Origin of the sequence: Amycolatopsis samaneae (assembly GCF_039541975.1) — a bacterium.
Taxonomy (GTDB): domain Bacteria; phylum Actinomycetota; class Actinomycetes; order Mycobacteriales; family Pseudonocardiaceae; genus Amycolatopsis; species Amycolatopsis samaneae.
Genome location: NZ_BAABHG010000003.1, coordinates 1 through 110,131, shown reverse-complemented (window position 1 = coordinate 110,131; position 110,131 = coordinate 1). Strand labels below are relative to the sequence as shown.

Here is a 110,131-nt window from a genome sequence, read left to right as displayed (position 1 = left end):
ATGTGGCGTTCGGTGCGTTGGACGCAGCGAACGCCACATTGGGGCGCTTCTCGCCGAGGGTGGTGTGCGCACGTCCCGAACGCGTCGTTCGGGACGCTCAACGTCCCCAACGCTCCGTTCGCGACGTGGGCTTCGGCCGGACCGGTGTCGCGAATGCGACATTCGCGACACCGCACACCGGCGACAGGCACCGCGGCGACATCTCGAACGCCACGTCGTGTCCTGAAGGGGCCCTTCGGGACGTTGAGTAGGGCTTCAAGGGAGCCTTCAGGACGGCACCTCGGTCGAAGCCCGCCCGGCACGAACGGAGCGTTCGGGGCGTGGCACCGGCCGTGCTAATCCGAGTCCGGGTCGGCGGCGGCCACGGCGGCTTTCGCGTCCAGCTCCCAGCCCCGCGCGTACGCCGCGGCGAACTCTTCGCCGCCCAGCGCGGTTTCGCCCCGGCCGGTGAGCTCGCGGACCCGCGGATCGGTCCGGTCGTGCGTGCCCCGCAGCCGGGCCGCGACGCCGAGCAGCACGGCCGAGGACCGGTACCGCCCACGCGCGTGGGCGAGCGCGGCCGCGTGCACCGCCACCGGGGACAGGACCGGCAGTTCCCGGGTGGCCAGCGCGGCCGCGTACGCCTCCCGCAGCGCCTTGTCCGCACCGGGCAGATCGTCCAGCGCGAGGCAAAGCGCGGCCCGCGCGCCGCGGGCCAGCGCGCGGACCTGGTCCGCGCGGGCCACGGTTTCGCCGCGCAGGCCCCGTTCGGCGTTGTCGAGCAGCTCCCCCGCCCGGTCCAGTTCGCCGAGCCGTACCCGGAAATCGGCCTCCCGCACGTCGATCAGGACCAGCATTTCCGCCGAGGACGCGAGCACCGCGCGTTCCCTGGCCGAGTCGATGATCGTCCTCGTCTGCTCGGTGTCACCGCGCCGCAGGTGCACGTCGATCCAGCGCAGGTCGTTGTAGAGCTGGTCGCCGAGGCTGAGCGCGCCGAACCGGCCCGCCAGCGTCCTGGCCTCGCGCAGATCGGCCAGCGCGCCGTCGAGATCGTCGTACCGCCGCAGCCGGGCCCGCGTCGCCAGCATGGCGGCCTCGCCCCACCGGTCACCGACCTGCCGGAAGCGGGCCAGCGCCGTCGTCACGTGGGCACGCGTCCGGTCGAGCGCGCCCGCGTTCTCGGCGATCTCGGCCAGGAACAGGTGCGCCAGCCCCGACAACCACCGGTCGTCGCCGTCGGCCAGGCGGCCGAAGGCCGCGAGCGCGGCCGGTTCGTCCTGCAGGAAGAGCAGCATCGGGCCGAACACGCGGTGGTGACCGGGCAGCGTCCGCCGGGTGGGCAGCCGATCGGCCAGCGCGCGCATCTCCGCCCGGTCGGCCGCGGCCTCCCCGGCGGTGAGCCCCGACAGCACGTCCGCCCTGGCGAGCAGCTGGATGGCCCTGGCGCAGTCCCGCTCGGGTGTCGGCGGCGCGTCGTCCCGCACCGCCAGCGCCTCGCCCAGCCAGTAGGCGGCGTCGGCGTCGAGGCCGAACATCTGCCAGTACCAGGTCAGGCTCAGCGCGAGGGCGAGCGCGCCGGGCGCGTCGCGAGTGACGCACCGATGCCGCAGGGCGGCGAGCGTGTTGTCGTACTCGGCGCCGATGACCTTCATGGCGCCCAGCTGGCCGGGACCGCGCAGTTCGGGATCGTGCCGGGCCATCAGCCCGGTGAAGTACGCGGCGGCCAGGTCGCGTACCGCGCCGAGGTCCCCGGCGGCGGTCAGGCGGTCGGCGCCGTACTCGCGGAGGGTTTCGAGCATGCGGTAGCGCCCGGTGCCGGGCGCGAGCTGGAGCAGTGACCGGTCGACGAGGGCGGCGAGCAGGTCGGGGATTTCGGCGGTGGGCACGGCGGTACCGGCGCAGACGGCGGTGGCAGAGGCGAAGGTGACGCCGCCGGGCAGGACCGAAACGCGCTCCGCGACGACGCGCTCGTGCTCGTCGAGCAGCTCCCAGCTCCAGGCGATGACCGCGCGCAGCGTGCGGTGCCGGGGCGGCGCGGTGCGGCTGCCGGTGGTGAGCAGCCGGAACCGGTCGGAAAGCCCGTCGGCCAGATCGGGCAGGGCCAGCGTCCGCAGCCGGGCGGCGGCCAGTTCGAGCGCCAGCGGCATGCCGTCCAGGCCACGCACCACGCGCACGATGTCGGGCAGCGTGGCCTCGTCGACCTCGAAACCGGGCCGCACGGCGGCGGCCCGCTCGGTGAACAGGCGCACCGAAGCCGTGTGCCCGGCCTGGTCGACGTCGTCGTCCGGGCCGGGCAGCGCAAGCGGGGCCAGCGGCAGGAGCGCTTCGCCGTCGACAGCGAGGGGTTCGCGGCTGGTGGCGAGCACGCGGACCCCGGGACAGCGCGGCAGCAGCGCCGCGACCAGGTGGGCCACCGCGTCGATCAGGTGCTCGCAGTTGTCGAGCAGCAGCAGGCATTCCCGGCCGCGGAGCTCGCCGACGAGGACGTCCAGTTCGTCGCCGTCGGCGCGCTTGCGGGTGCCGGGCATCGCGCCGCCCCGCAGCCCGGTCCCGGCGAGCACGGCCGTGGCGATCTTCGCGGGCGCGGTGACCGGCGCGAGGTCGACGAGCCAGACGCCGTCACGGTATTCGGGACGGTGACGGCGCGCGGCCTCCAGCGCGAGCCGGGTCTTCCCGGCGCCGCCGGGACCGAGGACGGTGACCAGGCGCCCGGCGGCGAGCCTGCCGCCGACGCGGGCGAGGTCCTCGTCGCGGCCGAGGAAACTGGTCAGCGGCGCGGGAAGGTTGGTCGGCGGGGTCCGGGCGGGCGGAGCGTCCGGCACGGGCGGGTCCTGGCGCAGCAGGCGCAGGTGCCGATCCCGCAGCGCGGTGCCGGGGTCGGCACCGAGGACGTCGGCCAGTGCCTCGCGGATCCGCTCGTGGACGGCCAGCGCCTCGGCCTCGCGCCCCCGCGCGGCGAGCGCGTCCATCAACAGCGCGGCCGCCCGCTCGTGGACCGGATGCTCGGCCAGCAGCCCGGTCAGCCGGGTGGCGGCCGCCTCCGCCCGGTCCAGCGCCAGCTCGGCCTCGGCGAGGTCGGTGACCGCCTCGACCGACAGCCGCGCCAGCCGGGTCGCGACGGCGGGCGCGACGGCCGCGATGATCACCGGTTCGGTGCCGGGACGGTCGCCCCACAGCGCCACGGCCTCGGCGAGCACCGCGCCCGCCGCCTCCGGCGCACCGGACCGCAGTTTTTCCCGGCCGGTCGCGGTGAGCCGTTCGAAGCGCAGCGCGTCCACGTCGGCCGCGTCCACCGCCAGCCGGTAGCCGCCCGCGACCTGCGTGAGCACGCCAGGAGCCGGGGCGAGGGCGCGACGCAGCCGGGAGACGAGCGTCTGCAGCGAGGACGCGGGACCGGCCGGCGGCTCCTCGGCCCAGATCGCGTCGACCAGCACGCCCGGCTCGACCGCGCGGCCACCGGCGAGCGCCAGCCGGACGAGCAGGCTTCGCAGCCGCGCGCCCGGCACGGGCAGCACGGCGTCACCGCGAACCACCTGAAACGCGCCGAGCAGCGTGACACGAAGCCGCGCATCCTCGTCCATTCCCCGATTTTCGCGCGTCCGCCCACCCGAACCCACCTCAGGGTCGCGATGACAGCGCCGTGTTTGTCGCCTGTCAGCGGCACGCCCCAGTCTTTCGCCCAGCACAAGACGATCTCAGGAGGAGACCTTGACCGACACCCAGCCCGGAACGAGCCTGACTTCGGACCCACGACGGCGCGGCGCGGGCGCCGCGCTCATTGCCGGCGGGGGCGTCTTCTTCGCCGCCGAGTTCGTCGCCGCGGCGGCGTGGACGGACCCGCCCTACAGCTACACCTACCACTTCGTCAGCGATCTCGGCGTGCGCGGACCGTCGACCGCGTTCGGGCAGTTCATGTACTCGCCGCTCGCGTGGGTGATGAACAGCGGCTTCTTCCTGTTCGGGTTCCTCGCGCTGGTCGGCGTCGTCCTGCTGCGGGGACTCGCGGGCCCGCGCCGCTGGGCGACGGTCGCGACGGCGGTGCTGCTGGCGATCGGCGGCGCCCTGGTGGCGTTGTTCCCGGGATCCGGTGAGGCATTCGAAAACGGCACGGCCGCTTTCCACGGATTGGGTGCCTTCGTGGGATTCACCGCGGGCAACGTGCTCGTCATCCTTCTCGGCGGGGCACATCGGCTTCTCGGCGTCCCGCGCGGGCTGGGCCGGGCGCTGGTGCGGCTCGGGATACTCGGGTTCGCGTCACTGGTGGTCTTCGGCGCCATCCTGGTGTCCGGGGCCGACGTCCTCATCGGCCTTTTCGAACGCGGCGTCCTGTATCCGTTCCTGGCCGGCTTCGTCGTCTTGGGAGTGGCGCTGGGAAAGCGCTCTCCGGCACGTAACGACCTTCCGGCCTGATCACCGGGTTGCCGCACGGTTCCCGTAGGTGTGCGGGCCCAAGGACGCTCTGGAGCCGCGGAACGGGTCGAAGTACCGTGGCGTTTACACTACAACCGGCGGCTCCGTGGCCGGCTCGAACAGTTTCCCCGTTGTTTTTGCCTCTCGCGGCACGAAGAAGGTCAGAATGGATCGTCGGCAGAGGCCGGGAGGGTCAATGGTGAACCAAGCCCGCTTGGTAGTGGATGCGGTCGTGCTCGCGGGTCTGACCATCGCAGCGTGGTGGCTGTGGATGGGATGGGACACCACCTATCAGGTCGATGCCGTCACAGGGGCACGCACCGGTCCCTACGAACCGTGGCAAGTCGTTGGCTGCGTGCTGTGCCTGGTCGTCCTCGCCGTAGTCGGAGCGATCAGGCTGCCTCGGTGGGTTGTCGTGCTGGTCATGTCCGTGGCGTTCACGGTGGCGTGGTCGATGACCGCGATCGCTACGGCCACCGGCCCGCTGTGGGGCGTGGGGGCGCTGATGGTCTTCGTCGGGATGGTGGCCGGCTCGTGTGTGGTCGTGGCCGTTGTCAGGAAAGTCCGTGGCGATGGGAAAGCGCTCTCCGGCACGTAACGGCCTTCCGGCCTGATCACCGGGGTGCTGCACGGTTCTCGCGGTAGGCCAGAATGCAGCGATGGCTTCCGCTGACCTGGACGACACGCCGGACCGGCCCGCCGACGCCGAGCCGGATCCCTCGGCGGCACGGGTGATCGGCGGGCGGTACCGGCTGGGCAGGCTGCTCGGGCGCGGCTCGATGGGCACGGTGTGGGCGGCCCACGACGAACTGCTGCGGCGGGACGTCGCGGTCAAGGAGGTCCTGCTGCCGCCGGGGATGCCCGCCGGCGCCGCCCACGAGCAGCGGGAACGGGCCATGCGGGAGGCGCGCGCGATCGCCGCGCTGTCGCATCCGAACGTGGTGACCGTGCACGACGTCGTCCGTGAGGGCGACGATCCGTTCGTGGTGATGGAACTGGTCGCCTCGGTCAGCCTGGCCAAGCTGATCGCCGAGCACGGGCCGCTGGACCAGCCGAGGGCCGCCGCGGTCGCGGACGCGGTGGCCGCGGCGCTGCAGGCCGCCCACCGGCGCGGCATCACCCACCGCGACGTGAAGCCGGGCAACGTGCTGCTCGGCGAGGACGGGCTGGTCAAGCTCACCGACTTCGGCCTGGCCCGCAGCGTCTCCGAGGTCACCCTGACCCACGCCGGGCTGATGCTGGGCACGCCCGCCTACATCGCCCCGGAGCTGGCCAGCGGCAGTCCCACCACCCCGGCCGCGGACCTGTGGGAGCTCGGCGCGACGCTGTTCGCCGCGGTGGCGGGCCGTCCGCCCTACAACGTGAACCACGACCCGCTGGCCACCGTGCACGAGGTCGTGCACGGCGACGTGCCGAGCCCGGCGGGGGCCGGACCGCTGAGCGCGGTCATCGCCGGGCTGATGGTCAAGGATCCCGCCGCGCGGATGCCGCTGGCCGAGGTCCGCAGGCTGGTGCGTCCCGTGCTGCCCGACCCCGGCGTGCCGCTCTGGGACGTCCCGGAGGTCACCGGCGAAGCCCGGGAAAGCCGGACGCTCCCCCGCGAGGTCCCGTGGGGTGCGGCACCCGCCTCCGCCGGAGAGGCCGCGCCGGCGGACGACGGGGCCCCGCTGGCATCGGCTCCCGGGCCGCTGCCGTTCGCCTCCGGCGGTGAAGCCACTCCGCCGAACGAGCCCGCCGCGCTGGCCTCCACCCCCGGATCGTTGCCGTTCGCGGCCACGAGCGTCGCCGCCGCCCCGAAATCCCGCGACCGTTCTCGCGGCCGGGTGCTCGGGGTGGCCGCCGCCGCGCTGGTGGTCGTGGCGGCGGCCGTCGGCGGGATCTTCGTCTTCCGGCTGCCCGGCGAGAACCCGCCCGCCCCGGCGGCTCCGGCGGTCCCGGCGCCCAGCAGCGCGCCGGTACCGGCGCCGAGGGCCGACCTGGTCGAGCACACCGGCACGATGCGGGTGGGCGAGGGCGGACCGGGCACGCCCTTCACCATCACGGTCCCCCGTACCTGGGTCGAGTTCGCCGATCCCCACGCCGGCAAGGGCCCGCCGCCCGAGGGCATCGTCAACTACGTCGCGCCGGACGGCCGAGGGGAGATCCGGGTCGAGCGCATGGTCGGCTTCTACGACTACCAGCGCGGCACCGAGGACTTCGTCGACCGGCTGCTGACCCTGCCCGGCGTGATACGCAAGGGATCCCAGGTGACCACGCTGGCCCCACAGCCACCGTCCACAATGGACGTGTTCCACCGCAACCGTGAACTCGGCCCCGGACCCGCCAGCAGCACCAAGCTCCGCGCGCTGCCGCACGGCCGGGACCTGTGGACGGTGGCGGTCAAGGTCCCCCTCGACCAGGAGGCGAACCTGCGCCCGCTGTTCGCCCGCGTCATCGCCGCCTTCAAGCCGTCCGCCTGAAACCCGCTCCGGTGACGAGCGCGCGCAACTGCTCGGCGTGCGCGCGGGCCACGACCTCGCCGACGTGTGGGGCGCAGCCGGCGACCGGTCCGCCGGGAGACCAGGCCAGCACGAGTGCCGAGCGCACCGCCGGGCAGCGCAGCGGCCGGTAGGCGGTGTCCGGCATCGGCGTCGCCGGCGGGGTGGTCACGGTCGGCAGGCCCGCGCCGTGGCCGAGGCAGAGCGCGGCCCATTCGCTTGTCGCGTACCAGAACCGCGGATCGGCACCGGCGTCGGCGCAGGCCGCGAGCAGCGCGCCCGTCAGTGGCTGGACGGTCTGGTCGAGCAGCACGCAGCGGTGCCCGGACAACGCGGACGGCGGCACCGAGTCCGGGGTGCCGAGCTCGTGCCCGCGCGGGATGCCGACGACGAGCGGCTCGACGCCCAGCGTCACCCAGGCGATCGCGGCGGGCAGCGCCGCCGCGGCGGCCGTGTCGACGGTGTCGTCGTCGGTGACCAGCCGCAGCATGACGAGGTCCAGTTCGTCGCGCGTCACCGCCCCGGCCAGATCCGCGCCCGGTTCCCCGGCCAGTACCGACAGTTCGGCGCCGGGCCGCGCCGAGGCGATCTCGCGGACGAGCCGGGGCAGGATCGGGGTCGCCACCGCCCCGATCCGGATCCGGTCCGGCGGGGCCGGGCCACCCGCCCGCGCGGCGGCCAGCATCCGGTCGAACTGCGGCAGCACCACCGCCGCGTGCTCGAGCAGCACTTCGCCCGCTTCGGTGAACGTCGTCCCCGCCGGGCCCTCGGTCAGCAGTTCGGCGCCCACCATGCGTTCCAGCCGGTGGATCCGCACCGCGAGCTTCGCCGGGGTGGTGCCGAGCGTCGCGGCGGCCGCCGCGACGCTCCCGGCCTCGGCGACGGTGGTGAGGATCCGCAGCTGCCGCAGCTCGATGTCCACCCCGGCCCCGGCGCGGCTCAGTTCGTGCGCGCGGCGAGCCGCGACAGCTGCGCGGGGAGCACGCGCCGGCCGGTACGCGGGCCCCGGCCATCCCGGTAGCTGTCGGTGATCACCCCGGCCAGCAGCTCGGCCCGCGCCGCGATCGGGCTGTCCTCGCGGTAGAGCAGGAAGTGACTGGTCCGCATCAGCAGGTCCGAGATCGGCCGGTGCACCACGCCGGGCGCGAGCGGGCGCAGGGTCTGGATGAGCGTGACGTCGCCCTGGTAGCGGACGATCTCGTCGCGGGGCCCGGAAACCGAGACGTGGTGCGCGATGAGCGGGGAGAATCCGAAGGGATGACAGACCCGCGCGAGGAACTCTCGGCAGCGGTCGGGTCCCGTCGACGAGATCCACCGCTCGTGCTCCAGCTCGGCGAGCCCGACCGAATGCCGCGACGCGAGGGGATGCCAGTCGGGGAGCATCACGAGCAGCGGGTCGTCGGCGAGGTCGATCCGCGCGGTGTTCGCCGGAAGGGTCACTTCGCACTGTTCGGACAGGACGGCGAGGTCGAGTTCGCCGCGCTCGAACCAGTCGAGGATCTCGGCGGTGGACTCGGCGGTCCTGATCTCGGCCTGGTCGCCGGTGCCGGTGACCTCCAGCGCGTCCAGCAGGGACCCGGCCAGCGCGGTCGCCGACCAGCCGACCCGCAGTGCCCTGGCGCGCTGGGCACTCCGCTGCGTCAGCTCGGCGCCGAGCCGCGCGGTGCGCGCGAGGATCCCGTCCGCGTAGTCGAGGATGAGCCGCCCGAACGGGGTGGGCCGGACACCGGTGCGGTCGCGTTCGAACAGCGCCTGGCCGAGCAGCTCCTCGATCCTCCGCAGTTCGCGGCTGAGCGCGGGCTGCGGCAGGACCAGCTGGGCGGCGGCGCGGTTGAGGCTGCCCGCTTTCGCGACAGCCTGGAGGTGGCGCAAATGCTTGAGTTCCAGCTCCACGACCGATCACGGTAGGACGCTCCCGCGTGCGGGTGCACCGGCAAAAGTGTGATCGATACCCGACCAAAGTAGGAAGTCCTCTTTCCGAAGTCCGGGACCCGGGAGAACGCGAAGGCATAACCCCCCGGCATTAGCCGTCCCGGGCCGGTCTCGGCGACAGTAAGCGCATCCACTCACCGCCGGCGGAAACCAGGGAAACCGGACCGCGAAAGGTGGAAACCTCTCATGTTCGAAGCGAGTCCCCTGTCTTCCGGCTGTGCCCGGCTCTTTCCGGGCACACCACACGCCTGTGTCGGGGTGAGCCCGTTCAACGGCTACTTCACCGCAGAACGGCTGATCCGGCTCGCCGCGTGGACGGCGGAAAACTTCGCCGAGTTCCATTTCTTCGTCCCGGACGAGGTCACCGCCTACACCCTCGAGGCGCTCGGCTATTCCCCGGCGCGGGCCAAACAGAAAGCGCATCGCCAGTCCTGTCACGTGCACAACAAGATCACCAGCGCGCTGACCACGCTCGGCCTGCCCGATCCGGCGAGCCGGATCCTCGGCATGGCCCGGCTGCGGGAGATGCTCGCCTACCGCCGTCTCGCGCACGAGGCGGAGAAGCACTTCGAAACCGATCCCGCTTTCCGTTCCGCCTGCCACGACGCCTCGACCTGGGTGCTCCAGGGAAAAATGGGCGACGTACCGAACGAGGGACGGCTCGGGCTCGCGGTCCGCTACTTTCTCGCCGAACTACCGTTGTTCGCGGCCTCGGGACTGATCACCGGGAACAGCGGCTCGATGTTCGTCTACCACCAGCGAGTGCCCTTTCTGCAAAGATTCTTCGACGGCGAATTCGCTTTCCGGCCACAGCCGGAGCAGGGGTTCCTGGTCGTGCGCGAACCGGTGCTGGAAGCGGCGGGCCGATGACCGGCCGCCACGACGACTACTCGCTGACCCAGGTCCCGCGCCACGCCCGCCGGTCGTGGCCCTCGGTCGCGGTGCAGCGCTTCGGCCAGGTCTCCTCCTTCCAGCAGTTCATCGTCGGCGCGATCCTCGGCTACGGCATGACCTTCTGGCAGGCGGTGCTGGCGATCACGATCGGCTCGGTGCTGCTGGAGATCATCACCATCCTGCTCGGCGTCGCCGGGGTCCGCGAAGGACTGTCGACCTCGGTCCTCGCCCGCTGGGCCGGGTTCGGCCGCAAGGGATCCGCGCTCGTCGGCCTGCTCGTGGCGTTGAGCCTCGCGGGCTGGTTCGGGGTGCAGAACGGCGTGTTCGCGCACGGCATGCATGCGCTCGGCGGCGGCGTGCCCGAGTGGGCGTGGGCGGTGCTCGGCGGCGTCGTGATCACCGCCATCACCGTGTACGGATTCCGCATCATGGCCTGGGTCGGTTACCTGACCGTGCCCGCCTTCCTCGCGCTGGCCGGCTACTCCATTGTGGACACTCTGAGCACGCATCCGCTCGGGTCGCTGGTGTCCGGCCCGCCGCCGGGCCCGCCGCTTTCGCTCGGCGCGGCGACCACGCTGGTGTCCGGGGCGTTCATCCTCGGCGCGCTGATGACCCCGGACATGACCCGGTTCAACCGCACGCCGGGCGACGTGGTCAAGCAGACCCTGCTCGGCGTCACGCTCGGCGAGTACCTCATCGGGCTGATCGGGGTGCTGCTGGCGCACGCCACCGCCTCGCCCGACATCGTCGGCATCGTGACGTCCTCCTCGGGTGTGCTCGGCACCCTGGTGCTCGCCACCGCGATCCTCAAGATCAACGACTGGAACCTCTACTCGTCGTCGCTGGGCCTGGTCAACGTCGTCGACGTGCTGTTCGGCCGCCGGGTCGGCAGGGTACGCGTGGTGCTGGTGCTGGGCGCGCTCGGCACCGCGGCCTCCGCGTTCGGGATCGCCGACGACTTCACCGGCTTCCTGACCGCGGTCGGTGTGCTCACCCCGCCGGTCGCCGGGGTGCTCATCGCGGAGTACTTCGTGGTGCGCCGCTGCCGTCCGGTCCTCGACGCCCTGCGCGAGCACGGGACGGCGCCGGGCCCGCACCGGGACTGGGTGCCCTCCGCGCTGGTCAGCTGGGCGCTCGGCACGGCGTGCGCGATCTTCTTCGACTTCGGGATCCCCGCGATCAACTCGGTGATCGTGGCCTTCGCCGCTTACCTCGTGGCGAGCCGGATCTTCCCGGCCCGCCATCGGACACAGGAAGGAACGATCATGCTGCCACTGATCGGGCGCGAAGAGCTCAAACGCGCGATGGACGAGGACGCGGTGATCGTGGTCGACACGATGCCCGTCGCCTACTACGAGCGGGAACACCTGCCCGGCGCGCGCAACATCCCGGGTTTCCCGTACGAACGGGCGGCGGAATTCACCGACGCGCACGCGCCGGACGTGGTCCCGGACAAGACCGCCACGATCGTCGTGTACTGCGCCAACACCCCTTGCCGCAACAGCGAATTCGTCGGCACCCGGCTCGTCGAACTCGGGTACGCCGACGTCCGCAAGTACCGCGAGGGCATCGAGGACTGGGTGGCCGCCGGGCACCCGACCGAGTCCGGCACCCCGGAAAACGCCCGTCCCGCACCGATTTCCGGTAACCACACCGAATGAGAAGGAGAAGGAAGATGGGAACGAGAATATCCGTGCTCGCGGCCGCCGTCGCGATGGCCGCGGCGTTGCTGGGCGGCTCCTCGATGTCGTCCGCGTCCGCCGCGGAGCCGACGGCGATGTCCACACAGGACGAAACCGTCATCGACGTCACCTCGGACAACTACGACCAGGTCATGGAGATGTCCAAGACCAAGCCGGTGGTGCTCGACTTCTACGCCACCTGGTGCGGCCCGTGCAAGCAGATGGCCCCGTACCTGGAGAAGTACCACAAGGCCGACAACGGCAAGTGGATCTGGGCGAAGGTCGACGTGAGCAACAGCGGGCAGAACAAGGACATCGCGGACAAGTACAGCATCGAGTACATCCCGACGCTGATCGACATCCGCGACGGTCAGGAGAAGGGCAGCAGGGTCGTCGGGTTCGACACCGGCAGCGGCCCCAGCGACCTGCGCACCTGGTTGAACGGTCTCTGACGTGTCCGCCGCCGGGGCTGCTCCGGCACCGGCGGCGATCCGTCCCTCTCCGCGAAGGAATCCCATGAAACGCAAGTCGAGGACCGCCGCGCTGGCGGCCTGTTTCGCCGTGGTGGCCGGGGTGCTGCCCGCCACCGCGGCGGCCGCGGCCCCCGTCGGCGCCACGTCGGTGTACATCGTGCGCCTGAAGCCGATGACGGCGGACAAGGACAAGGTCACCGCCGCCGCGAACACGATGATCACCAAGTACGGCGGCAAGCTCCGCCGCGTCTACTACTCAGTCTCGCAGGCGTTCTCCGCCGAGCTGACCGAGGACCAGCACACGAAGTACCTCACCGACGCCGCGGTCAGCACCGTCGGCGCCAACCAGACCTACACCGCGGCGGGCACCCAGACCGACCCGCCGTCCTGGGGACAGGACCGCGTCGACCAGCCCGCGCTCCCGCTCGATCACCGCTTCACCTACCCGAACACGGCCCCGAACGTCCACGTCTACGTGCTCGACACCGGTGTCCGCACGAGTCACCGCGACTTCGGCGGTCGCGCGCACGCGGCGTTCGACGCGGTCGAGCCCGGCGCGAACCGCAGTGGCACCGACTGCAACGGGCACGGGACGCGGGTCGCGGCCACCATCGGCGGCCGGCACTTCGGCGTCGCGAAGGAGGCGTCGATCGAGTCGGTGCGCACGCTCGGCTGCGACGGAACCGGGACCTCCGAACAGATCCTGACCGCGCTGGACTGGGTGAACCTCAACGCCAAGCGGCCCGCCCTGCTCAACCTCAGCTTCGCCGGGCCCGGCGGCACGGTCGTCGACATCCAGCTCTACAAGATGACCCAGCTCGGGCTGGCCTACACCACGGCGGCGGGCAACGGCGAAAACGGCAAGGGCACCGACGCCTGCCAGGTCACCCCGGCCCGGCAGACCACCGGGATCACCGTGGGCGCGACGGACTCCGCCGATCACCGGGTGCCGTCGTCGAACTTCGGCAGCTGCGTGGACCTCTACGCGCCGGGCAAGGACATCCGGACCGCCGACAGCCGCAGCGACACCGCCTGCGCCACGGTGTCGGGCACCTCGATCGCCTCGGCCGAGGCGGCCGGTGTCGCCGCGATGTACCTGTCCGCGCATCCCGAGGCCACCCCGGACGCGCTCACCACGGCACTGACCTCCGCCGCGACGAAGGACAAGATCACCGATCCCGGCGCCGACTCGCACAACCTGCTGCTCCACACGGCATAGGACACGCGGCCGGGCGGCCGCCACGAGGAACTGGATCCGATCATGAACCTCGCCGCGCCACCCGGCCGCACCACCGGGCTCCCGCTCGGCGCGCTCCTCGCGCTGGCCACCTCGGTGTTCCTCGGCTGCCTGACCGAGGTCGTGCCCGCCGGGATCCTGCTCCCGGCCTCGGCCGGCCTCGGTGTCTCCCCCGCGGCCACCGGGCAGCTCGTGACGGTGTACGCGATCACCACCGCGCTCACCGCGGTACCGCTGACCGCGGCCACCGCCCGGGTGCCCCGCAGGACGCTCCTGCTCGTGCTCGTCGCCGGATTCGTGGTGACCAACGGGGTGATCGCGGTGTCCCCGTGGTTCGCGCTCGTCCTGGCGGCGCGGATCGTCTCCGGCGCGATCACCGGCGTGCTGTGGTCGCTCGTCGCGAACTACGCGATGCGGCTCGTGCCCGTGGAGCGGTCGGGCCGCGCGCTGGCCGTCGCGATGGCGGGCACCCCGGTGGGTTTCGCGCTCGGGGTACCCGCCGGGGCGGCGCTCGGCGCGTTCCTCGGCTGGCGCTGGGTGTTCGTCGTCATGGGGCTGATCGCCCTGCCGCTGCTGCGGTGGATCTGGCTGGCCGTCCCGCCGCTGCCGGGCGAACCGGCCGGTGACCGGCCGCGGCTCCGGACCGTCCTGCGGACACCCGGGCTGCGCCCGCTGCTGGTACTGGTGATCGCGTTTTCCTTGGGACACAACATCTTCTACACCTACCTCGGCCCGTTCTACGCCGAGCGCGGGCATCCGGGACTGCTCAGCACCGGGCTGCTGCTGTTCGGGCTGGCCACGGTGGCCGGGCTGTGGCTGGTCGGGCTGGTGCTCGACCGGTACCCGCGTGCCGTGCTGCTGGGCTGCGCCGCGACCGGCGCGACCGCCATCGTCGTGCTCGCCCTCGGCGGCCACGACACCGTCGTGCTACTCGTGGCCGGTGCGTTGTGGGGACTCGCCTTCGGCGGCGCGCCGACGTCGTTCCAGGCGGTCACCGCCCGGCTCGCCGGGCGCCGCGCCGACACCGCGCAGTCGCTCACCATCGCGAGCTGGAACGGCGCGGTGGCCGGTGGGGCGCTGACCGGCGGGATCGTGCTCGACACGGTGGCGGCGGCCCTGCCATGGGCCGCCGCCACCCTGCTGCTCGTGCCGATCCTGCTCGCCGGTCCGGTCACCTCCAGCGGAAGTGATCCGGCCCGTTCTCGGCGATGATCCGGCTCACCTCGGCTCGCAGGGGTGACGCCGGGGCCGGTCGGGCACCTGCCTTGTCAGGCGGGACGTCCGGTCGCGGCCGTCCCGGGCAGAACGCCCGGGAATCGGGCAGTACGCCGTGGACGAAGTAGGCGTCGATCTGCCGGGTGACGCACTCGTTACGGCTGTAGAGGCCGTGGGTGCCTTCGTCGGCGACCGAGATGAGGTTGTCGCCGAGCCTGGCGGCCATGGCCGGGCCACCGTCGTACTGGGTGTTCGCGTCGTACTCGGCCTGCACCACCACACCGATGGGATAGCCGTGGCGGCGGAGCGGGACCAGTGGTTCGGGCGGGGTGAACGAGCGGAAGGTGCATTCGGTCGGCTGGACCGCGATCGCACCCAAACCGTAAGGGTACTTTTCGCGGAAGACCCGCATCCGGTCGTAGTAGGTGTTCAGCTCGCGCGGCCAGTCGGCCTCGCAGGTGATCGCCTGGAACGCGCCCTCGTAGGTGGGCGGGATGACCTGACCCGCCAGCTGTCCCACCGCCGCGTCGGTATCGGCGTCCAGCCGGGCACCGGTCGCGGCGCGAAGCTGGTTGACCACCTTGGCGAACACGTCCCAGAGCGGACGTGTTCGGGGGACCCCGCCGAGCAGGAGGTCGAAAAAGTTGCGGTCCAGGGCGAATTCGGGAAAGCCGGGCGGCGGATTCTTGATGGGGGTCGGTTTCGCGGCGAGCTTGAGCCCCAGCTCGTCGAGTGCCGTGGTGACCGCGGCTACCGTGCTGCCCAGGTGGTAGGTCCGGTCGCGCTCGGCGATCCAGGCCACCCACGCGTCGACGTTCTGCCGCCACGCGACCGCCTGCTGGGCGAACTGCTCGTAGTAGAGCCATTCCGGGTGCATCGAGGAGTCGAGCACGCTGCGGTCGAGGTGCGCCGGGAACAGGCTGCCGTAGACCGCGCCGAGGTAGGTGCCGTAGGAGAAGCCCAGATAGTTGATCTTCTTCTCCCCGAGCACACCGCGGACGACGTCCAGGTCACGGGCGGTGTTGGCGGTGCTGATGAACGGCCGGATGCCCCCGCCCGCACGCTTGCAGCCCAGCTCGAGCAGTTGCGCGTGCGCCGAGACGTCCGCGAACTCCTCGTCGGTGGGACGGGTGTGCAGGAGGAAGGACCGCGGATAGTCGCACCGCAGCCGGGTGGACCTGCCGACCCCCCGCGGGTCGAAGCCGATCAGGTCGTAGCTGCCCGCGATCGCGTTGTTCGCGAACGCCAGCGGGAGATCCAAACCGTCGCCGCCGGGACCGCCGGGGTTCAGCAGCAGCACGCCCCGCCGCGCGTTCGGGTCCTTCGCCTTCAACCTGCTGATCGCGACGTTCAGGCGGCCCGCGCCCGGGTGCCGGTAGTCGAGCGGCACCGTGATCGTGGCGCAGTCCATTTTCTCCCAGGGGATCTTGCTCCCCGGCGGGTCCGTCGCCGGATCGGGCCGGCACGTCGCCCATCCGGGCTGCTGGTGGTAGAAGCGGGACAGGTCACGCTCCGCGCCGGACGCGGGTGCCGCCGGGACCATGGTCAGGCCCAGCACGACCGCTCCGGCCAGGATTCCTGCTGTTCTTCGGGGTTTCCACGCACGCACGATCCAACCTCCGATCTCGTGAACCGAGTACCATCGAAAGATCATCGAAACGATTGCTGACAGGTCAGGCGAAACCGCCTGACACCAAGGAAACGCGCCGCGCAGGCTACCGGAGCACCCCCGGGACCCCTCCCGGCCCCAAGATCCGAAGTTCCTGATCCGGGGAGGCAACCCGGACCCGAGCTCCCGCGTACTTCCCTTGCAGGAACCGAAACAAGGGGAGATTTCGTGAAACTCAGATCCACGCTGCGCACCGGGGTCCTCGCTGTCGCGTCGCTGACCATGGCGACTTTGGCGGTGTCACCGGCGGACGCGGCGGATGCCGCTCCTGGGTGGCAGGTGAGCTACCTGGCCACCCCCGACGGATACCCGGACGCCGTCGGAGTGGTCCACGGCACCGACAGCCACGGCGGCTACGCGGGCACACTCAAGCTCGGCGACTCCGACCAGGTCGTCACCTGGAAGGACGGGCAGCCCACCGTTCACCCGCTTCCCACCGGCTGGTCGCGACCCAAGGTCGGCGGCGAAAACTGGGCGGGCACCGTCGTGGGCGAGGTGACCATCGGCAAGGGCCAGCAGGCGTTCATGCTGACCGAAGCGGGCTTCGAACTGCTTCCCTCGCCGGCGGGCTATCCCTACCTCGGCGCGACCGCGATCAACAATCGCGGTGACGTCGTGGCCTATGGCTTCGACACCAGGGGCACCGGGCAGTCCGTGCTGTGGCGGGCCGACGACCGGGCCCACCCCGAGGTGCTGACCTCGGCCGGGATCTTCTCCGGGGCCGCGGATATCGACGACGACGGCACAGTACTGCTGAACAGGTACCCCGAAGCGATGCTGTGGAAGGACGGGGTGGTCCGGAAGCTCACCTCTCCCGAGCCGGGCGGCCTCACCCGAGGAGAAGCGATCCGCAACGGCGTCGTCGTCGGTATGCACCTCACCTACCAGACCTCGGCGAGGCAGGGCCTGCTCTGGCACGACACGGACGCCCCGACGCCGCTTCCCGGCGCCTTCACCGCGAACAAGATCAACCGATTCGGCCTGGTCGCCGGCCGGGCCACCAGCCAGACGGGCCCGCTCGGCACCTGGCTGGGCACACACCGGGTCGGTGACCTTCCGCTGCCCGAAGGCATGACGAACGTGGGCGATCCGGGAGCCCTCGGTGACGACGGCACTGTCGTGGGCACGGTCGGCAGCACCAGGCTCACGCTGGACGTCGGCCGTCCGGTGATCTGGCGCCCGCACCTGTGATGGCACGTACCTGAACCACCCCGGTTGGGCAGGGCCACGCGCCCCGCCCAACCGGGTTCCCTTGCGGCGTAAGGAATCCAGCTGCCTCACAGCGACGATTCACCGCCCACGCCCACACCCACGCCCGCTGAATCACGCGAGTTCGCCGTTCAATCACGCGAGTGCGCAGTTCAATCACGTGAGTTCGCCGTTCAATCACGCGAGTTCGCCCGGTGGGCTAGGACCAGTCGGCGCAGGACACGACGTCGAATCCCCGGCTGGGGAACACGGCGTCCATGAAGAACTCGTGCATCGCCGGATCGCCGTCGGCGCACCCGTCACGCAGCACGGTCACCCGGTAGCCGCGATCGGCCGCGTCGTAGCACGTCGCGGCCACCATCGCGCTCGTCGCGACCCCCGCGACCGCGATCGTGTCGACGCCTCCGGCGCGGAGCACGAGGTCGAGATCGGTACCGGCGAACGCGCTGGCCCGCCGTTTCAGCACGACGACGTCCTCGTCGGCGACCGGCAGCGTGACCTCGGTCCCGGCCGATCCCTCGTGGAAGGCGTCCCCGGCTTCGTGGAACGTCCGCATCATCGCGTTGCCCGGCGGCAGATCGGCCCCGTTGGCCCGCATGGCGAACCGCACGAACACCACGCGCGCACCGGCCGCGCGGGCACGCGGGAGCAGGGCGGTGAGCGGCGGCAGGACCTGCCTGGCGAACGGGTAACCGTCCATGATGCCACGCTGGAGGTCGCCGATGATCAGTGCGGTGGTCACGAAGGGGCTCCTCATCCGGTGATGCGCGCGATGTACCGGTGAAGCTACCCGTCACGCCCGGCCTCGCGCGGCGTTTTCCCCGCGCCCCATGCCATGCGCGCGGGTTGTGGCACGCGTCACGGAATGCCCGTCGATCTTCAGCGCTACACAGAGATAGCCATCGTTTCGCAGCCGAGGAGTGACATGTCCACCACCACCACGCCGGAAGAAGCAGGCACCCCGCTGGCCGTGCCCGCGCTCGACGACTTCGACTTCCCGCTCACCGACGGCGCCGCCTGCCGCATCGACGACCCGGACTGCGAAGCCTGCCAGTGACGCGGTGAGCACGGGCCGTCGCCGCCGCACGGAACCGCATGCGGACGGCGACGGCCCGTGCACCGGCGTCAGCCCCAGCCCAGCAGCCCCTCGTCGTCGATGACGACGCGGCTTTCGGGACGATCCGGTACCCGCCCGAGGGCGTGGTCGTCGAGGCGTTCCGCGACGTAGGCGAGCATCGTGGCCACATCGGCCCACTCGACCGCGTACACGCCCTCGCTGGCGTACCAGGCCATCACACAGCCGTGGTCCTTCCCCACCCGGAGATCGACGCAGAGCAGGCCGCCGTCGATGGCGCGGCAGACGGGAACCAGCGCGGTGCAGTAGGGGAACGCGACCTCGCCCGCCCGCTTGCGGTGTTCGCCGCCGGTTCCGCAGCATCCGGGATCGGGAAACTCCCGCTGTCTCAAGTATTCCTCGCGGGCCCGTGCGACGCCGAGTGGGATGTAGAAGCCGGGAATCACCGAACCCGCCCGGAAATCACGGTCGTCGTCGATCCCGTCCATGACCGTCCACCAGGCCACGAGGTCGGCGGGCAGCTCGCCGCCGACCGCCTGCCGGAGCGCGCGGAGGTGCCCAGCCGGCGCCGGGGGCCGGATCACCCGCGCGGTGGCGGGCGCGTGGTCCCGCAGCACGGCGACGATCCGCTGCCAGGTCCGGGACACTGGTTCGGTCACGAAAACCACCTTCCGGTACGGCGGTCGGCACGGAGCGCGACCAGCCGTCCCGACCGCGGCGCCCCGGCCCCGGCCCGCGCCCGATGGTGTCCGTCGAGCAGGCTCATGGGCTCGATCATGCCCGCATCCGGGTGCGGCGGGGCTGTCCGGCGGCGAGCAGGAAGCCCGTTCGCCCCCGTTCCGCCGGGACGAGCGGCTACCGTGGCCCCGTGCCACCAGCCACGCGCGCACTGACCGACCCGCTGCCCCGCCGTGCCCAGGCGCTGGTCGACGCCGTGCGGCGTACCGGTTCCGCCGAACTCAGGACGTCACTCGCCTGCGTCGCGGTGATCGGCGCGATCGGCGCGGCGTTCGTCGCGACCGCCGCCCTCGCCTATCTCTCGCCCAACCCCGCGGTGGGCCCCGCGCTGAGCTGGGTGCTGGCGGTTCCCGTGCTCGGCGTCTGCGGCTGGCTCGCCTGGCTCCTGCTCCCCCGCGCCCGAGTCATCCTCGGCCCGTCCGGGGTCACGATCCGCGGTACCCGGCACATTCCCTGGCAGGACATCGACCACTTCGCCCGCGAACACCGGAGCGGCCGGGCCACCTACGCCTTCGTGCGTGTCCACCTCAAACCCGTCCACCAGCCGGGAGTCCCGCTCGTGGTCGGCTCGACGGTGCCGGGACCCGCCCTGCCACTGTTGCTCTCCCCGAACGCCGACGAGCAGTGCGACGCGCTCAACCTGCTGCTGGGCGATCACCTCGGGCCTCCGGCGCCCTGACCGTCCGGCCGGCGCCGGGCGGGTGGCCGGTGACGCGTTTGAAGGCGCGGCTGAAGGCCGCCTGGGAGGTGTAGCCGAGGCGCCGGGCCACGGCCTCGATCGACAGGGTGTCCTGCGCCAGCCACTGGGTGGCGAGGAGCATCCGCAGTTCCGTGACGTAGCGAAGGGGCGGGACGCCGATCGTGGCCTGGAACCGTTCCGCGAAGACGGACCGGGAGATGGCGCACTCCGCCGCCAGCTCCGCCACGGTCCAGTCGCGGCCGGGCTGCCGGTGCAGGGCCAGGATGGCGCGGGCCAGCCGGGGATCACGCAACGCCGCCACCAGGCCGGAGGCGTTGTCGCAGCCGCATTCGACCCAGCCTCGCACGATCATGGCGGCCGCCACCTCGGCCAGCCGGGCGAGGACACCGGCGAAGCCCACGCGCGCGGAGCAGACTTCGCGGCGCATCGCGGCGAGGATCGGCATGAGCCCGGGATAGCGCTCCCCCTCGGCGTCGGCCGGCAGGAGACCGGGCAGGTGCCTGCCGAGGCCCCGCATGCCGCCGAGGTCGAACTCCATGAACCCGGTGAACAGGACGGTGCTGGGATCGGGATCGGTGCTCGGGCAGGTGTCCACCCCGCCCACCGCGTCGCCGAGGGAAACGACGTCGAAGCTCTCCACGTCCCGGACCGGCAGTCCCTCGCCGGAAAGCAGTTCGTGGGAGCCGCCGTGGGGCAGGAAAACCGCGTTGCCCGCCGAGAGTTCGTGCCGGGTGCCGTCCTCGGTACGCAGGACGGCGGAGCCGACGGCGACGAAGTGGAAGTAGGCGCGGCCGGGCTCGGCGGCGAAGCCGAGGCCGAACCGCGGACCGAGCTGGATCCGGCGGTACCGCACGCCGCGCAGCCGCATGCTGGTCAGCAGCTCGCTGATGAGCTCGGAGGACAGGGCGAAGCGTTTTTCTTCCGCCTCGTCCGGAGTTTCGGTCAAGTATTGCAGACGTTCTGTCATAGCTCATCCTGAAATTCGCACTTAGGCTTGACTTGACCTTGTCATGCGATTCAGGGGAAGTAAACAGTTGAACAGTGATGTGTGCGACACCGTTCCCGATATCGGCCCCGGCGGAGCGGCCGAAGTGGAAACGGTATCGCCCGAACCGGTTTCCGCGTCATGGGCGGCGGTCTTCTCCTTGGCGCTGGGTGTTTTCGGACTGCTGACGGCGGAATACCTGCCGGCCAGCCTGTTGACGCCGATGGCCGCCGAACTGGGCGTCTCGGAGGCCGTCGCCGGACAGGCGGTGACCGTCACGGCGGTGGCGGCGATGCTTTCCGGGTTGCTGACCGCGAGCCTGACCCGGCGGATCGACCGGCGGCTCGTGCTGCTCGGCTTCACCGTCCTGTTGATCGTCTCCAGCCTGCTGGTGGCCGTGGCCGCCAACACGCTGATGCTGTTGCTGATGCGGGTCCTGCTGGGTGTCGCGCTGGGCGGCTTCTGGAGCATGGCGGCGGCGGTGGCGATGCGCCTGGTGCCCGCGGCCCTCGTCCCGCGTGCGGTGTCGATCATCTTCAGCGGCATCGCGGTGGCGACCATCGTGGCGGTGCCGCTCGGCAGCTACCTCGGCGAACTGGCGGGCTGGCGCAGCACATTCCTCGCGGCGGCCGGGCTCGGGGTGCTCACGCTGGTGTTCCAGCTGTTCACGCTGCCCAGGATGCCACCCCGCGCCACGGCCAGGCTGGGCACGTTGTGGGAGGTGCTGCGACGCCCGGGTTTCGGGCTGGGAATTGCCGGAATGCTGCTTGTCCACATCGGACACTACGCATTGTTCACCTATATCCGTCCCGCACTGGAAAACGTGGTGAAGGTCGACGTCGACGAGCTGACACTGCTGTTGTTCGTCTTCGGCTTGGCGAATTTCGCGGGCACCCTGGCGGCGGGATGGCTTTTGACGAAGAGCCTGCGCCTGACCTTGGCACTGACGCCCGCGCTGATGGGCGTCGCGGCGCTGGCCGTGGCACTGGTCCCCGCCGGGAAGATCGGGTACGTGATCCTGGTGCTGCTCTGGGGCCTTGCCTTCGGCGGCGTGTCGGTGGCCTGGTCGAACTGGGCCACCCGCATGGTGCCCGACCAGGCGGAGAGCGCGGGCGGGCTCGTGGTGGTGGGTGTGCAGTCCGCCATCGCCGCCGGGGCCGCCGCGGGTGGCGCGCTGTTCGGGCTCGGCGGCGTCGTCACCGTGTTCACCGTCTCCGGCGTCGTGTTGCTCGCCTCCGCGCTGCTGATCGCGCTACGGGTCGCCGCACCCCACCACCAGTCGCGAACCTAGGAAACCTTCACCAGAGCGCGGCCGTGGGCGCCGGTGCGGCCAGGGCGGGAAACAGCGGAAGGACCTCCTCGGCGATCTCGGCGACGGCGTCGGCGGCGGGGCGCCTGCCGTGCTGCACCCCGAGCGCGGCGTGGTTGACGCCCTGGTCCCGCCAGCGGCCGAGCAGGTCGACGAGCCCGTGCCGCCCGGTCCGCAGGACGAATCCCCCGCGCAGCGGCGTCGGCGGATGACGCGGATCCTCGGCGAGGTCGAGCCATTCGTTGGTGACCACGGGTTTGAACGTCCCGCCGGGCACGAGCGCGCGCCAGGCGCCGATCTTGGCGCCGAGCGCGGCCGGCCCCTCCGGAGACGCGGTGTCACCCGGGTAGACCAGGCGGCCGTCGCCGTGCTCGGCGATCCACTCGTCGGTCTGCTGGCTGGAACCGGTGACCAGCAAGGGAATCGCACCCGCACGCGGCTTGGGCAACAGGTCGGCCTCGCCGGTCAGCGCGCCCAGCGGGGAGTCGATGCGGGGAAAGTCCTCCGCGAGCAGGCGCCGGATCATGCCGACGCTCTCGGCGAACCGCGGCCCGCGGTGCGCGCGGTCCACGCCGTAGGCGGGAAACTCCGACGCCCGATCCCCGGTGGCGATCCCGAGCACGAGCCTGCCGCCGGAAAGCCGGTCGAGGGAGGCCGCCTGCTTGGCCACGTCGATCGGATGCCGCAGGGTCACGACCACACTGCCCGTCGCCAGCGCGAGGTGCTCGGTGTGCGCGGCCAGCCACGCCAGGTAGGTCCACGGGTCATACACCTGCCCGACGTCGCCGAACCCCTTGTCGTGCAACGGGACGTCCCGGACCCACACCCCGGCGAACCCCGCCCGGTCGGCCGCGCGGACCACCTCGCCCTGGCCGCGCAGCCCGTCCAGCTCGCCGCGATAGGGCCACAACGGCAGGAACAGCCCCACGGTCAGCTCCCCGGGAGCGAACATCCGGGCGAACCCCGGGTGATCCGCGAACGGCCGGGCGGGCGATGCGACGGGCGTGGTGTCCACGAAGTCCTCCTCCTGACTGGAACGATCTATCCAGAACATATCCGATGGAACGATCGATCCGCTAGGGTTCGGTCATGGTGAAGGACGGAGCGACCGCCGAGGGGACCCGGGACCGGCTGGTCCGGGTGACCGCCGATCTCCTGCAACGCCAGGGCTACGAAGCGACCGGTGTGAAGGAGATCCTGGCCGCGGCCGGGGCGACCTCCAGCTCCCTCTACCACCACTTTCCCGGCGGCAAGGAGGATCTGGCCAGGGAAGCGCTCGCCTACGGCGCGGAGCAGTTCGCCGGGCTGCTGCGTGGCGCGCTCGCCCGCGCGGACACCCCGGAGACCGCGGTCGCGGCGTGCGCGCTGGACCTCGCCGAGGACCTCGCCGCGTCGGGCTGGTCGGACGGGTGTCCCGTCGCGGTCACCGCGCTGGAGAGCGTCGCGGGCTCACCGCAGCTTCGCGAGGCCTCGGCCCGGCTGTTCGAGCAGTGGCAGGAGATCATCGCCGACCGCCTGCGCGCGCTCGACGTTCCGGCCGCGGTCGCCGGCGAACTGGCGTCCACCGTGCTGTGCGCGCTCGAAGGCGCCGAACTGCTCAGCCGGGTCACCGCGGATCCCGCCCCGCTGCGCACCGCCGCCCGCCACCTGAGCACCCTCGTCGAGGTCAGCCGGTCCCCGGCACGTGGACGCTGATCGTCCTTTGTGGACAACAGGTGACTGTCGCGGCTCACAGCCAGCCCTGGGTTTCGGCGAGCCGGGCCGCTTCGGCGCGGGTGCGTGCCTGGGTCTTGCCGATCGCCGAGGACAGGTGATTGCGCACGGTACCCTCCGTCAGGCCCACGGTCCTGGCGATGTCCGCGACGGTACCGCCGTCGGCCGCGGCGCGGAGCACGTCGGCCTCCCGGTCGGTGAGCGGGCTGGCGCCGGTGGCGAGCGATTCCGCCGCGAGGGCGGGATCGACGAAGCGCAGTCCGGCGTGGACACGGCGGATCGCGTTCACGAGCTGCTCGGGCGGGGAGTCCTTGACCACGTAGCCCGCCGCGCCCGCCGACATCGCCCTGGACAGGTAGCCGGGCCTGCTGAAGGTGGTGCAGATGATCACGCGGCAGTCCGGCAGCGCGCGCCGCAGCTCGGCCGCGACGGAAAGCCCGTCGCGGCCGGGCATCTGCACGTCCAGGAGCGCGATGTCGGGGGCGGTCCGGCGCGCGGCGTCCAGCACCTCGGTGCCCGAACCCACCTCGGCGACCACCTCGAGGTCGGATTCGAGCCGCAGCATCGAAGCCAGCGCGCCGCGCACGAGCGCCTGGTCGTCGGCCAGCAGCACACGGATCATGTCGGACCTGCTCCGGTGGAGGGGACGTGGGGTTCCGGCCCGCGCGCGAGGACGCGGAAGCCACCGCCGGGGGCGGCGCCGTGGTCAAGGGTGCCCGACACCGCGGCCAGCCGCTCGGCGAGACCGGTCAGCCCGTGCCCCGCGATGGTCCCGGCCGGGACGGTGCCGTCGTCGGTGATCTCCACCCAGTCGCGGCCGAGCCGGACGCTGCAGCGCTCCGCGTCGGAGTGCCGCAGCACGTTGGTGACCGCTTCCCGGACCACGTACCCGAACACGCCGCGCAGTTCGGGCCGCACGTCGTCGGCCGCGGTGGGCAGCTCGGCCCGTACCCCGGCGGCGCGCAGCGCCACGCGGGCACCGGCGATCTCGGTGGCCAGCGACACCGTGCGGTAGTCCGACACGGTGGCCCGCACGTCGGAAAGCGCTTGCCGGGCAAGGGTTTCGAGCTCGCGGATCTCGGCGAGCGCCGGATCGGTGTCGCCCGAGGACTCCAGTATCCGGCGGGCCAGCCCCAGTTTGACGGTCATCGTCGAGAGGCTGTGCCCGAGGATGTCGTGGAGGTCCCTGGCGACCCGCTCCCGCTCCTGGCTCACCGCCAGCCGCCTGACCTGCTCACGCGCCACCCGCAGGTGACCGATCGTGAAGGTCAGCGCGAAGACCGTGCCCAGCGCGGCGGTGACGCCGACGAGCGTGACCACCTCACCCCAGTTCACCCGGCCCTGGCCCAGCCACATCCACGCGATCTGGCCGACGGCCGTGGCGAACCCGAGCGGCAGCGAGTAGCGCAGCGGCAGCAGCATGAGCGCGATCGCGGTGGCGTAGGTCAGGTCGGTCAGATAGCCGGGCTCGCCGAGGAGCAGGGCGGGCGCCGCCCCGAGCACGACCATCACGGCCACGACGGCGATCCGCCGACGCCGGGGTGCCGTCGGCCCGTACCAGGGAACGAGCAGGCAGCCGAAGCCGTAGCAGACGAGGAAACCGAGCGCGGCGACGGCGCGGGGCGCGTCGTACCGGCCGTCCACGATCTCGGCGCCGCGCGGAATCAGGAAAAGCGCGGCGAGACCGAGGACGGCGACGACGGCGACCCGGCTCCGGTCGCCCTGCCCGGTTCCCCAGAAACTCCAGTCCGGCCACTTCCGCGCGGAGAACTCGTCGGGATCTCGTTCGCTCACACCGGAACCCTACGGCTCCGCGCGGCCAGGCGCCTTCCCTCGTCCGTCACCGGATCGGCCATGACAAATGGCACGGGTCTCCCCGGCCGGGTGCTGCTGTGGTGAAGACATGTTGCACGCGAAGAAGACCGGCCTGTCGGGCCGCGAGTACGTAATCACGCTGGACGGCAAGGAACTGACCACGTTCTCGGCGAAACGGCTGTCCGGCGGACAATTCACGCTCGGCGAAACCGGCTACCAGGTCCGGGCGCACCGGTTCACCCGTGTCCACAAGCTACTCGACGCCAACGGGCGGGTCCTGGCCGAAACCGACCGGGTGAGCCGCCGCTGGCAGCTGCGTGCCTCGGGAAAGGTGTTCTCCTTCCAGCGAAACTCGCTCGGCGGCCGGGCGTACACCCTGCTCGGCGAACGCGGCGAACCGACCGGCTCGATCACGCTGTCCGGCCCCGGCTCGGCGAGCGCGACCGCCGAACTGCCCGGGCTCGCCCCCGAACTCCAGGTGTTCGCGCTCGCCGTGGCGCTGATGCGACGGCGAAAGCGGCGTGCCGCTGCCGCGGTCCGGGCGGGCACGCTCCCCCGGTGATTCCACCGGTCCTTCGTGGATCACTCCCCGACGTCCACGCGCTCGGTAGGGTGGCCGGTGTCCCCACGGCGGTGTCCCAGGAGGTCAGGTGCTCGACATTCAGGAAATCTCCGACCGGCTGGAGATCCAGGACCTGCTGGTCGACTACGCCACCGCGATCGACTCCCGGGATTTCGAGGCGCTGGACCGGATCTTCACCGACGACGCCCACATCGACTACACGGCGTTCGGCGGCATCGCGGGAAACCTCGGCGAGGTCAAGGAATGGCTGGCAAGGACCCTCGCGATGCTGCCCGCGTTCCAGCACCTGATCGCCAATCCGGCCATCCGCGTGGACGGCGACCGGGCGACCGGCCGGGTCATGTGCCTGAACCCGCTGGCCCTCCCGGTCGAGGGCGGCGATCCGCGCATCGCGCTGCTGGGCCTGTGGTACCTCGACGAGTACGTCCGCACGCCGACGGGCTGGCGGATCTCCCGTCGCAGCGAGGAAGCCAGCTGGACACAGGGATTCGGCACCGCGGCCACGAGCTGAGCCCACCACGCGTCCACTCGGGACTCCCCGTGCCGTCAAGGCCACCTTACCGGCGTCTGACGCCCGCAAGGTGGCCTTGACGGTGCCTCGGTACGGATGACCTGGCCACCTCCGTGTTTATGGGATAAGCTGTGTTTATCACATAAACACGGAGGCTGGGGTGACGGAAGAGCACGATCCGGCGCGGACGGCGCGGGTGCTGTGGCGGGACGGGCCGAAGCCCGCCACGCGAACCAGGCTGAGTGCCGACACGATCGTCGCCTCGGCGATCGCCGTCGCCGACGCGGAAGGCCTGGCCGGTGTGTCCATGCAGCGCATCGCCGAGGTCCTCGGCTACACGGCGATGGGCCTCTACCGCCACGTGGCGAACAAGGCCACGCTCGTCGCCGCCATGACCGACACCGCCTACGGCGCGGCGCCCGCGCCCCGGCGGGCGGACGGCTGGCGGGCGGAGATCGAATCGTGGGCCACCGAGTTGTGGCGGGTCTATCAGGCTCATCCGTGGCTGGTCGAGGTTCCGACCAGGAGTGCGCCGATCGGGCCGAACGAACTGGCCTGGTTCGAGGCACTCGCCCGCCCGCTGGCCGAACTCGACGCCGCCGGCCTCGACGTCATCGGCGTCGCCACGTTCCTGTCCAGCGCTGTCCGCGATCTCGCACGCATCGCGCTCGAACTCGACGCGGACCAGACCGCCCACGCCGAGGTACTCGCCGAGCACCTCGACGGTAAGCGCTTTCCCACGTTGAGCCGGTTGTTCGGGCACGCCGGACCGGCCGACGACACCGCGGATCTCGGCCCCGCGCTCCAGCATGGCCTGCACCTGCTCCTCGACGGTATCGAACTGCGTCTCCCGACCGGGAAGGAACCGGAAAACCATGACTGAACCCCCTGTCACGCGACTCATCGGACTCAGCGGGATCGCCATCGGCGTGCTCGGCCTGGTCATCGTTCCGCTGTACTTCGTCTACGAAGACGCGCCGCCGGGATGGAACGTCCTGACCCGCGTCCTGCTCAACCTGCTCGCGGCGGTGCTGCTGCTGGTGTTCCTCGCCGCACTGCGGCAGCTGATCCGCCGCGCCCGCCCCGAATACGAGTGGCCCGCCGGGCTCATGTTCGGTGCCGGCGTCGCCTACACGACCGCGACCCTGGTCGCCGGTTCGCTCGAAGCGGGCATCGTCTTCGACGCCGGCGGCGGCGCCGTGGACCCGACCGTGCACGGCGTACTGGCCCACGCCAACGTCCTCCTGCACGGCTCGGCGAGCCGCCTGCTCACCGCCCTGCTCCTCACCGCCGCCGGGTACGCCGTACTCCGGTCCCGCGTACTGCCGCGCTGGGTGGCGGTCTCCGCGTTCGTCACCGCGGCGATCAACCTGGCCTTCGTGCCCTCGCTCTACACCTCGATCGACCCGGCCCAGTTCTACAGCGCGCTCGGCTGGGGCAACACCGCGCTGGCCGCCGCCCTGCTCACCTACTGGGCCTTCGCCGTGGGGATCAGCGCGCTCCGGATCCCGCGTCCGCGCACCTGAGCGGCCCTCCACGGCCGTTGACCTTCGGCGAGTTCGTGTTAGCCTGTCGCCATGCAGCGCCGTATGACGTCCCAGCGACTCGTAGCCCGGCGCGCCGACTGAGCCAGGTCGTCGGCGCGCGACGTCGGCGACCGCCGAATTCCTCCCGGGGCCTGGCCCGCGTTCTGTTCGTTCCCACGTTCGCGGAGAGTCACCGATGTCCCCCAGCTCTGTGCACACCCCGGCCCGCCCGATTCCCGCCGCCCGCGCGGCGATGCCGGTGCGCCGCCGGATCGCCACCTACTTCCTCGGCGGCGCGGGCGAGGTCCCGCACCTGATCGGCGCGCTGACCCAGCACGGATGCCGTGTGCACGAGCTGTCCGTGGACATCCGGGACGGGGTGCCGGAAAGCAGCATGGTCTGCGCGGTGCTCGTCGCCGCCGACGAGACCGAGATCCTGCTCGACCGCCTCCGGCGGCTCCCGGCCGTCGCCTCGGCCGAACTCGCGTAGGTCAGCGGGCGAGCAGGCGTTCGAGCCAGGACTCCCGCGCGGCGAGGCAGGCCCGCGCCGCCGCGGACTCCGGGGCGAGGTCGTAGAACCCGTGGAAGGCCCCGCCCCAGACGTGCAGTTCCGCGTCGCCACCGGCGGCCCAGATCGCGCTCGCGAAGGCGACCGCCTCGTCACGGAACACCTCGGCCGCCGCGACGTCGACGAAGGTCGGCGGCAGCCCGCTCAGGTCGGTGGCGCGGGCGGGCGCCGCGTAGGGCGAGACGTCGGCGGTGCCGCGGCGTTCCCCCAGCACCGCCGTCCACGCCGTCCGGTTGCTCGTGCGGTCCCAGACCCCGATCCCGTCGAACTGGCGCGAGGACACGGTCTCGTCGCGGTCGTCGATCATCGGGCACTGCACCAGCTGTCCGAACAGGGCCGGGCCGCCCCGGTCCCGCGCGAGCAGCGTGGTCCCGGCGGCGAGCCCGCCCCCGCCGCTGCCGCCGAAGACGACCAGCCGGGCGGGGTCGAAGCCCAGCTCGTCCGCGTGCGCGGCCGTCCAGCACAGCCCGGCGTAGCAGTCCTCGACGGGAACCGGGTCGGGATGTTCGGGCGCGAGCCGGAACTCGACCGTCACCGCGACCGCGTCGAACTTCATCGCCCAGTCCACGAGCGGATGCGCCGAGGCGAACCGGTCGCCCATGACCATGCCCCCGCCGTGGATGTGGTAGATCCCCGGTCCCCCGGCCACGTGGTCCGCACGGGACAGGACGGAGATCGCGATCTCGGCCCCGCCGTACCCGGGGATCGTGCGGGTCACGCACCGGACCGGCCGGTCGCCGATCTGCTCTTCCATCGTGGGAAAGGGAAACGCGCGGAAGTGGCCGAGCAACTCGGGTGTCATGCCGACCGGGACGTGGCCGTCGAGCTCCCTCAGCACGGCGGCGAGTTCCGGATCGAAGGGCGGGCGGGGGATTTCCGGCGTCATGGGCACTCCTGGGAGGTCTGCCGGGACACTACCAACGCGCCGGGCCCGGCGCACCGTCCTTTTCGGACCGATCGGCGCCTCGCTCAGGGCACCAGCAGCAACTTCCCCGTGGTACGGCGGGATTCGATGTCGCGATGCGCCCGCGCGGCGTCGGCGAGCGCGTACCGGCCGCCGACCCGGACCCTCAGCTGTCCCGTGCGGACGAGGTCGAAGATCTCGCCGGTCCGCCGGACCAGCGCTTCCCGTGTCGGGACGTGATCGGCGACCACCGGATAGGACAGCAGGATACTGCTCGGCAGGTCCATCGGGCGGAACGTCGGATTGCCGATGAGCACGCCGTAGTAGACGTGCACGCCGTGCCTGCGCAGGGCGAGCTGCGAGGAACGGAACGCCTCCGCGCCGCTGCCGTCGTACACCACGTGCGCGCCCTCGCCGCCGGTGAGCTCGCGCACGCGGTCCTCGAAACCGCCGCCGCTGGACACGAGCACGTGGTCGGCACCGGCCTCCTTCGCCACCGGCACCTTGTCCTCGCGGGAAACCAGGCCGATCACCGTGCCGCCCCGCGCCTTGACCATCTGGGTCAGCAGCAGTCCGACCCCGCCCGCGGCGGCGTGCACGACGGCCGTGTCGCCGGGTTGGACGGCGTAGGTCTCGGTGGTGAAGTGGTGGGCGGTCAGGCCCTGCATCATGACGGACGCGGCGGTCTCGTCGTCGATGTCGCCGGGCACACGCACCAGCGAGGCCGCCGGGATGGCGAGCTGCTCGGCGTAGCTGCCCGGGTGGTAGTACCAGGCGACCCGGTCGCCGACGGCGAGGTCGTCGACGCCCTCGCCCAGCGCGGTCACCACGCCCACGCCCTCGACGCCCAGCGCGGTGGGCATCGACCAGGAGGTGACCGGGCCCCGCCGGACCCCGGTGTCCATGTAGTTCACCCCGGCCGCCCGCAGCCGCACCAGGACCTCGCCGGGACCCGGCTCGGGGTCGGGGAACTCGGTCCAGGTCATGACCTCCGGACCGCCGTACTCGCGTGCGAACACCGCGTGCATCAGAACCTTCTCTCGTCTCGAACAACCGACGACGCGAAGGTAAGCCGGAAAAAATGGACCCGCAAGTACAGAAACTTCCCCCGCTCCCCGTCCCCACCCTCGGACGCCGTGAAGGCCTCCTTCACAGCGCTCAACACTGTGAAGGAGGCCTTCACGGAACTCAGCGCGGGTAAGGGGGCCTTCACGGAACTCCGGGGTCAGCGGCAGGGCGGGGTGTAGCCGTCGATGCGCAGGCCGCGGAAGTCGAGCTTGTTCGGGGTCTTGCCGACGAAGACCAGCCCGCGCGCCTCGCCCAGCGCCGAGGCGAACGAGTACGACGGCTTGCCCAGCTCGGGCAGCCACGTCCAGGAGTCCGGCGCGAAGCCGAAGAACGTCGTCACGATCTTCCCGCCGGTCGCCGGAATCCGCGTCAGCCATTTGTCGCCGCCGCTCCAGTGCGAGGCCGGGCGCAGCTGGACGTAGAGGTCTTCGTCCGCGCTGTAGGTCAGCCAGAAACCGGACGACGCGGACAGATCGGCCTGCGCCTCGAACTGGTTTCCGAGCCACACCACGGCGACGTGCCACTCGTTGTTGAGGAAGGTCACCTTCGCCGCGTACCGGCCACCTTCGGGAACCAGCAGGCTTCCGGTGCGCGGCACGGTGGTGCCCTCACCGCTGGCCAGCCACTGCTGCAACCGGTCGATCGACGGCGTGGCGCACTCGCCGCGCCGGGCGGGCAACGCGCCTTCCGGCGCTCCGGACGGCGTGCTCGCCTGCGCGGCCGCCCCCGGCACGCTCAGCGAAATCATCAGCACGAACGCGAAGGTGATCGCTGTGCGAACCTGTTTCGTAACTGCGCGCATTTTCGAAAAATTAGCACAACCGGTGAGAAGCCGTCAGTACCGAAAACCCCGCCTTCGTGGTGTTCACGACGGATATTCCCGTTCACCGGGACCGGCCGCTCCCGGGCGGCGCTGCGGGCCGGATCCGCCTGTCCACAGTGGAATCACGAATTCCCCGGTCGCGGACCCGCCCGGCTGGCTAGGCTGGGCCGATGAGGGTGATCATCGCGGAGGACCTCGCGCTGCTGCGCGAGGGCATCGTGCGCCTGCTTTCCGCGCATGGCTTCGAGGTCGTGGCCGCGCTGGAGGACGGGGCCCAGCTGGCCGACAAGCTGGTCGAGCTGCGCCCGGACGTGGCGGTGGTGGACGTCCGGCTGCCGCCGACGTTCACCGACGAGGGCCTCCAGGCGGCGATCGCGGCGCGGCGGCGGGTCCCCGGGCTGCCGATCCTGATCCTTTCGCAGTACGTCGAGCAGATCTACGCGCGCGAGCTGGTCGCGGACGGCACGGGCGGGGTGGGTTACCTGCTCAAGGACCGGGTGTCGGACGTGGACGCGTTCGTCGAGGCGGTGCGCCGCGTGGCGGGTGGCGGGACGGCGCTGGACCCGACGGTGATCTCGAAGCTGTTGCACGCCAAGCAGCGGGTACTGCCGCTGGACCGGCTCAGCCCGCGCGAGCGGGAGGTGCTCGCGCACATGGCGCAGGGACGGTCCAACGCGGCGATCGGGGCGGCGCTGGTGATCACCGAAAAGGCCGTCGGCAAGCACACCGCGAGCATCTTCACCAAGCTGGACCTGCCGGTGTCCGAGGACGACAACCGGCGCGTGCTCGCCGTGCTGGCCTACCTGAACGGCGCGACGTGACCCTCCGGCGCGGGCTGGTCGTACCGGCGGTGGCGGTGGTACTGGCCGTCGCCGCGCTGGTGGTCTGGACCATGACCGGTGGCGAGGAATTCTGGCCGAGGTGGGTGTGGTTCGGCCTCGGCGCGGCGCTGATCGCGCTGGCACTGGCCGGGCGGATCCGGCGGACTCCCGCGGGCAGGCGCCGCTGGCTGGTCGCCGACGGCGCGCTGCTGGTGTTCCTCTCCCCGGTCGAGATCACCGTGTGGCTGCTGTCCGGGCAGGGATTCTTCTGGCCGGTGTACTCGCTGGTCACGATGTCGGTGGTGTTCGGCGCGCACGTCTGGTTCGTGGCCCGCCGTCCCGACCCGCGCGAGCGCGAGCTGAGCGCGCGGGTGGACACGCTGACGCGGACCCGGCGTGGCGCGGTGGACAGCCAGGCGGCCGAGCTGCGGCGCATCGAACGCGATCTGCACGACGGCGCACAGGCCAGGATGGTGTCCACGGCGTTGAACATCGGGATCGCGCAGAGCCTGCTGCGGACCGATCCCGCCCAGGCGTCGCGGATCCTCGACGACGCGCGGACGGCGGCGACCGGCGCGCTCCAGGACCTGCGCGGTGTCATGCAGGGCATCTACCCGTCGGTGCTGTCCGACCGCGGGCTCGGCGGCGCGGTGCGCGCGCTGGTCTACGACCTGGTGATCCCGGTGCGGGTGGACGGGGACCCGCCGGGGAACCTGCCCGCGGCCGCACAGGCCGCGATGTACTTCGCGGTGTCCGAATGCCTTGCCAACGCGGTGAAACACGGCCAGGCCGAACGCGGCTGGGTCGAGTTCCGGACCGCGCGCGGCCGGCTCGTGGCGGTGGTCGGCGACGACGGTGTCGGCGGGGCGTCGACCGCCGGCGGCACCGGGCTGCTCGGCATCACCGAACGGCTGGCCGCGTTCGACGGCACACTGGACGTGCACAGCCCGGCGGGCGGCCCCACCGTGGTCACCCTCACGGTGCCGCTGGAGGACCAGCCGGCCTGAGGGCGTCCGGCGGCGCCGCCACAGGGGGTCTAACCCCCCTGTTTTCCGCCCCCTCTCGGGGGTTCAGTCCTCCTGTCCGCGCCGCCCCGCGTTCCTAATCTCGTTGGTGTCAGAAGTTCTTACCCGGCACCGAAACGAGCCGACACCATGCGTACCACCACCGCCGCTCTGTCCGGCCTGCTCCGTCCGAACACGACACCGTCCGCACTGGACACCGTGGCCAGGGCCGTCACCCTCGTCTGGCTGGCGGGCACCACGGCCACCTTCGTCGTCTGGCTGCTCGTCTGCCTGATCAGCTCGTCCTTCGACGGGCCGTGGTGGCTGTGGTTCGGCTGCGTCGGCGGGGCGATCTCCGCCGGGCTGCGCGTGGCCGCCCGCAACCACCGCCCGGCACCCCGGACCGCCACCGTCGCCGTTTCCCCGGCGCGCAACGGTTCCGCCGACCAGGACGGGGAGGACTGGTGAACCAGCCCCCAGTGGTGCTGAGCGGAGTGAGCCGCCGCTACGGCGACGGACCCACCGCGACGCTCGCCCTCGACGACGTGACGACCTCGTGCCCGGCCGGGTCGCTGACCGCGGTGATGGGCCCGTCCGGATCGGGCAAGAGCACCCTGCTGCACGTGGCCGCCGGGCTGGACCGGGTCGACGCCGGATCGGTCACCCTCGCCGGCGTCGACCTGTCCGGGCTGGACGAAACCTCGCTGACCCGGGTCCGCCGCGAGCACGCGTCGTTCGTGTTCCAGGCCTACAACCTGATGCCCGCGCTGACCGTCCGGCAGAACGTGTCGCTGCCGCTGCTGCTGGCCGGCCGCGAGATCGACCGCAACCAGGTGTCCGAGGTGCTCGACCGGGTCGGGCTGGCCGCGCTGGCCGGCCGCAGGCCCGCCGAACTGTCCGGCGGGCAGCAGCAACGGGTCGCGATCGCGCGGGCCGTGCTCACCCGGCCCGCGGTCGTGTTCGCCGACGAGCCGACCGGCGCGCTGGACACCCAGACCGCCGCGGCCGTGCTGGAACTGCTCCGCGACCAGGTGCGCACGCTCGGCCAGACCGTACTGATGGTCACCCACGATCCCGTCGCGGCCACCTACGCGGACCGGCTGCTCTACCTGGTGGACGGCCGGGTCGCCGCCGAAACCGGCCGCGCCGACGCCGCGACCATCGCCTCCACCATCGCACGGCTGAGCAGCCTTTCCGCCCGTACCGGGAGCCTTCGATGATCCGCCTCGCCCTCACCTCCGTGCGGCACCGGCTCGCCGCCGTCCTCGCCACCTTCCTCGCCGTGGTCATCGGCACCGGGCTGGTCATCGCCTGCGGTGGCGTGCTGGAGACCGCGATCCGGCTCGACGCGCCCCCGCAACGGCTGGACGGCGCGCCCGTGGTCGTCGCCGGGCCCGGCGAGTACGAGTTCGCCGACCACTCCGAAAGCATTGCGCTGCCCGAGCGGCCGACGCTCGACCCCGCGCTGCTGCCGCGCGTCGCCGCCGTCCCCGGTGTCGCCCGCGCCGTCGGGGACGCCACGTTCCCCGCCGTGCCGCTCGGGCCGGACGGCCCGGTGACCCGGGGTGCCGAACCGGCCACCGGGCACGCCTGGTCCGCCGCCGCGCTCACCCCCTACACCCTGACGGGCCGGGCCCCGGCGGCCGCCGACGAGGTCGTCCTCGACGCGGACACCGCCGCGGCGGCCGGAGCCCGCGCCGGGGACCGGATCCAGGTGGCCGTCGACGGCACTCCCGCGACCTACCTGGTCACCGGCCTGGCCCGCGCCGACCGCCCGGTGAACGCGGCCGCGCTGTTCTTCGCCGACGCGCGCGGGCACGCCCCGAACGTCCTCGGCGTGTATCCCGCCCCCGGCACCTCGGCCACCGCGCTCGCCGACACCCTGCGTCAGGCGCTACCGGCCGACGTGACCGTCCGGACCGGGGACGAGCGCGGCGGCGCCGAGTTCGTCGGCGTCGCCGGGAGCAGGCTGCCGCTGTTCATCCTCGCCGGCGCGTTCGGCGGGCTGCTCGTGGTGATGATGGCCATCGTCGTCGCCGCGACCACGACGCTGTCGATCCGTCGGCGGCACCGCGAACTGGCCCTGCTGCGCGCCACCGGCGCCACTCCCGGGCAGGCCCGCAAGCTGGTCATGACCGAAGCCCTCGTGGTCGCCGCGCTCGGCGCCGTGGCGGGCGCCGTGCTCGGCCTCGTCACCGGCGGAACGATGGCCGATCAGCTGCGCTCCCGCCAGGTGATCCCGGCCGGGCTGGAGTTCCACCAGGGCCCGCTGACCTACGCCGCCGGAGTGCTGATCGCGCTCGGCGCGGTGTGGCTGTCCACCCGGCTCGCCGCCCGTCCCGCCGAGCGGGTGTCGGCGATCGAAGCACTGCGCGAGGCCGCGCTGCCCGAGGTGCGCGTGCACCCGCTGCGCCGCGTACTGGCCGCGATACTGGCGATCGGCACGGCCGGGCTCGCCGTCGCGACGATGTTCATGAGCCCGGCCGACTCCAGCGCGCTCGGCGGCCCGGCCGTGCTCACCGGCGCGATCGCCGTCGCGCTGGTCGGCCCGCTCGTCGTGCGGCGCGTGGCGAACCGGTACGGCCGGGCACAGCGCACCGCGACCGGCAGGCTCGCCACGGTCAACCTGCGGGTCCGCGCCGTGCAGTACGGCGCGGTGCTCACCCCGATCACCATCGCCACCTCGATCGCGCTGGGCAACATCTACGCGCAGACCACCCAGGACGACGCCGCGCGGGCGGCGTACCTGGACCGGCTGCAGGCCGACGTCGTCGTGACCGGCGGTGTCCCGGCGGGCACCGCCGAGCGGCTGTCCCGGCTCCCCGGCGTGCGCGGCGCGAGCGAACTGGTCACCAGCCAGGGCTGGCTGGAAAAGCCGTTCGACGACGCGCACACCAGCGACCCCCTGCGCCTCATCGGCCTCAGCCGCCCCACCGGCGACCCCGTCTACACCGGCGACGTCCGGGACGGCACCCTCGCCGACCTGCGCCCCGGCACCGTCGCGCTTCCCCTCACCCTGGCCGAAAACCTCGGCGTGCACCCGCGCGACCGCGTGACCGTCCGCCTGGGCGACGGGGCCCGGATCGAGGCCGAGGTCGTGGCGCTGCTGGAACAACCGAGCGGCTACGAACAGCTGGTACTGCCCGCCGAGGTCCTCGCCGCACACACCACCGGACGGCTCGCCCCCGATCTGCTGCTGCGCACCGCCGATCCGGCGACCGTCGCGGCCGAAGTCCGTCGAGAACTGCCCGCGGCCGCCGCCGTCGGCGGCACCGAACTGCTCCGCGCCGAGTTCGACGCCGGCCTCGGAGTCCAGGCGTCGATCAACTACCTGATCGCCGCGCTCGCCCTCGCCTACGCCGCGCTCGCCACCATCAACACCCTCGCCGTCGCCATCCTCGACCGGCGACGAGAATTCGGCCTGCAACGCCTGACCGGCACCACCCGCCGCGAGGTCACCCGCATGCTGTACCGCGAAGTCGGCCTGGTCGGCGTACTCGGCTACGGCACCGGCGCGATCATCGCCGCGCTCACCGTCTGGCCCATCGCCGTCTCCAGCGGACAGCTACTCCCCTCCGGCCCCCTGTGGGTCCTGCTGGCGAGCGCCGCCCTGGTGGGCCTGCTGCTGGTCCCGGTCACCGCGATCACCGCGCGCCTGGCCATGCGCCAGCCCGCGGCCGCCGCCGTGGCCACCTGACCGGGGCCCGCTCCGCTGCGTTACCGGCGAGATGTATACTGCCTACTACGCAGGTCCGAGTGGCGGAATGGCAGACGCGCTAGCTTGAGGTGCTAGTGCCCTTAACGGGCGTGGGGGTTCAAGTCCCCCTTCGGACACACGCACTATCTACACCCGGGCTGGTCGTCGCGTAGACGGCCAGCTCTTTTGATTCGTAGCGCAGTTCGAGGTTCAGCCGCTGGTAGAGCCGGGCCAACCCAGCGGGCTTGGTGTCGGCGAGTGCCGCGCCGACGTCACCAAGCGAATCGACCATCGCGTAGATCTCCCCGTCCGTGACTGCGCGTTCTGCTGGTGTGCTCTCCAGTTCGGCTCTCGCCGTGGCCTGCCCTGCTTGCGCCTGGTTCATCTACTCGACCAGTGCTGTTGGGTCGACTCCGGCGCCGTACGGCCTCTTGGACGCTCCAGTGTTCCTCCCGCCGACTCGAGCAGTGCCGCAGCCGTCTGGTCGACGTTGTCATGCTCGAGCAGCTGCCCGATCCAGCCATTGAGCGCCTCCACTACCACGCTTTCTTGAGGTTCACGGTTTTCAGGTGATCGGCGAGCAGCGCGGAGCCGGGTGTCATCATGCGTGCCGTGCACCGGTAGTACGTGCCCTTTCGGTTGCTCGCGCTCTGCATCTTTCGGTGGAAGTATCCACATCGGACCACTTCGCGCAGCAGATAGGTTCACGCGGTGCTGCAGGCGCCGCGCTCTGCCTTCGTCGCCGTGGTCATCCGCCGCTTACCTTTGAGCTCCGGAGACGCCGCGCGTGCGTGAACGTCTCGACGGAGTCGAGCTCCGAGCGCGCCTGGGTCCGCGAGCGGACAATGCGATCCGGGGCCGCGGTGTTCTTGTTCTGTACAAACCACGCGCATCTTGATGCGCTCGGCAACGAGGAGGTTCGTCGCGCATCGGTCACCACAGAGCGCGCACGCGGTGGCTATCGCAAGTCCGGTCAGGAGCTTGCGTAGCCTTTTCCTGCTCGATACGAGCTTTGACACTGGTGACAGCATCAAGCTCAGCGAGGCGGCGCTCGCTTGCGACCTCACCTCCGCCGACTCGCAGAGTGCCCGGTTCGGCCTAGGTCAGACACCGTTAAGAAGGCACACGCGGGACACGACCAGGTAAAGGAAAGGCACCGGGTCGTAACGACCGAGCCAATTGCGGACGACTCGAAGAGCGGAGGTGTCCGTGAACAAGACCTTGCGAGGGGCGAACACAACGCCACAAACCACGCTGCGCAACCTGCAGAGATCACGCGTACGACTGCTACGGAAACTCAGTGAGGGCGACGACCGTCAGGCGGCCAAGATCGGCCGTCGCGCCCTGGCCAAGGCCAATCGAACGGTCACCACTGGACAGGCGCTTCCCCATCGCCTCAGCGTGCCTTCGCAAGAGCTCGCATCGATCATCAAGGTTGACATCGAAGTCGCCGACGCCATCCGAGCGCAGGATGTGGAGTTGGTCGTCAAGGGCATCCACAACGCTTTCCGATTGGCGGGGCACTCGTCCCAGTCCCTGACTCCGGCAACGAAACTGGTCACTACCTCCCACCTGCCACCAGCGCAAGTAGCGCAGCTGATCGAGTACCTCAATGCTCCAGCTGTCATAGCCAAAGAGGATGTGAGTCCCGCGGCGAAGCCGACGGCCCTGCTGTTCCTGGAATACGTCCATCAAGATCCTCTGGGACTGAAAGCCTGTCGGCACGGAAACTCGTCGATCAGCGGCCTGTGTCACAAACCACCATGTCCGGAGGCACCGTGACCTGGTTCGTTCTCTTCGCCGCAGCGTTGGCAACTGGGCGTGCCGTGTGGATCGCTGACTACCTACGCCGATGTGCGAAGGCCGCACCTGGCCATGGAATCGACAAGATCAAAGCAGCCACCAAAGGCATCAGGACCACCACCACCTCCAAGCTTATCGGCTACCACGATGAAACCCTCCACAAAACCACGCTCGGATTGAGCGAGCGCCAGCTCGACACCTCGCTGGTCGGTGGCTCGGTCGCATTGGCAGCCTGGACGCAGCTTTTTGTTTCTTCCGACAGCACACGGGGATCACATCTCAGCAACACCAGTCTATCTCTATTATTTATCGGCGCTCTAGCGCTGATCTCAGCTCCCATTCTCTTTCGCACGGAAGGTATTCACCTGACGTACGTCGGCCGCGAAAGCGGCTCGTATGTCGGGTTCGGATTGGTGATCCTAAGCCTCCTGTCCATGGCTGCGGACCTCTCCATAAACTGGTTTGTCACCGTTCTCGTCGTCCTACTCGGAGTACTCTTGACGGTACGAGACGTTATCGAGGTGACCCGCCACGTACAGCTCCAGCACGACTTCACTTTCTGAAACGACGGAGTCGCTGCCAGCCAAATTGCAAGCGTGACCACAGCTGCACCGAGGTCAAAGGCTACAAGCGCGACGCCAGCAGAAACGACCTATTCGCGGTCGCAGAGTATGCAAGAGTTTTGTTCTGCAGAACGGGCCGAAGCATCTTCAGCTGAAGGGCGCTTGAACCACGCTGGCAGACACGGCAACCACTGCTCTCCAGGTATTCGCTCTCGCGAGCAGCCCAGCAGCGGCGCAAACCTCCTCCAAAGCAGCATTTGCGACGTGCTCGGCCGCACGCCGCATGAGTTCGTCTCGCCAGAGGCCCCATGACGCGACCCCACCTGCAAGCGCAGACCGCTGACGAGCGTCAGGCAACGTCACCCGCTAGCTTCGGGGCGGATGACTACCGGCCTACGGGAAATCTTCCATGGTCGAGGGTTCAAGACCCCTTTGAAGACTCAACCAGAGGATAGACACGCCGCCAGGGTTGTCCCAGCCGGAAACCGGCTGGGACAACCCTGGTTTTCAGTCGTTCAGTCGAAATGGCCGGTCAGCCGACGGGAGCCGCGTACCCGGAGATCGAACTACCCGGTTTGAAGGTGGTGTCGCCCACGCGATCGCCGTAGTTGCCGGAGATCACGGTGACCTTGCCGGTGGTCTTGTTCACCGCCGTGACGATGCCGACGTGCTTCGCGTAGGTTCCTGCCGAGTTCAGGTTGTACACGATGGCGTCACCGGCTTTCACCCCCGAGATACTGGAGCCGCTGTTCCACGTCCCATGCTTCTTGCCGTAGCTGTAGAGGCTCGCCGCGCGCGCATCGATTCCCGTGGTATTGACCCCCGCCTTTTTCCAGACGTACTTCAGGAAGTCGGCGCACCACGCTTCGGCTCGCCACTTGCCCCCCGGACCGCACTTCGTCCCGGTGCCCAGCTGGCCGCTGTAGAAGTTGCAGTTCTTTCCCCACTTTTCGCGGTTGTGGTCCGCGTTGGCCAGTTCGGCCTTCGCGACGCTGACGATCTTCTGCCTCGTGGTGGCCTGCGCGTCGGCGTCGGATGCCGACGCGAGTCCGGCGCTGCCGAAGGTCAGCGCGGCCATCGTCGCCAGGGTGATCGCCAGCTGCGTGAATCGCCGTCTCATTTGCCCTCCTGTATGGAAAGTTGTTCACCAGTCCCCCCTTGCGCACACCACGCTGCTTGCCGAACCTGGGAAGAATCTGCAATGTTTCTGGTTTCCGCTGGTGGGCCGCGCGGGAGGCGTGCGGACGAACGGTCGAGGGGGAAGACCGTGCCGATCGAGTTGTGGCTGTTGGGATCGATCGAGGTCCGGGTGGACGGCGAGGTCGTCGAGGTGGGACCCGCCCGGCAACGCAGTGTGCTCGCGGCTCTGGCCGTGGACGCGAACGAGGTGGTGCCGATCGATCAGCTCGTCGACCGGGTCTGGGGCGATCACCCGCCGCAGACCGCGCGGGACACCCTGTACGGGTACCTCCACCGCCTGCGACGGGCGCTGTCGGGCATCACCGGGATCAGCATCGAGCGCAGATCCGGGGGCTACCTGCTCACCATCGATCCGGCAGCGGTCGATCTGGTGCGGTTCGGTCACCTGATCGGTTCGGCCCGTGCCGCCGACGACGACGAACGCGCGCTGGGCTTCCTGGACGAAGCCCTGGCCCTGTGGCGGGGCGAGCCTTTGGCAGCGCTGGACACCCCGTGGTTCGACACCGTCCGCCGGAGGCTGGAACAGGACCGGCGCGCCGCCGAAAGCCATCGCGCGGAGCTGGCACTGCGCAACGGCAGGCACGGCGAAATGGTGAGTGTGCTGCACCAGCTCGCCGAAACGCACCCACTGGACGAACGGCTGGCCGAGCACCTGATGTCGGCGCTGTATCTGAGCGGACGTCACGCCGACGCCCTGAACCACTACCAGCTCCTGCGCCGCACACTCGTGGAGGAACTGGGGACCGAACCCAACGCGCGGGTGCAGGAGCTGTACCAGCGCATCCTGCACGACGAACCGGGCTTCGAGCAGCCCGCCGCGATGAGCCCGATTCCGGTGCCGCGCCAGCTGCCCGCGGCACCCCGGGGGTTCACCGGGCGGCGCGAGGAACTCCACCACCTCGACGAGATCATGGGGTCAAGCCGGGAGTCAGAGCTGAGGCTGGCGGTGCTCGACGGTCCCGGCGGCATGGGCAAGACCTGGCTCGCCCTGACCTGGGCGCAGACCGCCGCCGACCGGTTTCCCGACGGACACCTGTTCGCAGACCTGCGGGGATTCAGCCCCACCGAGGTGCCGACAGATCCAACGACGGTACTGCGCGGGTTCCTCGCGGCGCTGGGGGTCGCCTCCGACGCCGTACCGTCCGACCCGCAGGCGCAGACCGGGCTGTTCCGCAGCCTGGTGGCCGACAAGCAGCTGCTCGTCGTACTCGACAACGCGCGCAGCGCCGGCCAGGTGGCGCCGTTGCTGCCGGGGAGTTCCCGCTGCATGGTGCTGATCACCAGCCGCAACCGGCTCACCGAACTCCTGACCCGCCACAGCGCCAGTGCGGTGCGGGTGAACGTGCTGTCCGACGAGGAGGCCCGGCAGTCGCTCGCGGCTCGGCTCGGCCGGGCACGGGTGGCGGCGGAACCGGACGCGGCGTCGGCGCTGATCGCACGGTGCGGGCAGTTCCCGCTGGCACTGGGGATCGTGGCGAACCGTGCCGCGGCCTACCCCGGTTTCCCCCTGGCCGCGCTCGCGGACGAACTGCGCGATGTCACCACCCGGCTCGCCGTGCTGGACGACGACAATCCCGCCAGCAGCCTGCCCGCGGTGCTGTCGTGGTCCCACAACACCTTGACACCACGGCAGGCGCGCGTGTTCGCACTGCTGGGCCTGGCTCCGGGGCCCGACATCGGGCTGTCCGCCGCCACCGCGCTCACCGGCCTGCCCACCCCGGATCTCCGGACAGTGCTGCGCGCCCTGGAGGATCTGCACCTCGTGGAACAGCACGTCCCCGGTCGATGGCGTGCCCACGACCTGATCAAGCTGTACGCCGCCGAGCGCGCCGGGCACGATCTCTCCGAGGACGACCGGACCGAATCCCAGCGGCGTCTTCTGGACTTCTACCTCCACACCGCCTACGCGGCCGATCGCCTGCTGGAACCCCATGGGTCCTCGATCAGCCTGGCCGAGCCCGTCGCGGGAGCCAGGCCACAACCACTGGCGCGGCTGGCCGACGCGATACGGTGGTTCAGCACCGAACACCAGGTGCTGCTGGCCGCCCAGCAGTGCGCCGCGAGCCTCGGCCGGCACACCCATGTCTGGCAGCTGGCCTGGGCACTGGACAATTTCCACTACCGTCAAGGGCCCGTTCAGGCCGAGCTGGCCATGTGGCGGGCCGGCCTGACCGCGGCGAATCACCTCGACGACGTCGATATCCGCATACTGGCCCACCGGGGACTCGGCCACGCCGCCGCCGATGCCCGGTTGCACGACGAAGCGACGGAGAACCTGACCCAGGCACTCAAGCTGGCCGAGCACGCGGACGACCGCGACGCCCAGGCCCGTGCCTATCACATCCTCGCCCGGGTCCACGACGACCAGGGAGACCATCGGCAGGCACTGAAGCACGCCACCACCGCGCTGAACCTCTACCGCACGCTCGACCTCCCGTTCCAGGAGGCCGCCGCGCTCAACGAGGTCGGCTGGCAACAGGCACAGCTCGGGCAGTACGACTCCGCGCTCGCCCACTGCGGCGCCGCGCTGGAGCTGACCCGCCGTCACAACTACCAGGACTTCGAGGCCGCCTCGCTGGACAGCCTGGGCTACATCGCCTATCACACCGGTGAGCACGCACTCGCTTTGGAGCGCTACCAGCAGGCCCTCGTCCTCTACCGGGCTCTTGGCCACACCTACAGCGAGGCCGAGACCCTCGAATACCTCGGCCTGACCCATCGCGCACTGGGCCACCACGAGGACGCGAGGTACCTGTGGCGGCGGTCCATCCAGCTGTTCGAGGCCCACCATCGCCACCAGGACGCGCAACGCGTCGAGGAATACCTCGCCGCGTTGCCCGACGACACGTGAGTTCCGCAGGAGCGACCGGGCCGGGGCGAAACGTACCCCGGCCCGGTCGCGCCGCGGGCTACTTGCCGGGGGTGAGGACCTTGTCGATGACGAAGACGGTGGCGTTCTTGGTGGGGATGTTGCCGCACAGGATCTTCGCGCCATTGACGGTCATGTTCTCGCCGGTGCCTTCGATCTTGACCGGGCCGCCCGAGGTGTTCAGCGTGTTCACGGTACCGGCGGCGGCCAGGCCCTTGGCGTCGTAACGCTTTCCGGTGACGTGGTACTGGAGGATCGGGGCGAGCTGGTCGGGATGGGCGGCCAGTTCCTTGAACTTCGCGTCGCCGAGTGCGTCGAAGGCGGGGTCAGCGGGCGCGAAGACGGTGATCGCGGACTGGCTGTTGAGCGTGTCGACCAGGTTGGTGGCCTTGACCGCCGCGACCAGCTTGGTCAGCAGCGGGTTGGTCGAGGCCGCCGACGCGACCGGCATCGGGCCCATCGAGTCCAGGCTGCCGGGGGCGTTTCCCTGCGGCAGTTTCGAGCACGCGGGGCCGAAGACATCGGCGTTGGTCGTCACGCCGTCACCCGAAGCCGCGCTGCTCGGGGAGGCGCTGGTGGGGGCGCTGCTCGACGGCGCGGGCGCCGAGGAGCTGGTACCGCCGCTTCCGGAGTCGGTCCCGCACGCGGTGAGCGTCAGGAGCGCGGCCGCGGCGGCGACGGTTCCCGTCACACGGATCTTGTTCACGTGAATCCCTCCAAAGTGGACACCGTGGCTCGCGCCACGGTTCTGTCCGGTAATCGGTGCCGCACCGGGATTCGGATTGCCCACGATCGGGTTAACGTGCAAGAAAAGTGATGGTGTGCCAACCGGTCGCGCCGTCGGGAACCGTTCCGGCGCGCTGGTCGGTCTGGACCTGGCCGGTCCGGTCGGTCGCCCGGCAGGTGACCTGGTGGGTCCCTGGTCCTACGGTGAATTCGGCCCACCACATGCGCCAGGTGTCCGCGTTGACCTCCGCGGACAGCGTCGCCGGACGCCAGGAACCGTTGTCCAGCTTGACTTCCACACGGTCGACGCCGGTGTGCTGGGCCCACGCGATCCCGGCGACGCGCACGACTCCCGCCGGAACGGTGTCGAATCCCTTCGGCGAGTCGATTCGCGACTGGGTCTTGATCGGCGCTTCGCGCGCCCAGCCGCGTTTGAGCCAGTAGGCCTGCCGGGCCCGCCAGGTCGTGACCTCCAGGTCGACGACCCACTTCGTCGCCGAGACGTATCCGTACAGCCCCGGAACGACCAGCCGCGCGGGGAATCCGTGTTCCAGCGGCAGCGGTTCGCCGTTCATGCCGATCGCCAGCATCGCGCCCCGGCCTGGATCGAGCGCGGCGGCGAGCGGGCTGCCGGAGGTCCATCCGTCCACACTGGACGAGTACAGCTGCTCCGCGCCGGGCCTGATCCCGGCTTCGCGCAGGAGATCCGCGAGGTCGACGCCGACGAAGTTCGCGGTGGACATGTAGGTGCCACCGACCTCATTGGACACACACGTCATGGTGACGGTGCGCTCCACCAGTGGCCGTTCCCGGATGTCGGCGTACCGGTAACGCCGCTCGCGCTCGACCATGCCGTGCACCCGCAGACTCCAGTCCTCGGCACGCACCTGCGGAACCGACAACGCCGTGTCCACCCGGTAGAAATCCCGGTTCGGGGTAAGGAAAGCAGGTGTGCCGAGTTTCGCGAAGTCCGCGTCCGCCGGGATCGCCGGGGCCGTGCGGGCAGGGATCAGCCGTCCGACCGCCGCCCGCGAGGACGCCGCGTCGCGGGCCCCGGCCAGCAACTGCCCGCCCACCCCGGCGACTCCGGCCCCGGCGACGACACCGGCGCCCGCCAGCAGCACCGAGCGGCGGGACGGTCCCTCGACGCCGGCCTCGGCGGCGGCCCGCCTCCTCGCCAGGCGGTGCAGCCAGGCGAACACGGCGATCCCGGTCAGCAGGCTGGCCAGCGGCGCCACCACCGCGACGACACCGAGGTCGGGGCGCGCGGCCACCGCCACCACGCCGATCAGGCCGAACAGGGTGATCACCGCGAGACCGGGCCGGGGACTCCGCCGGGAGGCGATCCCGGCCCCGGCCGACACCGCGATCAGCACGACCGCCATTCCGGTGAGCAGCACCAGCTTGTCATGGGTGCCGAAGGCGCGGACCGCGAAGTCCTTCAGCCCGGTCGGGGTGAGGTCGATCGCGCCGTTGCCCACCGCGAGGTAGGGCGAGGCGTTGCTCGAGACGAACCCCGCGACCAGGTGCCCGGCCGCCAGCGCCGCGTCGAGCGCGAGGATCCCGAGCAGCGCGGCCACCCACCACCGCAACCGCTCCTCCGGCTTGTCCATGATCCTCCCGTCAGGACAGTGTGAGCATCGTGACCGCGGGTGTCGTCGGACGCGGCGAGCCACCCGCCGGTTCGACGGTGACGCCGACGCGGTCCGCGCCCCTTGGCAGCTCGGCCAGCAAGGGTCGCGCCTGTTTGTCCACTTCGGACGGCAGCAGCCCTGCCGAATACGGGCCGTCGGGCCCGATCAGCCACACCTGGTACGCGTGCGCCGGGTCGAGCGCGGGGAATCCCCGGGGGAACAGCACGATCTTCCCCTGAGCGCGCGACCGCACCACGGTGGTCCCGTTCGGCGCGGGAGCGCTGACGGTGACCGCGTCCGGCGCGGTGAGCACGGCGTTGATCGCCGCCTCCTGCCGGTGACCGGCGTCCGGGGTCCGGCCGAGCCCTGCGGTCAGCACGCCGACGACGAGCGCCGCCGCCGCGGCGACACCGGCGACCGCGATCGCCAGCCCGCGCGGCCACCGTCGCCGCCGTGCCCCGTCGCCGACGGCGGGTGGCCGTTGCCGGGTCCCGGCGACCTCGGCGAGCACCGACTCCCGCAGCCGGGGCGGCGGGACGATCACCGACGCGGCGCCCAGCCGCGCGGCGGTTTCCCGCAGCTCGCGGACTTCCTGCGTGCAGGTGGCGCAGTCGGCCAGGTGCCGTTCGAACGCGGCCCGTTCGAGATCCGACACCGCGTCGAGCGCGTAGGCACCGGTCAGCACATGAATCTCGGCGTCCACTACGCCACCCCCAAACAGTCACGCAGCCGGATCAGGCCGTCCCGGATGCGGGTCTTCACCGTCCCGGCCGGTGTCCGCAGCACCCGCGCGGCCTCCACGTAGGTGTAGCCGTTGTAGTAGGCGAGCACGATCGACTCGCGCTGCAACTCGGTCAACGCGGACAGACATCCCCGCACCCGCTCGTGTTCCAGGTTCGCCAGCGCCGATTCGGACACCGCGTCGAACGGGCGCCGTTCTTCCAATCGGCCGGCCCGGTCCTCGCGATGCTCCGCCGCGTACTCCGACCGGATCCGGTCCACCGCCCGCCGGTGCGCGATCGTGAGCACCCACGCCCGCGCGCTCCCCCGCTCGGGTGAGTAGTGCGCGGCGCGGCGCCACACGTCCACCAGCGCCTCCTGCGCGACCTCCTCGGCCTGCGCCCGGTCCCGCATCATCCGGACCGCCAGGCCGAGGACCGCACCCGCCATGAGGTCGTAGACCTCCGCGAAGGCCGCCTCGTCCCCGGTCGCCACCCGGAGCAGCAGCCCCGCGAGATCGGGCTCGGCGCCGCCGCCTTCGTGCGCGGACAAGCTCGCGCGCTTACCCATACGTGTCCTCACCACCTGGGCCGGTCCCCGCCGGACCACGACCTCCACCAGTAGTTCGCGCCCGGACGGTACCCGGATTGGTCCCGAATGGCTGACCATCGGCGAGGGCAACCGGACGGGTCACTCACGCGTGTAAGCGGCATCGATCACACACGCGTGACGGGGAGAAACGACATGACCCGAAGAACGGCGTTGACGACGCTGGCCGCCGTGACCATGGCGCTCGCGAGCGCACCGGTGGCGGCCGCGGCCGCAGGCACGACCCTCACGGTCTACCCCACCGAAGTCCGGCCGGGAGCCGTCTTCGGCACCGGTTTCCACGGCGGCTGCGACACGTACTCGTCGGTCACCTCGCCCGGTTTCACCGCACCGGTCAGCCTGGTCGCGGTCGGCGGCGACCGGAACAACCTGTGGGGCAACGGCACGGCGGTCACCACGCCCGGCACCTACACCGCGACCGGCACCTGCGACGGCAAGACGCTGACCACCCGGTTCACCGTCCTCCCGCACCAGCCCCCGTCGTGGGGCCTGTATCCGCTGGAAGTCCAGCCGGGCGGCGAGATCTCGGGCGGCTCGGACACCATCACCGGCTGCCCTGGTGGCGCCGAGGGTCCCGCGACGTCGCCGGGCTTCGCCGAACCGCTGCGGTGGACCCGCGGCGGCAACTTCGGCCGGTTCAGCGGGACGACCACGGTGATCACCACGCCGGGCAAGTACACGGCCACGCTGAAGTGCAAGGGCACGCCGATCATCGGCGAGATCCAGTTCACCATCATCGGCACCCCGCCGACCGGCACCCCACCGGCGACGAACGTCCCGGCCCCGGGGAACGGCTCGGCCCAGCCCGCCGGGCGGACGCCGATCATCAAGCCGAAGGGCGCGCCGCAGACCGGTGGCGGCGGCACCGCGGGCTAACCACCCCGGCGGTCCGTGAATGCCACATTGAGGGACTCTGATTCCCTCAATGTGGCATTCACGGACCACCGACCCCAGGATGCCGCCGGGCGCGGTTACCGCCACGATGGTCCTCAGTGGACGGAAACGCGTGACTGGAGGACCCCATGGCGGACGTGCTCGGGCCGGACTACGAAGCGGTGGAGATCCCGCTCGGCACCGACGACGAGGGTGAGGTCGTCGCCACGCTCGTCAGCAGGCGGGCCACCCCGGCCCGGCGCCGCGCGGTGCTCTACGTGCACGGCTTCGTGGACTACTTCTTCCAGGATCACCTCGCCGAGTTCTACCTCGGGCTGGGTTTCGACTTCTACGCGCTGGACCTGCGCAAGTACGGCCGGTCACTGCGCGGGCACCAGACCCCGAACTTCGTGCGCGACCTCGCCGAGTACTTCCCGGAAATCGACGAGGCCGTCCGGATCGTCCGCGCCGAGCACGACGTCCTGCTGCTCAACGGCCATTCCACCGGCGGGCTCATCGCGTCGCTGTGGGCCCACCGGTCCGCGGGCAAGGGGCTGGTCCAGGGCCTGTTCCTGAACAGCCCGTTCTTCGAGCTGCCCGAGCCACTCCTCAAACGGACGGCGGCGGGCGCGCTCGCCACCGCCCTGCGGCGCGCCCGCCCGCTGGCCGAACTGCCCGCCGGGGTCTCCCCGGCCTACGCGCAGAGCCTGCACCACCGCTTCGGCGGCGAATGGGACTTCGACCTGGCCTGGAAACCCGTCGAGGGCTTCCCGGTGCGGACCGCCTGGCTCGCCGCCATCTGCCAGGGACAACGCCGCGTGCGCGCCGGGCTCGCCATCGACGTCCCGATCCTCGTCATGCTCTCGGCGAGGTCGGTGAAACCCGGCAAGGACACCTACGTCGGAGGTGCCGACGCCGTGCTCGACGTCCGGGACATCGCGCGGCGGTCCACCGGCCTCGGGCCGCATCTGACCCTCGTCCGCGTCGACGGCGGCCTGCACGACCTCGTGCTGTCACCGCCGCCCGTCCGCGAAGCGGTCTTCGCCGAGCTGACCCGCTGGATCGGCGCGTACCTGCCGTCGTGAGCCCGGCCGGACGGCCAGGGTGAGGACGGCGCCGAGGAGCGCCGGTACCGCGAAGAGCACGAAGTTCCATCGCGGCGCGAAGCCGGCGGCGAGTATCCAGCCGCCCAGTGCCGGTCCCGCGATCGCGCCGATCCGGCCGATCCCCAGCGCGACACCGGTCGCGCTGGCCCTGGCCGACGCCGGGTAGGTGCGGGCGATGTACACGTTGAGCAGTCCCTGCACCCCGAACGCGCCCGCGCCGCCGACGAGCACCAGCGCGGCGAGAACGGCGGGCGCCGATCGGAAGCTCAACGCGACCACGGCGCCCGCGGCGACGGCGAAACACGCGATGATCGGGCCCTTCGAGCCCGCCCGGTCGGCCAGTACCGCGATCGCGAGCCCACCGACGGTCGCGCCGAGGTTGAGCAGGGCGAGGAAGGTGAGCGAGGACCCCAGCGGATACCGCGCGGCCTGCATCAGCTGCGGCAGCCAGGTGTTGATCCCGAAGATGAGCAGGAACGAACAGCTCACCAGGAGGCAGAACAACGCCGTCGTCCGCGCGTGGGGCGGCCGGACCACTAGCCGCATTCCGCCGGTCGGCTGAGGCTCTTTCCTTTGGTACACCGGGGATTCGGGCAGCCAGCGGAACGCGGCGGGCAGCAGGGCCAGTCCGAGGACGCCGCCGACGACGTACTCCGGCCGGAAGCCCGGCCCGCGCAGCACCGTGGTGGCCACGAGGGCGGCGAGCGCCCCACCGATCGTCACTCCACATTGGACGATCGCGGAACTCAGGTTCTTCCGCGCCGCCGGGGCCAGCTCGAACAACAGCGGCCCCATGGCGGGGTAGACCGCGCCGACCCCCAGCCCGACGGCGAACCGGCTGGCGCCGAAGAGCTGGGGATCGGGGGCGAGCGCGCACGCGAACATGCCCAGCGTGACCACCGCGAGGCTGGCCAGGGTCGTCCGCCGCCGCCCGTACCGGTCGGTGAGCTGCCCGGCCAGCAGGGCGCCGAACAGCATCCCCACGGGCGTCAGGCTGCCCAGCACCCCCAGCGTGGACAGGGAAAGGTGCCATGGCTGGTAGCGGAGCAGGAGCGGCGTCGTCGCGCCGAAGGCGACGAGGTCGTAGCCCTCCAGCGTCATGACGGCCAGCCCGATCGCGATGGCCCTCCACGGCAGGGGCGAGGGTGACGTGCTCACGTCGGCGTCCCTGTGTCCTTTGCGGACACTCCAGGTGGGGCGAGGCCGAACACGCGCTCGGCGGTGCGATGCGCGATCGCCGTGCGCTGCTGGTCGCTCAGCGGCGTGGCCCGCAGGAAGGCCATGGCGGCAGCCGGATCCTCGTACGGGTGATCGATGGCGAACATGACGTTGTCCTCGCCGACCGCGCGCAGGGCGAGCCCGAGCACGTCCGGATCGTCGATCCCGCTGGTGGTGAGGACGAAGTTGCGCCGGAAGTACTCGCTCGGGGTGAGCGAGAGGCGCGGCATCGGGGTGGCCGCCCCGGCCGTCCGCGCGGCGAACGCGTGCCGGTTGTCGATCCGCCGCAGCCAGTACGGGATGCCTTCGCCAAGATGCCCCAGCACGACGGTCAGTCCCGGATAGCGATCCAGCGTGCCACTGAGGATGAGCCGCATCGCGTGCAACCCCGCCTCGGCCTGGTAACCCCAGATCGCCCCGGGGAGGCCGTGGTCGCGGTAGGCCGCGAGCATGCTCGGCACACGAGGGTGCAGGTAGATCGGCGCCCGGTGCGCCTGCGCCGCCGCCAGCAGCGGCGCGAACTCCGGCTCGTCCAGGTACCGGCCGCCGGTGTGTGAGTTGATCATGACGCCGTTGAGCCCGAGCGGTCCCATCGCGCGTTCGATCTCGGCGGCCGCGGCCGCCGGATCCTGCGGCGCCACCGTGGCCAGGCCGCCGAACCGGGCCGGGTGCCGCCGCACGATCGCGGCGAGCGCGTCGTTGAACTCGCGGGCCAGCGGCACCGCGTCGGCGGCGGCGTAGGGCTGGACACCGGGCGGGTTGAGGCTGAGCACTGCCATGTCCTGCCCGAGCGCGTCCATTTCCCGCAGCCGGACGCCGAGGTCGACGAGCCGGGCGCGGAATCCGGGCGCGGTTTCCACCGTGCGCATCGACGTCATTTCGAGCTCGTCGCCCGGCAGCACGTCCAGGCCGTGCGCGACCCGCAGGAACGCCTCGGTGGACGCGTGTTCTTCGACCGCGACGACCTTCACGCGCGCCGCCCGCCGTCGACCGACAACGCGATCCCGGTGACGTAGGACGCGGCGTCCGAGCAGAGCCAGACCGCGGCCGCGGCGGCCTCCTCCGGGGTGGCCATCCGGCCGAGCGGGGTGATCGCCTCCTGCGCCGCGATCATGTCGGTGCCCGCGGCCAGTTGCTCGAACCCGGGCGTGCGGGTCGGGCCGGGGCAGACGGCGTTGACGCGGACCCCCTTCGGCGCGTAGTCGACGGCGGCGGCCTTGGTGAGCCCGACGACGCCGTGCTTGGCGGCCACGTAGGCGGGGGCGCGCGGGATCGAGTAGAGGCCGCCGTTGGAGGCGACGTTGACGATCGCGCCGCCGCCTTCGAGCAGCGGCAGTTCGTACCGCATGCACAGGAACGTCCCGGCCAGGTTGACGTGCACCACGCGCTCGAACTCGTCCAGCGTCATCTCGTCGAGCCGCCGGTGGTGCGAGGCCATCCCGGCGTTGTTCACCGCGAAGTCGAGGCCGCCCCAGGCGTCCACGGTCCGTTCGAGGGCCGCCCGCACGGACGCTTCCTCGGCGATGTCGACGGGGACGGAAAGCGCTTCCCCACCGTCCTTCTCGATCATCTCGACGGTTTCGGCCGCCGCGTCCGCGTCGATGTCGAGCACCGCGACCGCGGCGCCGTCACGGGCGAACGCGATCGCCGCCGCGCGGCCGATCCCGCTGCCCGCGCCGGTCACCAGCCCGGTCTTCCGGTCGCTCATGACGCGATCGCCTCGTGGTTGGCCCAGGCGACCCGATAGGAGTGCCGCGACTTCCAGCGGGCGATGACCTCGTGCAGGCCGGGGTCGGCGAACGCCTTCGCCAGCGTGTCGAGGTCGGCCACGGTGACCTGCACGATCGCGGTCGCGATCAGTGCCGGAATGGCCTCCTCGCCGGGCACCGGCAGATGCCGGCGGGTCGCGACCGACTGCGCGAGGCCGGCGGTGAGCATGGCCTGTTCGATATCTGTGAGGTACTGATCGAGTTCGGTGTCGGGCAGTGGCTCGTCGAAGGCGACAAGCATCGTATGCGTAACCATGTCTCAAGTTTTGCCGCGATCCACCGCGTACGTCCAAGACCGATTCGCTCTTCGGCGATAACCTGGAGGCATGGTTGATCTGGAGACCCGTGAGCTGGAGTACTTCATCGCGGTCGCCGAAGAGCTGCACTTCGGCCGGGCCGCCGTCCGGCTCTCGATCGCCCAGCCCGCCCTGTCGAAGGCGATCCGGCGGATCGAAACCCGGCTCGGCGTCGCGCTGTTCGTCCGCACCAGCAGGCACGTCGCGCTCACCCCGGCGGGCGAGGCGCTGGCCGAGCACGGGCGGCACGCGCTCAACGCGGTCGCCGCCGCCGTCCGGAGCGCCCGGCACGCCGGTGACGCCCACGCCCACCTGCGGCTCGTGCTCAAACCCGGCGGTGACGCGGGCCTGTTGTCCGGGCTGCTGGCCGCGTACGCGCACCAGCCCGACGCCCGCCAGGTGGACATCCTGTTCAGCGGTCCCGCCGACCGCAGCGACTTCCTCCGCGACGGCCGGGCCGACGTCGGCCTGCTCTACGTGCCCTTCGACGACCTCGACGGGCTGGCCCACGAGACACTGCTCACCGAGGACCGCGTCGCCATCGTGCCCTCCGGACATCGCTTCGCCCGGCGCGACGGGGTCAAACTGTCCGATTTGGATGGTGAGATCCTGCCGCGCTGGAAGGGAATTCCCGGCGGTGACGGCACCGGGCCCGAGGTCGTCGACGTGGTCCAGCTGCTCCAGCTGATCACGGTGAGCCGGATGATCGGGGTGCTGCCCCGCTCACTGGTCGACCCGCTCCCGCCCGGCCTGACCGGCGTCCCGGTCACCGACGCGCCGCCCAGCAGGCTCGTGCTCGCCTGGAACGAACGGGACCGCAGGCCGCTGGTGGCCTCGTTCGCAGCCGCCGCGCTGGGGCGCCCCTGAGACTGTCCGTGGGGGCCTCCTTGAGGGACTCTAGGTCCCTCAAGGAGGCCCCCACGGACCGTGCCAACCCGGAGCGAGCAGGTCAGGCCAGCGCTTTCATGAATCGCGCCGATGTGCCGCAGAGGTCCTCGTAGCCGAGACCGCGGTAGAAGCGATGGGCGGCGTCTCGTGTCCGGGAACTGGTGATCTCCAGCTTCCGGCAACCCTGTCGAAGCGCCTCGCGCTCGACCTCGGCCACCAGCTCGCCGCCCACGCCCTGACCGCGACAGGAGTCGTCGACCACGAGCGCCAGGAGCCTGCCCAGGCACCCGTCCTGCTCCAGCATCGGCAGCACGTGCAGCGCGGCCACACCCGCGACCAGGCCGTCCACCTCCGCGGCGAACAACGCGCTGCGCCGGTCGGTCAGCAGGTCGTCCAGCCGGACACGCACCCGCGCCTCGTCGGCCGGATATCCCAGCTGGCCGAGCAACACCGTGATACGCGCCGTGTCCGCCACCTCGACCGCTCTGATCTTCGTCGCCATGGTCCCCCAGTCTGCCGAACGCCGGGCCCGTCGCGCCGCCGGGAAGGTCAGCCGGCCGAACCGAACCACCGGGTGAGCGCGGCAGCGTATCCGCCGGGGTCCGAGCCCGCCCAGCACACCTGGCCGTCCGGCCGCACCAGCACCGCGCCCGCGGGTACCTCATCGGCCGCCTTCACCGGCACCTCCCGCACGCGGTCCTCCCAGCCCGCGGCGGACACCGCGATCCCGTGGTCGAACCGCAGCAGCAGGCCGCGCCCGTCGTGCGTCAGCGCGGACACCCTGCTCACGCCCTCCTCGGTCACGAGGTCCAGATCCGGCATCCGGTAGCCGGTCAGCGGGTGATCATCGGCGTCGTGCTCGTAGCGGATGTCCAGCCCCGCCATCATCCCGGACAGGTGGCGATTGGCCTGGGGCAGGCGCATCAGCTCGGTGACGAGCGCCCGCAGCGCGGCCATGTCCTCGTCAGCGGCGGGGTTGAGCAGGATGCCCTGTGCCCTGGTATTGGCGAGCACCCTGGCCGCGACCGGGTGACGTTCGGCGTGGTAGGTGCCGAGCAACCCCGGCGGCGCCCAGCCGTTGAGCCGCGCGGCGAGCTTCCAGCCCAGGTTGACCGCGTCCTGGACGCCGAGGTTGACGCCCTGCCCGCCCACCGGGAGATGGATGTGGGCCGCGTCGCCCGCGAAGAACACCCGCCCGGCCCGGTAGTTCTCCACCTGGCGTGACGCATTGGAGAACCGGGACGCCGCCCGCACCTCGGCGAGTTCGGTTTCCGGCCCGTACACCGCCTGGAGCGCGGCACGGATTTCCTCGTCGGCGATCGGGGCGTCCCGTGGTGGGGCCTGCCCGGCCACGCTGCTGAACATGAACCGGTGGCCGCCACCGTCCAAAGGGGACAGTGCGGTCCAGTAGCCGCCGCCGGTACGGATGTGCTGGCTGAAATGACTCTTGAAGGCGAGCACCTCGGGCGACCGCGTGGCGAGGACGAGATCGGCGACCACCGCGCGGGCGGTGCCCGCCCTGCCGGGGAACGGCACACCCAGCGCCTTCCGCACCGTGCTGTGCGCGCCGTCGCAGGCGACCAGGAAATCCGCCCGCAGGGTGCGGCCGGTGCCGGTGATGATCTCCGTGCCACTGTCGTTTTGGCTGACCGACACCACTTCGTGCCCGCGGAGCACGGTGCCGCCGCGTTCGGCGAGGCGTTGTTCGAGGAACCGTTCGAGCCGCCCCTGCGGCACCGCGACCGGACCGCGGTAGCGGGTCTGCCACGGCGAGCAGTCCAACGGCACCGGCAGCCCGGCGAAGTGCCCGCCGTGCCCCTCGGCGACGTCCGCGCCGTCGAGCAGCGGGGCCAGCAGGCCACGCAGGTCGAGCACCTCCGCGGTACGCGGCTGTAGACCACCCGCCCTCGACTGGATGCTCGGCTCGGCCCGCTTCTCCACCACCACCGCCGACACCCCGGCCAGCGTCAGCTCGTAGGCCAGCATCAGCCCGGCCGGCCCGGCGCCGACCACGATCACCTGGGTTTCCATCGCTTCCTCCCAAAGCCCGAAAGTAGACTCAGGATACCTGTATACCAGGTTTACTTATCGCCCGGGTAGATGTTTGGGCTAGGATGGTCCGCGTGAGTGAAGAAGTCGGACTGCGCGAGCTCAAGAAGCAGCGGACCCGCCAGGCGATCTCGGAAGCGGCGATCCGCATGTTCCTGGAGAACGGCTTCGACGACGTCTCCGTCGTCGAGGTGGCCGCCGCCGCCGAGGTGTCCAAGCGCACCCTGTTCAAGTACTTCCCGAGCAAGGAAGACCTGGTCGTGCACCGGTTCGCCGATCACAAGGACGAACTGGCCCGATACGTGCGGGACCGCGAGCCGGGCGAGGCCCCACTCGACGCACTCGAACGGGGCTGGCTGGACGCGTTGCGCCGGCATGACGAGGCGACCGGGCTGTGCGACCGGCCCGGCGTGAAGGCCTTCTTCCGGCTGGTACTGGACACCGCGGGCCTGACGGCCCGGCTGAAGCAGCACTACACCCACGCCGAACGGTTGCTGGCCGACGCGCTGGAGGAAACCGGATACCCCCGGCGCACCGCGCGCCTGGCCGCCTGCCAGATCACCGCCGTACAGGGACTGCTCGTCAGCGACACCGCACAGGAGGTCGCTTCGGGACGGTCCGCCGAGGAGGTCCACCCCGAAGCGGCCACCGCCCTGCGGGAAGCCCTCGCCCTGCTCCGCGACGGCCTCCGGCCCCCCACCGAAATCGCGGCGACCTGACCTCTCCGTCCACTGTGGACTTCGAAGCGGTGGACGTCGTTAGTGGACGAGCCGCACCAGGAGTTCGACGAGTTCTCCCGGCATGGTGATCATGCAGTCGTGCCCGGTCGGCAGTTCCCAGACCCGTGCAGGGGAACCGTTGGGCTGGATCGCGGGCACGGGCCGCCGGTCGATGCCCGCCGGTTTCGCGCCGACGCAGTGGATGTGCGTGCGCTCGATCGCGTGCGCGGCCGGGTTGTCCAGGTGGACCGGCTGCCGCAGGCACCGCACCGGCTGATCCGAGAGGATCGTGCGCAGCCAGGCGATGTCCGCCGGGTCGGTGACCCCGAACAGGCCCAGCGGCGCGGGCTGCTCGGGCATCGGCGGCACGCGCCAGCCGTCGCCGGACTCCTCGGCGAGGTCGATCAGCCGCTGCGTCACGGGCATGACGTCGAGCGCGCTCTCCCCGTCCTCCGGGACCATCGCGTCGAGGTACACCAGGTGCGCGATCCGGTCCGGGATCCGGTTGGCCACCGACGAAATGACCAGCCCCGCGTAGCTGTGCCCCACGAGCACGACGTCGGTGAGGTCCTCGTCGCTGATCAGCTTGGCGACGTCGTCGACGTGGGTGTCGAGCCCCACCTCGGGCTGAGCAGATGGGCCTTTTCGCCGTAGCCGGTCAACGATGGCGCGTACGCCCGATGTCCGGCCGACTCCAGCAGCGGTACCACGCGCCGCCAGGCCTGCCCGCTGTGCCAGGCGCCATGGACCAGCAGAAATGTCGCCATGATCTCCCTTTTCGGACTACCACCGCGGCTACCGACCCGGTGGTTACTATTGGTTCCTCGGTATGCAAGAGGAACTACGATCATGGTGATACGCCCGGTCCGGATCGGGCAATAAGGCACTTTCCGGTGCCCCGGTTCCCAGGAGGTAACCATGAACGCCACCGCGGCCGGGCCGCCGCACGGGCCGGACGACGCGTGCCGCACCCGGGAGGTGCTCGACATCGTCGGCGACAAGTGGTCGCTGCTGGTCGTGCGGCACCTCAGCCAGGGGCCCCACCGGTTCACCGAGCTCAAGCGCGGCATCGACGGCATCAGCCAGCGCATGCTCACCGTCACCCTGCGCGCGCTGGAACGCGACGGCATCCTGACCAGGACCGTCCGCGCCGTCATGCCCCCGCACGTCAGCTACGCGCTCACCCCGATGGGCCGGACACTGCGCACCGCCGTGCTGCCCCTGCTGGAGTGGAGCACCACGCATCTGGCGCACATCGACGCCGCCCGCGCCGACTACGACGCCCGCCCCGACACTCCGGGCAATGGTCTCTGAAGGCCACCTTGAGGGACTTGAGTTCCCTCAAGGTGGCCTTCAGAGACCTGCGGTCACGTCGGGGGCGGGACTGCGGGGCAGCCGACGTCGGCGCCGGGCAGGGTGCCGGTAAGCAGGTAGTCGGCCACCGGCTTGTCGACGCAGGCGTTGCCGCCGAACAGGAACTGCCCGTGGTTGCCGCCCCCGGCGAGCACCAGCCGCGAGCCACGCAGCGCCTGCTGCATCCGGCGCGCGCCCTCGACCGGCGTGGCCGCGTCGTCCTTGGCCTGTACCAAAAGGACCGGCGGGGTCTTTCCCGCCCCGATCTTGACCGGCGGCGCGGCCGGGGCCTTCCAGAACGCGCAGGCCGCCGAGTACCAGGTGTTCAGCCAGGCGAACAGCGGCGCCTTCCGGTCCGCCCGCGCGGTGTCCTCGTGCCAGGTCTTCCAGTCCGACGGCCAATTGTCGTCGACGCAGTTGTAGGCGAGCTGGGCGCCGTTCACCGGGTCCATAGCGAGTTGCTTGGCGGCGTTGAGGATTCCGCTCGGATCGCCGCCGCGGTAGCGGGCGACGGCGTCGGCCAGCGTGGGCCACGAGGTGTCGACATACATCGCGGAGGCCAGCATGTCGTCCAGTTCGGCGCCGCCCACCTTGTTCTCGATCGGATGCGCGGTGAGCGCGTCCCGGACGGTCCCCCAGACGCGGCCGACCTCCTCGCCGCTCGCGCCGAAGTGGTAGCGGTCGTCGTGTGCCGCGGCCCAGGCGAAGAACTGCTCCGCCCGCCGTTGCAGCGCGGGATCCTGTTGGAATCCCGCTTCGTAGCCGCCGAGGGTGGGATCGACGACGCTGTCCAGCACCATTTTTCCCGTGGTGGCCGGGAAAAGCGTCGCGTAGGTCGCGCCGAGCCGGGTGCCGTAGGAGTAGCCGAGATAGTCCAGTTTGTCCTTGCCCAGCGCGATCCGGATACGGTCCATGTCGCGCGCCGCGTTCTGCGTGGTGATGTGCGGCAGCAGATCGCCCGCGTGCCGCGCGCAGGCGTCGGCGACCTTCCTGGCGATGTCCACCCGCTGCTGTTCCCCGGCCTCGTTCACCGGCCGGTTCGGCGGCATCGGGCGGGGGAACAGACCGGCGGTGTCGCCGCAGTTCACCGGCGCGCTGGCGCCGACGCCGCGCGGATCGAAACTGACCACGAGGTACTTGTCGATGAGCTGGGGCGGCAGCGAGGACTGGACCAGTTTGGCGGTGCCGATGCCGGACTCCCCCGGCCCGCCCGGGTTGACCACCAGGATGTTCGGCGCGTCCAGCGAGCCCGCCGCGGACAGCGTCAGCGTGATCTTCCGGCCGGACGGCCGGTCGTAGTCGAGCGGGACCTCGAGCGGGGCACAGCCGGTTCCGCGCGGGGCGCCCAGCTCCGGGGCGCACTCCGACCACTTGATCCCGGACGCGGCGATCGGGGCCGCCGCCACCGGCGCGGTACCCAGCGCGGTGGCGGCCACCCCCGCCACGACCGCCAGGCACACTGCTCGGACCGTCATCGGCTGCTCCCTTTCGACAAGATCACCTCCGTCATCACTAACACGGTGGGCCGAACGGAGCCATCCGAAACGGCGGAAGGGACACGGAAGCGAACCCGAAAGCGCAGCGTCCTGCCCGGCGGAATGCGCGAGTTGGCGGCTGGCGGCGCTCCCCTGCCCGGCTACCATCGAAGCTCCCCAGCCAGCCATCGGAGGCTCCCATGCGACTGCCCCGATTTCGTGCCCTGCTTGGTCTTCTCCCAGCTTTTCTGCTCGCGCTCTCCCCCGTCGCGCAGGCCCGCGCGCAGGCCCCGCTCGGCGGCGGCAGTCCGCTGAACACCACCGCGGGATCCCGCTGCACCGCCGGATTCGCCGCCACCGCCCATGACACGGGCTACCTGATCCTCAGCGATTCCTGCGCGCGAGCGGGCAGCACCGTCCACAGTGGAGGAAAAGTGGTCGGGATCGTCGAGCAGACGCCGTTCCCGCCGGACGGCACGCTCGTGCTGCGGGTGACCAACACCGACGACTGGCGGCTGACCGGCTCGATCCCACCCACCGACAGCCGGGTCACGATCGCCGGATCCACCGAGGCCCCGATCGGTGCCTCGGTGTGCCGGTACGGCGTGACCACCGGCTGGAAGTGCGGGACGGTCCAGGCGAAGAACGTGACGATCGACTTCCCCGAAGGCCCGCTGACCGGCCTGACCCGGACGTCCGTCTGCGCCGAGCCCGGCGACATCGGCGCCCCGTTCGTCAGCGGCACGCAGGCACAGGGCGTGCTCGTCGCGGCCACCGGAACCTGCTCCGGCGGTCACGGCTCTTCCTACTTCCTGCCGATCAACCCGATCCTGGCCGCCACCGGCCTGACCCTGGTCACCGGCGCCCTCCGCTGACCCGTACCCCGTGCGGAAGGTCCGTGAATGCCACATTGAGGGACTCTGAGTCCCTCAATGTGGCATTCACGGACTGGGGTGGCGAGTTCCGGCGTCCGGGTGTGCTGAAGGACGCCTTCGGTGCGCTCAGAGCACTGAAGGCGTCCTTCAGCACGGCCAACGCACTGAAAGCGTCCTTCAGCACCCAACTTCGCGACGTGGGCCTCGACCGGGGTGACGTCTCTCAAGGCCACCTTGGGGGACTTGAGTTCCCTCAAGGTGGCCTTCAGAGACCGGGGCTCAGCGGAAGGCGGCGATGTTGCGGGCGGTCCAGTCGGCGAAGGAACGCGGGGCGCGGCCGAGGACCCGCTCGACGTCCGGGCTGACGCGCACCTCCGCCGGGGTCGGGGCGCCGATGATGTCCAGGGTGTCGTCGGCGAGTTCCGCCGGCATGCTCCGGGTCATGCCCGCCTTGGCCTCTTCGCGGGTGAGCTCCTGGAACCGCACAGGCGTGCCCAGCGCGGCGGCGATCACCTCCGTCTGCTGCCGGGGCGTGATCGCTTCCGGCCCGGTCAGGTCGTAGACGCCGCCGGTGAACCGGTCCTCCAGCAGGCAGGCCGCCGCGACCTCGGCGATGTCCGCCGGGTCGATGATCGGCAGCCCGACGTCGCCGAAGGGCGCCGCGACGACCTGCCGCGTGCGGACGGATTCGGCCCACCACAAGGCATTCGAGTCGAACCCGCCCGGCCGCAGGACGGCCCACTCCAGCCCGGACTCCCGCAGCGTGTCCTCCAGCGCGCGCATCGCGACCCGCGTCGTGCCGAAGGGCCGGGTCGTCACGCCCTGCGAGGAAAGCAGCACGACCCGGCGGACCCCGGCGGTCGCGGCCTTCTCGATGATGTCCGCGGGATTGGCCCCGACGGCGTGCAGATCGCCGGACAGCAACAGGAACAACGCCTTCGCCCCGGCCAGCGCGGGTTCGAGACTGGCGGGCTCGGCCAGATCGGCCACCACGTGCCGGACGCCGTCCGGCACCTCCGCGACGCGCCGCGACACCGCCGTCACCTGCCGGCCCACGTCGGCCAGCGCCCGCGTCAGCGGACGGCCGATGTTTCCGGTAGCCCCGGTCACCACGATCATGAACAGCTCCTCGTTCCGATGTGCTCTGTGACGCCGACGTTACGAGCTCCAGCTAACTTTTCGTAAGGACATACCTTCGGGTAAGCTCAGTACGTGGCAGGAGGCGCGCAGTTCACCCGGGTCGACACCGAGGCACGGTATGACGTGTTTCACACCGACTGCCCCGCGCGTGACGTGGTCGACCATGTCACCAGCCGGTGGGGCATCTGGGTGCTGATCTCCTTGCGGGCCAACGACCTTCGCTTCTACGAGCTGCGCGAGAGCATCCAGGGCATCAGCGAGAAGATGCTCGCCCAGTCGCTGCGCGCGCTGGTCAAGGACGGCCTGGTCTGGCGGCGGGTCGAGCCGACGACGCCGCCCCAGGTCACCTACGGGCTGACCGAGTTCGGCCGGGAGGTCGGCGAGCCGCTGACGGAGCTGTTCGGCCGGATCACCCGGCGACTGGCACCGCGCGACACGGAATAGCGCCCCGCCCCCGACAACGCAGTGCCGTGAAGGCCGCTTTCGAGACCGGTCATTTGTCGGCGTGGCGCCCGAGGGACGCCCTGGGTGCGCTGGATGCACCAAGGGCGTCCCTCGCTGCGCTGGATGCACCGAAGGCGTCCCTCGGCACGACCGGGCCCAGCTGCGGGAGACTCGGTGTCCTGAACGACGCGTCTCCGAGCGAAACGAGAGAAAACAGCGTGGCCGGGAGGAAATCCCGGCCACGCCGTTCTCTTGCGGACCTGCCTCGGCACCGTACCGGAGTGTCGAGACACCGCCCGTCAGTCGCGCACGACCTCGGTCAGCAACGCACGCCACGCCGAACCCGACACAGCAAGCTGACCACCAGCACGGTCCTTGGTATCCCGCACACCGACCGCCACACCCAAACGCACCTCCACACAATCAGCATGGTCTGCGCTCCAACTCGACTTGAACCAGGTTCCCGGCTCACGCGACATCGTCATTTCGCCTCCTCCAACTCAAAACGGCGTGGCCGGGAAGAAATCCCCGGCCACGCCGTCGTTATATGGAGCTGCCTCGGCACCGTACCGGAGTGTCGAGACACCGCCCGTCAGTCGCGCACGACCTCGGTCAGCAACGCACGCCACGCCGAACCCGACACAGCAAGCTGACCACCAGCACGGTCCTTGGTATCCCGCACACCGACCGCCGCACCCAAACGCACTTCCACACAATCAGTGTGATCCGGGCTCCAGCTCGACTTGAACCAGGTTCCCGGCTCACGCGACATCGTCATTTCGCCTCCTCCAGTTCAGCGATCACCTCCGCGATGAGCTTGGCAGTACGAGCCGGGCTCATCGCCTTCATCCGCACGGCCTCAGCGGCTCGCCGATGAACCTCGATGTCTCCCAAGTCCTGCAGCAGCAGGCCACAGCCGTTCAGCTCCACGCTGACGACCGGCTGCTCCGTTTCCGACTCAAGGAGAATGAATGCGCCTGTCAACGCAGGCGTCCAGCCCGCGGAGTTGGCCACCGCCCGGATTTCGACATTCGGCAGTTCCGCCATCTCCCGCAGATATCGCAACTGCTCGGCCATCACCGCGGGTCCGCCCAGAACCTGGCGGATGGCGGACTCACCGAGCAACACGTTCAGCTGCGCGGGTTCGCGGCGAGTGATCAGCTCGCGGCGGCCGATGCGGACCATCACCCGCTCGTCGATTTCGTCAGCGGGCACGCCGCCCTCAACCATCATCGACCGGATCACGTCGCTAGTCTGAAGCAGTCCGGGAATTATCAGCGGCGCCACGTGCACGACGGTCGTCGCGGTCCGCTCGGTGGCCAGCACAGCGTTGAGCTGCTGACGTCGTTCCGGCAGCGTGAAAGCAACCCACCGTCCCCCGGCCCTGGCCCCGTTGACCGACGCCATCAGGTCGGCGGCCTCGTCGCCTTCGATGTCGAGCGCCTCGATGACCCGCGCGACGTCATCCGGCTTCGGCACGCGTTCCCCGCTCTCCCAGCGCGAGATCAGCCCGGAGTCCGTGGGCTTCCTGCCGAGCATCACGGCCAGCTCCCGCGTGGTTACGTCGCGGCCCTCCCGGATCTCTTTCAGCTCCGCGCCCAGCGCGGCAGCCGCCTGCGACCGCGGACGTTTGCTACCAGCCATGCAGCACATGTTAGTGCAGGTGACCGTGCATCTTGACATCACCCGATCAGGCACTTGCCTCATCATGCTGCTTTCGCTGACACTGGGAATGTCAGCAACGACAGCACGTCAACATTGCTGGTAGGGCGGTTTGAGGGTACCGGGAGGCGGGGGCCGTGATGAGTATCGGGTGGCGAACGACGTTGATCGTGCCCGCGCGATCGCTGACCGGGCGGGCCAGTCAGGTGGCCGTGGGCATCGTGGCCGTCATCGGCGGGCCCACGCAGATGGCCCTGCGCGTCGGCGAGGACGGCGAGCCGGTGCTCCTGCCGCCGGTCGCGATGGCCGAGCTGATCTCGAACGCCCGTTTCGTGCTCGCCCAGAAAATCGCCGAGGAGCGCCGATGAAGGACCAGGGCCCACCGGAGGCCACCTGGCGGTCCCGGCTGGCGATGACCGCGACCCGGCTCGACGGACGGCCCGCGCGGCTCGTCGTCGGCGTGGTCGTGATCGACGGACGGTACGACGTCGCGCTCCAGACCAACGACGACGCACCCGTCCTCCTCCGCGAGGCCAAGCCGGTCACCCTGTCGACGTTGCTGCACCAGGCGTATGCCGACCGGCCCTTCTGCGGTCCCGGCGCGGACGGCTGACCACCGGAAGTGTCCGAAGTGGACACAAGCAGACGAACCATCCCCCGAACCCATGCCCGACTCGTACCGGCGGGCATGGAGCCGGGCCCCCGGCCGTTCGCGCCGGGGGCCCGGCGCAACCAAGCCGGAACCCACGGCAGAACCAGGAGAAGTGGTGCCGATGGACGCGGTCATCTACGTGGACACCGAGGCGATTCACCCGGTGGCGAACGGCGAATGGCACCACACCCGGCTGAACCACGTGCCCGCGCCCGGCGAGCGCATCACCATGCTGTGCGGCCTCGTCGCGACCGCCGAGTTCGCCCACGTCAGCCAGCGCGACACGCACGGCGTCCCGCACACCTGCTGGAACTGCGACTACGTGTACCGCCGCGAACACGACCTGGACATCTGGCCCGGCCACCCCGCACTGTCCACCCGGCCGGCACCCCGGCCCCGAACCTGAGAGTCCACAGTGGATAAAGAAACCGCGCCACGGCCCCATGTGACGCCCCCGGCCACCGCACTCGGACTCGGCCTGCGTGCCCACCGCGAACACCGCGGTGTCACCGTCCGCGGGCTCGCCGCCGACCTCGACCTCGACCCCGCCACCGTCTCCATGATCGAACACGCCACCCGGCGCCCGAAACTCGACTATGTTATCCGGGTCCTCGGCTACCTCGGGGTCGCCGGCACCGAATACCGGCGGCTGGTGGCGCTGGCCGAACACACCGAGGACGGGTACCTGCTGGAAGGCGGCCCGATCGGCTATCCCGTGCTGCGCCTGGAATACGAGCGCACCGCCGACGCGATCACCGAATGGTCCCCCGCCCTGGTGCCCGAGCTGCTGCAAACCCCGGAGTACGCGCGTGCCGTGCTCGACGCGGGCATGCTCACCGGGGACGAGGTCGACGAAGGCGTCATGCTGCGGCTCGCCCGTCCCGACGCCGACGACCGCGGTCCCCGCTACACCGTGCTGCTCGGCGAACCCGCGCTGCACCGCCGGTACGGGGGCACCCACGTGCTCCGTGTCCAGCTGCGGCATCTGCTGACCGCGATCGACGAGCGGCGCGCGAGCGTGCGGATCGTGCCCCGTGAGGGCAGCTGGCATCCGAGCCTGATCGCGCCGTTCACCCTGTTCGAGTTCCGGAAGCGCCGCCCGCTGGTGACCCTGGACCACCACTACGTCGGCGCGTACGTCACCGAGGAGGGCCCCGTCACCCGCTACCAGGAGTCGCTGGAACACCTGACGGCCCAACGAGCACTGAGCGAACGGGCGTCCCGGGAGATCATCGCCAAGGCGGCCGCCGCGCTGGGCCCGGCCCGCGACCCCGGCTGGTCCCCTCCGCTGCCCGGCGCTGCCTGCGGGTGATCCCGCCCAGTGTCGTGGCTCAGGTCGTGGACGTCAGGAGAGTGACCAGTTCGTCGAGTCCGGTCACCTGCCAGTCGAAGGTGTCGGAGTCCGCGGGCGGATCCCCGACCGGCCGCCCGACATAGGCGGTCCGCATCCCCGCCGCCAGCGCGCCACGCAGATCCCAGGCGTGCGCGGCCACCATGAGCGCGCGCTCCGGCGGACATCCGGCGGTGTCGAGGGCGAGCCGGTAGATCTCCGGCGCCGGTTTGTAGGCCCGCACCTGCTCGCCGGACAACGTCTGGTGCCAGCGCAGCCCGGCGTGGGCGCAGATCCGCAGCAGCGCGGCCTGGCTCGCGTTGGACAGCGCGAGCACCGGAAGCCGCCGCGCGAGCCGGTCGAGACCGGCGACGGAATCGGCCCACGGCGGCAGGCGCTGCCCCGCGGTGGCCAGCCGGGCGAGGGCTGCCGGATCGGTGATCCCGGCCCGTTCGGCGACCCGCCGGGCGGCTTCGGTGTCGATGACCTCGCTGGTGGCGTACGGGCGTTCGCCCTGTGCGATACGCCGCTGTTCGCTCTCGACGTGCCGCTGCCACTCGGTGAGCAGTTCGTCGGCGAACGCGTCTCCGGCGTCCGGCACGGCTTCGCGGATCCCGGCGCGGAGGCCACCGGGTTCGTCGACCATGGTGCCGAGCACGTCGAAGACCACGACGTCGATTTCGCCGTTCTCTGCCACGGTTTCCCCGTTCACGTCCATTGATCCGGTCGCGAACGATCTTCGCTCAGGCGCGCGGGCCCGGTCAAGGTTCCCCGGGAGCCGACCGACTCCCGGGGAACCTCCACTATGGACAGTCAGCGATCTCGCGCCGGTTACGGCTGCAGGGTGATGGAGTTGATCGGCGTCATGTCCTTGTCGATGTACCAGCCCGCGGGGAGGTACCCTTCGCACCCCACTCCGTTTTTGCCGGTGCAGGTCCGCATGGTCGCGCCACCGGTCTGGTTGTTGAAGATCCGGTGCACCCCGTACATGTTGTAGACGTTATAGGTGCCGTACTTGTAGTACTTGTGCTCCGGTCTGTTGTCGTTCCAGTCCGGCCCCGGATAGATACAGACATCGCCGTCCGGGCAGCCATACGCGGCGGCCGCCCGGACGGGAGCGGACTCCGTCGCCTCGGCCGCGACAGCCGGGAGCACCATTCCCGCCGCGACCGCGGCCCCCACCAGGACGACACGTAACTTGTCCACAATCACTCCTTTCCTTGTGGTGGAACGATCTCGGGAATCTCGCCGAGGATCGCCGGCCACCGGACGGGAGCGTCGTTCGCCACGGTTCCCTGCCGCACGACGAGGCATCTCGCTTACGTACCAAGGGCTTTCGGTGGCCGCCACCAATTTTCAGTGTATTCCGCCCGGCCACGGAATTCGAGAGATCGTTCGCGGCTCCGGCAACTCAGCCCGGCCGGTGTCCCGCCCACGCGAGGCCGTCCACCGCCAGCCACGCCGTGTCCGCGACCGCCACCGGCGTCACCCCGCTGAACGCCACGACGTCCCGGTGCAGATGGGACTGGTCGGTGTAACCGCTCTCCGCCGCGATCCGCGCCGCGTCCCCGCCCGCCGCCAGCAGGTGCGCGGCGTGGTCGAAACGGACCAGCCGCGCGGCGCGCTTGGGGGAAAGCCCGATCTGCGCCCGGAACCGGGACCACAGGCGCTTGCGGCTCCAGCCCGCCCCGGCGGCCAGGTCGTCGATCCGCACCCGGCCGCCGCGAGCGACGATCCGCTCCCAGGCCCAGGCGACCCGGGGATCCACCGGCCGTCCCGTCGCGCACCGCCGGGCGAGCAGGTCGTCGGTCATGGCGAACCGCTCCCGCCACGAACGCGCCTCGCCGAGCCGTTCCCTGATCCGCGCCGCGTCCCGGCCCCAGAGGTCGTCGAGGGTCACCACCGCGCCGTCCAGCTCCGCCGGGGAAACGCCCAGCACCGCGTAAGCGGTCGGCGGGGACAGGCGGGCTTGCACGCACTCGACGTGCTCGCCCCGGACGCGCAGGGCGCCGTGCATGAACCCGGTGACAAGGCTCCCCCGCTTCCGGCGGCCGGTGTCGGCGTCCACGACCAGCGGGCCGTCGCCGAACCCGAGCGCCAGGGTGACCGCGGGGTGCGGCACCACCCGCACGTCGACCGGGCCGGGGCCGCGGTCGCGGAACCCGGCCATGCGCACCCCGGGTGTCCGGACCGGTACCGGCGGTCGCGCGACCTCCCACCTGCGCACCGCGCCGGGTTCGCGCGCCGTGGATCTCATGGCCCCATGCTACGAAAACCGGGCCGGGACATTCGTCCAAGACCTCGGCCCGCACCGGCGGCGACGGTGGGGATCATGAGCCACGACCTCGTCCAGCAGGCCCTGTCCGCACTCGCCGGTGGCGACCCCGGCCGGATCGCCGCGGTCTTCACCGAAGACGCCGAATGGCTGTCCCCGCCGGGAAACGCGACCGCCGTCGCGCTCGACACGACCCACCACCTGGTCGGCAGAGCGGCGATCGTGCGGTTCTTCGCCGAGGACCTGCCCCGGTTGTTCACGCGTGACGTCGACGCGGACGTCCACCGGCTCCACGCCGACAGCGCGTTGGCCGTCGTGGAGGCGACCATGACGGCGACGCTCGCCGACGGGACCCCCTACCGCAACGACTACTGCTTCGTCTTCGAACTGCGGGACGGGCTGATCCACCGGGTCCGCGAGTACGTGGACACCGCTCGTGGGCATCGGCTGGTCTTCGGCGTGCCTGGGTGACGTACACCCATGACGTCGTCCGACGGTCGCCCCGGGCCGCCTCCGGTTCCTAGCGTGAGCTTCGCACCCGAACCAGGAACGAGAAGGAATCCCGATGTCCGAAGTGACTTACACCGCCGTCGCCACGTCCACCGCGGAGGGCCGTAACGGGGGCCGCGCGACCTCGGACGACGGGGTGCTCGACGTCGGCCTCGCGGTGCCGAAGGCGCTCGGCGGCGCGGGCGGCGGCACGAACCCGGAGCAGCTGTTCGCGGCGGGCTGGGCGTCCTGCTTCGTCGGCGCGGTGCGGCGCGTCGCGGGAACGAAGAAGGTACCGCTGAGCGACCTCGCGGTCGTCGCCGAGGTCACCCTGCACCACGACACCGAGGCCGGGGAGTTCACCCTCAGCGCGGCACTGCACCTGGAGGCGTCCGGGATCGACCAGGCGACCGCCGACGAGCTGGTCCACGGCGCGCACCAGGTCTGCCCGTACTCGAAGGCGACGCGCGGCAACGTCGAGGTCACCCTCGACGCCACCGTCGGCTGACTCTCGAAACCGTCCACAAAGGATTTCTCGCCATGCACAACGAGCACCGAAACCCGGCCGACTCCTCCTCCGTCGAGGAAACCGTGCACTGCTTCGCTTTCGTCACCCCAGTGGCGGCGTACTGCTTCGTCTATCCGGCACAGCCATCCACGGCCCCCGAGCCCCCACGAGAACCCCGAAGAGGACGCCGATGAGCTTCGCGACGAAACTGCTGACGGTCGCCCTGCCACTGGCCACGCTGATCCCGCTCGCCGCGAGCGAAAGCGTCTTGGCCGCGCCCGTCGCGTCCGTCTGCGGCCCACTCCCGGTCACCGCGCCGGACGGCGCGAGGGTCGAATCGGTGCGGGCGGCGCGGCACGAGGGCGGCACCGTCACGTTCCCGGACACCCCGCTCGGCAAGGGCGCGACCATCACGGACGTCCCGGCGTACTGCGAGGTCACCGTCACCCTCGCCCACCCCGGCGCGCGCGACCACGTCAAGGTCGCGGTCGCGCTGCCGGAAACCGGCTGGACCGGCAGGCTGCAGGCCGTCGGCGGGAGTGCCTACGCGGCCGGTGACTTCGGCGCGCCGCTGGTCCAGGCCGTCAAGGACGGCTACGCCGGGGTGACCACCGACGCCGGGGTGTCCTCGAACCCGCTCGACACCGGGTGGGCGCTCACCGGCGACGGCCGTGTCGACAAAGCGCTACTGACCAACTTCGCGACCCGCTCGGTGCACGAGGCGGCCGTGCTCGGCAAGGACGTGACGCGGCGGTTCTACCACCGGCCGGTCACCTACTCCTACTGGAACGGCTGCTCGACCGGCGGGCGTCAGGGCTACGCCGAGGCGCAGGACCACCCCGCCGACTTCGACGGTGTCCTCGCCAACGCCCCGGCCGTCGACTGGACGCGGTTCGCGGTGGCGACGCTGTGGCCGAAGGTCGTGATGAACAACGACCACCACTTCGTCGCCAACTGCGTCCTCGACGCCTTCGCCAAGGCCGCGGTCAAGGCGTGCGACGCGAACGACGGCGTCACCAACGGCGTCATCGACCGGCCGGACGAGTGCGGATACGATCCGCGCACGCTCGTCGGGTCGCGGATTCCCTGTGAGGGCAAGGAAATCACCGTCACCGCCGCGGACGCGGAGGTGATGCGCAAGATCTGGGCCGGGCCGACCGACGAGCACAGCCGGAAGCTGTGGGCCGGGCTGCCCAAGGGCGCCGACCCGGCCTGGCTGGCGGGCACCAGGGCGGAACCGGACGGCACGCTGTCTGCGCCCGGGTTCCCGGTGGCGGAGAAGTGGGTGCAGAGCTTCCTGGCGAAGCGGCCGGACTTCGACACCGCGACGATCACCTATCCGCGGTTCACCGACCTGTTCCGCCAGTCCGTGCGGGAGTACGACCGCGTCATCGGCACCGCGGACCCGGACCTGTCGGCGTTCCGGCGGGCGGGCGGCAAACTGCTCACCTACGTCGGCACCGCCGACCAGCTCATCCCGCCCGGCGGCACCCTCGGGTACCGGGATCGGGTGGAGCGCCGGATGGGCGGCGTGGACGACTTCTACCGCCTGTTCCTCGCCCCCGGCGTCGAGCACTGCGGTGGCGGTGCGGGCCCGCAACCGCGTGACGCGCTGGGCGCGCTGGTGAAGTGGGTCGAGCACGGGCACGCCCCGGCCACGCTCGCCGCGGTCACCGCCGACGGCTCGGCCTCGCGCGACCTCTGCCCGTACCCGCGAGTCTCGCGCTACCTCGGGCACGGCGACCCGGCGGCCGCTTCGAGCTACCGCTGCGCGCCTCGCTGAGATCCGCCCGTGCAGGTCCGTGAATGCCACATTGAGGGATTCAGAGTCCCTCAATGTGGCATTCACGGACCGTTGCCGCTGTCGAGCTCCCCCGGCGTTGGACGGTGCGTTGGCAGGGCATGCCGAGGGACGCCTTCGGTGCGCTCGACGCACCGAGGGACGCCCTCGTCGCGCCCAACGCACCCAGGGCGTCCCTCGGTGTCCGCCCCCGGACGTGCCGCCGGGGGCGTCGAACCTCCCGTACGGAGCGTTCGCGACATCCCGGCCCCCGTGGCAGGCCTCGCCCGAAGTGCCGAAGGCGCCTTCAACACCTGGCGTCCACCACACTATCCACAGTGGACGATCCCGCCGCCGCGTCGCTCGCCGAGATCCGGAAGGGTCCGTGGGGGCCTCCTTGAGGGACCCTAGCTCCCTCAAGGAGGCCCCCACGGACCGTTGCCGTCAGCTGGGGGCCGGGGCGGCGGTGCGCAGGTGGTCGAGGAACAGGTCCAGCGCGGCCTCCAGGTGCTCGGCCGAGTTCGTCGACATCAGGATCGTCACCCCGCCCTGGATCGCCGCGATCAGCGCCGCCGCCGCGCGGTCCGGGTCGATGGCGGGGCCGATCCGTCCGCTCTCGCGCATCTGCTCGATGCCCAGCCGGAGCTGCGCCTGCCACTGGTCGAGCAGCTGCCGCGTCACCGCCTGCGCGGCGGGCGTGTGCCGCCCGATCTCGGTGATCAGCACCCCGAGCGGGCAGTGCACGCCCTGCCGCCGGTACCGCTCGACCACGACGTCCCGCCAGCGCCCCCACGCCGCCCACGACGTCAGGCTGCCGAGCTGGGGCTGCTGGTCCTCGATGACCCGTTCCGCCTCCCGCCGCGCGACCGCGAGCAGCAGTTCCTCCTTGCCCTCCGGGAAATAGTGGAACAGCTGGCTCTTGCCCGTCCCGCTGCGACGGCCGACGTCCTCCAGGGTCACGTTGGCGACCCCGCGCTCGCGGATCTCCGTCGCCGCCGCGTCGACGATCCGCCGCCGGGTCGCGGCGCCTTTCTTCGTGAGCACCCGAACCTCCGGAGAAGTGGACCTGCCGGTCCAATTCTTCCCCGGGTACCCGGCCCCGTCAACGCGGGCTTCGGCCGACCCCGAACTCCAGCGCCGTCCGCCCGTCGGAAACCGGGGCCGAACCGCGGAGGATGAGCCCGCACTCCTCGGCCAGCGCAGTCAGTTCGCCGAACGTCCGTTCCTTCCCGGCGAAGCACATCAGCATGAACAGGTCCATCGCGGTGCCGACGCCGCGGCCCCGCACCGCCTCGATCACCACCACGGTGCCCTCCGGCGCGGCGGCGCGACGGCAGCCGGTCAGGATCTCGCGGGCGTGTTCGTCGTCCCAGTCGTGCAGGATGTCGGAGAGCAGATAGGCGTCGGCGCCGGTGGGCAGCGGGTCGAAGAAGCTGCCGGGCACCGCGCCCGCCCGGTCACCGAGCCCGGCCGCCGCGAACCTTTCGGCCGCCGCGGCGCTCGTCGGCGGGAGGTCGAGGACCCGGCCGCGGACACCGGGATGGGCGCGGAGGATCGCCTCGAGCACCTGCCCGTCCCCGCCGCCGACGTCGAGGATCTCGGCGAACCGGCCCCAGCCGAAGCGTTCGGCGATCTGTGCCGCCTGCGTCCGGTACCGCCAGTTCATCTGCGCGTCGAACGAGCGCCGCAGGTGCGGCTCGGCGTCGAGATCCGCCCAGAACTCGCGCCCGTACCGGCGCGGGTAGGCGGGCGCGCCGGTGGTGATCGTCTCCAGCAGGTCGACGAAGGCTAGCTCGGCGCGCCCGCCGGCGCGGTTGATGTCGAGCAGCGGCTTGACGCCCTCCGGGGAATCCTCGCCCATCTGCGCGCCAAGGCTCGTGGGCCGGTACCGGCCGGATTCCTCGTCGAAGTCGAAGACGCCGACCGTGACCAGGTGGTCGAGCAGCCGCCGGAGTGCGGGCTCGGCGGCCCCGCAGGCGGCGGCGAGCCGCTGTGCGGTCGCGCCCGCGCTCCCGGCGTGGTCCACCAGGCTCAGCGTCGCCGCGACCCGGATCGCCATCGGGGTGGCCAGCTCGGCCATGTCCAAAATCGACGGTGGTGTGGTTGGCGGATTCATCGCGTCAGGCTAGCCACGGCGCCCTGTTCGCCACCGCCGATTTTCGGGCTCGGCGCCGCGGTCCGTGAATGCCACATTGAGGGACTCTGAGTCCCTGGTCTTGCCCCGTTTCGACGGACAGGGTTGTTGTGGGGTGTGGTTTAGGCTACTTGGGGGTGGTGGTGGGTGGTTTCGTAGGTGGCTGGGCTGAGGTAGCCGAGGGTGGAGTGGCGTCGGTGGGTGTTGTACCAGCCTTCGATGTAGGTGAAGATTTCCTTGTGTGCCAAGGCTTTTGTGGGCCAGGGTTGTCGGTCGAGTAGTTCGGTTTTGATGGTGGCGAAGAATGATTCGGCGACGGCGTTGTCCCAGCATTCGCCGGTGCGTCCGACCGAGAGCCGGACGTTGAGCTGCTGGGCGAGCCGGGCGTGCTGGCTGGAGGTGTATTGGCATCCGCGGTCGGAGTGGAAGATCACTCCGGGGTCGGGTCGGCGTTGGGTGACCGCGCTGCGCAGCGCCTGGTCGATCAGGTCGGTGCGCAGGTTGTCCGCGGTCGCCCAGCCGACGACCCGGCGGGAGGAGATATCGATGACCGTGGCCAGGTAGAGCCATCCTTCCCAGGTGTGGATGTAGGTGATGTCCCCGCACCAGCGTTGGTTGATGGTTGTGGCATCACACGCGAAGTCGCGTTGGATGAGGTCGCGGGCGGGGGTCGTGGCGGGGTCGGGGACGGTGGTGGTGCGCCAGCGTCTGGGTGTGCGCCCGCGCAGGCCCTGGGTGCGCATGAGCCGGGCGATCCGTTTGCGTCCGTGGTGGTGCCCGGTCGCGGCCAGTTCCGCGTGGATCCGCGGGGCGCCGTAGGTGCCCGCGGAGCGGGTGTGGATCTCGATGATCCGCTGGGTGAGGGTGATGTCGTCGCGCTCGTGCGGGGAGGCGGTGGTGGTGCGGTGGGCGTAGTAGGCGGCTCGGGAGACCTGGAGTAGCTCACAGGAACGTTTCACGTTGCCGGTGGTGCTGGCGTTCTCCGCCTCGATGAACGGGTACACGTTCACCGGGTCTCGTTCGCGAAGAAAGCCGTGGCTCGCTTGAGGATCTCGACGTCTTCCCGCAACCGCCGGTTCTCGGCCTTCAACGCCGCGATCTCGTCCCGTTCGTCGGTGGTGGGGCCGTCGGTGCGGGCCCCGGCATCGAGCTGGGCCTGCTTGATCCAGTTGCGCACCGCCGAGTCGGTCAGTTCGAGATCATGCACGACCTGCGGTATCGACCGCTCACCACGCAGACACATCCCGACGATCTGCGCCTTGAACTCCGGCGTGAACACCCGCCGAGGCCGCTGCGGCTTCTTCTTGCCCATGGACACCATGATGAACATCCTTCCCAAGAGACGCGCTACCACGCCCCCTGATCAGAGGTGTCCGCCAAAACGGGTCAAGCCCACCCTCAATGTGGCATTCACGGAACGACAGACCGCGGGATCGCGTGGGGTTCAGCCCTCCGGGTAGAAGAGGAACAGCGTGCAGCCGGTGGTGGTCGCGGGCACGTGCCACGTTCCGGCCGGGGCGTGCAGGAAGGTCCCGGCCGGGTAGTCGCGCGCGCCGTCGTGGAACGTGCCGGTGAGCACGTAGACCTCCTCCGGGCCGGGCTCGTGCACGTCGCGGTGCGGCCACGACGTGCCGGGGTCCATCTCCAGCACGTTGGCGTGCGCGCCGTTCTCACCCGTCCACAGTGGACGGAGGCGGATGCCGGGGAAGACCTCCCGTACCGGGGAATCGCCGACGGAGACGGAGGTGTAGCCCTGCTGGGCGAGGATCTCGGGATGCATGTCCCCCACGGTGCCGCGCGCGAGCCGCGGCGGGCAGTGTCGACAAGGACACCTTGGGGTACTTTTCTGCCATGCATCGCGTGGTGGCACTGGTGCGGCCGGTGCAGTCGACGTTCGAGCTCGGGTGCGCCGCCGAGGTCTTCGGCATGGCGCGGGAGGGAATCCCGCGGTACTACGAATTCGAGGTGTGCGCCGAGCGACCCGGCCCGGTACCGACGTCGGCCGGGTACGCGATGTCCGTGTCCCGCGGCCTCGCGGCGCTCGCCACCGCGGACACCGTGATCATCCCGGGCTGGACACCGGTGGACGCGCCGCTGCCCGCCCGCGTCCGCCGCGCGCTGCTGCGGGCGCACGCGCGCGGGGCCCGGCTCGTCACGATCTGTTCCGGGGTGTTCGCGCTGGCCCGCACGGGACTGCTCGACGGCCGGTCGGCCACCACGCACTGGGCGCGCGCCGACCGGCTGCGGCGCGAGTTCCCCCAGATCCGGGTGGAACCGGACGTGCTCTACGTGGACCACGGCGACGTGGCCACGAGCGCGGGCGCGGGCGCCGGGATCGACCTCTGCCTGCACCTGGTCCGGCGGGACCACGGGGCCGCGCACGCCGCGCTCGTCGCGCGGCACATGGTGCTGCCCGCGCACCGCGAGGGCGGGCAGGCGCAGTACGCGCCGCCCGCCCCACCGGAAGACGCGCTGGACGGCCTCCTCACCTGGGCCGGAACCCGCCTCGGGACACCGCTTTCGGTACCCGATCTGGCCGCTCACCTCGGTGTTTCGCCCCGCACGCTGGCCCGGCGCTTCACCGAGCGGCTCGGCACGAGTCCCGGCGCGTGGCTGCTGTCCCGCCGGGTGGCCGAGGCACGCGTCCTGCTGGAGGAGACCGATCTGCCGGTGGAAGCGGTCGCCACCCGCGTCGGCCTCACCTCGGCGGTCAACCTGCGCCGCCGTTTCCGCGATCAGGTGGGCACGACCCCTGGCGCCTATCGCCGGGCGTTCCGGGTCCGGTGAGTCAGCGGGGGCGACGCACCGGCGGGCCATCGGACCGCTGCCAGGGCGGAGCGGCACGCTGCGGACGGCCGGGCTCGGCCTGCCGGGGTCGCGGCCCGCCCTGCCGGGCGCGCTGGTCGGGCTGACGGGCGCGCTGGTCGGACTGACGGGGACCTGGCTGCCGTGGTCGCTGCTGCCGGGCGCGGGCCTCGGCCGGGTCCGGCCGGTTCACCCAGGCGTCGAACAGCAGCACCAGCCCGGCGAACACCAGGAAGACGATCCCGATGATCGGGCCGCCCGCGGCGATGAACAGGATCGCCACCAGCGCCAGGGGCAGCACCGCACACCAGCAGTACGGATCGATTCGCCCGAATCTCGGACGCTTGCTACCCGACACCAACCTCACCTCAGTCACTCGCGCGGTTTCCGGCCGCCGCACCCCCGATCGCGTGAAAAGTGCGGCCTCCCGCATGGTCCCATCTCTGCGGTAACGGTGCCATAAACGCAGGTCAGCGAGCTACGACGCGAGGATTCAGTGGCTGGGGAACCGTTTCCGCACGTCGGGCGGCGAGCAGGCGATGACGTCCGGATCGGGATCGGCCCCGCGGACACGCGGAAGGTGCACGAGGGCGTCGTAGGCGTCCAGTGCGCGCACGTCGAGGTACTGCGTTCCGATGAGCCGCTGACGGGACGCCGCACGCACCTTCGCGGCGTCGTCCGCGGACAGCCGCCGCAGGTCGACGCCGAACGGGCCGTCGTGGCTCGCCGCCATGAGACCGTCCAGGCTGTCCGGCTCGGGCGGCTCCAGGTCCATGAAGATCTTGCCCCGGGAGAACTCTTCCGGGTTCTCGTTGAGCGTCTGGCCGGATCCCAGCGTGACGCCGATGACCACGTAGTCCGCACCCAGCCGATCGGCCAGCCGCAGGCCCAGCGGTGTCGCGGGCGCCGTGCCGGGCGGGACCCCGGGGAGCAGGCCGGGCCCGCGCTGGAGGTGACCGTTGTGCTCGCCGAGCACGATCCGCTCCTCGCGGCCGAGCAGCCATTCGACGGTGTCCGCGACCGTGGCGTCGCGGACGGTGAGCACCTCGTGCTGCTCACCCCGGACCAACCGCCGCAGCACCTGGTCGATGGTGACCGTTTCGTGCAGCGTGCGGAGCGCGCGCTCGTAGTCGCCGGCGGTGGTCGCGCGGACGTAGTCGAGCCGTCTGCCGGTGACGCGCGCCAGCAGATCGGCGAGCCCCGCGGTCAGCGCGTCCCGGCGGTCCTGGGCGAGTTTTCCATACGCCGCAATGCCTTCGGGCATGGAGAACGCGGAGGGAATCGCGAAGACACCGGCGATCTCGCGCAGGTTCGGGTCCGGGGTGAACGCGGGATCGGCCTTGGCGAGATAGGCGAGCACGGCCTCCAGGCTCGGCAGCACGGACACGACCGAGGCGCCGAGATCGGTGCCGTAGAAGTCGACCGCCCGATCGCACCCCCGCATCCACTCCACGTGGGCACGCAGCTGCGTCCACAGGCCCATCAACGAGGTCACGCCGTCCGCCATGACCTGGCCCAGGTTTCCTTCCCCGGTGCGGATCCAGTCGTGGACCAGCCACCCCTGGGTGAAGCCGCTCTCCATGACGTACGCGCCGAAACCGTGCCGCTCGACCAGGTACCGCGTCAGCCGGTGGCGCAGCAGCAGGTTTTCGGCGAGGTAGTGGGAAGCCTCCCCGATCGCCACCACCCTGGCGTCGCCGACCACGTCGTCCAGCCACGCGAGATCGTCCAGCGGCGCGTCCGGGTCCAGCGTCCGCAGCGGCCGTACCGCCTGCTTGCTCAGTCCAGTCATCGTCCAACCCCCTACCCGATGCATTCCCAACTTTGGGAACGGTACCAGATGTGGGACCGTCTGGTGGTGAACCAGCTCGACCTGCTCCTGCACCCCGTTCGCGGCCGGATCGTGCACGCGATGTCCGGCGATCGCGTCCGCACCACCGCCCAGCTCTGCGCGCACCTGCCCGACGTACCCAAGACCAGCGTCTACCGGCACGTCGGACTGCTGGCCGAGGCGGAGATCCTCGAAGTCGTCGAGGAGCGGCGGGTGCACGGCGCTGTCGAGCGGCACTACCGGCTCCGCCGCGAAAACGCGCAGATCGACCTGGACCTGGCGAAAGCCATGTCGCTGGAGGACCACCGCCAGGCGTTCACCGGGGCGCTGGCCGTGCTGCTGGCCGAGTTCGGCAACTACCTCGACCGCGACGGTGCCGACCCGGCCACCGACCTCGTCGGCTACCGGCAGGGCACCCTGTGGCTCACCGACGAGGAACACACCGAACTGGTCGACGAGCTCGTCGCGTTGTTCCGGGCGAAGGCGGCCAACACCCCGGCCCCCGGCCGCCGCCCCCGCATGGTGAGCGCCATCTTCTTCCCGACCGGGCAGCCCGAAGCCGTCCAGCCTGGTCCGTGAATGCCACATTGAGGGACTCTGAGTCCCTCAATGTGGCATTCACGGACCTTCGCACCGACCACGCTGGGTCCACAGAGGACGGTCAGTTCGCCTTGCCGCGGATGATCTCGACGAGGCTGGTCCAGCTGTCCCTGCCGTGCCCGGCGGCGATCGCGCGGTCGTAGAGCCCCTTGACCACCGCGGGCAGCGTCACGTCGATCCCGGCGTCCCGGCTGGCGGCGTGGATGTGGTCCGCGGTCGCGCCCATCATCAGCACGTTCGCCTGGTCGCCGGGGTGCTTCCCGGAATCGACGTAACCGGCGGACTCGCCGAGCAGGGAGGACACCAGCGTCAGGTTCTCCACCGCGTAGGGCACCAGCGTCTCCGCGGTCACGCCCGCGGTGCCGAGCAGCGCGCTGGCGTGCAGGAACCCGGACAGCGTGGTGAGGAACAGGTCCAGCAGCGCCTGGTAGTACAGCTGCGCCAAGCCCGGGTCGGCGCCGCGGTAGTCCGGCCGCCCGATCACCGCCAGCAGCGGTTCGATCCGCTCGAAGGTGGCCTTGGGCCCGCTGTAGAACACGAAGGAGTGCTCCGTGCCGACCATTTCCTCGGGCACCATGACCCCGCCGGTGATCAGCTCGGCGCCGCGCGCGGCCAGCCACTCGGCGGCGACCCTGGTCCGCTCCGGGGTGTCCGAGCTGAGGTTGACCACGACCTTCCCGCGCAGCGCCTCGCCCTCCGGCGACAAGATGTCGTACATGGCCTGGTAGTCGGTCAGGCTGAGCAGCACCACCTCGTTCGCGGCCAGCGCCTCGGCGACCGAGCCCGCGCGGACCGCGCCCTCGGCCACCAGGTCGTCCGCGCGGCTCGCGGTGCGGTTCCACACCGTCACCGCGTGGCCCTTCGCCAGGTAGGAGCGCACCATCGCCCGGCCCATCGGGCCGAGCCCGATCTGCGTCACACTCATGACTTTTCCTCGCTATTTCTTGAGTAGTTCGATCAGGCTGATGAGCTCTTCGGCGCCGTGCCCCTCGGCGACACCGCGCTCCATCAGCGCCTGCAACGGGGCGAGCAGCTCGAAGCTGACACCCTGGTCCGCGCCGGCCCGGGGGAAGTTCCCGAAGGCCGCGGTCTGCATGCCCAGGTTCGACACGACGTCTTTCCCGTACTCACCGCTGTCGATCTGCTCGGCGCTCCGCTCGATGAAGCCGCTCATCGAGGTCAGCCAGCGGTTCAGCAGCGGCGCGAACTCGACTGCCGAGATCCCCGCGCTGCGCACCAGCGCGAACGCCTGGAGCACACCCACGTTCATCCCGTACATCCCGGACAGCAGCGCGAGGTCGTGCAGCGCGGCGAATCCCGGGTCCTCACCGACGTGGAGGCTTTCCCCGAAGACGTCGAACGCCGCGCGGTGCGCGTCGAACACCTCCCGGGAGCCGCTGTAGAACACGAACGAACCCGGCCCGCCGATCATCGGCGGGATCGCCATGATGCCGCCGTCGAGGAACGACGCCCCGCGCGCGGACACCCACTCTTCGAGTTCCCGCGCCTGTCGCGGCGTGCCGTTGGTGAGGTTGACCACCACCTTGCCCGGCAGCGCTTCCTCCGCCGCGCCGAGCACCGCGCGCACCGACCTGTCCTCCAGCAGGCACATGATCACCAGCTCGTTCGCCGCGATCGCCGCCGCGGGGGTTTCCGCCGCCACCGCGCCCTTCGCCACCAGGGGCGCGGCCTTGGTGGCCGTGCGGTTCCACACCGTCACCGGGTGCCCCGCGGCCAGCAGCGCACCGGCCAGCGCGCTGCCCATGTCGCCGAGACCGAGCACGGTCACCGGCCTCTTCTCCTCGGTCATGCCCTGTTCCCTCCGGGATTCCTTGATCTGCTCTCCACGGTGCGCGGGCGCGCGCACGGTTCGCTGCGGGTCCGCGCACGGCGCCGGATACGGTGGGTTCGTGCGATTCGGGATACTGGGGCCGCTGGCCGTGCTCACCGCCGACGGCGGGCCGGTCCGGGTGCCCGAGGCGAAGGTCCGCACGCTGCTCGCGGACCTGCTGGTGCACGAGGGGCGGCCGGTCTCCGCGGACCGGCTGGTCGAGGACCTGTGGGGCGAGCGGCCACCGGGCAACCCGGTGAACACCCTGCAGACGAAGGTTTCCCAGCTGCGCCGCGCGCTGGAACGCGCCGAGCCGGGGCACGGCGGCGGGCTCGTGGTGCACCAGGCGCCCGGCTATCTGCTGCGGACCGAAGCAGGCACCGTGGACGCCGCGCGCTTCCGGGCGCTGACCGCCGAGGCAGGCGGCGTCGTGGATCCGCGGGCCAGGACCGCGCTGCTGACCGACGCGCTGGCGCTGTGGCGCGGTCCCGCGCTCGCCGAGTTCGCGGACGAGCCTTTCGCGAAGCCAGTGATCCAGCGGCTCGAAGAGGATCGGCTCGTCGCGCGGGAAAACCTGGCCGAGGCGCGGCTGACGCTCGGCGAACACGCCGCGCTCACCGCGGAACTCACCGGCCTGGTCGAGCAGCACCCGCTGCGGGAACGGCTACGCGGGCTCCAGATTCGCGCGCTCTACGCGGCGGGGAGGCAGAGCGAAGCGCTGGCCTCCTACGAGGAGCTGCGGCACCGCCTGGCCGAGGAACTCGGCGTCGATCCCGGCCCGGAGCTCGCCGCGCTGCACCGGTCGGTCCTGACCCAGGACCCGGCGCTGGCCGCGGCCGCCGCCCGGCCGCCGTCCCCGCTCCCGGTGCCGTTGACCGAGCTGGTGGGCCGCACGGCCGCGGTGCGGACCGTGGGCGGGCTGCTCGGCGAGTCCCGGCTGGTGACCCTGACCGGGCCGGGTGGCGTCGGCAAGACCCGGCTGGCACTGGAAACCGCGCATCGGCTCGCGGACGACTTCGGCGCCGGGGCGCGGCTGGTCGAGCTGGCCGGGCTGGACCGGCAGACCTGTCCGCTGAGCGACTGCCCGCCGGACGAGTGGGTGTACGAGGCCGTCGCCGCCGCGCTCGACGTCCGCGACGACCCGTCACCCGCCCCGTCGGCCGACCCAGCGGCGAAGATCGCGGATTCCTTGCGCGGCAAGGAAATCCTGCTGGTGCTGGACAACTGTGAGCAGCTGATCGACGCGGTCGCGGCGGTGACCGGACGGCTGCTGCGGGACGTGCCGGGCCTGCGGGTGCTGGCCACCAGCCGGGAACCGCTCGGGCTGGCCGGGGAGGCGCAGTTCGCCGTGCCGCCGCTGGATCCCGACAGCGCGGCGCGGCTGTTCGGCGCGCGGGCCGCCGACGCCACCGGCGAGTTCACTGTGGACAGTGACAACGCCGCGACGGTGGCGGCGATCTGCCGGAAGCTGGACGGGCTGCCGCTGGCGCTGGAACTGGCCGCGACCCGGGTGCGCGCGCTCGGCGCCGACGAGCTGCTGCGCAGGCTGGACGACCGGTTCCGGCTGCTGGACACCACCCGGCGCGGGGCGCCCGCCCGGCAGCAGACCCTGCGCGCGATGATCGACTGGAGCTGGGAGCTGCTGACCGAGCCGGAACGCCTGGTGCTGCGCAGGCTGGCGGTGCATCCCGAGGACACCTCGCTGGACGCGGCCGAGTCGGTCTGCGTGGGCGAAGGCGTTGAACGGGACCAGGTGCTCGGCCTGCTCGCCAGGCTGGTGGACCGGTCACTGGTGACGCCGGTGGGCGGTGACCGGCCGCGGTACCGGCTGCTGGAGTCGGTGGCGGCGTACTGCCGGGAACGGCTGCGGGAGGCCGGCGAGCTCGACCGGGTCCAGCGGCGGCACGCCGAGTACTTCCTCGGGCTGGCCGAGCGCGCCGACGGCGGGCTGCGCGGGCCCGAGCAGCGGCGCTGGCTGCGCGGGCTGGACGCGGACACCGCGAACCTGCGTGCCGCGCTGGAGAACCTGGTCGCCTGGGGCGAGCCGGACCGGGCGCTGCGGATGGTGAACGCGCTGAGCTGGTACTGGTTCCTGCGCGGCCGGATCGCCGAGGCGATCCGTTCGCTGCGCTCCGCGCTCGCGCTGTCCGGTGGCGATCCGGCGGCGCGGGCGGACGCGCGGGCGATGCTGGCCGGGATCGGGATCCTCGTGGGGGATCGGGCCGAGGACGCCGGGGACGAGCCACCCGGCGCGCGGGCACAGTGGTTCCTCGGGTACGCACTGTCCACTGTGGCCGATCTGGCCGGTGCGGAACCGTGGACGCTGGCCGCGCTCGCCGCGTTCGAGGCCGACGGCGACGACTGGGGCATCGCCGCCGCGAGCTGCGACCTGGCCAGCCAAACGCTTGCGAAGGGCGACATCGCCGGAGCGCGCCGCCTCGCCGACCGCGGCGCGAAGCTGTTCGGCGAGCTCGGCGACCGGTGGGGACAGCTGCAGATCTCGTTCGCGCTGGGCATGCTCGGCACGATCACCGGCGACTACGACCGCGCCGCCGCGCTGTACACCGAAAGCCTGCGGATGGCCCAGGAACTGGGGCTGTGGCCGGAGGTCTCCTACCAGCTGTCCTGGCTGGGCCGGCTCGCGTTGCTGCGTAAGGATTTCGCGCAGGCGAGGGACTTTCACGAACGCGCGAAACGGGTCGGGGTGGAGCACGGTTTCACCCCCGGCGAGATGTACGCGGTGACCGGGCTGGCGCTCGGTGCCCGCCGGGAGGGCGACCTCGATCTCGCCGAGCGGCACCTGCGCACCCTGCTCGACTGGAACCGGCAGGTCGACTTCGAACCGGGGAACACACTGGTCCTCGCCGAGCTCGGGTTCGTCGCCGAGCTGCGCGGCGAGGCGGCGGAAGCGCTGCTGCGGCACCGGGAAGGGCTCGCGATCGCCCGCCGGGCCGGGGATCCCCGCGCGATCGCGCTCGCCGTGGAGGGCCTCGCCGGAGCGCACGCGCTGCGCGGCGCGCACCCGCAGGCCGCCCGGGTGCTCGGCGCCGCGACGGCGGCGTGGGCGGGCATGGGCACCCCGGTGCCCGCCGCCGAACGCGGCGACGTGGACCGGATCACCGGACTGGCGAACGCCGCGCTCGGCGACGCCGTCTTCGCCGAGGAGTTCCGCCTCGGCGAAGCGGCGGGCACGGACGCGCCCCTCCTCGACGAGGAGGAACGGCCGCGCGCGGATCAGACGAACTGATCGCCGGAGGCGCGGAGCTGCCTGCGCAGGATCTTGCCGTTTCCGTTGCGTGGCAAGGCGTCCATCCAGACGACGTCATGCGGGACCTTGTACCACGACAGCTGCGCGCGGGCGAGGTCGAGCAGTTCGGCGCCCAGTTCGTCGCCACCCGCGGCCTGCCCGTCTTCGCCGGGGGCCGCCACCACGTACGCGCGGAGGCTGGTGTCGCCCGCCGCGAGGCGTGACACGCTGACCGCGGCTTCGAGCACCCGCGGATGGCTCTCCAGGAGACGCTCGACCTCGCCGGGAACCACGTTCTGGCCACCGATCACCTCGACGTCGTCGAGCCTGCCGTGGACGTGCACGATGCCGTCCTCGCCGATCGAGGCCAGATCCCCGGTGTGCCACCAGACGTCGGTGAGCTGGTCGGGGCCGTCGCTGCCCTTGGGCACGCCGCGCGTGGCGAAGGGCACGCGGACGTGCAGCTCGCCCTGCTCACCGGCGGGTACCTCGTTCCCGTCCGCGCCGACGACGCGGGTCGGCATGTCGTGGTAGGCCGGGCCGACCGCGGAGGGCACGTCGTACTCGGCGGGCGGGCCGCCCGCGATACCGCCGATCTCGGTGGCGCCGTAGAGGTTCAGCAGCCGTTTCCCGAGGATCGGCACCAGCTGCTCGCGCAGCCGCGCGGTGAGCACCTCCCCCGCGCACATGGCCTGCCGGAGCCTGCCGAGCACCTCGGCGTGGCCCGGTTCGAGCAGCATCCGCGCCAGGAAACTCGGCTGCGCGAACAGGACCGTGACCTGGTGGCGCCGCATCAGCTCGATCGCCGCGGCCGGGGTCGCGCGCGGGCGCGAGAGCACCGCGGTCTGCCCGGTGCCGAGCGTGGTGAACAGCCCGGAGCCCAGCCCGCCCATGAAGTACATCCGGGACACCGAAAGCCCGACGGTGTCCGGGCCCGCGGCGGTGATCGGGCTGCCTGCGCCGCCGAAGTTGCGGTGCAGGTAGAAACACAGCTTCGGCGGGCCCGTGGTGCCGGAGGTGAACACCGCCAGCGCGGGCGCGTCGCCGCCGTCGGCGAACCGGGTGTCCGGCTCGGCCTCGGCCAGTGCCGCGGCGCCGGTGGTCGGGACCAGCCCGGCGGTGTCGAGCCAGCCGGCGGTTTCCGGGTCGACCACGGCCAGCGCGGGTTCGGCCGTCGCGACGTCGCGTGCCAGGTCCGCCTGGCTCATCTGGACGTTCACCGGCACGGCCACGACGCCGGCCTGCCAGGCACCGAGCAGGCACCAGACCATCTCGATGCTGTCGGGCAGGGCGAGCAGAACGCGGTCCCCCTCGCGCAGGCCCGCCGCCCGGTACCCGCCCGCGACCCGTGCCGCGCCGGCGTAGACCTCGGCGAAGGTCCACGCGCGGTCGTCGACGAGGAACGCGGGCCGGTCGTTCCACCCGCTGCCGCGAGCGTGCTCCGCGAGGAGCTGTGTCACGTTTTCGGACATACCCGTCGGATGTCTCCCCTCCGGTTCTCGATGGCCAGACGGCCTCGTTCCCAGAGTTCCGGATCCACCGCGACACGGCCACCAAGGCTGCCCCTTATGCGGAGAATCCTTCCCACCTTCGGGCAGAAAGGGGTCCAAAAGGGCGCTCTCACGGGTCCGGCGCAGAAGTCCGTGAATGCCACATTGAGGGACTCTGAGTCCCTCAATGTGGCATTCACGGACCGAACCCGCGTGTCAGGACCGGGGGACCTCGCCGACGCCCGCCCAGTAGAACGGGCGGACCGCGGCGCGCTGCAGCACGGGGAAGAGCACCTCCGGGGTTTCCGGGCGCCAGTCGGTCAGGTGCACGACTCCCGGGTCCACCAGGTCGAACCCGTCGAACCAGGACGAGAACTCGGCCTTGCCGCGCAGCCAGGCCGGGTTCTGGGTGTTCCGGTAGGACTCCGCGAGCGCGCTGATCTGCGCCGCGCCCTCGGCCGGGGCGTCGTCGGTCGTGATGTGGCTGATCGCCAGCCAGCTGCCGGGGGCGAGCTGCCCCCGGTACCGGGCGATGATGCCGGGGACGTCGTCCGCGCCGCCGACGAAGTGCAGGACCGACACCATCAGCACGCACACCGGTTTGCTGAGGTCCAGCAGCCGCAGGGTGGTTTCGTGCTCGAAGATCTCCTCCGGCTCGCGTAGGTCCTCGCGGACGATCCCGGCCCAGCCGATGGCGTCCTGCTGGTCGAGGATGTGCTCCGAATGCGCCACCGCGACCGGTTCGTAGTCGACGTACACCACGCGCGCGTCGGTGGTGTCCGGCGCGTGCCGCCGCACGATCTCGTGCACGTTCCCGACGGTCGGGACCCCGGATCCGAGGTCGAGGAACTGGGTGATCCCGGCGTCCAGCGCGGCGCGCACCACCCGGCCCAGCCACTGCCGGTTCGACATCGCCAGCGGCTTGATCAGCGGAAACTGCTTGTCCGCCCGCTCACCGAAGTCGCGATCGACCGCGTAGTTGCTCTTGCCGCCCAGATACCAGTCGTAGATCCGGGCCGTGCTGGGCCGCTCCAGATCGACCGCGCCCGGCGCGTCCGGCGCGCGCTGTCCATCGGCACTCACGAAAATCCGCTCCCTACCGCTGCCCGACATCTCGCGCCCAGCGTAGCGATCCCTGGCCGGCCGCGGATTCCGGTATTCAGAGCGCGACGAGCGGTTCGGCCCGGTACGCCTCGTGAAGCGTTTCCAGGAACGACGGCGCCGACGGCAGCGGCACCTCGCCGATCCGCCGCACCGGGACTCCCGGCGTCCACGAGTTCATCACCACGGCCCCGGCGAGGTCCGGCAGATCGGCGAGCGTGACCTCCCGGACGCGCTGCGGTACCCCGAGCCGGTCGAGCTGCCGTTTGAGGACGCCCATCGTGATCCCGCCCAGCACCGCGGCCTCGGGCCAGACCACGGCGGTGCCGTCCCAGAAGGCCAGGTTCCAGATCGTGGCCTCGCTGAGCCGTCCCGCGCGGTCGAGGAACGCGGCGTCGTCGAACCCGGCCGCGGCCGCCTGGCGGAGGAAGTACGTCTTGGCCACCTCGCCGACGTGCTTCACCCCGGGCAGCGTCCGCTCGTGCGGTACCGCCGCGAGCGCCAGCGGACCCTCCGGGGCGGCCGCGGCTGGCCGGGTGCGGACCAGCACGTCGAGCGCGGGCTCTCCATTGTGGACGGTGAACTCACCGGACGGGGAGTACACCACGGCGGTCAGCGAAAGATCCGCCGGGCCCGCCTGTACCGCGGCGCGCAGGAAGGAGCGCACCCGCTCGTCGGGCAGTGCCGCGCCGAACAGCTCGACCGAGGCGGTGCGCAGCCGTTCCAGATGGAGGTCGAGCCCGCGGACCCCGCCGCCGCGCACCTGCATCGCGGTGAAGTGGGCGTAGCCGGCGAAGGCCAGCGGGGTCAGGTCTTCGGCGGTGGCGGGCAGGCCGTTCCGGTGCGCGACAAAGGAGGTCATGCCCGCGACACTAGGCCTTGCCACCGGTGTGAAGGTCAAGGCGACGCGCGTCACCGTCCACTTCGGACGCGTGTCGTCCGTTCCCGGCGCCGGGAACGGACGACACGCGTACCGGAACGGACGACACGCCGGAATCAGACGCCCGCGACCTGCTGGATCCAGGAGCGGTACTGCGTGACGTTGGTGTAGTTGGTGACGCTCTGCCGGTCACTCGTGGAGGCGACGCCGACCTGGTGGCCGTTGCCCATCATCGGGCCGCCGGAGTCGCCGCCCGCGGTGATCCCGTCGCCGTAGGTCGCCTGGACCGCGACGCCACCGAAGTTGTCGGTCGAGTTGACCGAGTCCACGTTCACGTTGGCGTACTTCAGCAACCGCGACTGGCAGTTGATCTCCGAGCCGCAGCGGCTGGTGGCGCCCCAGCCGTAGACCTGCACGGTCTGTCCGACGCTGACGTCGTTTTCGTCGCCCAGCGGGGAATAGGTCGCCTGGACGCTCTGGTCGAGCTGGACGAGGGCCAGGTCGGCGCCCTCGGGGTTGATGACCGCGTCGACGCCGTTCACGACGGTGCCGCCGGTGGTCTGGTCCAGGCTGCCGACCCGGAAGGAGTACGAGTTGCCCGCCTCCACACAGTGCCGGGCGGTCAGGATCCACGTCGGCGCGATGATCGTGGCCGAGCAGGCCTGCCGACCGTCGACGAACATCCGGGCCGCCCACGGCGCGTTGCTCGCGTACTGCCCGCCGATGATGGCGGGCTGGGCACCGGAGGGCTCGGTGGCCGAGGCGGCGGGGGACAGTCCGGCCAGTGCGAGCGCCGCGCCGGCGAGGGCCGTGGCGAAACGAACCAATTTCATCGATCACTCGATTCCGCGGCGGTAAGCCGCTGCAGAGTGGAATCAGGACGCCCCACAGCGTCACTCGATCGAGTGATCCCCGATACCTTCGAAAGTCGATTACCCGCCACCGTGCCACGAACAGCGGGCGACGAAAGTCCCGGCCACGCAAGCACTTCCCCGGCAGAAGCCGGATTTGCCCGATAGGTCCAGACCAATGGGTCTGGACAGGTCCTTACTCAGTCCCGCCGCCGGGCACGGAAGGCGGCGGCCTTGACCCGGTTCTGACAGGCGGTGGAGCAGAACCGCTTGGCACCGTTGCGGGAAACGTCGACGAACACGCGGTCACACGCGGGCGCGGTGCACACACCGAGCCGGTCGAACGCCGGATTCCCGAGCACCACCGCCAGCGCGGTCGCCATCGACGCCGCCCAGCTGCGCGCCCACTCCGCGTCCACCGCGTGGAAGTGCAGGTGCCACGGTCCGCCGTCGTGCCGGGCGAGCACGGGCGCCGCCCGCGTCTCCCCCAGCAGCGCGTTGACACCGGCGCAGGCGTCGTCGATCCGGCCGTCGTCCACCGCGGCGAACACCGCGCGCAGCCGGGCCGCGTAGGCACGCAACTGCTCGATGTCGGCGTCGGAAACCTCCGTGGCAGGCCGGGAATCCAGCCAGTGCAGCAGGTCACGCAGGCCCTCGCGAGGGGTGTCCGCGAGGTATTCGCGGCCGCGCGCATGCCCGGGAATCAGCACGTTGACCGCCTGCACGGCAGCGGCCACCACATCACTCGTGTGACTGTCGAAGTCCACTTGACCAGTCATCCTCGCACCCGTAGATTCGTCACTGGCGAATATACCTTCGACAGTGACGGAGCAGCCCATGGCGGACGCCCTCAGCACCGCGACCGTACCGACCGACGTGGCCACCGCCTGGCTGCGCCGCTGGGACACCCAGCAGGAACGCTATGTCGCCGACCGGGAGGAACGCTTCGCCGTGCTCTGCGACGTCGTCGAGGCGGCGCTGGCGGACGTGCCCGAACCGGTCGTGCTCGACCTCGGCTGCGGGCCCGGCTCGCTGGCCGCCCGGCTCCAGGACCGGCTCCCCTCGGCCACGATCGTCGGGATCGACGCGGATCCGTTGCTGCTCGGCCTCGCCAGGTCCCGCTACGGCGCGCCCATCCGGTGGGTCGACGCCGACCTCACCGGCACGGACTGGCCGGAAAAGGTGCCCTCGACGGTCCACGCCGCCGTGTCCACCACCGCGCTGCACTGGCTGCCCGGCGACCGCCTCGCCGCCCTCTACCGCACGCTCGGCGCGCTGCTCGCGCCCGGCGGCGTGCTGGTCAACGGCGATCATCTCGGCATCGCCGACGAGCGGCTGGAGGCGCTCGCGCTGACCGTCCGCGACCGCCGGGCCGCGCGGGCCGGGGTGCTGGCCAACGAGGAGTGGGGCCCGTGGTGGGACGCCGTGCACGCCGACCCGCACCTGGCGGACCTCGCCGCGGAACGCGCGCGGCGCATCGCCGCGCGGGAACGAACGGCGGGCGAAACGGTTTCGGCGGACGGGGCACAGCACCGCCACGGCAACGGGCTCACCGTCGACGAGCACACCGAACTCCTGCGCGCCGCCGGATTCACCAGTGTCGCGCCGGTGTGGCAGGTCGGTGACGACCACGTGCTGGCCGCGCTGAAGTAGCACAGCAGCAGGCCGAAGAAGACGTTCAACCCGTTCCCGGGCCCAGAAAAGGCACGGTTCCCCCTCGTGGACCTGCGTCGGCACCGATGGTCCCGGCTTGTGCGAGGGCGAGTGGGGCCGAACGTGCAGCGAGACACGCGTGAAGGGGCATGCCCGGCGCCGGGGCCGGGGCCGGATGGGTCATGATGACCTGTTGTGGAGTCCACTCGCGTAGACCGCTGGCTGTGGGCGGTCCGGCTGGTCAAGACCCGCCCGGACGCCGCCGCCGCGTGCCGGGGCGGGCACGTGCGCGTCAACGACAAGCCCGCCAAGCCCGCGACCACGGTGTCACCCGGCGACGAGGTGCGCGCGTACCTGCACGGCACCACCCGGATCGTCGAAGTGGCCAGGGTCATCCAGAAACGGGTCGGTGCCGCCGACGCGGTCACCTGCTACCTCGACCGGACGCCCGCGCCGCCGCCGGAGTCGTCGGTGCCCGTCGCCCGCCGCGACCGGGGCGCCGGGCGGCCCACGAAACGGGAACGCCGCGTGCTCGACCGGTTCCGCTCCGGGAACTAGCCGCGAGGCCGGTACACCGAGGGACGCCCTTGGTGCGTTGGGTGCGACGGGGGCGTCCCTCGGTGCGGTGAGTGCGACGGGGGCGTCCCTGGGATCACGGGGACTCCCGCTTCGCGGCGCGTTCGGTGTGCGCGGACCGGGCCCGTGGCCGGTCCGGAAAGCCGGGCGCCTCCGCGCCCAGCCCGGTGAGCACGGCACGGACGAGCCGTTCGGCCTGACTGCCGACGTCACGCGAGCCTTCGAGGCGCATCATCCCGTCACCGAGCAACGCGGCCAGCCCGTGCAGAGCGGGCCAGAGCACGAACTCGGCGCCAGGGCGCGACGACGCGGGCAGCCCGCCGGCGTCGACGAGCCGGTCCAGCTCCGCGACGAGAACGTCGTGCGGGTGCGGGGAAACCGGGCTCTCCGGCTCACCCCGGTGCGCGCCGAACACGAGACCGGCGACGGCCGGATCCCGTTGCGTCCAGCGGACGTAGGCCCGCCCGAGCGCGATCAGCCGCGCCTGCGGATCCGCGCGCTGCCCCCGCGCGTGGGCGGCCGCCCGGCCCAGCTGCTCACCCAGCCCGGCGAGCACCCGCCAGGACAGCGTGCGGACCAGCGCGTCACGGGACTCGAAGTGGTGATAGGCGGCGCTGGGGCTGACCCCGATCCGCGCCGAGACCTCGCGCAGCGACCAGCCGTCGGCGCCGCGTTCCCGCACCAGAGACTCCGCCGCGTCGAGCAGCGCGGCGCGCAGATCACCGTGGTGATAACTCCGTCCTGCCATCGCTTGATCTTAGCAGTGTTCAGATGTGTGCTACGTTCGGATCAGTAATCTGAACACTGCTCAGACAGGAGCGACAGCGTGTCCGCCGAAACCCAGCCCCCACTCCCGGAAACACACCTCGCTCCGGAGCCGATCGTGCGCGGCGAACCGGTCGAGGTCGCCGACGGCGTCTTCGTGCTTCCCGACTACCGGGTGCCCCTCGTCCCGAACGTCGGCATCGTGGTCGGCGACCGGGCGGCGCTGGTCGTCGACACCGGTCTCGGCCCGCGCAACGGGAAGTACGTGCTCGACCAGGCCCGCCGGCTGGCCGGGGACCGGCCGCTCTACCTGACCACGACGCACTTCCACCCCGAACACGGCTTCGGCGCGCAGGCCTTCCGGGGTGCCGCGACGATCGTCGCCAACCGCGCCCAGCGCGACGAGCTGCACCGCAAGGGCCCGTCCTACCTGGGCATGTTCAGCGGCTTCGGCCCGGCCGTCGCCGCCGAGCTGGCCGAGGTCGAGCTGACCGAGCCGGACCTCGTCTACGACGGCGAGCGGGCGGAGATCGACCTCGGCGGGCGCACCGTGGCGCTGCACAGCTGGGGCCCCGCGCACAGCGCGGGCGACCAGGTCGTGGTCGTCGACGGCCGCGTGCTGTTCGCCGGGGACCTGGCCGAGACCCACATGTTCCCGCTCGCGCCGTGGTTCCCGCCGCACGACACCGACGCCGATCCGGCCGCGTGGATCGCCGTGCTCGACCGGATGCTCGCCCTCGAACCCGCCGTCGTCGTGCCGGGACACGGCGACGTCACCGGCACGGCCGTGCTCACCGAGACCCGCGACCACCTCGTGTACGTCCGCGACGAGGTCGCCCGCCTGCGCGCGACGGGGGCGGGGAACGACGAGGTGATCGCGGCGGTCGACGAGGCCGCCAGGGCCAGGTGGAGTACCTGGGACAACCCCGAATGGATCGCCTTCACCACGCGGGCCTTCCTGGCCGACCGGCGACCGCCGGAAAATGTCGGTGGTCCGGCCTAGCATTCCGGGGTCAGGTTCCGTACTGGGAGGCAGCAATGACCACACTCGCGGATCGGCCGAACACGGCCCTGCTCGTCATCGACGTACAGAACGGCGTCATGAAGGGGGCCCACGACCGGGACGCGGTCGTGGCCAACATCGGTGTCCTCGTCGGCAAGGCGCGGGCCGCCGGGGTCGAGGTCGTCTGGATCCAGCACAGCAGCGAGGAGCTGGCCGAGGGCAGCGAGGGCTGGCAGTACGTGCCCGAGCTCGTCCGGCGCGAGCCCGAACCGCTGGTGCACAAGAGATACGGCGATTCCTTCGAGGACACCGACCTGGAGCCGGTACTCGCCGCACGCGGTGTCGGCGGGCTCATCGTGGCGGGCGCGCAGACCGACGCGTGCGTCCGCTCGACCCTGCACGGCGCGCTCGCCCGCGGCTATGACGCCACCCTGGTCAGCGACGCCCACACCACGGAGGACCTCACCGCCTACGGCGCGCCGGCGCCGGACAAGGTCATCGCGCACACGAACCTGTACTGGCAGTACCAGGAGGCACCCGGCCGGACGGCGGGCACGGTCACCACCGCGGACCTCGACTTCGCCGAGAGGTCCCGCGGCTGAGCGGAAGGCGCACCGCGCGGTACCGGTGTCAGCCCGGTTCTTCCGCGTGGTGCGCGCTTCCCACCTCTTCCGACCGCGCCACGATCCCGTGCAGGGCCGCGATATGGGCCCGCAACGCCTCGTGCCCCGGCGTGCCCAGGCTCAGCCAGGTACGCGGGCGCTTGCCGACGTAGCCCTTCTTGACCTCGACGTAGTCCGCCTTGGCCAGGTTCGTGATCTGCTTGGACAGGGCCGAATCCGACAGGCCGACCTCGTCGCGCACCCAGCCGAACTCGGCCCACTTCGTCGCGGCCAGCAGGGCCACGATGGACAGCCGGGTCGGGTCCAGCAGCAGCGGGTCCAGCTCAGAAGCGGCCATCGACGGGCCCTCCCCGGCGAGAGCCGCCCCTGGCCAGCGCGGCGAACGCGTCGTTCAGCCTGCGCCCGAAGAAGATCAGCGCGAGGCCCAGCACCGCGCCCATGCCGGTCCGCAGATAGGGAACGGGCACGTTCAGCTGCAGCATGGCGACCGCGATCGACAGCGCGCACCCCACGGCGAGCACCGCCAGCCCGATGAGCGCGGTCCTCGGCGGGATCGCGCGGCGGTCCAGCCGCGCGCCGTGTCCCAGCAACGCCCCGCCACGCCGGGTGCGCTTGGCCACCACGTAACCGACGACCAGCACGGCCAGCACCAGATTGCTCCACGGCACCGCCGCCGGGAAGAAGTCGGCGATCGCCAGGTACGCAAAGAACACCACCCCGAACACGACGTCGACCCAGCGCGCCCCGTGCTGGGCGGCGCCGACCGCCTGGTCCCTCCGCTGCTCGATCCCCCGTAACGCGCGTGCCGCCTCTTCGGCGGACGGCTTTTCGGTCGCCTTTTCGGTCATCACTACCTCCCCTGCTTTCCTACTCAGAAGCTCTTTCCCAAGGGGAAAGTATCTGGTCACTTTCCTTCCAGTCAAGTACTTGCCCCAAGAGGCAGAGAAGGTGCGCCGAAGTGCCGCTAACGCAAGACCGGGCGGTTGGGCGGCCGTGCTGAAGGACGCCTTCGGTGCGCTCAGTGCACTGAAGGCGTCCTTCAGCGCGGCCAACGCACTGAAAGCGTCCTTCAGCACCCACCTTGCCCCGGGAAAGCCACCAGCATCGTTCAACGCCGCCAACGGAGCGTTCGCGACATCGATGACACAACCGCCGGGCCGTCGACGCCCCCGCACCGTTCCGACTGCCTGGCCTTAACGGCGCGCGACGGAAAGCACGACGAGGTAGGCGACCACGGTCAGTGTGCTACCCATCGTCGCGAGGGCGCTCACGGCCGGGAACAGCGGCTGGCCCGCCGCCCGCACCCCCGTCCACACCGCGTAGCCGAGCAGCGGCACGATCCCCAGCAGACCGCCGAGCCATCGCTCGCGCGACGCGGGCGCCGGGTCCTCGCTCCGCCGGGCGAGTACCGCCGCCCCCAGGCAGGCCACGCCGAGCGCGAGCAGGTTCCCGCCCACCGTGTCGCTGAGCCGATGCCAGCTGAGCGTCATCGTCATCTCCGCGACGCCGAGCACCGGCACCGCACCGAGGAGCGCGGTCACCCCGCGCCACGCGCGGGGCACGACGAGGAGCAGGGCGAGCAGCGCCGCGGTCGCCATGGCGACGTGACCACTCGGGAAGCTGTTGTCCGGGTTGGCCGGATCGTCGACCAGCGTGGGCCGGACGAGCACCCAGCGCGCCAGGACCCGGTCCAGCGCGGCGGTCACCAGGATGACCGCCGCGCCGGTGGCCGCGAGCGCCGGGCGGCGGCGCAGCAGGCCGGCGAGCACGACGAGCAGCAGCACGGCGCCCACGGAGTACTCGTCGACGTGGTCCAGCCAGAACGTGGCCCGCGCGACGGACGGGGTGGCCACCGGGGCCCGCTGGAGCACCGCGAACTCGAACGCCTGCCCCCGGCGGGTCCAGACGAATCCGAAGTAGACGGCCGCGAACCCCAGCACGCAGCCGATCGCGGCGAGGACGGGAAGACGGGACACTCCGGCGGTTCCGACCGGCGCCGACTGTCCTTTATGGATAGACACGGGGAAGGACACCGCCGGGTCAGACCGCGCCGCCGCGCAGGTGATCGCGCAGGGTGCGGGCGACACGGGCCATCAGCACCTCGGCCTCGGGCTGGACGGCGGCGGGCACCCGGGACTCGGTGAGCGCGGCGACGGCGAAGACCTGGCCGTCGGCGTGCTCGACGACGCCGACCTCGTGCCGCAGGTTCAGCAGGGTCCCGGTCTTGGACGACCACCGCGTGGCGTCGGAGGCGAAGTCCGGGCTCAGTCGCTGCCGCAACAGGTTGAGGCCCATCAGCTCGCGCACGCGCCCGGCGATCCCAGGGTCGATCTTGGACGGCGTCCACAGCGCCTGCGCCAGCTCGACGAACGACCGGGCCGAACCGGCGTTCGCGCGGGTGACGTCGAGCTGGGCGATCCGGTGCCCCTGCCCGGCGGTCACGGCGCCGATCGCCAGCGAGTGCGCCAGGTGGACGTCGGCCGGGTCGAAGCGTTCGGCCGGGGTGTCGAGCAGGTCGCCGACCAGATGCCGCACGAAGATGCCCGGCAGCCCCCACTCCCCCAGCATCCGGGTGACCTCGCCGGGCGGGGTCAGCTCGAACAGCGCGTCGGCCGCGGTGCCGTCGCTGATCGCCATCGACAGGTAGAGCAGATCGTCGATCGCGACGCGGGCGGGATGCCGGAACCGGGTCAGCCCGGTCGGCCCCGGCGTGGTGTTCCGGCCCGGCGCGACCTCCAGCGGCGTGGCGCCGTCCAGCTCCCCGAGGCGGATCCGCTCCAGCGTCGCCATCGCGAGCGGGACCTTGACCAGCGACGCGATCGGGAACTGGAGATCCGGGTCGATCCCGAGCTCGGTCCCGGTCAGCAGGTCGCGGACCAGGAAAGACCCGCGCAGCCCGCCGTCGTCCAGCTCGGCCCGCAACCGCCGGACCAGCCCCTCCGCGATCACCCGTTCCCCTCGCTCTCGCTCGCGCCGAGGCAGCGCGCGACCCCCTCCCGTAACCGCAGGCGCAGGTGGTCGGCGTCCGCACCGAAACCCGCCGTGACGTCGAAGCCGCGCGCGAGCCGGATCTCCCCGATCGGCCGCCACTGTAGCCCGAGCTCGCGGGCCTGCTCCGCCGAGCACAACAGCAGGTCCGCCGAGCCGTACACGCTCGCCGCCGCCGAGGTCAGCGAGTCCGCGACGGCGACCTGGGCCGGCGGCAGCCCCACCGCGTCGCGCACCCGCAGCACCCGGTCGCGGACGTGCGGGACGTCGTCCTCCGGCTGGATCCAGACCCGGCGCCGAGGCGCCCCGGACCGCCCGGCGCGCAGCGTCTCCAGGTGGATCGTGGCGCTCTCCGGCCGTTCCACGCTGGCCAGTCCCAGCGGGACGACCCAGACGGCGTCCTCGGCCGGGACCGCGGTGATCGCGGCCCGCGCCTCGTGGGTGCGGACGAGTTCGGCGCGTTCGCCGGGCGGCGCGGCGCGGAACTCGAGGAAGATCTCCAGCGCGCGGGCCTGGGCACCGAGTTCGGCGAGGTCGCGGGTCGGGCAGATCTCCGGCACGGCCACCAGCAGCGGCCGGAGCTTGGCCAGCTTCGCGTCGTGTTCCATCGCGTCGGCCAGGTGGACGAGGCGCTTGGCCGAGGGCAGCATCGCCCGGCCGAACGGGGTGAGCCGGGCCCGGCGAGTGGAGCGGTCGAACAGCCGCTCGCCGAGGCGGCGTTCGAGCGCGGCGATGCGGCGGCTCGCCACCGGCTGGGGGATGCCCGCGACCGCGGCGCCCGCGGTGAAACTCCCCGTTTCGCTCACACTCACGAACGCCTTGCAGCTGCCGACCAGGTCCACCACCTCACTGTATGCGTTTTTGGCATCAAACTGCTCATTTCTGTCTTGGACAGCATGAGCCGAGGTGGTGAAACTGCGGACATCCGCTGACGAACAGGAGTTCTCGTGTCCCTTCCCCGTCTCCGACGGAGCGCGCAGGCAGCACTGGCCGCGCTCGTCTTCGTCCCGCTCGCCGCCTGCGCCACCCCCGAGGCCGCGCCCGCGCACACCCCGGCGCCCTCGGCCCAGCAGGCGGCCACGGCGCAGCAGAACACGGACTTCGCGCAGCTCGAACGCACCTTCGACGCGCGGCTCGGCGTGTACGCGGTGGACACCGGCACGGGCCGGGAAGTCGGGTACCACGCCGAAGACCGCTTCGCGTACGCCTCCACGCACAAGGTGTTCAGCGCGGGCGCCCTCCTGCAGAAGACCCCGGTCGAGGGCCTGGACCGGCGGGTGAGCTACGGCCAGGGCGATCTGGTGCCCAACTCGCCGATCACCAAGAAGAACCTCGGCACCGCCCCGACGGCGACGATCACCCTGCGCGCGGCCATGGACGCGTCCCTGCGCTACAGCGACAACACCGCGGACAACCTGGTGTTCCGCGAGATCGGCGGCCCGGCGGGGATGGCCGCGGCGCTGCGCGGCGTCGGCGACACGGTCAGCCACCCGGACCGGATCGAACCAGACCTCAACGAGGCCACCCCCGGCGACATCCGGGACACCACCACCCCGCGCGCCTTCGCGAACAGCCTGCGCGCGTTCGCACTCGGCGACGCGCTGCCCGCCGACCGGCGCGCGGTCCTCACCGACACGATGCGCGCCAACACCACCGGCGACGCGCTCATCCGGGCGGGCGTGCCCGCGGGCTGGCAGGTCGCCGACAAGACCGGTGGCGCGAACTACGGGACCCGCAACGACATCGCGGTGATCTGGCCGCCGCAGCGCGCGCCGATCGTGCTCGTGGTCCTGTCCGACAAGAAGGCGAAGGACGCCAAGTACGACGACAAGCTCATCGCGCAGGCCACCACCGCCGCGCTCGGCGCCCTCCGGTGAGTCGCCGGCGTCGCGATCCCGCGTACCACCTGGCCACCCGCGCCCTCGCCGTCGTACTGCTGCCGCCGGCCTGGCTGGCCGCGCCCCGGCGGGCCCGGCACGTCGCCTGCCAGTGGGCGCTCGCGGCCCGGTTCCCCGCCGAGGACCTCACCGGGCTGACCCCGGCGACGCGGGCCGCGTTCACCTCGGCGCGGACGCGGGCGCTGTGGCGCGACGGGGTGCCGATCGGGCTGACCTCGGGGTATCGCGACGCCGGTACACAGGAACGCCTGTTCGCCGCGGAGATCCGCCGCGGCGGGACCAGGGCGCTGCCGCCCGCCGAATCCCGGCACGTCCGGGGAACCGCGCTGGACGTGCGTCCCACCGAGGGGGCGCGCTGGCTGGAGCGGCACGGCGGGCGGCACCACCTCTACCGCGTCTACGACAACGAATGGTGGCACTTCGAGTACCGGCCGGAGGGCCGGCCACCCCGCCTGCCCCATCCCGGCGCCGCACCCGCCGACACAAAGATGTGACGTGCGTCACTCTCGCGTTAGGCCACTCGCGAATTATGTGTAACTTCGAGTAACGTTACTTCAGGTAACACCTAGTACGTCACTTCGTTCAGGGAGTGTTCCCCCATGACCAGCAGCATCGCACGGGACCAGGCAGCGCCGCAGGACCCCAGCCGCGAGGAAGTCGCGCGCCGCCTGCTGGACTCGTCGGAAACCCTCTCCTACGACCCGGCCAAGGAAGTCGACTGGGAGACCCCGCTCGACACCGCCGACCACGGCGCGAGCCCGGAGTGGAGCACGCTGTACCGCACGTCCTACTGGGACGAGATGACGCCGGAGCAGCAGCGCGAGCTGACCCGCCAGGAGGCGGCGTCGGTGGCGAGCACCGGCATCTGGTTCGAGATGATCCTGCAGCAGATGGTGCTGCGCGACTTCTACGCCAAGGACCCGACCGACCCCGCCTTCCAGTGGGCGCTGACCGAGATCGCCGACGAGTGCCGGCACTCGATCATGTTCGCGCGCGGTGCCGCGAAGCTGCGCGCCCCCGCATACCGCCCGACCCGCGTGGTGGTCGAACTCGGCCGCGCGTTCAAGACCATCGCGTTCGGTGAGGCCGCCTACGCGGCGATCCTGGTCGCCGAAGAGGTCCTCGACGTCATGCAGCGCGACTGGATGCGGGATCAGCGGGTCGCGCCCTTCGTCCGCACCATCAACAACATCCACGTCGTCGAAGAGTCGCGGCACATGAAGTTCGCCCGTGAGGAGACGAAGGCCCGGCTGGCCGGCGCGGGCAGGCTGCGCCGCCAGATCAACGGCCTGGTGGTCGCGATCGCCTCGTACTTCATCGTCACCAGCATGGTGAACAAGAAGGTGTACGCGAACGCCGGGCTCGACAGCAAGCGCGCGCTCCGCGAGGCGAAGGCGAACGAGCACCACAAGTCGCTGATGCGTTCCAGCTGCGCGGGACTCATGGAGTTCCTCAACTCCGCCGGGCTGCTGACCAGGGCGTCGACCTGGTTCTACAAGCGCGCCAACCTGATCTGAGACCCGAGCCGATGGCCTTCGCGATCACCCAGACCTGCTGCAACGACGCGACCTGCGTGTCGGTCTGCCCGGTCAACTGCATCCATCCGACTCCGGACGAGCCGGACTTCGGGACCACCGAAATGCTTTACGTGGACCCGAAAACCTGCATCGACTGCGGGGCGTGCGCGGACGCGTGCCCGGTCGACGCGATCTTCCCGATCGACAGCCTGACCGAGTCGCTCAAGCCCTACGCCGGGATCAACGCCGCCTTCTACGCCGACCGCGCCCCGGCCGCGGGCTCCCCCGCGCCGAACTTCCACGCCTGGGGCCCGCCGGTGTTCGACCGCGACATCCCCAGCGACTTCGCGCCGCTGGACGTCGCGGTGGTGGGCACCGGCCCGGCGGGCATGTACGCGGTGGAGGACCTGCTTCTGCACACCAACGCCCGGGTCACCCTGATCGACCGGCTGCCGGTCGCGGGCGGTCTGGTGCGGTACGGCGTCGCGCCCGATCACCCGTCGACGAAGAAGATCGGCGAGACGTTCGCTCGCTTCCACCACCACCCCCGGCTGCGGATGCGGCTGGGCGTGCGGGTCGGGCAGGACGTCACGGTCGACGAACTGGCCGCGCGGCACGACGCGGTGATCTACGCGGTGGGCGCCTCCGCCGCGCGCGGGCTCGGCCTGCCCGGCGAGGACCTGCCCGGCAGCCTGGCCGCCACCACCGTGGTCGCCTGGTACAACGGTCACCCGGACGTGCCAGCCGACGCGGTCGACCTCTCGGCGGAACGCGTCGTACTGGTCGGCACCGGCAACGTCGCGCTCGACGTGGCCCGGATCCTGACCGCCGACCCGGACACCCTGGACGGCACCACCATCGCCCCGGAGGCACTGGCGCGGCTGCGGTCGAGCAAGGTCCGCGAGGTGGTGCTGCTCGCCAGGCGCGGCCCCGAGGACGCGGCGTACACCGGCCCGGAACTGCTCGCGCTGGCCCAGCGCGAAGACGCCGGTCTCGTGGTGGACACGCACGATCCCCGGATCGCCGAGACCATCGACGCGGCGGCCGACGGCAGCAAAGCGGCCCTGCTCCGCGACGTCGCGCGGGAGACCGTCGACTGGCCGGTGCCGCCCCGGCACGACCGGCCGCGCATCGTGCTCCGCTTCCACTCCGCACCGCTCGAGTTCCTCGGCGACGCCCAGGTGCGCGGGCTCCGCGTCACCGGTGACGTGTCGATTCCGGCGGGCCAGGTGATCCGCGCCGTCGGCTACCGGGGCACGCCGGTCCCTGGCCTGCCCTTCGACGAGGAGACCGGCACCATCCCGCATCTCGGCGGGCGCGTGACGGGGCGGCCGGGCACCTATGTGGTCGGCTGGATCAAGCGCGGTCCCAGCGGCGGCATCGGCGCCAACCGGGCGTGTGCGCACGAGACGGTCGGTTCGCTGATCGACGACGCCGTGGCGGGCACGATCACCGCGACGCCGCGCCGGTCCGGTGTACTCGGCAGGCTCACCGCCCGCCGCTGAGCCTTTCGCGTTCCCGGGGCCCGGTCTCCGCGTCGCCCGGTGCTGAAGGACGCCTTCAGTGCGTTCAGCGCACTGAAGGACGCCTTTGGTGCGTTAGATGCGCTGAAGGCGTCCTTCAGCGCTCCCGACCCAGCGTGGCCCATGCGCCCCAATGTGGCGTTCGGTGCGTCCAACGCACCCAATGCCACATTCGCTGCGTGGAATGGGGGCTGGACGCGGAGCGTCTCCGTTGAGGGTGGTGGTGGGGGCAAGGAGTGGAGCACCCAATGCCACATTGGGGCGCTCGGCCACCCCGATCCCGACCCCGGGCCAAACCGTCCATAGTGGACATGAGCAGCGGCGACCGTTGCGAATTGAAACACGTTCTACTATCGTCGGGCTTCGTGAGATACGGGATCGTGCTGTTCACCAGCGACCGAGGCATCACCCCGGCGGCCGCGGCGCGTGCCGCCGAGGAAGCGGGTTTCGACTCCTTTTCGGTGCCGGAGCACACGCACATCCCGGTCAAACGCGAGTCGCCACACCCGCGCACCGGCGACGCGACCCTGCCCGACGACCGGTACCTGCGCACGCTCGACCCGTGGGTGGCGCTGGCCACCGCGGCGTCGGTGACCACGCGGATCCGACTGTCCACCGCGGTCGCCCTCCCGGTGGAGAGCGACCCGATCACGCTGGCCAAGACCGTCGCGAGCCTGGATCACCTCTCCGGCGGCCGGGTCACCCTCGGCGCCGGGTTCGGCTGGAACGTCGACGAGCTGACCGACCACGGCGTCCCCGGCAACCGGCGCCGCACCGCGCTGCGCGAGTACCTGGAGGCCATGCGCGCACTGTGGACGGACGAGACAGCCGAGTACAACGGGGATTTCGTCTCGTTCGGCCCCAGCTGGGCCTGGCCGAAGCCGGTGCAGCCTGCCATCCCGGTACTGCTCGGCGCGGGCGGCACCGAGAAGAACTTCCGCTGGATCGCGCGGTCCGCGGACGGCTGGCTGACCACACCGTCCGATGTGGACATCGAGGGCCCGGTCGCGCTGTTGCGGGAGATCTGGCGCGACGAGGGCCGCGCGGGCGAGCCGGAGGTCGCGGTGCTCGCCGGGAAGCCCGACCGGGAACAGCTGGCGCACTTCGCCTCCATCGGCGTCACCGAGGCCATCTTCGGCCTGCCGGACCGCTCCGCTGACGAGGTCACCGCGTGGATCGGCAGGCTCGCCGGAAAACTGGACCTCCCGGTCCGGTGAGCCATTCACCAAGAACACGGACAACGCCCGGAATTGTTCGGTAGTGAACGGATCGGACGGCCCGCCTGTGGTCGACTGGTGACATGGCGATGGTCGCGCGGCGGGTGGTGGATGATGTCGAGTACGCCATGGTGCTCGTGGAACACCTTTTCGATCTCGATGAAGCCGTCCTGTCGGTGATGGGTGCCAAGAGCACGGTCCGGCCGAGGCCGGGCACCCGCGTCGTCCCGCTGAAGACCTCCGAGGTCCGCGCGGCTTTGCAGTACACGGCCCAGCAGGGCGGGCGGCATCACGAAGTCGTGGCACGCTTCCACGCGGAGGAGCCGGGTGGCCCACTGCACCTGCTGGCGGACTGGATCCGCGCGGAGCTCATCCGGCTCGGCATCTTCACGGCGAGCAAGCCGGTCACCTCGCCCCGGTGACCGCCGAACGCTACGGTCCCCTTCGGCACACCATGTCGGCCAGCGCGGGAGGGCGCCTGGATGAACGGGACAACCGACGAACGGCGGCTGCCGTTCCTGGACCGGGTGGACGAGCGCGCGCGGGAACGGCTACTCCAGATGGGTACTCATCAGGAGTACGCCCCCAAGCAGCCGCTGATGCGCACCGGCGAACCCGGCGAGTTCGTGATGTTGCTGCGGCACGGCTTCGTCAAGGTCACCAGCGTCGATCAGGAGGGCACCGCGATCATCCTCGACGTCGGGGTGCCGGGCGATCTGCACGGGGAGATCGCCGTCGTGGCGGGCGGGACGCGGATGGCCGACGTGGTGGCGATCGACCGCGTGCAGGCGCGGCGGATCGGGGCCGGCGAGTTCGAGCGTTTCCTCTCCGAGCACCCGTCGGCGATGAAGGAACTCCTGGTCAGCGTGTCCCGGCGGTTCGTGGTGGCACAGCAGCAGCGCACCCAGTCGTGGAAGCCGCAGGCGATCACCAGGGTGGCGCGCAGGCTGGACTACCTGATCGACGCCTGCGGGATCGAAACCGAGCAGGGATGGCGGATCGGGATACCGCTGAGCCAGGACGAGCTGGCGCAGTTCATCCCGATGGGCCGTACCATGGTCGCGAAGGCGCTGAACACCCTGCGCGACGAGGGCATCGTCGCCAGCGCCCGCAGATCTTTCACCGTCACCGACCGCAGCAAACTCCGCGAGCGCGCGGACACTGAAGTGTGACGCAGATCACTTAATCGTGGCACCAGTGCTGCCACTTCTGTTCGGCAGTGAACAGAACTGTCGCTGAACAGTCGTGACACTTCCCCTTGTCGCGCAACATACATCCGAGGGAGGGGGAGGGGTCGCGATGTTCGCACTGACCTCCAGCCGGTTCAACGCCCAGTCACACGCGGTGCTCGCGGTCGACATCGTGGGCTCGTCACAGGCGAGTGACGATCTGCTCGATCCGATGAAGTCCGAAATGGAAACGCTGGTCTCGCACGCGCTCAGCACGGTCGGCCTGTGCTGGGACAACGCCCGGCACTTCCGGGAAACCGGGGACGGCGTGATGCTCGCCTACCCCGAGCAGGCGCTCGGGCGGCTCGTCGAGCTGGTGTTCCACCTGGATCACCTGCTGCGGTCCCGCAACCGCTACGCCCGCACGCCGATGCGCGCGCGGGTCGCGGTGCACACCGGGCCGATGGCCGAGAACCACCGCTACCACCGCACCTACATCACGCTGACCAGGCTGCTCACCGCGACCGCGTTCTGCGACGCGGTCGCCTACTGGTGCCGCACCGACCCGACCGGTGACAAGTTCGGCGCCGGTCTCGTTCTCTCACACGCGGTCTGGCGCAACGTCGTCGAGCCCTTCGGCGTCGCGCTCGTCCCGCCCGCCCGCTGCGCGCGGATCAGCGTCAGCACCGCGGACTTCGCCGACAGCGCCTGGATCCACCTGCCCGGTCTCGACGCCGAGACCGCGCTCGACCGGAGCGCCACCGGTACCGTTCGTGCCGCGCTCGTCCCGGTCGCCGCCAGCGCGGCGGACTCGCCGCGCCCGGAGAACGTCTTGCGCACCAACGGATCCATTCCCTTCGGCAAGGGCGAGCGCGGAGCCTGAGCCCCGTTCCCAGTAGTAGCAGGACCACCCTCCCCGGTCCCCCACCTGCCTTTTCCGATCCAGCCTGGAGGCCATGGACGCGAGATCGCTTCTCGGTCACGCCGGATCAGACCGGCGGGTTGATCTCCGACCTGGTCAGCGCGCCGGAGGCCGCCAGACCCCACTTGTCGATGATCCGCCGGTAGGCCCCGCTGTCGATCAGTTTCTGCACGGCACCCTGGATCGCGCGGCCGAAGTCGCCGCTGTTCTTCGCCAGCACCATGCCGTACGGCGCGGTGTCGTACGGTTCGCCGACGCGCTCCAGCTGCCCGGTCTGCTTGACCACGTAGTCGATGGTCGGCGAGTCGGCGAGCTCGGCCTGGACCCGTTTCGAGGCCAGCGCCAGGTTCACGTCGGTCTGCGCCTGGAGCTGGGTGATCGTGACGGCGGGCCGTCCCCCGGCGACGCAGGCGTCGCTGCGGCGCTCCAGGTCCTCCACCTCGGCGGTGCCCTTCTGCGTCGCGACGTTCCTGCCGCACAACGTGTCCAGCGTGATCCCGTCCGGATTGCCCTTGGGCACCGCCAGCGCCTTGCCCGCCCGGTAGTAGGTGACCATGTCGACGGCCTTGAGCCGCTCCGCCTTGACGTTGAAGGAGGACATGCCGATCTCGTACTTCCCGGCCGCGACGCCGGGGATGATGCCGTCGAAGCCGGTGTTCCGGAACTCCGTCCCCAGCCCGAGCACCTGCCCGACGGCGGTGCCCAGATCGACGTCGAACCCCGTCGGCCTGCCGTTCTCCACGAACTCCCCCGGCGGTGAACTCTGGTCCTGGCCGAACACGAGCGTGCCGTCGGCGCGGATGTTCGCCGGGACCACCGCGGCGAGCGCGTCGTCCTTCGCGACGGCGGGAAGCGCGCCCGGGGCGTCCGGCCCGGCCGGACCCCGGCCGGAGCCGCCCGCACCACACGCCGCGAGCAGACCGGCGAGCGCGCCCACCGTTACCGCCTTCGTGATTCTCATGGCGTCACCAACCCCGCTTCGTAGGCGAAAATCGTGAGCTGGACACGGTTCGCGACGTCGAGCTTGGCGAACACGCGCGTGATGTGCGTTTTCACGGTCGCCTCGCTCAGGTGCAGTTCGGCGGCGATCTCCGCGTTCGGCTTGCCCCGTGCGACGGCGGTGACGATCTCGCGTTCGCGCTCGCTCAGCGTGCGCAGCCCGGCCCGCGCCATGGCCCGGCGCGGGTTCGTGCGCGCGGCGACGAAGTGCCCGATGAGCTTTTTGGTGGTACGCGGGGAAAGCATCGCCTCGCCGTCGGCGACCACGCGCACGGCGTCGATGATCTCCTGCGGGGATCCCTCCTTGAGCAGGAACCCGCTCGCGCCAGCGGCCAGCGCGTCGAAGACGTACTCGTCGAGGTCGTAGGTGGTCAGCACGAGCACCTTGGGCGGACTGGCGAGCGCGGTGACGGCGGCGGTCGCGGTCAGCCCGTCCATCCTGGACATCCGGATGTCCATCAGCACCACGTCCGGGGCGTGCGCCGTCACCTTCGGCACGACCTCGTCGCCGTCCCCGGCCTGGCCGACCACGGTGATGTCCCCGGTACTGCCGAGGATCATGGACAAGCCGGTGCGCACCAGGGGGTCGTCGTCGACGAGCAGCACTCGCAATGGGCGCTGGGGCACCCGGACATCCTAGTGCCGATCCCACGGAAGGAACGCCCGGAGTGCGAAGTTCCCCTCCCCGGCGGGCCCGGCGCTGACCGTGCCACCCAGTAGCCCGACGCGTTCGCGCACCCCGGTCAGCCCGGTGCCCGACCCCGGCGAGGGCGGGGCGGTCGCGGTCAGCGGGTTCACCACCTCGATGGCGAGCCCGGTGCCCGGACCGCCGCGCACGGCCACGTCGGCCACCGTGCCCGGCGCGTGACGCAGCACATTGGTAAGCGCTTCCTGGAGGATCCGGTACGCCGTCGTGCCCAGCCGCTCCGGCGCGGCCGCGGCCTCGTCGAGCAGGATCGTGATGTTGACGTCCAGCCCGGACCGGCGGGTGTTGGCCACCAGTACCGGGATGTCGGCCAGCCCCGGTTGCGGGTGCCCGCCCGGCCGGGGATCACCGTCCGGCCCGGCGAATCCCCTGCCGTCGCGGAGCACGCCGATCACCTGGCGGAGGTCGTCGAGCGACTGCCGCGCCGTGGTGCGCACGGTGCGCGCCGCCTCGGTCGCGCGCGCCTCGTCGCCCCGGGTGACCTCGAGCGCGCCCGCCTGCAGCGACAACAGGGAGAGCCGGTGCCCGAGGACGTCGTGCATCTCGCGGGCGATCCGGGTCCGCTCGGCGCGCCGGGTCATCTCCGCGCGCAGTTCGCGTTCCTGGGCGTCGCGGCGCGCGAGGTCGGAGCTCATGCCGCGGCCGATGCCGATGCCGAGCGGGACGGCGGTCAGCATCGAGGCGAGCAGGAGGGTCCCGATCACCTGACCCGCGGTGGTTTCCCGGCCGATGAGCCCGCCGACGACGGTCACGTCGGGATGGCGGTGGGCGTCGTGCCAGAGAGCCAGCGCGGTGGCGGCGTAGACGGCGATCGCGGCGAGCGGCAGCAGGCGGTCACGGCGCGCGGCGGCCAGCGCGGCGAGCGCGATCAACGCGGCCAGCGACTCGAACCCGAAGACCAGTGACGGCACGAGCGCGATGCCGGTGACCAGCAGTGGCCACCGGTGCCGCCAGCACAGCATGACCGCGGCGCCGATCGAGGAGAGGAAGCCGAGAAACGACCACACCGTCGGCACGAACGTCTTGCCGGCGGGCAGGTATCCCTGGGTGCCGAAGACGAAGATGCCCGCCACCACGGACGCGGCCACCGCGACCACGGTGAGCACCACGCCGAGCACACGCCTTGCCATGTGCCGAGCCTACGCACCGGCCACGGCACCCCGGCATCGGCGGATCCGCTGCCACGCGCGGGCGAAGTGACGACTTTCGTCGTAACGCCTCTGTGCCCCGGGGACGACGCGGCGGGGCGGTGACAGCTGGTTGTCTCCCTCGCGTCATTCCCCCGGAAAGGAAATCCCCGTGACCCAGCAGACCCCCTATCCCCCGGCCACGCACCAGCAGGCCGGCGCGCCGGTCCCGCCGCGCAACGGCCTCGGCACCACCGGTTTCGTGCTCGGCCTGGTGGGCCTGGTGTTCTCCCCGATCCCGTTCGTCGGGATCGTCGCCTGGCCGCTGGTCGTGCTCGGCCTGGTCTTCGCCGCGGTCGGGCTCGCGAGGGTGGGCAAGGGCATCGCGTCCAACAAGGGACTCTCGATCGCCGGGATCATCGTGTCGGTGCTGGGCCTCGGCGTCTGCGTCACCTGGGTGTTCGTGTTCGACCAGGCGGTCAAGGAGGTCAACAAGGAGATCGCCAAGACCGCGAAGGTCGCCTACGACGTGACCGGTGACGCCAAGGACGTCGAAGTCGTCTACGGCGAGGTGCTCAACCCTCGCACGGAGACCGTCCCGGCCCTGCCGTGGCACAAGGACGTCGAGAACAAGGGTGTCTACAAAGGAGGGACGCTCACCGTCACCGTCGGCGAGGGCGGCGGCTCGGTGACGTGCAAGATCACCGTGGACGGCGCGGTGGTCTCGACCAAGACCGCCTCCGGCGAGTTCGCCACCGCCGCCTGCACCGGCACGTGAGCGGTGGATCGCCAAGCGGGCCGGGCCACCGTCGGTGGCCCGGCCCGCTTCACTTGGCCGCGTCGAGCCGTTTGAGCGCCTTCTTGGCTTCGGCCTTCACATTGGCGAGAGTGTTGGCATCCCATTCCGCCGGAGGGTGGTCGAGCAGCTCGCGAATCCGGGACACCGCCTCGGGATTTCGCAGCTTCCCCAACGCCCGGACGGACCACGCCGCCACCGTCGGATCGTCGAGCAGGCCGACCAGCACGTCGAACACCCGCTCGTCCTTGAGTCTGGGCAGGTCCGCGACGACTCCCGCCCGCGCCGCGCCGGAAGACCTGTCCTGTGCGATGGCGAGGTACTCGTCCGCCACCGACGGGTCCGCGAATCCACCGAGCACGGTGCCGATGGTGGTCCGCAGCATCTCCACGGGATCGGAGGCGGACGGCAGGTGCGGCGCCACCCACCGGGGCGGGTCGCGGAACAGCGCGAGCAGCACGGGACGGGCCTGCTTCTTGGCGAACGATTTCGACAACGCGCCGACGATTTCGCTCGCCAATGCCCAGTGCCGGATCGAAGGCAGCCACCTGACCAGAATCGGTACCGCGGCGCGATAGTCCATCTTGCGTCGCTCCAGCCGATCCGCGTCCTGGACCGGATAGCCGTCCTTGGCAAGATCGATCTCGACGCCGTCCAGGTAGTAGACGACTCGCTGGTGCAGTTCGGCGACCTCGGTGACCGGGAACCCGGCCGCCGCGAGTTCTGCCAGCAGCCCCGCGGCTTCTTCCCGGTACAGCGCGGTGCTTTCCGCCTGTTCCGGCCTTTTGCTGTGCTCTTCGTCCTGCCTGGCCCGCTGTGCCAGCACGTCCGGATGATGTCCGAGGTGTTCGACGAGTTGCCGGTGAGTGAGGTTCACCGGCAGCTCGCCGCTTTCCTCCGCTTCGCCCATGGCTCAGATAATATCCTGAATGATGATCTTTCCCTGGTTCCTGAGGTCTTCGAGCGGTTTGGACAACCTCGTTCCGCCGCCCGCACGCACGTAGAGCACGAGTTTGACACCGAGTTGGCCGGCGAGGTCCATGTAGTCCTTCAGCTGGGTGGACAGGTACTGGTAAGCGACGTTCTTCGCTTCACCGATGAACGGGTTGGCCCGGTCGTAGAAGTCGGGGAGCCGGTCGCGCCCGTTGACCCGGATGGCGGGCCCGCTGTAGTGACTGCGCCCGGTCGCCTTCGCGACGGCGGCCTCCCCCGCCTGGCCGAGCTGGCAGATCTTCGCGCCGCCCGAGGAGTTGTGGACGAGGACGGCGACGTCGGCGGCCAGGACGTAGAAGGTGTGGAGGTCGTCGACGGTGAGGTTGTGGACGCGCTGGGTGGCGGTCCAGTGGTGGGTGGCGGTGACGGTGGCCCAGTGACCGTCGGGTTCGTAGAGCCGGTCGCCGACCTTGAGGTCCTTGGCATCCCGCCACTGGTGGTCACCGACCCAGAACGGATGCCCGTCGGTGGCCTGGAGGGTGCCGGTGTGCCCGCCGCCGTCGACCGTGACGGCGACGAGGTTCTTGACGCCCTCGCCGGTGATGAGGTTGGTGACCGGCCTGGGCCCGGCACGTCCGCTGAGCGGATCCCTGGCCCGCACCTGGTCACCGATCCGCACGTCCCGGATGGCCTTGTGCGTCCCGTCTGCCATCAGCACCGGCGTGTCGGGCGTGAAACTGTTGGGAGAGCAGGGATTCCGGAGCCGGGAGAAGACGTCACGCAGCCGGGCGCCGACGCGTTCGAACAGGGTACGGGCGGCCGCGGTGACCTCCCGGAACCGGCCGAAGCCGGTGACGAGCTTGACCGCCACCGCGAACGCCTTGGGCAGTTTGAAGGCGACGGCGATGGCCTTGAGCGGGCCGATCGCGTTCAACGCGGTGAAGATGCAGCTGACGATGTCGCCCTCGGTGAAACACTTCTTCGCGTCGGTGTACCCGATGATGTCGAGAATCACCTGGCCGCCGTTTTCCACGACCCAGTCGATGACGCTCTTGTTCGCGTCGCGCTGGGCGCCGTGGTACTCGTCGACCTGCTGCTGGCCGCCGTCGAGGCGCAGGACGTCGTCGTCCCCGGCGGGCAGGACCTCGTGGTCGTCGTCGACACCGGTACCGGGCTGGCCGATACCGCCGGGGTTGTTGACCTGATCCTGGCGGCGTTGTTCGTCGGTGGCCCGGCGTTGCTGGTCTTCGGCGAGCTTCTTGTCCGCCGCCGCCTTCGCCGCCGCGGCGGCGTCGGCGGCCGCTTCCGCCGCGGACTTCCCGGCCGCGATGGCCTCGGCCCTCGCCTTTTCAGCGGAGGCGCGGGCGTCGTTGGCGTAGTCGTTGGCCTTCTGCGCGGAGATCACGGCCTGTTCGACCGACCGCGCGGCCGATTCGGCGGCCCGGTTCGCCGCCGCTGCGGCGTCCCGCGCCACCTTCGCGGACGCGGCGGCCTGGTCCGCCGAGGCCTGTGCCCGATCGGCGGATTCCTTGGCCTGCTTGGCGTAGTCCTTGGCCAGGCCGGCCTGCCGCACGGCTTCGTCGTGGTACCGGGCGGCGTCTTCGGCCGCCTGGCGCGCCTGCGCCGCGGCTTCCTGTGCCTGCGCGGCGTTGACCCGCGCCGTGGCCGCGGACTGGCTCGCGTTGGCCAGGTAGCCGTCGATCTCGGCGACGTGCACCGCGGTGTCGGCGTCCCGCTGCCGGGCCTTGGGAACCTCGACGTCGAGGATGCGACGCAACTGCGAGTCCGGGCCCTCCAGCGCGGCCTGCGCGACGGCGTTGACCTCCGGGCAGGCGGCGGCACACGCCATGACGTCGCGGAACTCGTTGCGGTTGTCCTCGGTGCGGGCCTGGTGCTGGCGGACGGTGACGAACTCGCGTAACGCCTCGACGGTGTTGGTGTCGATGGCCTTGCTCGCCTCGGTGCGCACGTTGGAACCCGGTTTCGCGGCGAGCATGATTTCGCGGACCTGGCCGAGCAGGTCGTCGAACTCGCCGGTGTAGGCACGCGTACGCAGGAACTCCTTGATCTGACCGGTATCGCCGGCCAGCGCGGTGATCGCGGCCTGCCGCTGGGCGATCTTCGGCGTGGTGTCGGCGATCGCCGAGACGCTGGCCCGGTCGTCGCGTTCGACGGCGGCGAGCTGGTCGGTCGTGACGTAGATCCGGACGTCCGTCTCGCCGCCGATCAACGCGGCTTCGGCCGCCGCCTTGGCCCAGGGGCCGCCGGTCCTGGCCAGCCGCATGGCGGCCTTGCGGCCGTTCGCGACGACCTTTTCCTTCGGAGTGGCGGGATCGCGGGCCTCGGTCAGCAACCGCTGGACCTCGGCGTCGAGTTTCGCCGCCTGTCCCGCTTCCCATTCGGCCTTGGCCTGTTTGTCGGCTTCGACCTGTTTCGCGTCCTGCGCCGCGGCGATGGCTGCCGCCTGCTGCTCGGCGAGCCGTTCGGTGTCGGCCTTGCGCGAGGTTTCGGCGATCCGGGTCGCCGCGTCGACGGCGTCCTGGGCCTGTTTGGCCGACTCGGTCGCGGCGTCGGCGGCTTCCTGGGACAGTCGCGCCGCCTGGTCCGCTTCCCAGGCGGCCTGCGCCGCGTCGTCGGCCGCCTGCGCGGCGGCACGCGCGTGCGCCGCGGCGGAGTCGGCCGCGTCCCGCGCCTCGCGGGCCGCCTGCGCGGCGGCGGCGGCGATGCCCTGTGCGGCGGCGGAAGCGCGGTTGGCTTCGGCGGCGGCCTGCCGAGCCCGGTCCGCGGCCCGGCGGGCCTCGGCGACGTCGGCACAAGTCGGAGGCCAAGCGGTCTTAGGAAGACAAATCAGGATTCCAACTCCTTGGCTCACAGAACGACATGGCTACGATCCGACTTCTTCGG

Annotated in this window: 115 protein-coding genes, 1 tRNA gene and 1 pseudogene; 57 read left to right on the top strand and 60 right to left on the bottom strand. The window is 71.2% G+C overall.

Going from position 1 to position 110,131, the window contains the following annotated elements:
* Positions 1-335: 335 nt before the first annotated feature.
* Positions 336-3,560, bottom strand: coding sequence for an ATP-binding protein (locus ABD987_RS07610; protein ID WP_345388538.1), 3,225 nt, complete (start codon positions 3,558-3,560; stop codon positions 336-338).
* 127 nt (positions 3,561-3,687) lie between these two features.
* Between ABD987_RS07610 and ABD987_RS07605 the strand changes: the two genes are divergently transcribed.
* The 3 genes from ABD987_RS07605 to ABD987_RS07595 all read left to right on the top strand — a co-directional run bounded on the left by ABD987_RS07605 (position 3,688) and on the right by ABD987_RS07595 (position 6,848).
* Entirely contained in the window at positions 3,688-4,389 is a 702-nt protein-coding gene (locus ABD987_RS07605) for a DUF998 domain-containing protein (protein WP_345388536.1), read from the top strand.
* Positions 4,390-4,585: 196 nt separating this feature from the next.
* Entirely contained in the window at positions 4,586-4,987 is a 402-nt protein-coding gene (locus ABD987_RS07600; protein ID WP_345388534.1) for a hypothetical protein, read from the top strand.
* Between the two features lie 61 nt (positions 4,988-5,048).
* Positions 5,049-6,848: a serine/threonine-protein kinase gene (locus ABD987_RS07595; RefSeq protein WP_345388532.1), complete on the top strand. Its 1,800-nt coding sequence runs from the start codon at positions 5,049-5,051 to the stop codon at positions 6,846-6,848.
* Here the strand turns inward: ABD987_RS07595 and ABD987_RS07590 are convergent.
* Both ABD987_RS07590 and ABD987_RS07585 read right to left on the bottom strand, forming a co-directional pair.
* Positions 6,832-7,788, bottom strand: a complete 957-nt coding sequence (locus ABD987_RS07590; protein WP_345388530.1) for a LysR substrate-binding domain-containing protein — start codon at positions 7,786-7,788, stop codon at positions 6,832-6,834. The genes ABD987_RS07595 and ABD987_RS07590 overlap by 17 nt on opposite strands.
* A 17-nt stretch (positions 7,789-7,805) precedes the next feature.
* The gene (locus ABD987_RS07585) at positions 7,806-8,759 is read right to left on the bottom strand and encodes a LysR family transcriptional regulator (RefSeq protein ID WP_345388528.1); all 954 of its coding nucleotides are present in this window, start codon (positions 8,757-8,759) and stop codon (positions 7,806-7,808) included.
* A 225-nt stretch (positions 8,760-8,984) separates the two neighbouring features.
* Here ABD987_RS07585 and ABD987_RS07580 point away from each other — a divergent pair, with 225 nt between their 5' ends.
* The 5 genes from ABD987_RS07580 (at position 8,985) to ABD987_RS07560 (ending at position 14,296) form a co-directional block, all read left to right on the top strand.
* A complete protein-coding gene (locus ABD987_RS07580) occupies positions 8,985-9,668 on the top strand; it encodes a tRNA-dependent cyclodipeptide synthase (RefSeq protein WP_345388526.1) in 684 nt (227 codons plus the stop codon).
* Entirely contained in the window at positions 9,665-11,353 is a 1,689-nt protein-coding gene (locus ABD987_RS07575; protein WP_345388524.1) for a cytosine permease, read from the top strand. Before ABD987_RS07580 ends, ABD987_RS07575 begins: the two co-directional genes overlap by 4 nt.
* Positions 11,354-11,367: 14 nt before the next feature.
* Positions 11,368-11,826 (top strand): thioredoxin family protein, encoded by a 459-nt coding sequence (locus ABD987_RS07570; RefSeq protein WP_345388522.1) that lies wholly within the window; start codon positions 11,368-11,370, stop codon positions 11,824-11,826.
* A 64-nt stretch (positions 11,827-11,890) separates the two neighbouring features.
* Positions 11,891-13,066, top strand: coding sequence for a S8 family peptidase (locus tag ABD987_RS07565; RefSeq protein WP_345388520.1), 1,176 nt, complete (start codon positions 11,891-11,893; stop codon positions 13,064-13,066).
* Between the two features lie 42 nt (positions 13,067-13,108).
* On the top strand, positions 13,109-14,296 hold the full coding sequence (locus ABD987_RS07560; RefSeq protein WP_345388518.1) for an MFS transporter: 1,188 nt from the start codon (positions 13,109-13,111) through the stop codon (positions 14,294-14,296).
* On the opposite strand, the gene ABD987_RS07555 is transcribed toward ABD987_RS07560, so the two are convergent.
* Positions 14,256-15,857: an alpha/beta fold hydrolase gene (locus tag ABD987_RS07555; protein WP_345388516.1), complete on the bottom strand. Its 1,602-nt coding sequence runs from the start codon at positions 15,855-15,857 to the stop codon at positions 14,256-14,258. The two genes, ABD987_RS07560 and ABD987_RS07555, sit on opposite strands and share 41 nt — an antisense overlap.
* A gap of 279 nt (positions 15,858-16,136) precedes the next feature.
* On the opposite strand from ABD987_RS07555, the gene ABD987_RS07550 reads away from it, so the two are divergent.
* Positions 16,137-17,159 carry a hypothetical protein gene (locus ABD987_RS07550; protein ID WP_345388514.1) on the top strand — a complete coding sequence of 341 codons (1,023 nt, stop codon included), beginning with the start codon at positions 16,137-16,139 and terminating at the stop codon, positions 17,157-17,159.
* A 217-nt stretch (positions 17,160-17,376) separates the two neighbouring features.
* Here ABD987_RS07550 and ABD987_RS07545 read toward each other — a convergent pair whose 3' ends face one another.
* Entirely contained in the window at positions 17,377-17,919 is a 543-nt protein-coding gene (locus ABD987_RS07545) for a cysteine hydrolase family protein (protein ID WP_345388512.1), read from the bottom strand.
* Positions 17,920-18,102: 183 nt separating this feature from the next.
* Here ABD987_RS07545 and ABD987_RS07540 point away from each other — a divergent pair, with 183 nt between their 5' ends.
* On the top strand, positions 18,103-18,234 hold the full coding sequence (locus ABD987_RS07540; protein WP_345388510.1) for a hypothetical protein: 132 nt from the start codon (positions 18,103-18,105) through the stop codon (positions 18,232-18,234).
* A gap of 68 nt (positions 18,235-18,302) precedes the next feature.
* Here ABD987_RS07540 and ABD987_RS07535 read toward each other — a convergent pair whose 3' ends face one another.
* Positions 18,303-18,911, bottom strand: a complete 609-nt coding sequence (locus ABD987_RS07535; RefSeq protein WP_345388508.1) for an SMI1/KNR4 family protein — start codon at positions 18,909-18,911, stop codon at positions 18,303-18,305.
* Positions 18,908-19,030, bottom strand: coding sequence for a hypothetical protein (locus tag ABD987_RS07530; RefSeq protein ID WP_345388506.1), 123 nt, complete (start codon positions 19,028-19,030; stop codon positions 18,908-18,910). The genes ABD987_RS07535 and ABD987_RS07530 overlap by 4 nt, the downstream gene beginning before the upstream one ends.
* 90 nt (positions 19,031-19,120) lie before the next feature.
* Between ABD987_RS07530 and ABD987_RS07525 the strand changes: the two genes are divergently transcribed.
* A complete protein-coding gene (locus tag ABD987_RS07525) occupies positions 19,121-19,669 on the top strand; it encodes a hypothetical protein (RefSeq protein ID WP_345388504.1) in 549 nt (182 codons plus the stop codon).
* Here the strand turns inward: ABD987_RS07525 and ABD987_RS07520 are convergent.
* On the bottom strand, positions 19,626-20,657 hold the full coding sequence (locus ABD987_RS07520) for an AraC family transcriptional regulator (RefSeq protein WP_345388502.1): 1,032 nt from the start codon (positions 20,655-20,657) through the stop codon (positions 19,626-19,628). The genes ABD987_RS07525 and ABD987_RS07520 overlap by 44 nt on opposite strands.
* Before the next feature lie 124 nt (positions 20,658-20,781).
* On the opposite strand from ABD987_RS07520, the gene ABD987_RS07515 reads away from it, so the two are divergent.
* Positions 20,782-21,966: an MFS transporter gene (locus tag ABD987_RS07515; RefSeq protein WP_345388500.1), complete on the top strand. Its 1,185-nt coding sequence runs from the start codon at positions 20,782-20,784 to the stop codon at positions 21,964-21,966.
* 7 nt (positions 21,967-21,973) lie between these two features.
* On the opposite strand, the gene ABD987_RS07510 is transcribed toward ABD987_RS07515, so the two are convergent.
* Complete coding sequence (locus ABD987_RS07510) at positions 21,974-22,999, bottom strand: LLM class oxidoreductase (RefSeq protein ID WP_345388498.1); 1,026 nt, start codon at positions 22,997-22,999, stop codon at positions 21,974-21,976.
* Positions 23,000-23,073: 74 nt separating this feature from the next.
* On the opposite strand from ABD987_RS07510, the gene ABD987_RS07505 reads away from it, so the two are divergent.
* Entirely contained in the window at positions 23,074-23,679 is a 606-nt protein-coding gene (locus tag ABD987_RS07505) for a TetR/AcrR family transcriptional regulator (protein WP_345388496.1), read from the top strand.
* A 34-nt stretch (positions 23,680-23,713) separates the two neighbouring features.
* On the opposite strand, the gene ABD987_RS07500 is transcribed toward ABD987_RS07505, so the two are convergent.
* Positions 23,714-24,319, bottom strand: a complete 606-nt coding sequence (locus ABD987_RS07500) for a response regulator (RefSeq protein WP_345388494.1) — start codon at positions 24,317-24,319, stop codon at positions 23,714-23,716.
* Positions 24,316-25,491: a sensor histidine kinase gene (locus ABD987_RS07495; RefSeq protein WP_345388492.1), complete on the bottom strand. Its 1,176-nt coding sequence runs from the start codon at positions 25,489-25,491 to the stop codon at positions 24,316-24,318. Before ABD987_RS07495 ends, ABD987_RS07500 begins: the two co-directional genes overlap by 4 nt.
* Positions 25,492-25,600: 109 nt before the next feature.
* Here ABD987_RS07495 and ABD987_RS07490 point away from each other — a divergent pair, with 109 nt between their 5' ends.
* The 5 genes from ABD987_RS07490 (at position 25,601) to ABD987_RS07470 (ending at position 28,622) form a co-directional block, all read left to right on the top strand.
* Positions 25,601-26,074, top strand: a complete 474-nt coding sequence (locus ABD987_RS07490) for a hypothetical protein (RefSeq protein ID WP_345388490.1) — start codon at positions 25,601-25,603, stop codon at positions 26,072-26,074.
* An 88-nt stretch (positions 26,075-26,162) separates the two neighbouring features.
* A complete protein-coding gene (locus tag ABD987_RS07485) occupies positions 26,163-26,606 on the top strand; it encodes a nuclear transport factor 2 family protein (protein WP_345388488.1) in 444 nt (147 codons plus the stop codon).
* 160 nt (positions 26,607-26,766) lie between these two features.
* Positions 26,767-27,489, top strand: coding sequence for a TetR/AcrR family transcriptional regulator (locus ABD987_RS07480; protein WP_345388486.1), 723 nt, complete (start codon positions 26,767-26,769; stop codon positions 27,487-27,489).
* Positions 27,482-28,132 carry a hypothetical protein gene (locus ABD987_RS07475; RefSeq protein WP_345388484.1) on the top strand — a complete coding sequence of 217 codons (651 nt, stop codon included), beginning with the start codon at positions 27,482-27,484 and terminating at the stop codon, positions 28,130-28,132. The genes ABD987_RS07480 and ABD987_RS07475 overlap by 8 nt, the downstream gene beginning before the upstream one ends.
* 196 nt (positions 28,133-28,328) lie before the next feature.
* Entirely contained in the window at positions 28,329-28,622 is a 294-nt protein-coding gene (locus ABD987_RS07470) for a hypothetical protein (RefSeq protein WP_345388482.1), read from the top strand.
* 1 nt (position 28,623) lies between these two features.
* On the opposite strand, the gene ABD987_RS07465 is transcribed toward ABD987_RS07470, so the two are convergent.
* From ABD987_RS07465 to ABD987_RS07455, 3 genes are all read right to left on the bottom strand, one after another.
* The gene (locus ABD987_RS07465; RefSeq protein ID WP_345388480.1) at positions 28,624-29,586 is read right to left on the bottom strand and encodes an alpha/beta hydrolase fold domain-containing protein; all 963 of its coding nucleotides are present in this window, start codon (positions 29,584-29,586) and stop codon (positions 28,624-28,626) included.
* A gap of 83 nt (positions 29,587-29,669) precedes the next feature.
* Complete coding sequence (locus ABD987_RS07460; RefSeq protein WP_345388478.1) at positions 29,670-30,632, bottom strand: quinone oxidoreductase family protein; 963 nt, start codon at positions 30,630-30,632, stop codon at positions 29,670-29,672.
* Between the two features lie 197 nt (positions 30,633-30,829).
* A complete protein-coding gene (locus tag ABD987_RS07455) occupies positions 30,830-31,474 on the bottom strand; it encodes a hypothetical protein (RefSeq protein ID WP_345388476.1) in 645 nt (214 codons plus the stop codon).
* Positions 31,475-31,665: 191 nt separating this feature from the next.
* Between ABD987_RS07455 and ABD987_RS07450 the strand changes: the two genes are divergently transcribed.
* From ABD987_RS07450 to ABD987_RS07425, 6 genes are all read left to right on the top strand, one after another.
* Positions 31,666-32,316, top strand: a complete 651-nt coding sequence (locus tag ABD987_RS07450) for a response regulator transcription factor (protein ID WP_345388474.1) — start codon at positions 31,666-31,668, stop codon at positions 32,314-32,316.
* Complete coding sequence (locus ABD987_RS07445) at positions 32,313-33,323, top strand: sensor histidine kinase (protein ID WP_345388472.1); 1,011 nt, start codon at positions 32,313-32,315, stop codon at positions 33,321-33,323. Before ABD987_RS07450 ends, ABD987_RS07445 begins: the two co-directional genes overlap by 4 nt.
* Before the next feature lie 147 nt (positions 33,324-33,470).
* On the top strand, positions 33,471-33,788 hold the full coding sequence (locus ABD987_RS07440; protein WP_345388469.1) for a hypothetical protein: 318 nt from the start codon (positions 33,471-33,473) through the stop codon (positions 33,786-33,788).
* The gene (locus tag ABD987_RS07435; protein WP_378214264.1) at positions 33,785-34,540 is read left to right on the top strand and encodes an ABC transporter ATP-binding protein; all 756 of its coding nucleotides are present in this window, start codon (positions 33,785-33,787) and stop codon (positions 34,538-34,540) included. The genes ABD987_RS07440 and ABD987_RS07435 overlap by 4 nt, the downstream gene beginning before the upstream one ends.
* The gene (locus ABD987_RS07430; protein ID WP_345388467.1) at positions 34,537-37,017 is read left to right on the top strand and encodes an FtsX-like permease family protein; all 2,481 of its coding nucleotides are present in this window, start codon (positions 34,537-34,539) and stop codon (positions 37,015-37,017) included. The genes ABD987_RS07435 and ABD987_RS07430 overlap by 4 nt, the downstream gene beginning before the upstream one ends.
* A 53-nt stretch (positions 37,018-37,070) precedes the next feature.
* Positions 37,071-37,154, top strand: a tRNA-Leu gene (locus ABD987_RS07425).
* On the opposite strand, the gene ABD987_RS07420 is transcribed toward ABD987_RS07425, so the two are convergent.
* Complete coding sequence (locus ABD987_RS07420) at positions 37,136-37,309, bottom strand: hypothetical protein (RefSeq protein ID WP_345388465.1); 174 nt, start codon at positions 37,307-37,309, stop codon at positions 37,136-37,138. The genes ABD987_RS07425 and ABD987_RS07420 overlap by 19 nt on opposite strands.
* Before the next feature lie 917 nt (positions 37,310-38,226).
* On the opposite strand from ABD987_RS07420, the gene ABD987_RS07415 reads away from it, so the two are divergent.
* Together ABD987_RS07415 and ABD987_RS07410 are read left to right on the top strand one after the other, a co-directional pair.
* Positions 38,227-38,799 carry a hypothetical protein gene (locus ABD987_RS07415; protein ID WP_345388463.1) on the top strand — a complete coding sequence of 191 codons (573 nt, stop codon included), beginning with the start codon at positions 38,227-38,229 and terminating at the stop codon, positions 38,797-38,799.
* The gene (locus ABD987_RS07410; RefSeq protein ID WP_345388461.1) at positions 38,796-39,383 is read left to right on the top strand and encodes a hypothetical protein; all 588 of its coding nucleotides are present in this window, start codon (positions 38,796-38,798) and stop codon (positions 39,381-39,383) included. The genes ABD987_RS07415 and ABD987_RS07410 overlap by 4 nt, the downstream gene beginning before the upstream one ends.
* 532 nt (positions 39,384-39,915) lie before the next feature.
* On the opposite strand, the gene ABD987_RS07405 is transcribed toward ABD987_RS07410, so the two are convergent.
* Positions 39,916-40,461 carry a CHAP domain-containing protein gene (locus ABD987_RS07405; RefSeq protein ID WP_345388459.1) on the bottom strand — a complete coding sequence of 182 codons (546 nt, stop codon included), beginning with the start codon at positions 40,459-40,461 and terminating at the stop codon, positions 39,916-39,918.
* Positions 40,462-40,650: 189 nt separating this feature from the next.
* Between ABD987_RS07405 and ABD987_RS07400 the strand changes: the two genes are divergently transcribed.
* Positions 40,651-43,434, top strand: coding sequence for an AfsR/SARP family transcriptional regulator (locus tag ABD987_RS07400; protein WP_345388457.1), 2,784 nt, complete (start codon positions 40,651-40,653; stop codon positions 43,432-43,434).
* Between the two features lie 58 nt (positions 43,435-43,492).
* On the opposite strand, the gene ABD987_RS07395 is transcribed toward ABD987_RS07400, so the two are convergent.
* The 4 genes from ABD987_RS07395 to sigK all read right to left on the bottom strand — a co-directional run bounded on the left by ABD987_RS07395 (position 43,493) and on the right by sigK (position 47,102).
* The gene (locus ABD987_RS07395) at positions 43,493-44,158 is read right to left on the bottom strand and encodes a fasciclin domain-containing protein (protein ID WP_345388455.1); all 666 of its coding nucleotides are present in this window, start codon (positions 44,156-44,158) and stop codon (positions 43,493-43,495) included.
* 91 nt (positions 44,159-44,249) lie between these two features.
* Positions 44,250-45,791, bottom strand: a complete 1,542-nt coding sequence (locus ABD987_RS07390) for a molybdopterin-dependent oxidoreductase (RefSeq protein ID WP_345388453.1) — start codon at positions 45,789-45,791, stop codon at positions 44,250-44,252.
* Positions 45,792-45,801: 10 nt separating this feature from the next.
* Positions 45,802-46,515, bottom strand: a complete 714-nt coding sequence (locus ABD987_RS07385; RefSeq protein ID WP_345388451.1) for an anti-sigma factor — start codon at positions 46,513-46,515, stop codon at positions 45,802-45,804.
* Complete coding sequence (sigK, locus tag ABD987_RS07380) at positions 46,515-47,102, bottom strand: ECF RNA polymerase sigma factor SigK (protein WP_345388449.1); 588 nt, start codon at positions 47,100-47,102, stop codon at positions 46,515-46,517. The genes ABD987_RS07385 and sigK overlap by 1 nt, the downstream gene beginning before the upstream one ends.
* Before the next feature lie 174 nt (positions 47,103-47,276).
* On the opposite strand from sigK, the gene ABD987_RS07375 reads away from it, so the two are divergent.
* Positions 47,277-48,017: a hypothetical protein gene (locus ABD987_RS07375; RefSeq protein ID WP_345388447.1), complete on the top strand. Its 741-nt coding sequence runs from the start codon at positions 47,277-47,279 to the stop codon at positions 48,015-48,017.
* Between the two features lie 146 nt (positions 48,018-48,163).
* Positions 48,164-49,099, top strand: a complete 936-nt coding sequence (locus ABD987_RS07370; RefSeq protein WP_345388445.1) for an alpha/beta hydrolase — start codon at positions 48,164-48,166, stop codon at positions 49,097-49,099.
* Here the strand turns inward: ABD987_RS07370 and ABD987_RS07365 are convergent.
* The 4 genes from ABD987_RS07365 to ABD987_RS07350 are packed head-to-tail and all read right to left on the bottom strand — an operon-like array spanning position 49,028 to position 52,363.
* The gene (locus tag ABD987_RS07365) at positions 49,028-50,278 is read right to left on the bottom strand and encodes an MFS transporter (RefSeq protein WP_345388443.1); all 1,251 of its coding nucleotides are present in this window, start codon (positions 50,276-50,278) and stop codon (positions 49,028-49,030) included. The genes ABD987_RS07370 and ABD987_RS07365 overlap by 72 nt on opposite strands.
* Positions 50,275-51,309 (bottom strand): amidohydrolase family protein, encoded by a 1,035-nt coding sequence (locus tag ABD987_RS07360; protein ID WP_345388441.1) that lies wholly within the window; start codon positions 51,307-51,309, stop codon positions 50,275-50,277. Before ABD987_RS07360 ends, ABD987_RS07365 begins: the two co-directional genes overlap by 4 nt.
* Complete coding sequence (locus ABD987_RS07355; protein ID WP_345388439.1) at positions 51,306-52,046, bottom strand: SDR family NAD(P)-dependent oxidoreductase; 741 nt, start codon at positions 52,044-52,046, stop codon at positions 51,306-51,308. Before ABD987_RS07355 ends, ABD987_RS07360 begins: the two co-directional genes overlap by 4 nt.
* Complete coding sequence (locus ABD987_RS07350; protein WP_345388437.1) at positions 52,043-52,363, bottom strand: hypothetical protein; 321 nt, start codon at positions 52,361-52,363, stop codon at positions 52,043-52,045. The genes ABD987_RS07355 and ABD987_RS07350 overlap by 4 nt, the downstream gene beginning before the upstream one ends.
* 70 nt (positions 52,364-52,433) lie before the next feature.
* Between ABD987_RS07350 and ABD987_RS07345 the strand changes: the two genes are divergently transcribed.
* Positions 52,434-53,270 (top strand): LysR family transcriptional regulator, encoded by an 837-nt coding sequence (locus tag ABD987_RS07345; RefSeq protein ID WP_345388435.1) that lies wholly within the window; start codon positions 52,434-52,436, stop codon positions 53,268-53,270.
* Positions 53,271-53,352: 82 nt separating this feature from the next.
* On the opposite strand, the gene ABD987_RS07340 is transcribed toward ABD987_RS07345, so the two are convergent.
* Together ABD987_RS07340 and ABD987_RS07335 are read right to left on the bottom strand one after the other, a co-directional pair.
* A complete protein-coding gene (locus ABD987_RS07340; RefSeq protein WP_345388433.1) occupies positions 53,353-53,793 on the bottom strand; it encodes a GNAT family N-acetyltransferase in 441 nt (146 codons plus the stop codon).
* A 47-nt stretch (positions 53,794-53,840) separates the two neighbouring features.
* Positions 53,841-55,322 carry an FAD-dependent monooxygenase gene (locus tag ABD987_RS07335; protein ID WP_345388431.1) on the bottom strand — a complete coding sequence of 494 codons (1,482 nt, stop codon included), beginning with the start codon at positions 55,320-55,322 and terminating at the stop codon, positions 53,841-53,843.
* Positions 55,323-55,414: 92 nt separating this feature from the next.
* On the opposite strand from ABD987_RS07335, the gene ABD987_RS07330 reads away from it, so the two are divergent.
* A complete protein-coding gene (locus tag ABD987_RS07330; RefSeq protein WP_378214265.1) occupies positions 55,415-56,059 on the top strand; it encodes a TetR/AcrR family transcriptional regulator in 645 nt (214 codons plus the stop codon).
* Between the two features lie 39 nt (positions 56,060-56,098).
* Here the strand turns inward: ABD987_RS07330 and ABD987_RS07325 are convergent, their stop codons facing one another.
* Together ABD987_RS07325 and ABD987_RS07320 are read right to left on the bottom strand one after the other, a co-directional pair.
* Positions 56,099-56,779, bottom strand: a complete 681-nt coding sequence (locus ABD987_RS07325; RefSeq protein WP_345389858.1) for an alpha/beta fold hydrolase — start codon at positions 56,777-56,779, stop codon at positions 56,099-56,101.
* Positions 56,743-56,826: pseudogene (locus tag ABD987_RS07320) on the bottom strand (alpha/beta hydrolase); the annotation flags it as partial. The pseudogene ABD987_RS07320 and the gene ABD987_RS07325, both read right to left, overlap by 37 nt.
* 151 nt (positions 56,827-56,977) lie before the next feature.
* Between ABD987_RS07320 and ABD987_RS07315 the strand changes: the two are divergent.
* Entirely contained in the window at positions 56,978-57,373 is a 396-nt protein-coding gene (locus ABD987_RS07315) for a winged helix-turn-helix transcriptional regulator (RefSeq protein WP_345388427.1), read from the top strand.
* Between the two features lie 53 nt (positions 57,374-57,426).
* Here the strand turns inward: ABD987_RS07315 and ABD987_RS07310 are convergent, their stop codons facing one another.
* Entirely contained in the window at positions 57,427-58,887 is a 1,461-nt protein-coding gene (locus ABD987_RS07310) for an alpha/beta hydrolase (protein WP_345388424.1), read from the bottom strand.
* Positions 58,888-59,087: 200 nt separating this feature from the next.
* Between ABD987_RS07310 and ABD987_RS07305 the strand changes: the two genes are divergently transcribed.
* Positions 59,088-59,762: a S1 family peptidase gene (locus ABD987_RS07305; protein ID WP_345388422.1), complete on the top strand. Its 675-nt coding sequence runs from the start codon at positions 59,088-59,090 to the stop codon at positions 59,760-59,762.
* Between the two features lie 279 nt (positions 59,763-60,041).
* Here ABD987_RS07305 and ABD987_RS07300 read toward each other — a convergent pair whose 3' ends face one another.
* Positions 60,042-60,881 (bottom strand): NAD(P)H-binding protein, encoded by an 840-nt coding sequence (locus ABD987_RS07300; RefSeq protein WP_345388420.1) that lies wholly within the window; start codon positions 60,879-60,881, stop codon positions 60,042-60,044.
* A 93-nt stretch (positions 60,882-60,974) separates the two neighbouring features.
* On the opposite strand from ABD987_RS07300, the gene ABD987_RS07295 reads away from it, so the two are divergent.
* Positions 60,975-61,346 carry a winged helix-turn-helix transcriptional regulator gene (locus ABD987_RS07295; protein ID WP_345388418.1) on the top strand — a complete coding sequence of 124 codons (372 nt, stop codon included), beginning with the start codon at positions 60,975-60,977 and terminating at the stop codon, positions 61,344-61,346.
* Positions 61,347-61,645: 299 nt separating this feature from the next.
* Here ABD987_RS07295 and ABD987_RS07290 read toward each other — a convergent pair whose 3' ends face one another.
* The 3 genes from ABD987_RS07290 to ABD987_RS07280 all read right to left on the bottom strand — a co-directional run bounded on the left by ABD987_RS07290 (position 61,646) and on the right by ABD987_RS07280 (position 62,990).
* Positions 61,646-61,831 (bottom strand): DUF397 domain-containing protein, encoded by a 186-nt coding sequence (locus tag ABD987_RS07290; protein WP_378214266.1) that lies wholly within the window; start codon positions 61,829-61,831, stop codon positions 61,646-61,648.
* A 107-nt stretch (positions 61,832-61,938) separates the two neighbouring features.
* Entirely contained in the window at positions 61,939-62,124 is a 186-nt protein-coding gene (locus ABD987_RS07285) for a DUF397 domain-containing protein (protein ID WP_378214267.1), read from the bottom strand.
* Entirely contained in the window at positions 62,121-62,990 is an 870-nt protein-coding gene (locus ABD987_RS07280; protein ID WP_345388416.1) for a helix-turn-helix domain-containing protein, read from the bottom strand. Before ABD987_RS07280 ends, ABD987_RS07285 begins: the two co-directional genes overlap by 4 nt.
* 155 nt (positions 62,991-63,145) lie before the next feature.
* On the opposite strand from ABD987_RS07280, the gene ABD987_RS07275 reads away from it, so the two are divergent.
* The 4 genes from ABD987_RS07275 (at position 63,146) to ABD987_RS07260 (ending at position 64,972) form a co-directional block, all read left to right on the top strand.
* Positions 63,146-63,376 (top strand): hypothetical protein, encoded by a 231-nt coding sequence (locus tag ABD987_RS07275; RefSeq protein WP_345388414.1) that lies wholly within the window; start codon positions 63,146-63,148, stop codon positions 63,374-63,376.
* The gene (locus tag ABD987_RS07270; protein WP_345388412.1) at positions 63,373-63,621 is read left to right on the top strand and encodes a hypothetical protein; all 249 of its coding nucleotides are present in this window, start codon (positions 63,373-63,375) and stop codon (positions 63,619-63,621) included. Before ABD987_RS07275 ends, ABD987_RS07270 begins: the two co-directional genes overlap by 4 nt.
* A gap of 154 nt (positions 63,622-63,775) precedes the next feature.
* Complete coding sequence (locus ABD987_RS07265) at positions 63,776-64,066, top strand: HC3 family zinc finger protein (protein WP_378214268.1); 291 nt, start codon at positions 63,776-63,778, stop codon at positions 64,064-64,066.
* Positions 64,067-64,075: 9 nt separating this feature from the next.
* Positions 64,076-64,972, top strand: coding sequence for a helix-turn-helix domain-containing protein (locus tag ABD987_RS07260; protein ID WP_345388410.1), 897 nt, complete (start codon positions 64,076-64,078; stop codon positions 64,970-64,972).
* A gap of 19 nt (positions 64,973-64,991) precedes the next feature.
* Here the strand turns inward: ABD987_RS07260 and ABD987_RS07255 are convergent, their stop codons facing one another.
* The 3 genes from ABD987_RS07255 to ABD987_RS07245 all read right to left on the bottom strand — a co-directional run bounded on the left by ABD987_RS07255 (position 64,992) and on the right by ABD987_RS07245 (position 67,247).
* On the bottom strand, positions 64,992-65,687 hold the full coding sequence (locus tag ABD987_RS07255; RefSeq protein ID WP_345388408.1) for a haloacid dehalogenase type II: 696 nt from the start codon (positions 65,685-65,687) through the stop codon (positions 64,992-64,994).
* A gap of 134 nt (positions 65,688-65,821) precedes the next feature.
* Positions 65,822-66,196 (bottom strand): hypothetical protein, encoded by a 375-nt coding sequence (locus ABD987_RS07250; RefSeq protein WP_345388406.1) that lies wholly within the window; start codon positions 66,194-66,196, stop codon positions 65,822-65,824.
* Positions 66,197-66,401: 205 nt separating this feature from the next.
* A complete protein-coding gene (locus ABD987_RS07245) occupies positions 66,402-67,247 on the bottom strand; it encodes a helix-turn-helix domain-containing protein (RefSeq protein WP_345388404.1) in 846 nt (281 codons plus the stop codon).
* A gap of 75 nt (positions 67,248-67,322) precedes the next feature.
* Between ABD987_RS07245 and ABD987_RS07240 the strand changes: the two genes are divergently transcribed.
* The 3 genes from ABD987_RS07240 to ABD987_RS07230 all read left to right on the top strand — a co-directional run bounded on the left by ABD987_RS07240 (position 67,323) and on the right by ABD987_RS07230 (position 70,045).
* Positions 67,323-67,736 (top strand): nuclear transport factor 2 family protein, encoded by a 414-nt coding sequence (locus ABD987_RS07240; protein WP_345388402.1) that lies wholly within the window; start codon positions 67,323-67,325, stop codon positions 67,734-67,736.
* A 94-nt stretch (positions 67,737-67,830) separates the two neighbouring features.
* Entirely contained in the window at positions 67,831-68,262 is a 432-nt protein-coding gene (locus ABD987_RS07235) for an organic hydroperoxide resistance protein (protein ID WP_345388400.1), read from the top strand.
* A gap of 190 nt (positions 68,263-68,452) precedes the next feature.
* Positions 68,453-70,045 (top strand): tannase/feruloyl esterase family alpha/beta hydrolase, encoded by a 1,593-nt coding sequence (locus ABD987_RS07230; protein WP_345388398.1) that lies wholly within the window; start codon positions 68,453-68,455, stop codon positions 70,043-70,045.
* Between the two features lie 441 nt (positions 70,046-70,486).
* Here the strand turns inward: ABD987_RS07230 and ABD987_RS07225 are convergent, their stop codons facing one another.
* The 5 genes from ABD987_RS07225 to ABD987_RS07205 form a co-directional block, all read right to left on the bottom strand.
* Positions 70,487-71,086 carry a TetR/AcrR family transcriptional regulator gene (locus tag ABD987_RS07225; RefSeq protein ID WP_345388396.1) on the bottom strand — a complete coding sequence of 200 codons (600 nt, stop codon included), beginning with the start codon at positions 71,084-71,086 and terminating at the stop codon, positions 70,487-70,489.
* A 58-nt stretch (positions 71,087-71,144) separates the two neighbouring features.
* The gene (locus ABD987_RS07220; RefSeq protein WP_345388394.1) at positions 71,145-72,158 is read right to left on the bottom strand and encodes a methyltransferase; all 1,014 of its coding nucleotides are present in this window, start codon (positions 72,156-72,158) and stop codon (positions 71,145-71,147) included.
* Between the two features lie 140 nt (positions 72,159-72,298).
* Positions 72,299-73,186: an IS3 family transposase gene (locus tag ABD987_RS07215; RefSeq protein ID WP_345388392.1), complete on the bottom strand. Its 888-nt coding sequence runs from the start codon at positions 73,184-73,186 to the stop codon at positions 72,299-72,301.
* On the bottom strand, positions 73,183-73,488 hold the full coding sequence (locus ABD987_RS07210) for a transposase (protein ID WP_378214269.1): 306 nt from the start codon (positions 73,486-73,488) through the stop codon (positions 73,183-73,185). Before ABD987_RS07210 ends, ABD987_RS07215 begins: the two co-directional genes overlap by 4 nt.
* Before the next feature lie 132 nt (positions 73,489-73,620).
* Positions 73,621-73,956: a cupin domain-containing protein gene (locus ABD987_RS07205; RefSeq protein ID WP_345388390.1), complete on the bottom strand. Its 336-nt coding sequence runs from the start codon at positions 73,954-73,956 to the stop codon at positions 73,621-73,623.
* Positions 73,957-74,027: 71 nt separating this feature from the next.
* On the opposite strand from ABD987_RS07205, the gene ABD987_RS07200 reads away from it, so the two are divergent.
* Entirely contained in the window at positions 74,028-74,963 is a 936-nt protein-coding gene (locus tag ABD987_RS07200) for a GlxA family transcriptional regulator (RefSeq protein WP_345388387.1), read from the top strand.
* 1 nt (position 74,964) lies between these two features.
* Here the strand turns inward: ABD987_RS07200 and ABD987_RS07195 are convergent, their stop codons facing one another.
* Together ABD987_RS07195 and ABD987_RS07190 are read right to left on the bottom strand one after the other, a co-directional pair.
* Positions 74,965-75,339, bottom strand: a complete 375-nt coding sequence (locus ABD987_RS07195) for a M48 family metalloprotease (RefSeq protein WP_345388385.1) — start codon at positions 75,337-75,339, stop codon at positions 74,965-74,967.
* 135 nt (positions 75,340-75,474) lie between these two features.
* Positions 75,475-76,773, bottom strand: coding sequence for an erythromycin esterase family protein (locus ABD987_RS07190; RefSeq protein WP_345388383.1), 1,299 nt, complete (start codon positions 76,771-76,773; stop codon positions 75,475-75,477).
* A gap of 48 nt (positions 76,774-76,821) precedes the next feature.
* On the opposite strand from ABD987_RS07190, the gene ABD987_RS07185 reads away from it, so the two are divergent.
* On the top strand, positions 76,822-77,391 hold the full coding sequence (locus ABD987_RS07185) for a helix-turn-helix domain-containing protein (RefSeq protein WP_345388381.1): 570 nt from the start codon (positions 76,822-76,824) through the stop codon (positions 77,389-77,391).
* 82 nt (positions 77,392-77,473) lie between these two features.
* Here the strand turns inward: ABD987_RS07185 and ABD987_RS07180 are convergent, their stop codons facing one another.
* Together ABD987_RS07180 and ABD987_RS07175 are read right to left on the bottom strand one after the other, a co-directional pair.
* The gene (locus ABD987_RS07180) at positions 77,474-78,337 is read right to left on the bottom strand and encodes an NAD(P)-dependent oxidoreductase (protein WP_345388379.1); all 864 of its coding nucleotides are present in this window, start codon (positions 78,335-78,337) and stop codon (positions 77,474-77,476) included.
* 12 nt (positions 78,338-78,349) lie between these two features.
* Positions 78,350-79,222 carry an NAD(P)-dependent oxidoreductase gene (locus ABD987_RS07175; protein WP_345388377.1) on the bottom strand — a complete coding sequence of 291 codons (873 nt, stop codon included), beginning with the start codon at positions 79,220-79,222 and terminating at the stop codon, positions 78,350-78,352.
* Positions 79,223-79,322: 100 nt separating this feature from the next.
* On the opposite strand from ABD987_RS07175, the gene ABD987_RS07170 reads away from it, so the two are divergent.
* On the top strand, positions 79,323-82,490 hold the full coding sequence (locus ABD987_RS07170; protein ID WP_345388375.1) for an AfsR/SARP family transcriptional regulator: 3,168 nt from the start codon (positions 79,323-79,325) through the stop codon (positions 82,488-82,490).
* On the opposite strand, the gene ABD987_RS07165 is transcribed toward ABD987_RS07170, so the two are convergent.
* The 5 genes from ABD987_RS07165 to ABD987_RS07145 all read right to left on the bottom strand — a co-directional run bounded on the left by ABD987_RS07165 (position 82,478) and on the right by ABD987_RS07145 (position 87,591).
* Positions 82,478-83,962: a class I adenylate-forming enzyme family protein gene (locus ABD987_RS07165; RefSeq protein WP_345388373.1), complete on the bottom strand. Its 1,485-nt coding sequence runs from the start codon at positions 83,960-83,962 to the stop codon at positions 82,478-82,480. The two genes, ABD987_RS07170 and ABD987_RS07165, sit on opposite strands and share 13 nt — an antisense overlap.
* 234 nt (positions 83,963-84,196) lie before the next feature.
* Entirely contained in the window at positions 84,197-85,063 is an 867-nt protein-coding gene (locus ABD987_RS07160; RefSeq protein ID WP_345388371.1) for an SAM-dependent methyltransferase, read from the bottom strand.
* A gap of 76 nt (positions 85,064-85,139) precedes the next feature.
* Positions 85,140-85,943: an aminotransferase class IV family protein gene (locus tag ABD987_RS07155; RefSeq protein WP_345388369.1), complete on the bottom strand. Its 804-nt coding sequence runs from the start codon at positions 85,941-85,943 to the stop codon at positions 85,140-85,142.
* A 134-nt stretch (positions 85,944-86,077) separates the two neighbouring features.
* Positions 86,078-86,794, bottom strand: coding sequence for a S1 family peptidase (locus ABD987_RS07150; RefSeq protein WP_345388367.1), 717 nt, complete (start codon positions 86,792-86,794; stop codon positions 86,078-86,080).
* Between the two features lie 218 nt (positions 86,795-87,012).
* Positions 87,013-87,591: a CGNR zinc finger domain-containing protein gene (locus tag ABD987_RS07145; protein ID WP_345388365.1), complete on the bottom strand. Its 579-nt coding sequence runs from the start codon at positions 87,589-87,591 to the stop codon at positions 87,013-87,015.
* A 58-nt stretch (positions 87,592-87,649) separates the two neighbouring features.
* On the opposite strand from ABD987_RS07145, the gene ABD987_RS07140 reads away from it, so the two are divergent.
* Positions 87,650-88,465, top strand: a complete 816-nt coding sequence (locus ABD987_RS07140; protein ID WP_345388363.1) for a class I SAM-dependent methyltransferase — start codon at positions 87,650-87,652, stop codon at positions 88,463-88,465.
* 195 nt (positions 88,466-88,660) lie between these two features.
* Positions 88,661-89,023, top strand: a complete 363-nt coding sequence (locus tag ABD987_RS07135) for an RNA-binding S4 domain-containing protein (protein ID WP_345388361.1) — start codon at positions 88,661-88,663, stop codon at positions 89,021-89,023.
* A gap of 94 nt (positions 89,024-89,117) precedes the next feature.
* On the opposite strand, the gene ABD987_RS07130 is transcribed toward ABD987_RS07135, so the two are convergent.
* Positions 89,118-89,789 carry a TetR/AcrR family transcriptional regulator gene (locus tag ABD987_RS07130; protein ID WP_345388359.1) on the bottom strand — a complete coding sequence of 224 codons (672 nt, stop codon included), beginning with the start codon at positions 89,787-89,789 and terminating at the stop codon, positions 89,118-89,120.
* A gap of 78 nt (positions 89,790-89,867) precedes the next feature.
* Between ABD987_RS07130 and ABD987_RS07125 the strand changes: the two genes are divergently transcribed.
* A complete protein-coding gene (locus tag ABD987_RS07125; protein WP_345388357.1) occupies positions 89,868-90,809 on the top strand; it encodes an MBL fold metallo-hydrolase in 942 nt (313 codons plus the stop codon).
* A 35-nt stretch (positions 90,810-90,844) separates the two neighbouring features.
* On the top strand, positions 90,845-91,411 hold the full coding sequence (locus ABD987_RS07120) for a cysteine hydrolase family protein (RefSeq protein WP_345388355.1): 567 nt from the start codon (positions 90,845-90,847) through the stop codon (positions 91,409-91,411).
* 28 nt (positions 91,412-91,439) lie between these two features.
* Here ABD987_RS07120 and ABD987_RS07115 read toward each other — a convergent pair whose 3' ends face one another.
* The 5 genes from ABD987_RS07115 to ABD987_RS07095 all read right to left on the bottom strand — a co-directional run bounded on the left by ABD987_RS07115 (position 91,440) and on the right by ABD987_RS07095 (position 95,262).
* The gene (locus ABD987_RS07115; RefSeq protein ID WP_345388353.1) at positions 91,440-91,769 is read right to left on the bottom strand and encodes a transcriptional regulator; all 330 of its coding nucleotides are present in this window, start codon (positions 91,767-91,769) and stop codon (positions 91,440-91,442) included.
* Positions 91,756-92,280, bottom strand: coding sequence for a hypothetical protein (locus tag ABD987_RS07110; protein WP_345388351.1), 525 nt, complete (start codon positions 92,278-92,280; stop codon positions 91,756-91,758). Before ABD987_RS07110 ends, ABD987_RS07115 begins: the two co-directional genes overlap by 14 nt.
* A 345-nt stretch (positions 92,281-92,625) precedes the next feature.
* Positions 92,626-93,408 carry a phosphatase PAP2 family protein gene (locus tag ABD987_RS07105; RefSeq protein WP_345388349.1) on the bottom strand — a complete coding sequence of 261 codons (783 nt, stop codon included), beginning with the start codon at positions 93,406-93,408 and terminating at the stop codon, positions 92,626-92,628.
* Positions 93,409-93,472: 64 nt separating this feature from the next.
* Positions 93,473-94,378, bottom strand: a complete 906-nt coding sequence (locus ABD987_RS07100; protein ID WP_378214275.1) for a serine hydrolase — start codon at positions 94,376-94,378, stop codon at positions 93,473-93,475.
* A complete protein-coding gene (locus tag ABD987_RS07095) occupies positions 94,378-95,262 on the bottom strand; it encodes a LysR family transcriptional regulator (RefSeq protein ID WP_345388345.1) in 885 nt (294 codons plus the stop codon). Before ABD987_RS07095 ends, ABD987_RS07100 begins: the two co-directional genes overlap by 1 nt.
* 105 nt (positions 95,263-95,367) lie before the next feature.
* Here ABD987_RS07095 and bla point away from each other — a divergent pair, with 105 nt between their 5' ends.
* The 8 genes from bla to ABD987_RS07055 all read left to right on the top strand — a co-directional run bounded on the left by bla (position 95,368) and on the right by ABD987_RS07055 (position 102,627).
* Entirely contained in the window at positions 95,368-96,297 is a 930-nt protein-coding gene (gene bla / locus ABD987_RS07090) for a class A beta-lactamase (RefSeq protein ID WP_345388343.1), read from the top strand.
* Entirely contained in the window at positions 96,294-96,812 is a 519-nt protein-coding gene (locus ABD987_RS07085) for a D-alanyl-D-alanine carboxypeptidase family protein (RefSeq protein WP_345388341.1), read from the top strand. The genes bla and ABD987_RS07085 overlap by 4 nt, the downstream gene beginning before the upstream one ends.
* Positions 96,813-96,917: 105 nt before the next feature.
* Positions 96,918-97,835, top strand: a complete 918-nt coding sequence (locus ABD987_RS07080; RefSeq protein ID WP_345388339.1) for an AurF N-oxygenase family protein — start codon at positions 96,918-96,920, stop codon at positions 97,833-97,835.
* Positions 97,836-97,846: 11 nt separating this feature from the next.
* Positions 97,847-99,340, top strand: a complete 1,494-nt coding sequence (locus tag ABD987_RS07075) for an FAD-dependent oxidoreductase (protein WP_345388337.1) — start codon at positions 97,847-97,849, stop codon at positions 99,338-99,340.
* A gap of 383 nt (positions 99,341-99,723) precedes the next feature.
* Positions 99,724-100,575, top strand: a complete 852-nt coding sequence (locus tag ABD987_RS07070) for an LLM class F420-dependent oxidoreductase (RefSeq protein WP_345388335.1) — start codon at positions 99,724-99,726, stop codon at positions 100,573-100,575.
* Between the two features lie 83 nt (positions 100,576-100,658).
* Complete coding sequence (locus ABD987_RS07065) at positions 100,659-100,997, top strand: hypothetical protein (protein ID WP_345388333.1); 339 nt, start codon at positions 100,659-100,661, stop codon at positions 100,995-100,997.
* A 60-nt stretch (positions 100,998-101,057) separates the two neighbouring features.
* Positions 101,058-101,747: a Crp/Fnr family transcriptional regulator gene (locus tag ABD987_RS07060; protein WP_345388331.1), complete on the top strand. Its 690-nt coding sequence runs from the start codon at positions 101,058-101,060 to the stop codon at positions 101,745-101,747.
* 127 nt (positions 101,748-101,874) lie between these two features.
* Positions 101,875-102,627 carry a nucleotidyl cyclase domain-containing protein gene (locus tag ABD987_RS07055; protein ID WP_345388329.1) on the top strand — a complete coding sequence of 251 codons (753 nt, stop codon included), beginning with the start codon at positions 101,875-101,877 and terminating at the stop codon, positions 102,625-102,627.
* 106 nt (positions 102,628-102,733) lie between these two features.
* Here ABD987_RS07055 and ABD987_RS07050 read toward each other — a convergent pair whose 3' ends face one another.
* From ABD987_RS07050 to ABD987_RS07040, 3 genes are read right to left on the bottom strand one after another with little or no spacing between them, the layout of a single operon-like run.
* Positions 102,734-103,627, bottom strand: a complete 894-nt coding sequence (locus ABD987_RS07050) for an ABC transporter substrate-binding protein (RefSeq protein WP_345388327.1) — start codon at positions 103,625-103,627, stop codon at positions 102,734-102,736.
* Positions 103,624-104,271, bottom strand: a complete 648-nt coding sequence (locus ABD987_RS07045; RefSeq protein ID WP_345389846.1) for a response regulator transcription factor — start codon at positions 104,269-104,271, stop codon at positions 103,624-103,626. Before ABD987_RS07045 ends, ABD987_RS07050 begins: the two co-directional genes overlap by 4 nt.
* A gap of 30 nt (positions 104,272-104,301) precedes the next feature.
* Positions 104,302-105,501: a sensor histidine kinase gene (locus ABD987_RS07040; RefSeq protein ID WP_345388325.1), complete on the bottom strand. Its 1,200-nt coding sequence runs from the start codon at positions 105,499-105,501 to the stop codon at positions 104,302-104,304.
* A gap of 169 nt (positions 105,502-105,670) precedes the next feature.
* On the opposite strand from ABD987_RS07040, the gene ABD987_RS07035 reads away from it, so the two are divergent.
* Positions 105,671-106,276, top strand: coding sequence for a DUF4190 domain-containing protein (locus tag ABD987_RS07035; protein ID WP_345388323.1), 606 nt, complete (start codon positions 105,671-105,673; stop codon positions 106,274-106,276).
* A gap of 49 nt (positions 106,277-106,325) precedes the next feature.
* Here ABD987_RS07035 and ABD987_RS07030 read toward each other — a convergent pair whose 3' ends face one another.
* Positions 106,326-107,204 (bottom strand): HEAT repeat domain-containing protein, encoded by an 879-nt coding sequence (locus ABD987_RS07030; RefSeq protein WP_345388321.1) that lies wholly within the window; start codon positions 107,202-107,204, stop codon positions 106,326-106,328.
* Between the last annotated feature and the right edge of the window lie 2,927 nt (positions 107,205-110,131).

Excerpts from the sequence above, each read along its gene's own strand:
- ABD987_RS07610 (WP_345388538.1), bottom strand. The coding sequence starts at position 3,560 with ATGGACGAGGATGCGCGGCTTCGTGTCACGCTGCTCGGCGCGTTTCAG.
- ABD987_RS07600 (WP_345388534.1), top strand. The coding sequence starts at position 4,586 with ATGGTGAACCAAGCCCGCTTGGTAGTGGATGCGGTCGTGCTCGCGGGT.
- ABD987_RS07595 (WP_345388532.1), top strand. The coding sequence starts at position 5,049 with ATGGCTTCCGCTGACCTGGACGACACGCCGGACCGGCCCGCCGACGCC.
- ABD987_RS07580 (WP_345388526.1), top strand. The coding sequence starts at position 8,985 with ATGTTCGAAGCGAGTCCCCTGTCTTCCGGCTGTGCCCGGCTCTTTCCG.
- ABD987_RS07575 (WP_345388524.1), top strand. The coding sequence starts at position 9,665 with ATGACCGGCCGCCACGACGACTACTCGCTGACCCAGGTCCCGCGCCAC.
- ABD987_RS07570 (WP_345388522.1), top strand. The coding sequence starts at position 11,368 with ATGGGAACGAGAATATCCGTGCTCGCGGCCGCCGTCGCGATGGCCGCG.
- ABD987_RS07565 (WP_345388520.1), top strand. The coding sequence starts at position 11,891 with ATGAAACGCAAGTCGAGGACCGCCGCGCTGGCGGCCTGTTTCGCCGTG.
- ABD987_RS07560 (WP_345388518.1), top strand. The coding sequence starts at position 13,109 with ATGAACCTCGCCGCGCCACCCGGCCGCACCACCGGGCTCCCGCTCGGC.
- ABD987_RS07540 (WP_345388510.1), top strand. The coding sequence starts at position 18,103 with ATGTCCACCACCACCACGCCGGAAGAAGCAGGCACCCCGCTGGCCGTG.
- ABD987_RS07530 (WP_345388506.1), bottom strand. The coding sequence starts at position 19,030 with ATGATCGAGCCCATGAGCCTGCTCGACGGACACCATCGGGCGCGGGCC.
- ABD987_RS07520 (WP_345388502.1), bottom strand. The coding sequence starts at position 20,657 with ATGACAGAACGTCTGCAATACTTGACCGAAACTCCGGACGAGGCGGAA.
- ABD987_RS07505 (WP_345388496.1), top strand. The coding sequence starts at position 23,074 with ATGGTGAAGGACGGAGCGACCGCCGAGGGGACCCGGGACCGGCTGGTC.
- ABD987_RS07500 (WP_345388494.1), bottom strand. The coding sequence starts at position 24,319 with ATGATCCGTGTGCTGCTGGCCGACGACCAGGCGCTCGTGCGCGGCGCG.
- ABD987_RS07490 (WP_345388490.1), top strand. The coding sequence starts at position 25,601 with ATGTTGCACGCGAAGAAGACCGGCCTGTCGGGCCGCGAGTACGTAATC.
- ABD987_RS07475 (WP_345388484.1), top strand. The coding sequence starts at position 27,482 with ATGACTGAACCCCCTGTCACGCGACTCATCGGACTCAGCGGGATCGCC.
- ABD987_RS07470 (WP_345388482.1), top strand. The coding sequence starts at position 28,329 with ATGTCCCCCAGCTCTGTGCACACCCCGGCCCGCCCGATTCCCGCCGCC.
- ABD987_RS07465 (WP_345388480.1), bottom strand. The coding sequence starts at position 29,586 with ATGACGCCGGAAATCCCCCGCCCGCCCTTCGATCCGGAACTCGCCGCC.
- ABD987_RS07460 (WP_345388478.1), bottom strand. The coding sequence starts at position 30,632 with ATGCACGCGGTGTTCGCACGCGAGTACGGCGGTCCGGAGGTCATGACC.
- ABD987_RS07455 (WP_345388476.1), bottom strand. The coding sequence starts at position 31,474 with ATGCGCGCAGTTACGAAACAGGTTCGCACAGCGATCACCTTCGCGTTC.
- ABD987_RS07450 (WP_345388474.1), top strand. The coding sequence starts at position 31,666 with ATGAGGGTGATCATCGCGGAGGACCTCGCGCTGCTGCGCGAGGGCATC.
- ABD987_RS07440 (WP_345388469.1), top strand. The coding sequence starts at position 33,471 with ATGCGTACCACCACCGCCGCTCTGTCCGGCCTGCTCCGTCCGAACACG.
- ABD987_RS07430 (WP_345388467.1), top strand. The coding sequence starts at position 34,537 with ATGATCCGCCTCGCCCTCACCTCCGTGCGGCACCGGCTCGCCGCCGTC.
- ABD987_RS07420 (WP_345388465.1), bottom strand. The coding sequence starts at position 37,309 with ATGGTCGATTCGCTTGGTGACGTCGGCGCGGCACTCGCCGACACCAAG.
- ABD987_RS07405 (WP_345388459.1), bottom strand. The coding sequence starts at position 40,461 with ATGGCCGCGCTGACCTTCGGCAGCGCCGGACTCGCGTCGGCATCCGAC.
- ABD987_RS07390 (WP_345388453.1), bottom strand. The coding sequence starts at position 45,791 with ATGGACAAGCCGGAGGAGCGGTTGCGGTGGTGGGTGGCCGCGCTGCTC.
- sigK (WP_345388449.1), bottom strand. The coding sequence starts at position 47,102 with ATGGGTAAGCGCGCGAGCTTGTCCGCGCACGAAGGCGGCGGCGCCGAG.
- ABD987_RS07375 (WP_345388447.1), top strand. The coding sequence starts at position 47,277 with ATGACCCGAAGAACGGCGTTGACGACGCTGGCCGCCGTGACCATGGCG.
- ABD987_RS07370 (WP_345388445.1), top strand. The coding sequence starts at position 48,164 with ATGGCGGACGTGCTCGGGCCGGACTACGAAGCGGTGGAGATCCCGCTC.
- ABD987_RS07355 (WP_345388439.1), bottom strand. The coding sequence starts at position 52,046 with ATGAGCGACCGGAAGACCGGGCTGGTGACCGGCGCGGGCAGCGGGATC.
- ABD987_RS07350 (WP_345388437.1), bottom strand. The coding sequence starts at position 52,363 with ATGGTTACGCATACGATGCTTGTCGCCTTCGACGAGCCACTGCCCGAC.
- ABD987_RS07345 (WP_345388435.1), top strand. The coding sequence starts at position 52,434 with ATGGTTGATCTGGAGACCCGTGAGCTGGAGTACTTCATCGCGGTCGCC.
- ABD987_RS07340 (WP_345388433.1), bottom strand. The coding sequence starts at position 53,793 with ATGGCGACGAAGATCAGAGCGGTCGAGGTGGCGGACACGGCGCGTATC.
- ABD987_RS07335 (WP_345388431.1), bottom strand. The coding sequence starts at position 55,322 with ATGGAAACCCAGGTGATCGTGGTCGGCGCCGGGCCGGCCGGGCTGATG.
- ABD987_RS07315 (WP_345388427.1), top strand. The coding sequence starts at position 56,978 with ATGAACGCCACCGCGGCCGGGCCGCCGCACGGGCCGGACGACGCGTGC.
- ABD987_RS07310 (WP_345388424.1), bottom strand. The coding sequence starts at position 58,887 with ATGACGGTCCGAGCAGTGTGCCTGGCGGTCGTGGCGGGGGTGGCCGCC.
- ABD987_RS07305 (WP_345388422.1), top strand. The coding sequence starts at position 59,088 with ATGCGACTGCCCCGATTTCGTGCCCTGCTTGGTCTTCTCCCAGCTTTT.
- ABD987_RS07300 (WP_345388420.1), bottom strand. The coding sequence starts at position 60,881 with ATGATCGTGGTGACCGGGGCTACCGGAAACATCGGCCGTCCGCTGACG.
- ABD987_RS07290 (WP_378214266.1), bottom strand. The coding sequence starts at position 61,831 with ATGACGATGTCGCGTGAGCCGGGAACCTGGTTCAAGTCGAGTTGGAGC.
- ABD987_RS07285 (WP_378214267.1), bottom strand. The coding sequence starts at position 62,124 with ATGACGATGTCGCGTGAGCCGGGAACCTGGTTCAAGTCGAGCTGGAGC.
- ABD987_RS07280 (WP_345388416.1), bottom strand. The coding sequence starts at position 62,990 with ATGGCTGGTAGCAAACGTCCGCGGTCGCAGGCGGCTGCCGCGCTGGGC.
- ABD987_RS07270 (WP_345388412.1), top strand. The coding sequence starts at position 63,373 with ATGAAGGACCAGGGCCCACCGGAGGCCACCTGGCGGTCCCGGCTGGCG.
- ABD987_RS07245 (WP_345388404.1), bottom strand. The coding sequence starts at position 67,247 with ATGAGATCCACGGCGCGCGAACCCGGCGCGGTGCGCAGGTGGGAGGTC.
- ABD987_RS07240 (WP_345388402.1), top strand. The coding sequence starts at position 67,323 with ATGAGCCACGACCTCGTCCAGCAGGCCCTGTCCGCACTCGCCGGTGGC.
- ABD987_RS07235 (WP_345388400.1), top strand. The coding sequence starts at position 67,831 with ATGTCCGAAGTGACTTACACCGCCGTCGCCACGTCCACCGCGGAGGGC.
- ABD987_RS07230 (WP_345388398.1), top strand. The coding sequence starts at position 68,453 with ATGAGCTTCGCGACGAAACTGCTGACGGTCGCCCTGCCACTGGCCACG.
- ABD987_RS07220 (WP_345388394.1), bottom strand. The coding sequence starts at position 72,158 with ATGAATCCGCCAACCACACCACCGTCGATTTTGGACATGGCCGAGCTG.
- ABD987_RS07210 (WP_378214269.1), bottom strand. The coding sequence starts at position 73,488 with ATGGGCAAGAAGAAGCCGCAGCGGCCTCGGCGGGTGTTCACGCCGGAG.
- ABD987_RS07205 (WP_345388390.1), bottom strand. The coding sequence starts at position 73,956 with ATGCATCCCGAGATCCTCGCCCAGCAGGGCTACACCTCCGTCTCCGTC.
- ABD987_RS07200 (WP_345388387.1), top strand. The coding sequence starts at position 74,028 with ATGCATCGCGTGGTGGCACTGGTGCGGCCGGTGCAGTCGACGTTCGAG.
- ABD987_RS07190 (WP_345388383.1), bottom strand. The coding sequence starts at position 76,773 with ATGACTGGACTGAGCAAGCAGGCGGTACGGCCGCTGCGGACGCTGGAC.
- ABD987_RS07185 (WP_345388381.1), top strand. The coding sequence starts at position 76,822 with ATGTGGGACCGTCTGGTGGTGAACCAGCTCGACCTGCTCCTGCACCCC.
- ABD987_RS07180 (WP_345388379.1), bottom strand. The coding sequence starts at position 78,337 with ATGAGTGTGACGCAGATCGGGCTCGGCCCGATGGGCCGGGCGATGGTG.
- ABD987_RS07175 (WP_345388377.1), bottom strand. The coding sequence starts at position 79,222 with ATGACCGAGGAGAAGAGGCCGGTGACCGTGCTCGGTCTCGGCGACATG.
- ABD987_RS07165 (WP_345388373.1), bottom strand. The coding sequence starts at position 83,962 with ATGTCCGAAAACGTGACACAGCTCCTCGCGGAGCACGCTCGCGGCAGC.
- ABD987_RS07155 (WP_345388369.1), bottom strand. The coding sequence starts at position 85,943 with ATGACCTCCTTTGTCGCGCACCGGAACGGCCTGCCCGCCACCGCCGAA.
- ABD987_RS07150 (WP_345388367.1), bottom strand. The coding sequence starts at position 86,794 with ATGAAATTGGTTCGTTTCGCCACGGCCCTCGCCGGCGCGGCGCTCGCA.
- ABD987_RS07145 (WP_345388365.1), bottom strand. The coding sequence starts at position 87,591 with ATGACTGGTCAAGTGGACTTCGACAGTCACACGAGTGATGTGGTGGCC.
- ABD987_RS07140 (WP_345388363.1), top strand. The coding sequence starts at position 87,650 with ATGGCGGACGCCCTCAGCACCGCGACCGTACCGACCGACGTGGCCACC.
- ABD987_RS07130 (WP_345388359.1), bottom strand. The coding sequence starts at position 89,789 with ATGGCAGGACGGAGTTATCACCACGGTGATCTGCGCGCCGCGCTGCTC.
- ABD987_RS07120 (WP_345388355.1), top strand. The coding sequence starts at position 90,845 with ATGACCACACTCGCGGATCGGCCGAACACGGCCCTGCTCGTCATCGAC.
- ABD987_RS07115 (WP_345388353.1), bottom strand. The coding sequence starts at position 91,769 with ATGGCCGCTTCTGAGCTGGACCCGCTGCTGCTGGACCCGACCCGGCTG.
- ABD987_RS07110 (WP_345388351.1), bottom strand. The coding sequence starts at position 92,280 with ATGACCGAAAAGGCGACCGAAAAGCCGTCCGCCGAAGAGGCGGCACGC.
- ABD987_RS07080 (WP_345388339.1), top strand. The coding sequence starts at position 96,918 with ATGACCAGCAGCATCGCACGGGACCAGGCAGCGCCGCAGGACCCCAGC.
- ABD987_RS07075 (WP_345388337.1), top strand. The coding sequence starts at position 97,847 with ATGGCCTTCGCGATCACCCAGACCTGCTGCAACGACGCGACCTGCGTG.
- ABD987_RS07065 (WP_345388333.1), top strand. The coding sequence starts at position 100,659 with ATGGCGATGGTCGCGCGGCGGGTGGTGGATGATGTCGAGTACGCCATG.
- ABD987_RS07060 (WP_345388331.1), top strand. The coding sequence starts at position 101,058 with ATGAACGGGACAACCGACGAACGGCGGCTGCCGTTCCTGGACCGGGTG.
- ABD987_RS07055 (WP_345388329.1), top strand. The coding sequence starts at position 101,875 with ATGTTCGCACTGACCTCCAGCCGGTTCAACGCCCAGTCACACGCGGTG.
- ABD987_RS07050 (WP_345388327.1), bottom strand. The coding sequence starts at position 103,627 with ATGAGAATCACGAAGGCGGTAACGGTGGGCGCGCTCGCCGGTCTGCTC.
- ABD987_RS07040 (WP_345388325.1), bottom strand. The coding sequence starts at position 105,501 with ATGGCAAGGCGTGTGCTCGGCGTGGTGCTCACCGTGGTCGCGGTGGCC.
- ABD987_RS07030 (WP_345388321.1), bottom strand. The coding sequence starts at position 107,204 with ATGGGCGAAGCGGAGGAAAGCGGCGAGCTGCCGGTGAACCTCACTCAC.